This is a genomic window from Pseudomonas sp. XP2 (genome assembly GCF_053557975.1).
Map to the genome: position 1 here is coordinate 40,806 of NZ_JBNRIK010000017.1, position 90,987 is coordinate 131,792.

General features: G+C 61.9%; 78 protein-coding genes, 5 pseudogenes and 1 riboswitch. Of the genes and pseudogenes, 54 read left to right on the forward strand and 29 right to left on the reverse strand.

Annotated elements, in window-relative coordinates; genetic code table 11:
- Positions 1 to 310 precede the first annotated feature (310 nt).
- The 10 genes from ACK1VC_RS18400 to ACK1VC_RS18445 all read left to right on the forward strand — a co-directional run bounded on the left by ACK1VC_RS18400 (position 311) and on the right by ACK1VC_RS18445 (position 12,466).
- Positions 311 to 1,645 (forward strand): LLM class flavin-dependent oxidoreductase, encoded by a 1,335-nt coding sequence (locus ACK1VC_RS18400; RefSeq protein WP_060516412.1) that lies wholly within the window; start codon positions 311 to 313, stop codon positions 1,643 to 1,645.
- A gap of 27 nt (positions 1,646 to 1,672) precedes the next feature.
- Positions 1,673 to 2,773, forward strand: coding sequence for an LLM class flavin-dependent oxidoreductase (locus tag ACK1VC_RS18405; protein ID WP_191087687.1), 1,101 nt, complete (start codon positions 1,673 to 1,675; stop codon positions 2,771 to 2,773).
- Between the two features lie 221 nt (positions 2,774 to 2,994).
- Positions 2,995 to 5,469, forward strand: coding sequence for a TonB-dependent receptor plug domain-containing protein (locus ACK1VC_RS18410; RefSeq protein ID WP_191087686.1), 2,475 nt, complete (start codon positions 2,995 to 2,997; stop codon positions 5,467 to 5,469).
- Positions 5,470 to 5,663: 194 nt separating this feature from the next.
- Positions 5,664 to 5,886, forward strand: a riboswitch (cobalamin riboswitch).
- Between the two features lie 94 nt (positions 5,887 to 5,980).
- On the forward strand, positions 5,981 to 6,169 hold the full coding sequence (locus tag ACK1VC_RS18415; RefSeq protein WP_016486728.1) for a CbtB domain-containing protein: 189 nt from the start codon (positions 5,981 to 5,983) through the stop codon (positions 6,167 to 6,169).
- 9 nt (positions 6,170 to 6,178) lie between these two features.
- Positions 6,179 to 6,865: a CbtA family protein gene (locus ACK1VC_RS18420; protein ID WP_016486727.1), complete on the forward strand. Its 687-nt coding sequence runs from the start codon at positions 6,179 to 6,181 to the stop codon at positions 6,863 to 6,865.
- The gene (locus tag ACK1VC_RS18425) at positions 6,865 to 7,254 is read left to right on the forward strand and encodes a cobalamin biosynthesis protein (RefSeq protein WP_024717644.1); all 390 of its coding nucleotides are present in this window, start codon (positions 6,865 to 6,867) and stop codon (positions 7,252 to 7,254) included. The genes ACK1VC_RS18420 and ACK1VC_RS18425 overlap by 1 nt, the downstream gene beginning before the upstream one ends.
- 33 nt (positions 7,255 to 7,287) lie before the next feature.
- Positions 7,288 to 8,040, forward strand: a complete 753-nt coding sequence (gene cobM, locus ACK1VC_RS18430) for a precorrin-4 C(11)-methyltransferase (RefSeq protein WP_191087685.1) — start codon at positions 7,288 to 7,290, stop codon at positions 8,038 to 8,040.
- Between the two features lie 66 nt (positions 8,041 to 8,106).
- A complete protein-coding gene (locus tag ACK1VC_RS18435) occupies positions 8,107 to 8,349 on the forward strand; it encodes a DUF1272 domain-containing protein (RefSeq protein WP_016486724.1) in 243 nt (80 codons plus the stop codon).
- Positions 8,350 to 8,568: 219 nt separating this feature from the next.
- Positions 8,569 to 9,183, forward strand: a complete 615-nt coding sequence (locus ACK1VC_RS18440; protein ID WP_016486723.1) for a response regulator transcription factor — start codon at positions 8,569 to 8,571, stop codon at positions 9,181 to 9,183.
- Positions 9,184 to 9,196: 13 nt separating this feature from the next.
- On the forward strand, positions 9,197 to 12,466 hold the full coding sequence (locus ACK1VC_RS18445) for a transporter substrate-binding domain-containing protein (RefSeq protein ID WP_016486722.1): 3,270 nt from the start codon (positions 9,197 to 9,199) through the stop codon (positions 12,464 to 12,466).
- Here the strand turns inward: ACK1VC_RS18445 and ACK1VC_RS18450 are convergent.
- The 3 genes and pseudogenes from ACK1VC_RS18450 to ACK1VC_RS18460 all read right to left on the reverse strand — a co-directional run bounded on the left by ACK1VC_RS18450 (position 12,441) and on the right by ACK1VC_RS18460 (position 14,907).
- The gene (locus tag ACK1VC_RS18450) at positions 12,441 to 12,935 is read right to left on the reverse strand and encodes a methyl-accepting chemotaxis protein (protein ID WP_371262262.1); all 495 of its coding nucleotides are present in this window, start codon (positions 12,933 to 12,935) and stop codon (positions 12,441 to 12,443) included. The two genes, ACK1VC_RS18445 and ACK1VC_RS18450, sit on opposite strands and share 26 nt — an antisense overlap.
- Before the next feature lie 42 nt (positions 12,936 to 12,977).
- Positions 12,978 to 13,796 (reverse strand): annotated as a pseudogene (locus tag ACK1VC_RS18455) (PAS domain-containing protein); the annotation flags it as partial.
- A gap of 91 nt (positions 13,797 to 13,887) precedes the next feature.
- Positions 13,888 to 14,907 carry an HTH-type transcriptional regulator GntR gene (locus ACK1VC_RS18460; RefSeq protein ID WP_016486720.1) on the reverse strand — a complete coding sequence of 340 codons (1,020 nt, stop codon included), beginning with the start codon at positions 14,905 to 14,907 and terminating at the stop codon, positions 13,888 to 13,890.
- 207 nt (positions 14,908 to 15,114) lie between these two features.
- On the opposite strand from ACK1VC_RS18460, the gene ACK1VC_RS18465 reads away from it, so the two are divergent.
- The 3 genes from ACK1VC_RS18465 to ACK1VC_RS18475 all read left to right on the forward strand — a co-directional run bounded on the left by ACK1VC_RS18465 (position 15,115) and on the right by ACK1VC_RS18475 (position 17,503).
- Positions 15,115 to 15,654 carry a gluconokinase gene (locus ACK1VC_RS18465; RefSeq protein WP_016486719.1) on the forward strand — a complete coding sequence of 180 codons (540 nt, stop codon included), beginning with the start codon at positions 15,115 to 15,117 and terminating at the stop codon, positions 15,652 to 15,654.
- A 110-nt stretch (positions 15,655 to 15,764) separates the two neighbouring features.
- A complete protein-coding gene (locus ACK1VC_RS18470; RefSeq protein WP_016486718.1) occupies positions 15,765 to 17,117 on the forward strand; it encodes a GntP family permease in 1,353 nt (450 codons plus the stop codon).
- A gap of 83 nt (positions 17,118 to 17,200) precedes the next feature.
- Complete coding sequence (locus ACK1VC_RS18475) at positions 17,201 to 17,503, forward strand: hypothetical protein (protein WP_016486717.1); 303 nt, start codon at positions 17,201 to 17,203, stop codon at positions 17,501 to 17,503.
- Between the two features lie 95 nt (positions 17,504 to 17,598).
- Here the strand turns inward: ACK1VC_RS18475 and ACK1VC_RS18480 are convergent, their stop codons facing one another.
- The 4 genes from ACK1VC_RS18480 to ACK1VC_RS18495 form a co-directional block, all read right to left on the reverse strand.
- On the reverse strand, positions 17,599 to 19,026 hold the full coding sequence (locus ACK1VC_RS18480; protein WP_191087684.1) for a sigma-54-dependent transcriptional regulator: 1,428 nt from the start codon (positions 19,024 to 19,026) through the stop codon (positions 17,599 to 17,601).
- Positions 18,995 to 20,488: a sensor histidine kinase gene (locus ACK1VC_RS18485; RefSeq protein WP_016486716.1), complete on the reverse strand. Its 1,494-nt coding sequence runs from the start codon at positions 20,486 to 20,488 to the stop codon at positions 18,995 to 18,997. The genes ACK1VC_RS18480 and ACK1VC_RS18485 overlap by 32 nt, the downstream gene beginning before the upstream one ends.
- A 301-nt stretch (positions 20,489 to 20,789) precedes the next feature.
- Positions 20,790 to 22,247, reverse strand: coding sequence for a sensor histidine kinase (locus ACK1VC_RS18490; RefSeq protein WP_096426023.1), 1,458 nt, complete (start codon positions 22,245 to 22,247; stop codon positions 20,790 to 20,792).
- A gap of 90 nt (positions 22,248 to 22,337) precedes the next feature.
- Positions 22,338 to 22,916 carry a lytic transglycosylase domain-containing protein gene (locus ACK1VC_RS18495; RefSeq protein WP_191087683.1) on the reverse strand — a complete coding sequence of 193 codons (579 nt, stop codon included), beginning with the start codon at positions 22,914 to 22,916 and terminating at the stop codon, positions 22,338 to 22,340.
- 184 nt (positions 22,917 to 23,100) lie between these two features.
- Here ACK1VC_RS18495 and gspG point away from each other — a divergent pair, with 184 nt between their 5' ends.
- Together gspG and ACK1VC_RS18505 are read left to right on the forward strand one after the other, a co-directional pair.
- The gene (gspG, locus tag ACK1VC_RS18500) at positions 23,101 to 23,526 is read left to right on the forward strand and encodes a type II secretion system major pseudopilin GspG (RefSeq protein ID WP_024717645.1); all 426 of its coding nucleotides are present in this window, start codon (positions 23,101 to 23,103) and stop codon (positions 23,524 to 23,526) included.
- 11 nt (positions 23,527 to 23,537) lie between these two features.
- Positions 23,538 to 24,728: a type II secretion system F family protein gene (locus ACK1VC_RS18505; RefSeq protein ID WP_060516432.1), complete on the forward strand. Its 1,191-nt coding sequence runs from the start codon at positions 23,538 to 23,540 to the stop codon at positions 24,726 to 24,728.
- On the opposite strand, the gene ACK1VC_RS18510 is transcribed toward ACK1VC_RS18505, so the two are convergent.
- The gene (locus ACK1VC_RS18510) at positions 24,722 to 26,029 is read right to left on the reverse strand and encodes an LLM class flavin-dependent oxidoreductase (protein ID WP_016486711.1); all 1,308 of its coding nucleotides are present in this window, start codon (positions 26,027 to 26,029) and stop codon (positions 24,722 to 24,724) included. The genes ACK1VC_RS18505 and ACK1VC_RS18510 overlap by 7 nt on opposite strands.
- Before the next feature lie 139 nt (positions 26,030 to 26,168).
- Positions 26,169 to 27,104: an ABC transporter substrate-binding protein gene (locus tag ACK1VC_RS18515; RefSeq protein ID WP_191087682.1), complete on the reverse strand. Its 936-nt coding sequence runs from the start codon at positions 27,102 to 27,104 to the stop codon at positions 26,169 to 26,171.
- Positions 27,105 to 27,406: 302 nt separating this feature from the next.
- Between ACK1VC_RS18515 and ACK1VC_RS18520 the strand changes: the two genes are divergently transcribed.
- The 10 genes from ACK1VC_RS18520 to ACK1VC_RS18565 all read left to right on the forward strand — a co-directional run bounded on the left by ACK1VC_RS18520 (position 27,407) and on the right by ACK1VC_RS18565 (position 42,799).
- The gene (locus tag ACK1VC_RS18520; protein ID WP_191087681.1) at positions 27,407 to 28,015 is read left to right on the forward strand and encodes a cysteine dioxygenase family protein; all 609 of its coding nucleotides are present in this window, start codon (positions 27,407 to 27,409) and stop codon (positions 28,013 to 28,015) included.
- Positions 28,012 to 29,598, forward strand: coding sequence for a rhodanese-related sulfurtransferase (locus tag ACK1VC_RS18525; protein WP_191087680.1), 1,587 nt, complete (start codon positions 28,012 to 28,014; stop codon positions 29,596 to 29,598). The genes ACK1VC_RS18520 and ACK1VC_RS18525 overlap by 4 nt, the downstream gene beginning before the upstream one ends.
- Before the next feature lie 158 nt (positions 29,599 to 29,756).
- Positions 29,757 to 30,287 carry a sigma-70 family RNA polymerase sigma factor gene (locus ACK1VC_RS18530; RefSeq protein WP_023048544.1) on the forward strand — a complete coding sequence of 177 codons (531 nt, stop codon included), beginning with the start codon at positions 29,757 to 29,759 and terminating at the stop codon, positions 30,285 to 30,287.
- Positions 30,284 to 31,246, forward strand: coding sequence for a FecR domain-containing protein (locus ACK1VC_RS18535; RefSeq protein ID WP_016486706.1), 963 nt, complete (start codon positions 30,284 to 30,286; stop codon positions 31,244 to 31,246). The genes ACK1VC_RS18530 and ACK1VC_RS18535 overlap by 4 nt, the downstream gene beginning before the upstream one ends.
- Before the next feature lie 86 nt (positions 31,247 to 31,332).
- Positions 31,333 to 33,759, forward strand: a complete 2,427-nt coding sequence (locus tag ACK1VC_RS18540) for a TonB-dependent siderophore receptor (RefSeq protein ID WP_191087679.1) — start codon at positions 31,333 to 31,335, stop codon at positions 33,757 to 33,759.
- A gap of 167 nt (positions 33,760 to 33,926) precedes the next feature.
- On the forward strand, positions 33,927 to 35,168 hold the full coding sequence (gene mexE, locus ACK1VC_RS18545) for a multidrug efflux RND transporter periplasmic adaptor subunit MexE (protein ID WP_016486704.1): 1,242 nt from the start codon (positions 33,927 to 33,929) through the stop codon (positions 35,166 to 35,168).
- A 12-nt stretch (positions 35,169 to 35,180) separates the two neighbouring features.
- A complete protein-coding gene (locus ACK1VC_RS18550) occupies positions 35,181 to 38,360 on the forward strand; it encodes an efflux RND transporter permease subunit (RefSeq protein ID WP_449118009.1) in 3,180 nt (1,059 codons plus the stop codon).
- Positions 38,357 to 39,772, forward strand: coding sequence for an efflux transporter outer membrane subunit (locus ACK1VC_RS18555; protein WP_016486702.1), 1,416 nt, complete (start codon positions 38,357 to 38,359; stop codon positions 39,770 to 39,772). The genes ACK1VC_RS18550 and ACK1VC_RS18555 overlap by 4 nt, the downstream gene beginning before the upstream one ends.
- Positions 39,773 to 40,049: 277 nt before the next feature.
- Positions 40,050 to 41,105 (forward strand): tetratricopeptide repeat protein, encoded by a 1,056-nt coding sequence (locus ACK1VC_RS18560; RefSeq protein WP_449118010.1) that lies wholly within the window; start codon positions 40,050 to 40,052, stop codon positions 41,103 to 41,105.
- Positions 41,106 to 41,185: 80 nt separating this feature from the next.
- Positions 41,186 to 42,799, forward strand: a complete 1,614-nt coding sequence (locus ACK1VC_RS18565) for a response regulator (RefSeq protein ID WP_145914232.1) — start codon at positions 41,186 to 41,188, stop codon at positions 42,797 to 42,799.
- A 6-nt stretch (positions 42,800 to 42,805) separates the two neighbouring features.
- Here the strand turns inward: ACK1VC_RS18565 and ACK1VC_RS18570 are convergent, their stop codons facing one another.
- The gene (locus ACK1VC_RS18570) at positions 42,806 to 44,869 is read right to left on the reverse strand and encodes an ATP-binding protein (protein ID WP_449118011.1); all 2,064 of its coding nucleotides are present in this window, start codon (positions 44,867 to 44,869) and stop codon (positions 42,806 to 42,808) included.
- Positions 44,870 to 45,051: 182 nt separating this feature from the next.
- On the opposite strand from ACK1VC_RS18570, the gene ACK1VC_RS18575 reads away from it, so the two are divergent.
- A complete protein-coding gene (locus tag ACK1VC_RS18575; RefSeq protein ID WP_191087675.1) occupies positions 45,052 to 45,738 on the forward strand; it encodes a type 1 glutamine amidotransferase domain-containing protein in 687 nt (228 codons plus the stop codon).
- 132 nt (positions 45,739 to 45,870) lie between these two features.
- The gene (locus ACK1VC_RS18580; protein ID WP_016486697.1) at positions 45,871 to 46,677 is read left to right on the forward strand and encodes a CSS-motif domain-containing protein; all 807 of its coding nucleotides are present in this window, start codon (positions 45,871 to 45,873) and stop codon (positions 46,675 to 46,677) included.
- A gap of 22 nt (positions 46,678 to 46,699) precedes the next feature.
- On the opposite strand, the gene hppD is transcribed toward ACK1VC_RS18580, so the two are convergent.
- Positions 46,700 to 47,776: a 4-hydroxyphenylpyruvate dioxygenase gene (gene hppD / locus ACK1VC_RS18585; RefSeq protein ID WP_016486696.1), complete on the reverse strand. Its 1,077-nt coding sequence runs from the start codon at positions 47,774 to 47,776 to the stop codon at positions 46,700 to 46,702.
- A gap of 299 nt (positions 47,777 to 48,075) precedes the next feature.
- Here hppD and ACK1VC_RS18590 point away from each other — a divergent pair, with 299 nt between their 5' ends.
- Positions 48,076 to 49,662 (forward strand): EAL domain-containing protein, encoded by a 1,587-nt coding sequence (locus tag ACK1VC_RS18590; protein ID WP_449118012.1) that lies wholly within the window; start codon positions 48,076 to 48,078, stop codon positions 49,660 to 49,662.
- A gap of 33 nt (positions 49,663 to 49,695) precedes the next feature.
- Positions 49,696 to 50,583: an EamA family transporter RarD gene (gene rarD / locus ACK1VC_RS18595; protein WP_191087674.1), complete on the forward strand. Its 888-nt coding sequence runs from the start codon at positions 49,696 to 49,698 to the stop codon at positions 50,581 to 50,583.
- Here the strand turns inward: rarD and ACK1VC_RS18600 are convergent.
- The gene (locus tag ACK1VC_RS18600; protein ID WP_023048161.1) at positions 50,546 to 52,117 is read right to left on the reverse strand and encodes a TerC family protein; all 1,572 of its coding nucleotides are present in this window, start codon (positions 52,115 to 52,117) and stop codon (positions 50,546 to 50,548) included. The two genes, rarD and ACK1VC_RS18600, sit on opposite strands and share 38 nt — an antisense overlap.
- A 271-nt stretch (positions 52,118 to 52,388) precedes the next feature.
- On the opposite strand from ACK1VC_RS18600, the gene ACK1VC_RS18605 reads away from it, so the two are divergent.
- Complete coding sequence (locus tag ACK1VC_RS18605) at positions 52,389 to 52,970, forward strand: LysE family translocator (protein ID WP_016486692.1); 582 nt, start codon at positions 52,389 to 52,391, stop codon at positions 52,968 to 52,970.
- Here ACK1VC_RS18605 and ACK1VC_RS18610 read toward each other — a convergent pair.
- The 3 genes from ACK1VC_RS18610 to ACK1VC_RS18620 form a co-directional block, all read right to left on the reverse strand.
- Positions 52,963 to 53,751: an AraC family transcriptional regulator gene (locus ACK1VC_RS18610; RefSeq protein ID WP_191087673.1), complete on the reverse strand. Its 789-nt coding sequence runs from the start codon at positions 53,749 to 53,751 to the stop codon at positions 52,963 to 52,965. The two genes, ACK1VC_RS18605 and ACK1VC_RS18610, sit on opposite strands and share 8 nt — an antisense overlap.
- Before the next feature lie 42 nt (positions 53,752 to 53,793).
- Positions 53,794 to 54,912 (reverse strand): glycosyltransferase 61 family protein, encoded by a 1,119-nt coding sequence (locus ACK1VC_RS18615; protein ID WP_016486690.1) that lies wholly within the window; start codon positions 54,910 to 54,912, stop codon positions 53,794 to 53,796.
- A 73-nt stretch (positions 54,913 to 54,985) separates the two neighbouring features.
- Positions 54,986 to 56,140, reverse strand: coding sequence for a hypothetical protein (locus ACK1VC_RS18620; RefSeq protein WP_023048164.1), 1,155 nt, complete (start codon positions 56,138 to 56,140; stop codon positions 54,986 to 54,988).
- Between the two features lie 479 nt (positions 56,141 to 56,619).
- Here ACK1VC_RS18620 and ACK1VC_RS18625 point away from each other — a divergent pair, with 479 nt between their 5' ends.
- The 3 genes and pseudogenes from ACK1VC_RS18625 (at position 56,620) to ACK1VC_RS18635 (ending at position 60,061) form a co-directional block, all read left to right on the forward strand.
- Entirely contained in the window at positions 56,620 to 58,239 is a 1,620-nt protein-coding gene (locus ACK1VC_RS18625) for an NADP-dependent glyceraldehyde-3-phosphate dehydrogenase (RefSeq protein ID WP_023048165.1), read from the forward strand.
- 110 nt (positions 58,240 to 58,349) lie between these two features.
- A pseudogene (locus tag ACK1VC_RS18630) lies at positions 58,350 to 58,828 on the forward strand (VOC family protein).
- Positions 58,829 to 58,879: 51 nt separating this feature from the next.
- The gene (locus ACK1VC_RS18635; protein WP_191087672.1) at positions 58,880 to 60,061 is read left to right on the forward strand and encodes a hypothetical protein; all 1,182 of its coding nucleotides are present in this window, start codon (positions 58,880 to 58,882) and stop codon (positions 60,059 to 60,061) included.
- Positions 60,062 to 60,146: 85 nt separating this feature from the next.
- Here ACK1VC_RS18635 and ACK1VC_RS18640 read toward each other — a convergent pair whose 3' ends face one another.
- The gene (locus ACK1VC_RS18640) at positions 60,147 to 60,506 is read right to left on the reverse strand and encodes a hypothetical protein (RefSeq protein WP_016486685.1); all 360 of its coding nucleotides are present in this window, start codon (positions 60,504 to 60,506) and stop codon (positions 60,147 to 60,149) included.
- A gap of 231 nt (positions 60,507 to 60,737) precedes the next feature.
- Here ACK1VC_RS18640 and ACK1VC_RS18645 point away from each other — a divergent pair, with 231 nt between their 5' ends.
- The 3 genes from ACK1VC_RS18645 (at position 60,738) to ACK1VC_RS18655 (ending at position 61,750) form a co-directional block, all read left to right on the forward strand.
- Positions 60,738 to 61,052 carry a hypothetical protein gene (locus ACK1VC_RS18645; RefSeq protein ID WP_016486684.1) on the forward strand — a complete coding sequence of 105 codons (315 nt, stop codon included), beginning with the start codon at positions 60,738 to 60,740 and terminating at the stop codon, positions 61,050 to 61,052.
- Positions 61,053 to 61,166: 114 nt separating this feature from the next.
- The gene (locus ACK1VC_RS18650) at positions 61,167 to 61,367 is read left to right on the forward strand and encodes a hypothetical protein (protein ID WP_016486683.1); all 201 of its coding nucleotides are present in this window, start codon (positions 61,167 to 61,169) and stop codon (positions 61,365 to 61,367) included.
- Between the two features lie 158 nt (positions 61,368 to 61,525).
- On the forward strand, positions 61,526 to 61,750 hold the full coding sequence (locus ACK1VC_RS18655) for a hypothetical protein (protein ID WP_031312021.1): 225 nt from the start codon (positions 61,526 to 61,528) through the stop codon (positions 61,748 to 61,750).
- Here ACK1VC_RS18655 and ACK1VC_RS18660 read toward each other — a convergent pair.
- The 3 genes from ACK1VC_RS18660 to ACK1VC_RS18670 form a co-directional block, all read right to left on the reverse strand.
- Positions 61,743 to 62,051 carry a hypothetical protein gene (locus tag ACK1VC_RS18660; protein ID WP_016486681.1) on the reverse strand — a complete coding sequence of 103 codons (309 nt, stop codon included), beginning with the start codon at positions 62,049 to 62,051 and terminating at the stop codon, positions 61,743 to 61,745. The genes ACK1VC_RS18655 and ACK1VC_RS18660 overlap by 8 nt on opposite strands.
- A 194-nt stretch (positions 62,052 to 62,245) precedes the next feature.
- A complete protein-coding gene (locus ACK1VC_RS18665) occupies positions 62,246 to 62,614 on the reverse strand; it encodes a hypothetical protein (RefSeq protein WP_191087671.1) in 369 nt (122 codons plus the stop codon).
- Positions 62,615 to 63,133: 519 nt separating this feature from the next.
- Positions 63,134 to 63,424, reverse strand: a complete 291-nt coding sequence (locus ACK1VC_RS18670; protein ID WP_016486678.1) for a hypothetical protein — start codon at positions 63,422 to 63,424, stop codon at positions 63,134 to 63,136.
- Between the two features lie 122 nt (positions 63,425 to 63,546).
- Here ACK1VC_RS18670 and ACK1VC_RS18675 point away from each other — a divergent pair, with 122 nt between their 5' ends.
- The gene (locus tag ACK1VC_RS18675; RefSeq protein WP_191087670.1) at positions 63,547 to 64,113 is read left to right on the forward strand and encodes a DUF1003 domain-containing protein; all 567 of its coding nucleotides are present in this window, start codon (positions 63,547 to 63,549) and stop codon (positions 64,111 to 64,113) included.
- 40 nt (positions 64,114 to 64,153) lie between these two features.
- On the opposite strand, the gene ACK1VC_RS18680 is transcribed toward ACK1VC_RS18675, so the two are convergent.
- Together ACK1VC_RS18680 and ACK1VC_RS18685 are read right to left on the reverse strand one after the other, a co-directional pair.
- Positions 64,154 to 64,708 carry a methyl-accepting chemotaxis protein gene (locus tag ACK1VC_RS18680; protein ID WP_371262263.1) on the reverse strand — a complete coding sequence of 185 codons (555 nt, stop codon included), beginning with the start codon at positions 64,706 to 64,708 and terminating at the stop codon, positions 64,154 to 64,156.
- Positions 64,691 to 65,467, reverse strand: a pseudogene (locus ACK1VC_RS18685) (PAS domain-containing protein); the annotation flags it as partial. The gene ACK1VC_RS18680 and the pseudogene ACK1VC_RS18685, both read right to left, overlap by 18 nt.
- A 391-nt stretch (positions 65,468 to 65,858) precedes the next feature.
- On the opposite strand from ACK1VC_RS18685, the gene ACK1VC_RS18690 reads away from it, so the two are divergent.
- Complete coding sequence (locus ACK1VC_RS18690) at positions 65,859 to 66,011, forward strand: hypothetical protein (protein WP_191087668.1); 153 nt, start codon at positions 65,859 to 65,861, stop codon at positions 66,009 to 66,011.
- A 68-nt stretch (positions 66,012 to 66,079) separates the two neighbouring features.
- Here ACK1VC_RS18690 and ACK1VC_RS18695 read toward each other — a convergent pair whose 3' ends face one another.
- Both ACK1VC_RS18695 and trbK read right to left on the reverse strand, forming a co-directional pair.
- Positions 66,080 to 66,277 (reverse strand): hypothetical protein, encoded by a 198-nt coding sequence (locus ACK1VC_RS18695; RefSeq protein ID WP_016486674.1) that lies wholly within the window; start codon positions 66,275 to 66,277, stop codon positions 66,080 to 66,082.
- Positions 66,278 to 66,381: 104 nt separating this feature from the next.
- Positions 66,382 to 66,606, reverse strand: coding sequence for an entry exclusion lipoprotein TrbK (trbK, locus tag ACK1VC_RS18700; RefSeq protein WP_016486673.1), 225 nt, complete (start codon positions 66,604 to 66,606; stop codon positions 66,382 to 66,384).
- Positions 66,607 to 66,707: 101 nt separating this feature from the next.
- Here trbK and ACK1VC_RS18705 point away from each other — a divergent pair.
- From ACK1VC_RS18705 to ACK1VC_RS18715, 3 genes and pseudogenes are all read left to right on the forward strand, one after another.
- A pseudogene (locus ACK1VC_RS18705) lies at positions 66,708 to 67,057 on the forward strand (integrase).
- Positions 67,058 to 67,089: 32 nt separating this feature from the next.
- Positions 67,090 to 68,676, forward strand: coding sequence for an ABC-F family ATPase (locus ACK1VC_RS18710; RefSeq protein WP_016486587.1), 1,587 nt, complete (start codon positions 67,090 to 67,092; stop codon positions 68,674 to 68,676).
- A 273-nt stretch (positions 68,677 to 68,949) separates the two neighbouring features.
- The gene (locus tag ACK1VC_RS18715) at positions 68,950 to 70,143 is read left to right on the forward strand and encodes an MFS transporter (protein WP_191087667.1); all 1,194 of its coding nucleotides are present in this window, start codon (positions 68,950 to 68,952) and stop codon (positions 70,141 to 70,143) included.
- Here the strand turns inward: ACK1VC_RS18715 and ACK1VC_RS18720 are convergent.
- Positions 70,117 to 71,151 carry an alpha/beta hydrolase family protein gene (locus ACK1VC_RS18720; protein ID WP_016486585.1) on the reverse strand — a complete coding sequence of 345 codons (1,035 nt, stop codon included), beginning with the start codon at positions 71,149 to 71,151 and terminating at the stop codon, positions 70,117 to 70,119. The genes ACK1VC_RS18715 and ACK1VC_RS18720 overlap by 27 nt on opposite strands.
- A 200-nt stretch (positions 71,152 to 71,351) precedes the next feature.
- Between ACK1VC_RS18720 and yghU the strand changes: the two genes are divergently transcribed.
- The 6 genes from yghU to ACK1VC_RS18750 all read left to right on the forward strand — a co-directional run bounded on the left by yghU (position 71,352) and on the right by ACK1VC_RS18750 (position 78,373).
- Positions 71,352 to 72,191, forward strand: coding sequence for a glutathione-dependent disulfide-bond oxidoreductase (gene yghU / locus ACK1VC_RS18725; protein WP_023048169.1), 840 nt, complete (start codon positions 71,352 to 71,354; stop codon positions 72,189 to 72,191).
- A gap of 140 nt (positions 72,192 to 72,331) precedes the next feature.
- A complete protein-coding gene (locus tag ACK1VC_RS18730) occupies positions 72,332 to 74,035 on the forward strand; it encodes an amidase (protein WP_016486583.1) in 1,704 nt (567 codons plus the stop codon).
- A gap of 186 nt (positions 74,036 to 74,221) precedes the next feature.
- Positions 74,222 to 74,896: a helix-turn-helix transcriptional regulator gene (locus ACK1VC_RS18735; RefSeq protein WP_016486582.1), complete on the forward strand. Its 675-nt coding sequence runs from the start codon at positions 74,222 to 74,224 to the stop codon at positions 74,894 to 74,896.
- Positions 74,893 to 75,810, forward strand: a complete 918-nt coding sequence (locus ACK1VC_RS18740) for a pyridoxal-phosphate dependent enzyme (RefSeq protein WP_060516581.1) — start codon at positions 74,893 to 74,895, stop codon at positions 75,808 to 75,810. Before ACK1VC_RS18735 ends, ACK1VC_RS18740 begins: the two co-directional genes overlap by 4 nt.
- Positions 75,811 to 75,997: 187 nt before the next feature.
- Entirely contained in the window at positions 75,998 to 77,095 is a 1,098-nt protein-coding gene (locus ACK1VC_RS18745; protein ID WP_016486580.1) for a carboxynorspermidine decarboxylase, read from the forward strand.
- Between the two features lie 33 nt (positions 77,096 to 77,128).
- On the forward strand, positions 77,129 to 78,373 hold the full coding sequence (locus tag ACK1VC_RS18750) for a saccharopine dehydrogenase family protein (protein WP_003248123.1): 1,245 nt from the start codon (positions 77,129 to 77,131) through the stop codon (positions 78,371 to 78,373).
- A 108-nt stretch (positions 78,374 to 78,481) separates the two neighbouring features.
- Here the strand turns inward: ACK1VC_RS18750 and ACK1VC_RS18755 are convergent, their stop codons facing one another.
- The gene (locus ACK1VC_RS18755) at positions 78,482 to 79,528 is read right to left on the reverse strand and encodes a class I SAM-dependent methyltransferase (protein WP_095117164.1); all 1,047 of its coding nucleotides are present in this window, start codon (positions 79,526 to 79,528) and stop codon (positions 78,482 to 78,484) included.
- Positions 79,529 to 79,771: 243 nt separating this feature from the next.
- Between ACK1VC_RS18755 and ACK1VC_RS18760 the strand changes: the two genes are divergently transcribed.
- Genes ACK1VC_RS18760 through ACK1VC_RS18780 form a run of 5 tightly spaced genes read left to right on the forward strand, consistent with a single transcriptional unit; the run spans position 79,772 to position 84,648 of the window.
- Positions 79,772 to 81,106 carry a UDP-glucose dehydrogenase family protein gene (locus ACK1VC_RS18760; RefSeq protein ID WP_095117166.1) on the forward strand — a complete coding sequence of 445 codons (1,335 nt, stop codon included), beginning with the start codon at positions 79,772 to 79,774 and terminating at the stop codon, positions 81,104 to 81,106.
- Positions 81,094 to 82,068, forward strand: coding sequence for an NAD-dependent epimerase/dehydratase family protein (locus tag ACK1VC_RS18765; protein ID WP_023048172.1), 975 nt, complete (start codon positions 81,094 to 81,096; stop codon positions 82,066 to 82,068). The genes ACK1VC_RS18760 and ACK1VC_RS18765 overlap by 13 nt, the downstream gene beginning before the upstream one ends.
- Before the next feature lie 34 nt (positions 82,069 to 82,102).
- Entirely contained in the window at positions 82,103 to 82,846 is a 744-nt protein-coding gene (locus ACK1VC_RS18770) for a glycosyltransferase family 2 protein (protein ID WP_016486576.1), read from the forward strand.
- Positions 82,843 to 83,115: a lipid-A-disaccharide synthase N-terminal domain-containing protein gene (locus ACK1VC_RS18775; protein WP_016486575.1), complete on the forward strand. Its 273-nt coding sequence runs from the start codon at positions 82,843 to 82,845 to the stop codon at positions 83,113 to 83,115. Before ACK1VC_RS18770 ends, ACK1VC_RS18775 begins: the two co-directional genes overlap by 4 nt.
- A gap of 3 nt (positions 83,116 to 83,118) precedes the next feature.
- Positions 83,119 to 84,648: an ArnT family glycosyltransferase gene (locus ACK1VC_RS18780; RefSeq protein ID WP_191087665.1), complete on the forward strand. Its 1,530-nt coding sequence runs from the start codon at positions 83,119 to 83,121 to the stop codon at positions 84,646 to 84,648.
- A gap of 18 nt (positions 84,649 to 84,666) precedes the next feature.
- On the opposite strand, the gene mqo is transcribed toward ACK1VC_RS18780, so the two are convergent.
- The gene (mqo, locus tag ACK1VC_RS18785; protein WP_023048175.1) at positions 84,667 to 86,244 is read right to left on the reverse strand and encodes a malate dehydrogenase (quinone); all 1,578 of its coding nucleotides are present in this window, start codon (positions 86,242 to 86,244) and stop codon (positions 84,667 to 84,669) included.
- Between the two features lie 144 nt (positions 86,245 to 86,388).
- Here mqo and ACK1VC_RS18790 point away from each other — a divergent pair, with 144 nt between their 5' ends.
- Positions 86,389 to 87,609, forward strand: a complete 1,221-nt coding sequence (locus ACK1VC_RS18790) for a putative DNA modification/repair radical SAM protein (RefSeq protein WP_016486573.1) — start codon at positions 86,389 to 86,391, stop codon at positions 87,607 to 87,609.
- Positions 87,600 to 88,445, forward strand: coding sequence for a TIGR03915 family putative DNA repair protein (locus ACK1VC_RS18795; RefSeq protein ID WP_016486572.1), 846 nt, complete (start codon positions 87,600 to 87,602; stop codon positions 88,443 to 88,445). The genes ACK1VC_RS18790 and ACK1VC_RS18795 overlap by 10 nt, the downstream gene beginning before the upstream one ends.
- 206 nt (positions 88,446 to 88,651) lie before the next feature.
- On the opposite strand, the gene ACK1VC_RS18800 is transcribed toward ACK1VC_RS18795, so the two are convergent.
- The 3 genes and pseudogenes from ACK1VC_RS18800 to ACK1VC_RS18810 all read right to left on the reverse strand — a co-directional run.
- A complete protein-coding gene (locus ACK1VC_RS18800) occupies positions 88,652 to 88,906 on the reverse strand; it encodes a PAAR domain-containing protein (RefSeq protein WP_016499958.1) in 255 nt (84 codons plus the stop codon).
- Entirely contained in the window at positions 88,903 to 89,721 is an 819-nt protein-coding gene (locus ACK1VC_RS18805; protein ID WP_224372510.1) for a DUF6708 domain-containing protein, read from the reverse strand. Before ACK1VC_RS18805 ends, ACK1VC_RS18800 begins: the two co-directional genes overlap by 4 nt.
- Positions 89,714 to 90,987 (reverse strand): annotated as a pseudogene (locus tag ACK1VC_RS18810) (T6SS effector BTH_I2691 family protein); the annotation flags it as partial. The gene ACK1VC_RS18805 and the pseudogene ACK1VC_RS18810, both read right to left, overlap by 8 nt.

The following is a 90,987-nucleotide window of genomic DNA, read 5'->3' on the forward strand; positions in this document are numbered from 1 at the left end:
CAAAGCGCCCCCAGCAATCTCAGGTCAGCCACAAACTCAAAATGCATATTAAGCATCATTAAGAACTGCTGTTATTTTTATTTTTCATAATTAGCATAGAACAACAAAGCCTTTCACAACCCCGCCCCACACCCGCTAAGGTCACTCCAGACCGACCCCTTTCCTGGCGGAGGCCGTCCACCACGACCACCCCAGGAGCCTTGCACGCATGCCACCTCTCTCACCCGCACCCCTGCTTCATCTTCGCCCACGGGCCAGGTGACGCATGACTGTCCCCATTCCATTTGCAACACAACCCACAGGTACTCCGATGAGCAAACGACAAATCCGCCTGGGCGCCATGATCCATGGCGTCGGCCACGGCTGGGGCGAATGGCGCCACCCACAGGCGCTGGCCGATGCCAGCGTCAATTTCGGCTTCTACAAACAGCAGGCAAAGCTGGCCGAGGCAGCAAAGTTCGACTTCGCCTTCATCGCCGACAGCCTGCACATTCACGCCCGCTCCAGCCCGCACTACCTCAACCGTTTCGAGCCGCTGACCATCCTTTCGGCACTGGCGGCGGTGACCGAGCACATCGGCCTGGTGGCCACGGTCACGGTCAGCTACACCGAGCCGTTCCAGGTAGCTCGCCAATTCGCTTCGCTGGACCTGATCAGCGGCGGGCGCGCAGGCTGGAACGTGGTGACCTCCTGGCTTTCCGGCACCGCTGACAACTTCGGCAAGGCTGAACACCCGCCGCATGCCGTGCGTTACCGGATTGCACGTGAGCATGTGGATGTGGTCAAGGGGCTGTGGGACTCATGGGAAGACGACGCCTTTACCCGCAACAAGCACAGCGGCCAGTTCTTCGACCCGGCCAAGTTGCACACCCTTGGCCACCAAGGTGAGTTCTTCAAGGTCAAAGGCCCGTTGAACATCCAGCGCTCGCCCCAGGGCCAGCCGCTGATCTTCCAGGCAGGCGTGTCGGAAGACGGCCGCAACTTCGCGGCGCAGAACGCCGACGCCATCTTTGTCAGCCCGGAATCGTTCGACGACGCCCACGCCTATTACCAGGACCTCAAACAGCGAGCCGCACGCCATGGCCGCGCCCCGGACGCACTGTTCATCCTGCCCGGCATCCGCCCCATCGTCGGCCGCAATGTCGAGGAGGTCGAGCAGCGCTACCAGCAGGCCGTCGACCTGGTGAGCATCGAAGATGCCCTGGTTGCCCTGGGCCGCCCCTTCAACGACTACGACTTCAGCCAACATGATCTGGATGCGCCCTTCCCCGATCTCGGCACCCTGGGCAACGACAGCCACAAAGGCACCTCGGACCAGCTCAAGCAGCTGGCCCGGGATGAAAGCCTGAGCCTGCGCGAACTGGCACTGCGCTTTTCGCGCCCGCGCAGGGACTTCGTCGGCACCCCGGAGCAGGTTGCCGATGCCTTGCAGCACTGGTTTGAAAACGGGGCTGCCGACGGCTTCATCATCAACTCATTGCTACCTGACGGCCTGCAGTACTTCACCGAACACGTGGTGCCGCTGCTGCAAGCCCGTGGCCTGGTTCGCCGTGAGTACAGCGATACAACCCTGCGCAGCCATTTTGGCCTCGACGTGCCAGAAAACCGCAACACCCTGCGCCGCAACCAGGCAGCGCTTGCCTGAGCCCCCCCAGACAAGGAGTTTTGTTTCATGAGCCTCGAGTTCATCGGCCTCATCGGCCCGCAGGAAAGCAGCGAATCCCAAGCACCCCGTGGCCCGCTGGTTGATCTGGCGTTCATCAAGGCCTTCTCCCAGGCCCAGGAATATGGCGGCTTCGACAAGGCATTGCTGGCGGTCAACACCAGTGCGCCGGACTCTATGATCCTGGCCAGCTACGTGGCAGCACTGACCGAGCGCATCGGCCTGCTGGTCGCCCACCGCCCGGGCTTCCAGGCGCCAACCTTCGCTGCCCGCCAGTTCGCCACCCTCGACCAGCTGAGCCGTGGCCGAGCCTCGATCAATGTCATCACCGGGGGCGACAGCGGCGACCTGCAGCGCGATGGCGACTTCCTCGACAAGGATGCCCGTTATGCCCGCACGGATGAATACCTGCAGGTACTGCGCGACACCTGGACCCGCCAGGAGCCTTTCGACCACCAGGGCACTCACTACCGCGTTGAAGACAACCTGACCTTGGTCAAACCGGTGCAGCATTTGCCCATCTACTTCTCCGGTGCGTCAGACGCCGCGGTCGAAGTGGCCGCCAAGCACGCCGACGTCTACATGATGTGGGGCGAACCGCTGGAGCAGGTGCGCGAGCGCATCGCCAAGGTGCGCAAGGCCGCCGCCCGCTACGGGCGCGAGAAGCACATCCGCTTCAGCCTGTCGTTGCGACCGATTCTGGGCGGTACCGAGGCAGAAGCCTGGGCCCGCGCCGAACGTATTCTGGCCGATGCCCAAGCGCGCATCGGTATCCGCCAGGGCAATCGCCGCGAGAAAAACTTCGGCAAGAGCAACGCCGGCTCCGAACGCCTGGTGCAGCTGGCCAGCCAGCGCAAGGTGCATGACACCCGGCTGTGGACCGAGATTGCGGCGTTGGGCGGTGGTGCAGGTAACTCCACCTCGCTGGTAGGCACTGCAGACCAGGTGGCCGAGGCCGCACTGGCCTACTACGAGCTGGGGGTTACTACCTTCCTGTTCCGTGGGTTCGACCAACTGCGCGATGCGGTGGAATACGGGCAGGACCTCATTCCCCGTATTCGGGCGTTGGTAGAACAGCATGAGGCTGGACGCAGCACCCGCACAGCCTAGATCCCGACTCGCAGCACCGGCCTCTTCGCGGCGGTTCGACGCCTCGACGAGCCCGCTCCCACAGGAAAATCACTGACCTCAAGGCCTGTGCAATTCCTGTGGGAGCGGGCATGCCCGCGAAGAGGCCGGTGCAGGCAAACACTTTCCCAAACACCCTACGCCAGCCCTGTCAGAGCCTGGCGCCTATTCGCCTGCGTGCTCCACCGTATTCCGAGGACATGATGTCTAGAACACCGCTTTTCGCCCTGCCCCTGGCCTGCCTGCTCACCCCGTTCGCCGACGCTGCTGCAACCACCGAAGACCAACGCCTGGACACTGTCACGGTGATCTCCACTGGCATGCGTGGCAACCAGCGCACCGTCGCCGACAGCCCGGCCCCCATCGACGTGATCAGCAACGAACAGTTGCTGCGCACCGGCCGTGCCGAGCTGTCCGAGGCCATTTCCAAACTGCTGCCCTCGTTCAACTTCGGCACCAACATCGCCGGTTTCCAGTCTGGCGTGCGGCCGCTGAGCAACCGCGGCCTGGGCCCGGCCTACACCTTGGTACTGGTCAATGGCAAACGCCGCCACAACAGCGCCGTGCCGGCCAGCGGCTCGACGGACAACAGCGGTGCCAACGCCGTGGATATCGACATGATCCCGGTCAGCGCGGTGTCGCACATCGAAGTCCTCAAAGACAGCGCGGCGGCTCAGTACGGCTCGGATGCGGTAGCCGGGGTGATCAACATCATCCTCAAAAGCGCCAGCAGTGGCGGCCATTACGAAAGCAGCTATGGCCAGCTGTACAGCGGCCAGGGCGAAACCATCAAGCTGGCTGGCGACCAGGGTTTCGGCCTGGGTGACGGCGGTTTCCTGCACCTGTCGGGGGAGGCACGCAAGCGCGGCACCGCCAACTGGATCGACAAAGCCGACCCTGGTTACCGGGCCTACTTCGAGGACGACCGCCAGGCCGCCTGGGACCACCGCGCTGTGAAGAACGGCGACCCCGACCTGCGCGCCTTCAACCTCGGTTACAACGCCGAACTGCCCATCAGCGACGACCTGAAACTGTATTCGTTCGCCACCTATGCCGAGCGCAAGCTCGAAGCCTTCAACAACTATCGACTGCCCAACAGCAACGCCTCGATCCCCGAGTTGTTCCCCGACGGGTACTTCCCGCTCAACAACATCAAAGACACCGACTACCAGTGGCTGCTCGGCACCCGGGGTGCCGCCGGTGCCTGGGACTGGGACCTGTCCACCACGTACGGGCGCAACAAGAACCAGCAGTCCAGCGACCTCACCATCAACCCTACCTACGGCCCGGCCTCGCCAACCTCGTTCGATGACCTGGCGACTTTGCAGTTCGACCAGTGGGTAAACAACCTGGACATCACCCGCGCTTTTGATCGCGTGTTTGGCCTGGCCGTACCAACCCGCGTCTCGGCGGGCCTGGAACACCGTTGGGAGCGGTTCCAGACCTTCGCCGGCGACCCCGTCGCCTACGGCGTCGGGCCCTACACTTACCCGGCCACCCTGGCCGACGGGCGCCCCAACCCGCTCTACGCGCTGGCCAACGGCCAGACCGCCGTGGGCGCCCAGGCTGCGCTGACCATCCGCCCGGAAGACGAGGCCGATGTGAAGCGCAACAACTATGCCGCCTACATCGACCTCGGCCTGGACCTGACCCCGCGCTGGTACCTGGGCACCGCCGCGCGCTTCGAGCACTACGACGACAACTCGGGCAACACCGCCAGCTTCAAGCTCAATTCACGCTATGAACTGAGCGAAACCGTGGCAATCCGCGGCACTTTGGGCAGCGGTTTCCGTGCCCCGTCGCTGACCCAGAGCGGCTATACGGTCAGCGACAACCGCACCGCGCTGGACGCTGACGGCAATGTGGTGCCGGCCTTGCGCCGCACCGTGGCGCCTGGCAGTGCCGCGGCGCTGGCATTCGGCGGCGACAAGCTCGACCCGGAGAAATCGCGCAACGCCGGCCTGGGCCTGACCTGGCAACCGGCGCGCCGTACCAGTGTCACCCTGGACACCTACCTGATCGACATCGACGACCGCATCCTGTTGACCGAAAACCTCTACGACCGGCAGAACGGTGCCGGTGCCATTGGCGATATGCTCCAAGCACTGGGCCTGGCACGCACCACCTGGATCAACTACTACACCAATGCCTTCGACACCCGTACCCGCGGCCTCGACCTGGTAGGTGACCACACCAGCGAATTCGGTGCCTGGGGCGATGTGCGCTGGACCTTGGGCTTCAACTGGAACAAGACCACTGTGCGCGGCAGCCGGGGCACGCCCGCAGCGCTGGCGGCAGCCGGTATCGAGGTGGTCGGCCATGGCCGCGAAGGTGACCTGGTGGCGGCCTCGCCGAAAACCAAATGGGTACTGGGCAGTCAGTGGTTGCTGGGTAACTTCACCGGCACCTTGCAGACCACCCGCTACGGCAAGGTCGAAACCTGGCAGCAGAATCAGGCCCAGGACCGCACCTTCGGCGCCAAGTGGATTACCGACCTGGACCTGTCGTACCTGCTGTTCGACAGCTTGACCGTCAGCCTGGGCGGCACCAACATCTTCAATGTACGGCCCGACAAGAACGGCGTGTACAACGCCAACGGCAACCAGGCGGCCTACGGCAACCCGCCGTTTCATCCAGGTGGCGGGTACTGGTACACCAAGTTGGCGTATGACTTCTGAAAACATCCTTTGGGTTTAGCGCGGACCTCAGTGGGAGCGGGCAAGCCCGCGAATCAGGCAGATGCGGTGGATGGCACCGGCTTTGCCGGTGTTCGCGGGCGAGCCCGCGCCCACAATGATTGGGCAAACTTTCACCCTGAGCACGGCAGTCACTCGCACACATGGCAATTGACGCAAACCCCGCCCCATGCTCTCCTTATGCCTCACGTTCAGGTGCCCCCCAGGGGGTGAAACGGGAAACCGGTGCGTCGCAGGCCCTCCATCAGGGCCGGACAAGCCCGGTGCTGCCCCCGCAACGGTAAGCGAGTGAAGCGTCTGTGCCACTGTGCCTTGTAGTCCGGCATGGGAAGGTGACGCTTTTCAGGAGCCCTGCTCCTCCTCGCAAGCCCGGAGACCGGCCTGGCGTTCATGAACACCCCGCGGTGGGCGGGCGCTGTTGCATTCCCCTGGGCGGCCACGCATCAGGGATGCCGCGCTTGCCCGTTGCCCACAAAAAGCAGAGGAACGCGTCATGCCCGTCACCAGCGCCAAGCCACACAGCCTTGCCACCCCCGTCACCCTCAGCCAGCGCATCGTCATTGCCGTTGGCGCAAGCCTGCTGGGCCTGTGCCTGGTGTACTTCGCCGGTTTTTCGCACATCGAGGCCGTGCACAACGCCGCTCACGACACCCGCCACAGCGCCGCCTTCCCCTGCCACTGAGTACGCCTGATGATCACGCGCATTGCCCGTACCGCGGGCTTCAGCGGGCTGCTTGCGGCCCTGCTGCTGACCCTGCTGCAAAGCTTCTGGGTCGCCCCGCTGATTCTTGAGGCGGAAACCTACGAATCCTCGGCCCCGGCCGCACACCACGAACATGGCGGCGAAGTGGCCGCCCATGAGCACAGCGCCGACGCCTGGTCGCCGGAAGACGGCTGGCAGCGGGTGCTGTCCACCACCGGTGGCAACCTGGTGGTTGCGGTCGGCTTCGCCCTGATCCTCGCCGCCCTCTACAGCCTGCGCGAACCGCAGCGTGCCGGCACCGGTGTGCTGTGGGGCCTGGCCGGTTTCGCCGTGTTCTGTCTGGCGCCAACGTTGGGGCTGCCACCGGAACTGCCCGGCACCGCTGCCGCCGACCTGGGGCAACGCCAGGCCTGGTGGATTGGCACGGCCAGCGCCACCGCCCTTGGCCTGGCCTTGCTGGTGTTCGCCCGGCACTGGCTGTTGAAGGCGCTGGGCGCCGTGTTGTTGATAATCCCCCATGTGATCGGCGCGCCACAGCCCGACGTGCATGAAAGCCTGGCCCCCGCAGCACTGGAGACTCAGTTCAAGATGGCCTCCTGGCTGACCAACGCTGCATTCTGGGTGGCCTTGGGCCTGCTCAGTGCATGGCTGTTCCGCCGTTCCAGCCAGGCCTGATGCCGGCCTTCTACGCCGGCTTCGGCTGCCGCCGAGGTTGCCCGGTGGATACATTGCAGACCCTGCTGCACCAAGCCTTGGCTAGCCAGGGCCTGGTGCTTGCCGACCTGCGCGGCATTGCCAGCATCAGCCTCAAGGCCGACGAACCCGGCTTGCAGCAACTGGCCGAACGCCTTGGCTTGCCCTTGGTGCTGTACCATAGCGCACAACTGCAAGCCTTTGAGCCGCTGCTCAGCCACCGCTCTGCCACAGCCCATGCCCACAGCGGCTGCTGGGGCGTGGCCGAGAGCGCGGCACTGGCGTTGGCCAGCCAGCGGCCCGGCTGCACCGCCGGGTTACTGCTGACCCGCCAGGTACTGGGCCCGGCGACCCTGGCCCTGGCCTGCTGAACATTTCGCTCCTCTTTCCTGCAAGGACTTTCCATGACGGTGTACTTCATCGGTGCCGGCCCCGGCGACCCTGAACTGATCACGGTCAAAGGCCAACGGCTGATTCGCCAGTGCCCAGTGATCATCTATGCCGGCTCACTGGTACCTGCTGCCGTGCTCGAAGGCCACAAGGCCCAGATCGTGATCAACAGTGCCGAGCTGCACCTGGAACAGATCATCGCCGCCATGTGCAGCGCGCACGAACAAGGCCAGGACGTGGCCCGTGTACACAGCGGCGACCCCAGCCTGTACGGCGCCATCGGTGAACAGATCCGCCACCTGCAGGCGCTGGGCATCGATTACCAGATCATCCCCGGGGTCACCGCCACGGCGGCCAGCGCGGCGCTACTTGGCTGCGAACTGACCCTGCCACAGGTGGCGCAGACGGTGATACTCACTCGCTATGGCGACAGTTCACCCATGCCACCTGGGGAGCAACTGGGCGACCTGGCGCGCCACGGCAGCACCTTGGCGATTCACCTCGGGGTCAAACACCTCTCGCGGATCGTCGAAGAACTGCTGCCGCACTACGGTGCGCACTGCCCGGTGGCGGTGGTACATCGTGCCACCTGGCCGGACCAGGACTGGGTGCGCGGCACCCTTGGCGATATCGTCGAACGCGTCGCAGCCAAAGATTTTCGCCGCACGGCGCTGATCCTGGTAGGCCATGTGCTAGGGGATACCCCCTTCGCCGAATCGGCCTTGTACCGTGCCGGGCATGCCCACCTGTACCGCCCTGGGGACTGAGCATTGCCAGTATTGCCGCCCGCGTAGCAGACTCCGGGTTCCCGCCTGCGAACAGGAGTCACGCCCATGCTGGAATTACGCCCCAACTGCGAGTGCTGCGATACTGACCTGCCGGGCGACAGCCCCGATGCGCTGATCTGCTCCTTCGAATGCACCTTCTGCCGTGCCTGCGCCGACACACGCCTGCAAGGCCGCTGCCCGAACTGCGCCGGCCAGCTAGTGCCCCGGCCGACGCGTGTCGGTCAGGCGCTGGCCAATAACCCCGCCGCCACCCAGCGTGTGAACAAAGCGCACGCCACCTGCGCCTGACGCCCTTCCAAACAGACATCGCCGCTTTCTCGGGGTGATGTCTTTCACGCTTCTTGTAGGATTTTTCCACAACAAGCACGCGGATTATCAACACTTCTATACTCGGCATTACCAAACTTCGGGATTGGTCGTATCTTGCAGCGCTTCCGATTAACCCACTTGCAGACGTATTCCGGAGTGATCCAGGAAGCGGACCACATCCCGACAGGAGTTTTCCACATGACAACCGTGCTGATCGTCGACGACCACCCCATTGTCCGACTGTCCTTGCGCCTACTGCTCGAGCGTGAACGCTTTCATGTTGTCGGTGAGGTGGGTAACGGCAGCGAAGTGGCTCAGGTAGCCCGCGATCTGCGCCCGGATGTAGTCGTGCTCGATATTGGCCTGCCCGGTCTGGATGGCATGGAAGTGATCAAACGCCTGCAAAGCCTTGAGCCGGTGCCCAAGATCATGGTGCTGACGGGCCAAGCCACTGACCTGTACGTACGGCGTTGCCTGGATGCCGGCATCGGCGCCTTCGTCACCAAGGAAGAAGACCACGAAGCACTGCTGTTCGCCCTCAAGGCGCTGGTCAAAGGCTATTCGACCTTCCCGCAAATGTCGGTCAACAGCAACTCGCTGGAAAGCGAACCGGTGCGCCTTGCCAGCCTGTCGAACCGTGAAATGGAGGTGCTGCGGCGCCTGGCGCGCGGTGAAAACAACAAGAATATCGGTACCCGCATGAATCTGAGTGCCAAGACCATCAGCACCTACCGAGGCCGGATCATGGAAAAGCTCAAAACCGAATCTCTGGTCGAGATGGTCGACCTGGCCAAACGCAACAGCGTCTACTGAGCGTTCGGCCGCCATGAAGCGCCTGCTGGCGTGCATGCTCCTGGCCATCGGCCTGGCCGCCCCCACCGCGCTGCTGGCCCGCAGCGAAGCTCGGCAACTGCTGGCGCGCTCTGTCAGCGCAGCAGCCCCACTGCAACTGTCCAGCGAAGACCGGGCCTGGCTGCAGCGACGTCAATACCTGGTGCTAGGCAGTTCGCGGCCCGACTATCCACCGTTCGAATTGAACGCCAGCCAACAGGACTACGAAGGGATCAGTGCAGACTACGCAGGTATCATTGCCGAACTGCTGGGCATACACGTCGAGGTGCGCCGATTCGATAGCCGCCACGAAGCCATCGCCGCGTTGCGGGAGGGCAGTATTGACCTTCTGGGCAGCTCCAATGCCTTCGAGGCGGCAGATGCCGAGCTTGAACTGAGCACGCCGTATGCAGACGACCTGCCGGTCATCGTCACACGCGAGGGGAGCAGCCTGAAGAACCAACCCGACCTCGCCGGCTTGCGCCTGGCCATGGTCGATCACTACCTGCCGGCCAGCACCGTACGCGGTCTGTATCCAAAAGCGCAGTTAAGCTTGTACCGCTCGACCCTTGCCGGGTTGGCAGCCGTCGATCTGGGCGAGGCCGATGCGTACCTGGGCGATGCCATCAGCACCGACTTCACGATTGGCAAGAACTATCAAGGCACGCTGAGAATCGACCACTTCTGTCAGGTTCCGGCTGGCGCATTTGCATTTGCCTTGGCCAGCGACAACCCTCGCTTGCATCGGCTGGTCGACATGGCGCTGGCCCGCATAAGCGAAAGCGAGCGCCTTAACATCCTGCGCCGCTGGAGCAGTGGCAACACCAGCCTGCTGTTGCAGCGCCACCTCACTGACTTGAGCAGCGAAGAAAAAGCCTGGATCGCAGCCCACCCCTACATCGATGTATTGGTCAACACTTCGCTGGCGCCATTGACGTTCAACGACGCCGAACACCGCCCAACCGGCATCACCCTTGACCTGCTGAAACAGATTTCATTGCGTACCGGGCTACAGTTCCGCCCGGTCGAAAGCGATTCGGCGCAGGCGATGGTCGAGCGCCTGGTCCGCGGCGATGCACACATGATCGGCGCCCTGGGCTACGGCGCGGAGCGCTCGAAACAGCTGCGCTATACCCGCCCCTACCTGGTCAGCCCACGCGTACTGGTTACGCGCAGCGACAGCACTTACCCCGCACAAACCAAAACGCTGGATGGCCAGCGCATCGCCTTGGTACGCGGCTCGCCGCAGAGGGCACTGCTGCAACAGCGCTATCCGCAAGCCAGGCTGGTCGAAGTGGACAACCCGCTCGGCCTCATGGAGGCCCTGGCCGGGGGGGCTGCCGATGTGGCCCTTGCCAGCCACATCAATGCCGCCTACTACATCAGCCATGTTTTCAAGGGCCGCTTGCGCATCGCCAGCGTACTGGATGAAGACCCGGCCATTGCGGCCTTCGCCGTGGCTGCGGACCAGCCGCAGCTCCAGGCCATTCTCGACAAGGCGCTGCTGAGCATTCCACCCGAAGAGCTCGACCAGCTGGCCAATCGCTGGCGCACCAGCACCCTGGTCAGCGACAGCGCTTGGCGCGATTACCGCACACTGGCCTTGCAGGTACTGGTGTTGTCGGCCCTGCTGCTGGCAGGCGTGGTGTTCTGGAACAGCTACCTGCGCAAACTGATCAATCAGCGCACCGAGGCCCAACACGCGCTGCAAGCTCAGCTGGCCCTGAGCCGAGGCCTGCTCGAACAGCTGCGTCAGGCAAAGGACGACGCCGAACAAGCCAGTCAAACCAAAAGTACCTTCCTGGCCACCATGAGCCATGAAATCCGCACCCCGATGAATGCCGTGATCGGCCTGCTGGAGTTGGCCCTGGAAGACAGCCGCGAGGGCCGTTGCGACGCCCAGACCCTGCAGACTGCCCATGACTCGGCCATCGGCCTGCTTGAACTGATTGGCGATATTCTGGACATTTCCCGCATCGAGTCCGGGCACATCACCCTGCAACCGGTGCCCACAAACCTGGTCGAACTGGTACGCGCTACCGTGCGGGTTTTCGAGGGCAACGCCCGGGCCAAAGGCTTGCTTCTGCACGCTGAGCTGCCTGCCGGGCCGGTCTGGGTGCTGGCAGACCCGCTGCGACTCAAACAGATCCTGTCCAACCTGATCAGCAACGCCATCAAATTCACCGACCGCGGCGAGGTCCAGGCCAGCTTGCTGACGCCCCCAGCCGATGGGCAAAGCCGCCTGCCAGTTGAACTGTCTGTGCGCGACACCGGCATCGGCATCAGCCCACTTGATCAGGCCCGGCTGTTCCACGCCTTCGTTCAGGCTGACGGCCCGCGAACCCACCAAGGGGCGGGCCTGGGATTGGTCATCAGCCGCACCTTTGCCGAACTGATGGGTGGCAGCTTGAGCCTGCAAAGCGTCGAAGGCGTTGGCACCAAGGTACAGGTCAGCCTGCAATTGCCAACCTGCCCAGCACCAGAGCCCGCACAGCAACTGGACCCGGTAGCGGAACGCAGCACTGGCCCGTTGGAAATCCTGGTTGTCGACGACTACCCGGCCAACCTTCTATTGCTGGAGCGGCAACTGCACACCTTGGGCCATCACGTGACCTTGGCAGACAACGGCCAGATTGCCCTGGAGCGCTGGCAGGCAGCGCGTTTCGACCTGGTGATCACCGATTGCAGCATGCCGGTCATGGACGGCCACGAACTCACCCGTCGCATTCGCAGCCTTGAAGCCGAACGCGACCTGCCGGCGTGCCAGATCCTCGGCGTGACTGCCAATGCCCAGGCCGAAGAGCGTGACCGTTGCCTGGCCAGCGGCATGGACGAGTGCCTGTTCAAGCCGATCGGCCTGCACACACTCAAGGCCCATCTCCCCCAGGCCCGCGGCGCCCAAGAAACGCCACTGCACAGTAGCGGCTTCAACCTGGCTGAGTTGCGCCACCTCACCCAGGACGACAAGCAACTGACGCGTCATCTGCTGGAACAGCTGTCAATCAGCGTTGGCGAGGACCTGGCCGCCTTGCGGGCGCTGGCGCCCGGGGCCGCCGATGAGGACGTGCGTACCCTGGCTCACCGAATCAAGGGTGGCGCGAAGATGATCAGGGTGCGCGGCGTGGTGAAGGATTGCGAAGCCATCGAGAACGCTCATGCGCGGGGCCTGCCAACGGCTGTCGAACGTGAACGGCTGCAAATCAGCCTGCAGGCCCTGCTGAACGAACTGAAGGATGCGCTCAATGCAATTGCAACGTCGAGCTGATCTGGCTGATCGCATCCACCACGTGCCGTGAGCCCTGCTGGATTTCCATGATCACCGTACCGGCCTCATTGGCCAGCGCAACCCCATGACCGGTGCGGGTCAAACTCGATTGCATGCTGGCCACCGCCAGCAGTGACAGGTCGTGGTTCTGCCGTACAACGTCGACGATTTCCAGGGTTGCCTTGCTGGTCCGCGCCGCCAGGTTGCGCACCTCGTCGGCCACCACGGCAAAACCTCGCCCGTGCTCACCGGCGCGGGCCGCCTCGATGGCCGCGTTCAGGGCCAACAGGTTGGTCTGGTCGGCAATTCCACGTATGGTCAGCACGATCTGACCGATTACATCCGATTGCTTGCTGACCGCGTCGATGCTGCGGGCAGCGTCGTTCAGCTCATGGGAAATCTGCTCGATTACCTGCACCGTCTGCTGTACCACCTCGGTGCCCTTGCGTGCGCAGGCATCGGTCTGCATGGAACTGGCATGGGCGGCATCGGCGGCGGTTTGCTGCGTGCTGACCTGGCGGGTGATGTCACTGGCGAACTTCACCACTTTGTACAAGCGGCCCTTGCTGTCGAATATCGGGTTGTAAGAGGCCTCCAGATAGACCATCTGGCCCTGCTTGTTGATGCGCTCGAAGCGGTGCGAATGGTACTCGCCGCGGTTGAGCGATGCCCAGAACTCGCGGTACTCAGCCGACTCGCGCTCCTGCGGCAGGCAAAACAGCCCGTGATGGCGGCCGACTACCTCGTCCAGGCGATAGCCCATGGTATCGAGGAAGTTCTGGTTGGCCTTGATCACGCGGCCTTGCGGGGTGAACTCGATCACCGCCATGGAGCGGCTGATGGCCTTGAGCAGGCTCTCGCTCTCGTGCTCCAGCACCACCCGCTGGCTGATGTCCGCTGCCACCTTGATCACACTGGTGACTTGGCGGTGCTCATCCAGCACCGGCATGTAACTGGCCTCCAACCAGACCTCACGGCCGGCCTTGTCGAGGCGTTCGAATGTACCGCTGATGGCCTTGCCTTGGCCCAATTCGCGCCACAATTGTTGGTACTCGGCACTTTGCGCGTAGCCCGGCTCGCAAAACACCCGGTGATGCTTGCCACGCAGTTCGTCGGCGCTATAGCCCATGGCCTGGCAGAAACGCTCGTTGGCATCGAGGATGGTGCCATCCGGGGCGAACTCGATCATCGCCATCGAACGGCTGATCGCCGCCAATTTGGCTTGCGTGCCGCTCAAGGCCTGGTGAGTGCGCTGGATCTCAACCAAATCGGATTTGCGATGGAAATCGAACATGACGCCGGGCTCCTTTATGCGCGGTGTCCTGAGCATAGATCGCCGTTGGCGCCGTGCAAGCACAGTGCTATCACTTTAGGATTACTACATTAATAGGACAGAACGCCTGCACAGCTACGGGCTCCCGCTACGAACTCTCGCGCACCATCAGCTCAAAGCCCAGATCCTGCTGCGTATCCGCCACCCGCTTGCCATCGAGCAACGCCAGCAGCGCCTGCGCCGCGCCACGCCCAACGGCTGCCCGGGGCGTGCGAATCGAGGTCAGGCGCGGCACCATGTGGGCCGACGCCGGCAAGTCGTTGAACCCCACCATCGCCACCTGGCGGGGCACTTCCACCCCTTGGCGCAATGCCTGCAGCACCGCCCCCTGCGCCAGGTCGTCGTTGCAGAAGAAGATACCGTCGACATCTGGCGCCTGCTGCAGCAACTGGCTGAACAGCACACTGCCCAGGGCAATGGATGAAGGCTGCGGCGCCAGTACCTCCAGCTCGGCCGCCTGCAAACCGGCCTCAGCCAACGCCTGGCGGAAACCTTCGGCCCGCTGCATCACCCGTGGGTCGAGCTGCGCGGCAATGAACGCCAGGCGTTTGCGCCCGCGCTCGATCAAGTGCCGGGCCGCGGCGCGCCCGGCCTGCTGCTGCGAAAAACCGACCGACAATGCCCCTGGCTCGCCATTGAGTTCCATCATGTGCACACACGGCACACCGCTGGCGGTCAACATCTGCCGCGCCGCGTCGCTGCGCTCGAAACCGGTCAACAGCATGCCGCAGGGCTGGTAGGCCAGGTAATTACGGATCAGGTTTTCTTCTTCGGCAAGGTCGTAGTGATAGTTGCCGATCAGCACCTCGAGCCCACGCGGGCGCATGACCTCGTGAATGGCTTCCAGGGTGTCGATGAACAGCTGGTTGGACAGCGACGGGATCAACACCACCACCGACTGGCTGCGAGCCGAGGCCAAGGCGCGGGCTGCCGGGTTGGCCACATAGCCCAGGCTCGCCGCTGCAGCGACGACCTTCTCGACCAGCTCTGGCGCAACCGTGCTGACCCCGCGCAAGGCGCGCGAAGCGGTGATGGGGGAAACCCCGGAAAGCCTGGCAACTTCTGCCAGGGTTGGACGACCTGTAGTACGGGAGCCGGTGCGGGTCATGGATGTTGTAATTTTACTACTTGCAAGGAGAGGGAACGGCCACTAAGGTAGCGCTGTCTCAGGACGCAGGCAATGTAATCTTTGGCGGCAGCCACCGCGCGCGCGCTATCAAGCGTCCATACTGCGTAAGGACAAGACCAATAACACCGGGGAGGTGGCTGTTCGTCGGCGACGAGACAGCGCTATCTCACCCCGCAGGAGGTACTGATGAATTCTCCCCTGTCCGCCATCGTGGTAATGGGCGTGGCCGGTTGCGGCAAAAGCTGCATCGGCGCTGCCATTGCTGCCAGAAGCGGCGGCCGCCTGATTGAAGGCGACGCTTTTCACCCTGCCGAAAACATCCGCAAGATGAGCGCTGGCATCCCGCTGGACGACAGCGACCGTGCCGGCTGGCTGGTGCGCCTAGGCCAGGAGTTGCAGGCCACCACCCAGGCCGGGGAACGCCCGATACTGACCTGCTCGGCGCTCAAGCGCCGCTACCGCGATACCCTGCGCGATGCCATGCCAGGGCTGGTGTTCGTATTTCTCGAACTGTCGCCCGCCGAGGCCGAAAAACGCGTGCTGGCGCGCCCTGGGCACTTCATGCCGGCCAGCCTCATCGACAGCCAGTTTGCTGCCCTCGAATCGCCACATGGCGAGCCGCTCACACTGGCACTGGACGCCACCCAGCCCATCGATGCGCTCGCCGAAGCGGTAGACCGCTGGCTAAAGCGCGCCGGTGAGCAGGGCCTGGCGCAAACCGCCTGACCCCGCGGTTTTCCCGGCTCACCAAAGACAGCGCTACCTCGACCCGCAGGTGCGGGAATAGTTCCAAGACGCTACGCCAAAAACAACGATAAGATCGAGGCCTTCAAACCATGTTCGGACTGGCTACTGACACCTTTCTGCTGCTCGACGCGCTGGTTACCATCGTCGGGCTGATCCTGCTGATCACCCACTTCAAAGTGCACCCCTTCGTCGCCCTCACCCTCGCGGCCGGCTTCCTTGGCCTGACCTCCGGCATGCCGGTGGCCAAGGTCATGAAGTCGTTCCAGGATGGTTTTGGCGGTGTGCTTGGCTTCGTCGGCATCGTGCTCGCCTTGGGCACCATGCTGGGCAAGCTGATGGCCGACTCTGGGGGGGCCGACCAGATCGCGCAAACCCTGATCCGCGCCTTCGGCAAGAAGAACGTGCATTGGGCGATGATGTTCGCCGCCTTCCTGGTGGGCATACCGCTGTTCTTTGAAATCGGCTTTGTGCTGCTGATTCCGCTGGTGTTCATCGTTGCCCGGCGCTCCGGGGTGTCGCTGGTGAAAATCGGCATACCGCTGCTGGCGGGCCTTTCGGTGGTGCACGGCCTGGTGCCGCCACACCCGGGCCCATTGCTGGCGATTGGCATTTTCCACGCCGATATTGGCAAGACCATCTTCTACGGCCTGATCGTCGCACTGCCCACCGCGATCATCGCCGGTCCGCTGTTCGGCAACTTCATCTCCCGCTACATCCCGGGCAACCCGTCCCAGGAACTGATGGACCAAATTGCCAAGGAGTCCGACCAGGGCAACCTGCCAAGCTTCAGCATCACCCTGATCACGGTGCTGCTGCCGGTCGCGCTGATGCTGCTGAAGACCTTCGCCGACGTGGTGTTGCCGGCCGAGCATATCGTGCGCCAGTGGATGGACCTGATCGGCCACCCCATCACTGCCCTGCTCGCGGCCCTGCTGCTGGCCTTTTACACGTTTGGTTCTGCCCGCGGCTTCAACCGCCAGCAGATCATGAAAATGCTCGACCAGAGCCTGGCCCCCACGGCGGCCATCGTGCTGATCGTGGGTGCAGGCGGCGGCTTCAAGCAGATGCTGGTGGACACCGGTGTCGGCAACGTGATCGGGCAAATGGCCGTGCAGGCGGAGATTTCGCCCATCATGCTGGCCTGGCTGGTGGCAGCGGTAATCCGCATCGCTACTGGCTCCGCCACGGTCGCCACCATTACCGGTGCGGGCATTGTGGCACCGGTAATCGACCTGGTACCGGGAGTGAACCGTGAGTTGCTGGTGCTGGCCACCGGTGCGGGCTCGTTGATCCTGTCACATGTGAACGACGCCGGCTTCTGGCTGGTGAAGCAGTATTTCAACATGACTGTAGCGGAAACCTTCAAGACCTGGAGCATGATGGAAACCATCCTCTCGGTGGTTGGCATCATCTTCATCATGTTGTTGGCGCAGGTGGTGTAACCGTTTATCGGGGTAATGGCACCTTGCTGCTCAGGGTAGGGCCGAAGGAAATATCAGACCTACCCTAAGCCAAGGAGCCTGTCATGCCCCGCTCAAGCATTCTGCTGATTGCCCTGCTCGCCTCGCCACTGGCCTTCGCCGTCGGCACCGGCCCGACCTACCCTGACGATCCGCACAACCCGGCACCCCGGCCGGGCGTGGATAGCACCCTCAACCCGATCGAAAAGCCCATGCCGCGGGATACTGACACGCGCATTCAAGGTAACGACCCCGAAAGCCCGCCGGCCAAGCAAAATGACAACCGCGACCTGCCGGGGATGGATGGCAGCGGTTCGGAGGGTACCGGTCCTCAGGGAAATAGTGGCACCCGTACAGGTACCCCCTGAGTACGCTACTCAATGGGCCACCGCTCGACATTGCAGGTTATGTATTCCCTGTGGGAGCGGGTTCACCCGCCCGGTTGAGTAAGATTGACTGTTTGTTACCACTGGCGTTTATCAGGACGTGTCAGCCCCAGCTTCTCGATCCGGTAACGCAGCATGTCCCGCGACAACCCGAGCATCCGCGCTGACTTGGTCACGTTCCAGTCCGTACGGTCCAGCGTCTTGCACACGAGGTCGCGCTCCATGTCCGGCAGGCTGGTGCCTGACTCCGGCTCGTGCCGCGGCATTTCGAACATCGCAGGTGCCGGCTGCGGCACCAATGGCTCGTCAATCAAGGTCATGCACAGGTTCAACTGGTGCGCCTGTATCACCTCATTCGGCGCCAGCAACACGGTCTGCTCAAGCATATTGCGCAGCTCGCGGACGTTGCCGGGCCAGCTATAGCCCAGCATCAGGCTCTCGGCTTCGGCGGAAAAGCGCAGGTTCGGCTTGCCATAACGCCGGCCATGGTGGGCCAGGAAATGCCTTGCCAGCAACAGGATGTCCTGACCACGGGCATACAGGCGCGGTACCTTCAGGGCGATGATGCGCAGGCGGAAAAACAAGTCGCGGCGGAACTTGCCCTGCTGCACCATCTGCTCCAGGTTGCAGTTGGTGGCGCTGATGACCCGCAGGTCAACCTTGCGCTCCTTCACCGCACCAATCCGGCGGATACTGCGATCTTCCAGCAGCTTGAGCAACTTGGCCTGCAACACCAGGTCCATCTCGCCAATCTCGTCGAGGAACAACGTGCCACCGTCTGCAGCCTCCACCAGGCCCAGCCGCCGCTCCTTGGCATCAGTGAACGCGCCCTTCTCGTGACCGAACAGCTCGGCCTCCAGCAAGTTGGCAGGGATCGAGGCGCAGTTGAACTCGATGAACGGCCCCTTGCTGCGAGAGCCGTCAAAATGCAGGGCCCGCGCCACCAGCTCCTTGCCGGTGCCGGTCTCGCCTTCGACCAGCACCGGTGGCAGGTCGTCGCAGGCCATGCGCCGCTCGGCATCCAGAACCTGTTGCAACGTGTGCTTGAGGGTGAGCATTACCGGCGAATCGCCGATCAACGCCTGCAACCCGGATTTCTGCGCCTCGCGTTCCTGGTAAAACGACAGCGTGCGCTCCATGCGTTCGGCCGCCAATGCCTTGTCCAGGGTCAATTTAAGCTCGGCGAGCACCACGGGCTTGGTCAGGTAATGGAAGGCCCCCTCCTTCATCGCCTGCACGGCGTCTTCGACATTGCCGTAGCCGGTCATCATGATCACTTTCAGACCAGGTACCTGCGCCACCAAACTGCGCAGCAAGTCGTGGCCGCTCATGCCCGGCAGCGAGTTGTCAGTTAGCACCGCGTCGGGCTGAGCCCGCTTGATCTGCTCCAGCGCAAGCTCGGCGCTGTGGCACACGGTGACTTCAAAGCCCTTGAGGCTGAGGTAGGTGCGAATGTTGTCAGCGAGGATTTCATCATCCTCGACGACCAGGATGCTGTGCTCCATGTTCCCCTCCCGCTGCGATATTGAATGTAAGGCTGACGCGGGTTCCTTCCTCTTGGCGGCTGCTCAGGCTGACCGAGCCGCCAAACCGTTCCATGATGCGCTTGACCAGGGCCAGCCCTACACCGAGGCCACCCTGCTTGGTCGTGAAGAACGGCTTGAACACCATCCGCTCCTGCTGTTGGCTCATGCCCTTGCCAGTGTCGGTAAGCACGAACTCGGCACGCTGGCCATCCTGTACATTGACCTGGGCAGTCAGCATGCCGCCCGCCGGCATGGCCTCCAGGGCATTGGAGAACAGGCTGTTGAGAATCTGCGTGAGCTGCAGCGGCTGGCTGGCCACCCACTGCTGATCAGGCCCTTCGAAATGGAAGCGCACACCATTGCGCTCGATCTGCTGGACGAACGCCAGGTGGGTGTCCTCGATGGCGGCCACCAGGTCCACAGCCTCTGCCTCGTCACTGACCGGGCGCAACGACACCAGCAAGTCGCGCACCCAGCGCGACATGCGGTCGACCTGGCTGATGATGTCGGTGATGTTTTTCTGCGCCGCAGGGTTGGCGATTTCCTGCGCCAGTTCGGCGCTGGAGCGGATGTTGGCCAACGGGTTGCGCAGGCTGTGCGCCACAGCAGACGACATCTCGCCCAGCGCCACGTAGGTTTCGCTGGCCACCAGCCGGTCCTGTTGCAGATGCAGCATCTGCGCCGCCCGGCGTACGATCCAGAACAGCCCGAAGTAGATCAGCGCTCCACCCACCAGGGTCGAAGCCCAGATCAGTACATAGCCGCGCTGGATGCGCCGTATCAGGTCCTGTGGCTCCTTGTAGATCTCCACCATGGCCAGCACCTGTTCACCTTGGCTGTCGAACAGGGGGATGTAGTTCTCGATGAACAGGTAGCGCGGTTCACGCAGGAACTTCTGCTCCTCGCGGTCATCCTCAGCCTTGTGATAGCTGGCCGACACCGCCCTGCGCGAATGGAAAGCACGGTCCAGATCGCCATCAGCCTCTATCCGCTTGCCGATAAGCTCGACGTTGGTGGACCAGACGATGGTGCGGTCGCGGGCATAGACATTGGCCAGCAAAATATCAGGCAGGTGCTCGACATGGTCAAGAAATTCGACCCGGGTCGATTCGGCCAGCGCCGGGGCAAACTGCAGGTGCTGCTGGTCCAGGCGCGGGTCGAGCAGTTCGCCCATGGTGGTGCCCGGCGGCAACTGCGAATGGCGGACCTCGGCCTGGGCCATGGCCTGGATGAACTGCGCGGTCAGCATCGCATCACGCTGCACGCTATCGCGGACCACGAAGCGCGTGGACACATAACCCAGCCCGCCCGCCACCGCAGTGATGATCAACAGGCTGATGACTGAAAACCAGCGCAGCAGGTTGAACTCACGCAAGGGTACGGCCAGACCGCTGGCACTCGCACTGGCCTTGTCGCGAACATCGTTTTCCAGCATCTGCATGGCGTGGTTCCCGCACAGTGCGTCCGTTCAGAAATGCATCAAGGCCAACAGCAGCAGCCAGTTGATAGCACCCCACCTGGGCAGCCCTGGCTGCCATTTGTCGTGTGTAGCGCTCCGCACATCACCAAGCAAGAAGTTGGCCAGCCAAACCCAGAGGACCGTAAAGCTATAATTTTCAATGCTTTAAGGTGCATAGTTAAATGCGACTTCAAGAAAAGGCCCCACAGTTGGGTAATAAGTACCCAGGAACCACTGATCTCATATATATCAACGTGTTAGAAACTATTCTTAGCGCAAAACATTAATTTCTGACCAATCGGAAATTCAACGACACTCGGGTGCCATGGCCCTCACTGCTGCTGAGCCTGACGGTGCCGCCGAAGCGCTCCATGATACGTTTCACCAGCACCAGGCCCACCCCCAGCCCACCTTGCTTGGTGGTAAAAAATGGCCTGAAGGCCATGCGCTGCTGCACTTCGTTCATGCCCCTGCCATTGTCAGACAGGCGCAAGGTCAGGCCACGCCGGTCATGGCGTACCACCTCGATACGCAAACGTCCGCCCTGATCCATCGATTCGAGGGCATTGGCGATCAAACTGCTGAATATCTGCCGCAGTAAAGCCGGATGCCCCAATACCTGTACCGCCGGTAACGGCTGCAGGTCCAGGCTTACCCCGCCACGCGCCAGCGGCACGGCGTAGGTTTGAAGGCTGTCCTGCAAGGCCAGCGCCAAGTCCACCGCAACCGCCTCATCGTTCAGCGGACGCAGCGACTGCAGCATCTGGCGGATCCACTGCGACATCCGGTCAACCTGGCTGATGATGTCGTTGATATTGCGCTGCGCCGGGCCTTCGTCGAACGCTTGGGCCAACTCGGCACTGGAGCGGATACTGGCCAGCGGGTTGCGCAGGCTGTGGGCCACCGCCGAGGACACCTCCCCCAACGCGACATAGGTTTCGTTGTTGATCAGCCGCTTCTGCTGCACCGCCAGCAGCCGTGCAGCGCGGTGCATGATGCCGTACAGGCCGACGTAGACCAGCGCGGCGCCGACGGTGATCGCCAGCCAGATCAGTATCAGGCCATGCTCGATGCGCACAATCAGGTCATGGGGCTCTTTGTAGATTTCGACCATTGCCGTGACGTGCTCGCCATCGGCAGCGAACAGCGGAATGTAGTTTTCGATGAACAGCTGCTCGGGCGGGGTGACGAATTTCTGCTCGGCACGGGCCTGTTCGAAGTTGTGGTAGCTGGCCGAGACCCGCATCTTGTACTCGAACGCCCTCGCCAGGTCGTCGTCAGTATCAATCAGCTTGCCAATCAGCGCCGGGTTGGTGGACCAGATCACCGTAAGGTCCGGGGCATAGATGTTGGCCAGCAGCATGTCTGGCAGGTGGGCGATGTGGTCGAGGAACTCGCCGCGAGCCTTGCGCCGGGCATCCGGGTCGACGTCCGGCAGGTTGCCAGGGTCGGTGCGCGGGTCCAGCAACTCGCCCATGGTGCGCACGTTGGGGATCGACACATGGCGCACTTCGGCGTCGGCGATAGAGGTAATGAACTGTGCCGTGAGCAAGGCATCGCGCTCAACGCTTTCATCAATGATGAAACGGCTGGATATCAACCCAAGTCCGGCAGCCACCGAAACGATGATGGCCAGGCTGACCCAGGCATACCAGCGCAGCAGGTTGAATGGCTTGCGTGGGGCTGCCAGTTCGTTACCGGCAGGCACTTCTATGGCGTCGGAACGAGGGGCGATGTCCATGGTGGGCTCCACAGCTGGGCACCTTCAGAAGGTTATAGCCCAGACCTGGGGAAGCCGTAGTGCTAAATTGATAGCATCCGCCGAAGGGTATTACTCCAACCCCTGTAACTTGCGATATTCGCGCAGCACGGTGGGTACATAACGCCGGGTCTCGGCAAACGGCGGCACGGCGCCGCGCCGCATTACGGCATCCGGGCCGGCGTTGTAAGCCGCCACAGCCAGGGTGATGTCGTTGTCAAACAAGGTAAGCATCTGCTTGAGGTAGCGTGCCCCGCCCTGCACGTTGTCTTCGGGGTCCAGGCGGTCTTCCACACCCATTTCACGTGCTGTATCCGGCATCAACTGCATCAGCCCTACCGCGCCCGCAGACGACCGGGCCTTGGGGTTGTAGCCAGATTCGGTCTTGATCAGCGCATGCAACAGCGCTGGAGGGACGTTGTGGGCCCGCGCGGCGGCAGCGACCAGTTCAGCGTAGGGTCGGCCGGTGATCATCTGCGCATTGGCCGGGCCGGCCTGTGCCAACGGCTCGTTGATCACCTTTTCATAATGGCGCCCAGGCCGATGGACGTTGGTCAGTACGTAGCCGCCCTTGGCATCGATGGAGATGTACACATCAGCCTGGGCGACACCTGCCGCCAGCCATATCAAACCGAGGATGAGTCCACGCATGACGGTCGCCTCTTCGTCGTGGCCCCCGAAGTGGGGGAAATGCCCCGGAAACCCGAGGTCGATGACCACGACGCAAGCACTGTGCCGCTTCCGGCACCGCATGGCGCAAGGCCCCGAGGCAGACGTGCACGGCTGTTGCATGGTGCCTGTCAACCTGTGTCCCCATGCAGTGGAGGGCTTCACCATGCAGCGCAGAACCAAACCGCAACGTGGCTTCACCCTGCTCGAACTCCTGGTGGTGCTGGTGGTGCTCGGCCTGCTGGCCGGCATCGTCGCGCCCAAGTACTTCAGCCAGCTCGGTCGCTCCGAAGCCAAAGTGGCGCGGGCGCAGATTGAAGGGCTGAGCAAGGCGCTGGATTTGTATCGCCTGGAAGTCGGCCACTACCCCAACAGTGAGCAAGGCCTGCAGGCCCTGGTCATCGCCCCCAATGGTGAAGCGCGCTGGACCGGCCCGTACCTGCAGAAGGCCGTGCCGCAGGACCCCTGGGGCCGCCCATACATCTACCGGCAACCTGGCGAAAACGGCGGTGAATACGACCTGTTGTCGATGGGCAAGGACGGCCAGCCCGGGGGTGACGGGGAAAACGCCGAAATCACCAGCTGGCAGTAAGGAGAGTGGCCATGCGCTATAGCCTCAAGGCCCTGGGCAGACAGGGCGTGGTGCAGTTGCAGATCGACGCCGAGGACGCCGACCAGGCCCGCCGCCAGGCCGCGGATCAGGGCCTGCGTGTGCTCAGCCTGCGCAGCAACGGCGGTGCCCTGCGCGGCATGGCCAGGCGGCGCCAAGCGGCCTTTGACCTGGTGCTGTTCAGCCAGGAACTGTCAACCCTGCTAAATGCCGGGCTGCCGCTGATCGACGCACTGGAGAGCCTGGCGGAAAAGGCGCCTGCAGCCACCACCCGCAAGGTGCTGGCCGAGCTGGTACGCCAGTTGTACGAAGGCCGATCGCTGTCCCAGGCCCTGGGCCAGCAGCCGCGGATATTTCCGCCGCTGTATGTGGCGCTGGTGCAGTCCAGCGAACGCACCGGGGCGCTGGGCGATGCCCTCACGCGCTACATCAGCTACCGCCAGCGCCTGGACCTGGTTCGGCAAAAGCTGGTGGGGGCCTCGGTCTATCCGTTGCTGCTGTTGCTGGTGGGGGGCGGCGTGGTGCTGTTCCTGCTCGGCTATGTGGTGCCGCGTTTCAGCCAGGTGTTCGAGGGCATGGGCACCGAATTGCCCTGGCTGTCACGGGTATTGATGCAGATCGGGCTGTTCCTGCACGCCCAGCAACTGCCGCTGGCGCTGGGCACGCTCAGTGGGGTCACGGCACTGTGGCTGCTGCGCCGCCACCCACGGGTACGGCGCTGGGCCTCCTGCCAGTTGCGCCGCCTGCCGGCGCTGCATCAACGCTTGATGATGTACGAGCTGGCGCGCTTCTACCGCTCGTTGGGCATCTTGCTGCAAGGCGGCATTCCCATCCTGACCGCCATGGGCATGGCCCGCGGCCTGCTCGGTAGCGCAGCAGCCCAGGGCCTGGGCCAGGCCAGCCAGCGGGTGGGCGAAGGGCTGCCACTGTCCGATGCGCTGGAAGCCGGCCACCTGGTTACCCCGGTGTCGCTGCGCCTGCTGCGGGCCGGGGAGCAGTCCGGCAACCTGGGGGAAATGCTGGAACGCTGCGCCGACTTCCATGACCAGGAAATCGGCCGCTGGGTGGAATGGTTCGTGAAACTGTTCGAACCGCTGCTGATGACGTTCATCGGCCTGCTGATCGGCCTGATCGTGATCCTGATGTACATGCCGATCTTCGAACTGGCCTCGAGCATTCACTGAATGGCCAGGCCCAGGCTCTCGCGCAGTGTGCTGCCCTCGTAAGCCGTGCGGTACACCCCGCGCTCCTGCAGCAGCGGCACCACCTCCTGGGTAAACCGGCGAAACTGCCCGGGGTGGCCGATGTAGATGTTGAAGCCATCCAGCGCCCGCGCCTCGAACCACTCGGTCATTTTTGCCGCGACCGTTTCGGCCGAGCCAACGAAGGCACCTGGGCGCAGCTTACGCCCGAACTCCACCGCCTGGCGCAGGCTGAACCCCTGCTCCCGGGCCTGGTCGGCGATGCGCTTGGCATTGGTGAAAAAGCTGCTGCGCGCATGCTCCAGGCTTTCCTGCGGGAACGGTGCATCGAGGTCGTACTGGCTGAAGTCGTGCCAGCCGAAGTTGCGCCCGAACTCTTTGAGCGCCAGCTCGAAGCTATGGTCCTGCTGGTGGTAGTGGCGTTCGATCTCGCGGGCGTGTTCGTCGGTGTCACCCACATAGATCTCGGCACCGGGCAATACCAGCAGTTGCTCCGGGTCACGCCCCAGCCGCGCAGCGCGGCCTTTCACATCGCGGTAGAACGCCTGGCCCTGCTCGATACTGGCAGCATGGGTGAAGATGACATCTGCCGTGGCGGCCCCAAGCTCGCGCCCTTGCTGCGAATCGCCGGCCTGGAAAATGACCGGCTGGCCCTGGGGGGAACGCTGAATATTCAATGGCCCTACGACCGAGAAGTGTTCGCCCTTGTGGTGAAGGGCATGCATCCGGCCCGGATCGAGGAATTGACCGGTAGCGCGGTTGCGCGGGAACGCCCCGTCTTCATAGGACTGCCATAGGCCCTGAACCACCGCCACGTGCTCCTGGGCACGGGCATAACGGGTGTCATAGTCGTAGTGCTCGTCACGGCCATAGTTGCCGGCGGTACCGGCATCACCGCTGGTGACCACGTTCCAGCCAGCGCGGCCCTTGCTGATCAGGTCCAGCGAGGCCAGGCGGCGGGCGACGTTGAAGGGTTCGTTGTAGGACGTGGTCAGGGTGCCGACCAGGCCGATGTTACGGGTAGTCACTGCCAGCGCCGAGAGTAGGGTCAACGGCTCCAGGCGGTTGAGATAATGCGACGGTGAGCCGGGGGTGATGTACTGGCTGTCGACGATGAAGATGAGGTCGAACAGCGCCGCTTCAGCCTGGCGGGCGATGTCGATGTACCAGTCGATGTTGACGCTGGCATCGGCGGGCAGCTCCGGGTCCAGCCACAGGTTGTGCCGGCCTGGGCCGCCGCAGCCCATGGTCAGGGCACCAAGCTTGATTTTGCGGGTGGTCATGTACAGCTCCTCATAACAGTTGTTGCCTGTACCGGCCCAATCGCCGGCAAGCCAGCTCCCACAGGTTTTCCACTGAACCCACGGCTGTGGTGATCCTGTGGGAGCTGGCTTGCCGGCGATTGGGCCACGGCAGGAAAACTCAGTGGTCGAACGCAGCCGCGAACGAGGTATCGAACAGGCTCGACGCCGGGTAGTTCTTGATCAGCCCCAGCCCGGCAAAAAAGTCCACGGTCTTCTGCGCATCCACGATCACCTGCGGGTTCAGCGGTGCCACATCGGTACGTGCGCGGGCAAACCAGGCGCGCGCAATGTCGCGATCGGCACGGGTGCGTTTTGCCCAGGCATCGGCATAAGCCTCGGTATGGGCCGGGTCGCTCAGGGTCCAGTCACGGGCCTTTTTCAGACGCTGCAGAAAATCACTGATCTGCGCCCGCTTGGCCTCCACCGCCTTGGCATTGGCCACCACGAAACTCTGCGCCGGTATCAACCCTTCGGCCGTGGCCAGCACGCGCGCCCCTTGGCGCTCCTGCTGGGTGACATAGGGCTCCCAGGTCGCGATCACATCCACTGAACCGCCATCCAGGGCATGGGAGGCGTCCAGGGCGCTGAGGTAGCGCAGCTCCAGGGCATCACGCGGCACGGCGGCCTTGTCCAGCGCGCTGAACAGCAACTGCTGGCTCCAGGAGCCCTTCCAGATCGCCGCACGTTTGCCGCGCAGGTCTTCGAGGCTGTGAATGTTCGAGTCCTTGCGCGCCAGAATCGCCACGCCATCCAGGTTCTGCCGGCTCACCGCAATCACCTTGATCGGCGCGCCCAGGGCACCCAGGAACAACGGTGGCGCATCGCCCAGCAGGCCGATGTCCAGGCTGCCCGTGTTCAGCGCCTCGGCTACCGGCGAGCCGGCCGTAAACTGCTTCCACTCCAGGGTATACGGCAGGTCGTCGAGCACGCCGGCCGCTTCCATCACCGCCCGGGCATTGAAGCTCTGGTCACCGACCACCAGGGTTTGCGCGGCAGCGGTCAGGCTGAGGGAGCTGGCCAGCACACAGGCGGCCAATTGTTTTAGATATCGCACGTTCGTCTCCAGGTACCGTCGGGGTACATCAGGCCGATCCGCGCGTGCGGTCTCGTGGGGGCATGGGGCGTTCATATTCACTTTGAATATAAATAACGCAATGCTTATAAGTTATCGATTAAGCGCAGTGCCGTGAAATTCGTTTTGGGCATAACCTAATGCTTTGCCCATGCGCACATTTCAAAACAGATCAGCCACTCTGTAAATGCATTTTTTGCATATTAGCTTATTCATATTTTTACTTTTGAGAATATTCAGCGCATTTGCTAGGGTTAGCCCAAACCGTCAGCCGAGCCTGAATCATGAGCCAACCCCTGCGCCTTGAGCGCCTGCGCACTTTCATTGACGCGCTTGCGCAACTGGTGGACCAAGAACCCGAAGAAGCCACCCTCCTCGACCACGGCCAGGGCCTGCTGCGCAGCCTGGTCGCCCATGACGACTGGTTGCCCGAGGCACTGGCGCAGCCAGACCCGGCCCGTTACCAGCAATATTTGCTGCACTGCGATTCGCGCCAGCGCTTTTCCATCGTCAGCTTCGTCTGGGGGCCAGGCCAGCAGACACCCATTCACGACCATCGGGTGTGGGGCTTGATCGGCATGCTGCGCGGCGCCGAATACTCGCAAGGCTTTGCCCGCAGCGAACACGGCGCCCTACTACCAGCAGGCGCGCCCGTGCGCCTCGAGCCCGGTCACGTAGAGGCCGTTTCGCCGCGCATCGGCGATGTGCATCAGGTCAGCAATGCGTTCGACGACCGGGTGTCGATCAGCATCCACGTCTATGGCGCCAACATCGGTGCCGTCAGCCGCGCGGTGTACTCGCCCGACGGCAGCGAAAAACCGTTCATTTCCGGCTATTCCAACAGCCTTCTGCCCAACATCTGGGACCTGTCCAAAGAGAACCCTGCCCCATGAGTACCGTTGCCACCCGCTCCTACCAAGACATTCGCCAGGCCTTGCTGGCCCATGAAGAACTGGCGCTGATCGATGTGCGCGAGGAAGACCCGTTCGCCCAGGCACACCCCCTGTTCACTGCCAACATCCCCTTGTCCAAGCTGGAACTGGAGATTTTCGCCCGCGTGCCACGGCGCGACACCCGCATTACGGTGTATGACGACGGTGAAGGCCTGGCACATCAGGCCGCCGAACGCCTGCTGGCGTTAGGGTACAGCGATGTCGCATTGCTCGAAGGCGGCCTGGCCGGCTGGCGCGCCGCCGGTGGTGAGCTGTTCCGTGACGTGAACGTGCCGAGCAAGGCCTTTGGCGAGCTGGTTGAAAGCGTGCGCCATACCCCGTCGCTGGCGGCCGAACAGGTGCAGGCGCTGCTGGACGACAACGCCGATGTGGTGGTGCTCGACGCCCGCCGCTTCGACGAATACCAGACCATGAGCATCCCGGGGGGCATCAGCGTGCCGGGTGCCGAGCTGGTACTGCGGGTTGCCGAACTGGCGCCCAGTCCCGCTACCCAGGTCATCGTCAACTGCGCAGGGCGCACCCGCAGCATCATCGGCACCCAGTCGCTGGTCAACGCCGGCATCCCCAACCCCGTGGCTGCCCTGCGCAACGGCACCATCGGCTGGACCCTGGCCGGGCAAGCGCTGGCGCACGGCCAGGAGCGCCGCTTCGCCGAGGTGAGCGACAACACCCGCGCCAACGCCGCCCAACGCGCACGCAATGTGGCCGACCGTGCCGGTGTGCTGCGCCTGGAGCGCGAAGCCCTGGCCGCCTGGCAGGCCGATACCCAGCGCACCACCTACCTGTTCGATGTGCGCACCCCCGAGGAATATGCCCACAGCCACCTGCCGGCCAGCCGCAGTGTACCGGGCGGGCAACTGGTGCAGGAAACCGACCACGTCGCCAGCGTGCGCGGGGCGCGCATCGTGCTGGTGGATGATGACGGCGTGCGGGCCAACATGAGTGCTTCATGGCTGGCGCAAATGGGCTGGCAGGTCGCCGTGCTCGATGGCCTGTCGGCGCAAGATTTCAGCGAGACCGGCGATTGGCAGCCCCCCCAACCTCCACTGCCTGCAGTCTCCGAAATCGGGGTCGAGCAGCTGGACGACTGGCTGCAAACGCCAGGCACCGTGCTGCTGGACTTCACCACCAGTGCCAACTACGTGAAACGCCACATTCCGGGTGCCCACTGGGCAATTCGCGCGCAGTTGCCGCAGGTGCTGGAACAGCTGCCAGTAGCCCAGCGCTATGTACTGACCTGCGGCAGCAGCCTGCTGGCACGCTTTGCGGCGGTAGACTTGCGGGCGCTTACGCAGACACCGGTGTACGTACTGGAGGGCGGCACGGCGCGGTGGATTGCGGCAGGCAAGCCGCTGGAAAGTGGCGAAACGCACCTGGCGGTGGCGCGTACCGACCGTTATCGCCGGCCCTATGAAGGCACTGATAACCCGCGAGAGGCCATGCAGGGGTACCTGGACTGGGAGTTCGGGCTGATTGCCCAGCTAGAGCGGGATGGCACCCACGGGTTCAACGTATTGAGCTGAGATTGCCGGGGGCGCGTTGCGCCCCTTTTCGCAACACATCACCGCCCCTGCCTGTTCCGGGCAGCGTCTCTTCCCCCTCACCTTTGTAGCTGGGCCATTGCTGAATGTGCGTAATTGAAATAAATTGCGACTAATTCTCATTAGCGCGCAACAGCACCATGCCTGACTCCCTCCCCTCGACCGGACACAGCCTGGCCGGCCTGTACGCCAACCACCATGGCTGGCTGGTGAACTGGCTGCGTGGCCGCCTGCAGTGTTCGCAGCAAGCCGCCGACCTGGCCCAGGACACGTTCGTGCGTGTACTGCTGGCCGACCGCAGCCAGCCTTTGCTCAGTGAACTGCGCGAGCCACGCCACTTTCTGGTCACCATGGCCAGGCGCGTGATGATTGACAGCTTCCGCCGCCGGGCACTGGAGCAGGCCTACCTGCAACTGTTGGCCGAACAGCCCGAACAGTATGCGATTTCCCCCGAGGAACGCTGGATGCTGGTAGAAACCCTGCAAGCACTGGATGCGATGCTTGAAGGCCTGGGCAAGAAGGTCAAGCAGGCGTTTCTGTTATCGCAGTTGCGTGGCCTGGGCTACAAGGACATCGCCGCCCAGATGGGCGTATCAGTCAGTTCGGTCACCAAGTACATTGCCCGCGCCACCGAGCACTGCTTGCTGTTTGCCCTGGAACACGCCCAGTGAGCCCGCTGCCCCAAAGACAGGCACTGAGCGCCGCCGCGCAGTGGTTTGCCCGGCTGGGCGAGGCCCCTGCCGACCCGGACCTGCAGCAACGCTGGCAGGCCTGGCATGCGGCCGACCCGCAGCACCAGTGGGCCTGGCAACGGGTGGCCATGTTGCAGGCTCAACTGAACCAAGCACAAGGCGCACTGGGCCATGACGTGCTGGAGCGTGCTGGCCAGCAGGGCCCGGCGCTGCAGCGGCGCATGCTGCTCAAGGGGCTGTTGCTGGGCGCGGGGCTTGGCGCCCTGGGCTGGCGCGGTTATCGCGATGCGCCGGCGTGGCTGGCCGATGTGCGCACCGCCATCGGCGAACAGCGCAGGTTGACGCTGAGTGACGGCAGCCGCCTGATCCTCAACACCGGCAGTGCGGTGGACATTGCCTTCAGCAACGACACCCGCCAGCTACGGCTGCGTGCCGGGGAGATCTTTGTCGAAACTGCCGCCGATCACCGCCCGTTCATGGTCAGCACTGCCGAAGGCCACATCAGGGCGCTGGGCACCCGGTTCAGCGTCAGGCAACAGGACCACCAGACCCGCGTATGCGTTTACCAGCATGCCGTCGTCGTGAACCCGATCAACGCGGGTGGCGAGCAAACCCGCCTGGACAGTGGCCATGGCCTGTTGTTCGACAAAACCCGCATCCTGCAACGCATGCCACTGGCCAGTACCGACGCGGCCTGGACCGAAGGCCAACTGGTGGTGGACGATTGGCGCCTGGATCACCTGCTCGAAGAATTACAGCGGTACCGCAGCGGCTACCTGGGCTGCGACACGGCCGTCGGCCACTTGCGGGTTTCCGGCGCCTATTCGCTCACCGATCTTGACCTGACCCTGGCTACCGTTGCCCGCTCGCTGCCGGTAAAGCTGGTGCGCCATACCCGCTTCTGGACACGCGTGGAGCCATTGAGAGGCAATGCCTGAAAAAAATGCACAGGGCATTGTCGATTTGCCCTCGCCCATTCGCCTCCCTGGCAATACACCGAAAACCCTACGCCCAGGAAGCCCGTATGCGCCGCCTTATCTCACCACCCCGCCAAGCACTCACGTTTGCCTTGCTCGGCGCCTCGCTCGCCCTGCTTCCGCCGCTGCTACCCGGTGCAGCCGTGGCCCAGGCAGCCAACGCGCAGAAGACCTACGCCATCAGCAGCGGCCCGCTGAGCACGGTGCTCGGCCGCTTCGCCAACGCGGCCGGGATTGTGCTGTCGTTCGACAGCCAGCTCACTGCTGGCAAGCAAAGTGCCGGCCTGCAAGGCACCTACAGTGTCGAACAGGGCTTCGCCACTCTTCTGGCTGGCACCGGCCTGGGCGTTGCGCCTGCCGAGCAAGGTGCCTATGTGCTGTACCCAGCCGAAACCGGCAATGCCGTGCAGCTGGGCGCGACCAGTGTGGTGGGCGATGGCCTGGGCGAAACCACCGAGAACACCGGTGCCTACACCACCGGGCGTACCCGTACCGCAACCAAGCTGGGCCTGTCACTGCGCGAAACGCCGCAGTCGGTCAGCGTGGTCACGCGCCAGGTGATGAATGATCACCACCTGGCCTCGATCGACGATGTGGTGAAGTTCACACCGGGGCTTTCCAGCAACCATCGTGACAGCGAACGCTATACCTTCTACGCCCGCGGCTTCCAGATCCAGAACTTCCAGTACGACGGTATCCCTGCGCAAATCGCCAACGAGTCGCAGCAATTCACCAGTACCTTGGCCGACATGGCAATTTATGACCGAGTCGAAGTGGTACGAGGTGCCACCGGCCTGCTCAGTGGCGCAGGCACGCCGTCAGCCACGCTCAACCTGGTGCGCAAGCGGCCTACGGAGGATGCACAGGCGACGGTGGCTGGCGAAGTCGGTTCATGGGACCGCTACCGCACCGAGGCCGATGTCTCCGGGCCGCTCACCGAAGCCGGCAACATCCGTGGCCGCCTGGTCGGGGTGTACGAAACCGCCAACTCGTTCGTTGACTGGTACAAGACCGACAAGCGCGTGATGTACGGCGCCCTGGACATCGACCTGAGCGAAGACACCCTGCTGCGCCTGAGCCTCGACTACCAGAACAACAATGCCGACGGCGTCAGCTTCGGGCACATCCCTTTGTTCAACAGCGATGGCAGCGCAACAAACTTCTCGCGGTCGTTCAACCCGGCCGCACGCTGGAGCTACCTGAACAATACCCAGTACAACTTCACCGGCATGCTGGAGCACAAGCTGGCCAACGACTGGGTCGCCAAGGCCGCATACAGCCACCAGTACGCGTACCGCCGTGGCGTCACCGGCTCCGCCAGCGCCGGTACGCCCGACCCGCTTACCGGCAGCGGCGTATCGATGTATATCAACCGCCTGGACAGCTACCAGACCCAGGACAATTTCGACCTGTACGCCACCGGCCCCTTCCAGCTGGGTGGCCGCGAACATGAGCTGGTGTTGGGCAGCAACCTGGCCTACACCCACCTCAACTACCCCACCTACGAACGCGGCTTCCCTGCGGTCGACAACATCTATGAGTGGGATGGCAACCCCCATGGCAAACCGCACCTGGCCAAGACCGAAGAGAGCCTGTCACGCCTGAGCCAGTCCGGTGTCTACGCCGCCGTGCGCCTCAAGCCGTATGATCCGCTGTCGATCATCCTCGGCAGCCGGGTCAGCTGGTGGAACCAGAAGGACGACAGCAGCGATGATTTGACCGGCGAGGTCACTGGCCGCGACCGGACGAAGAAGTCCGGCGTGGTCACGCCCTACGCCGGTGTGGTGCTGGACCTGAACGACACGTATTCGGTGTACGCCAGCTGGACGCAGATTTTCCTGCCACAGACCTATTACAAGACCGCCAGCAATACCTCGCTGGACCCGCTCGAAGGCGACAACTACGAGCTTGGCATCAAGGGCGAGTTCTACGACGGCGCTTTGAACGCCAGCGCCGCACTGTTCGAAGTCAAACAGAAGAACACGCCGCAATTGGTGGATGACAGTGGCCCCCAGGAAATCTACCGGGCCATTGCCGGCACCACCACCCGCGGCATCGAGACGGAAATTTCCGGCGAGGTACTGCCAGGCTGGAATCTATTTGGCGGCTACACCTACCGCGAGTCCCACGACAAGGAGGGCAACCGCGTCGAGACCAACCAGCCGATGAACCTGTTCAAGCTGGCCACCACCTATCGCCTGCCCGGTGACTGGAACAAGCTGACAGTGGGCGGCAACATGACATGGCAAAGCGATATCTACGCGGTCAATTCAGACCTGGGCACCAAGGCGCACCAGCGTGACTATGGCGTGGTCGGGCTGCTGGCCAACTATGCCTTCGATGAACACCTGAGCTTGGGGCTGAACCTGAACAACCTGTTCGACAAGAAGTACTACGACGGCCTGGGCACGTTCAGCTCCGGCTCTTATGGTGAGCCACGCAACCTGGTGGCGAATGCCGGCTGGCGGTTCTGAGGGAATGCACGCGAACGGGGCTGCCGGGCAGCCCCATCATGCCCGCCATCGATGAATGATCCACACATATCATTCAGCGTGATATTAACCTTCGTCCCGTTCGATTCGTGCCTCACGCGCAAGACACTCACACTCCGCCCACTACTAATACATTGGCGGAGTTCTCCATGGAACAATCTCTCAAACCCTTGCGCTTTCCCCTCGCTGCCTTGGCAGTGGTGGTGATCAGCGCTTGCGGTCGAACCCCAGACGCCGTGCAGGCTCCCGCCGCGCCGAAGGTCACTGTGGCCAAGGTGATCGAGCAACCGATCAACGAATGGGACGAATTCACCGGCCGCCTCGAAGCCCCGGAAACGGTCGAAGTTCGCCCGCGGGTCGCTGGCCAGATCGATCAGGTCGCCTTCACCGAAGGCGCCCAGGTCAAAAAAGGCGACCTGCTGTTCCAGATCGACCCGCGCCCGTTCCAGGCTGAAGTCCGCCGCCTCGAAGCCCAACTGCAACAAGCCAAAGCCACCGCCATTCGCAGCGCCAACGAAGCCCGCCGTGGCGAGCGCCTGCGCGACAGCAACGCCATTTCTGCCGAGCTTGCAGAATCGCGTAGCAGCGCTGCCGCCGAAGCCCGCGCCGGCGTCGACGCGATCCAGGCGCAACTCGACCTGGCGCGCCTGAACCTCAGCTTTACCCGCGTCACCGCGCCTATCAGTGGCCGCGTCAGCCGCGCCCAGTTCACTGCCGGCAACATTGTCACTGCCGATGTCACCCCGCTGACCAGCGTGGTGTCCACCGACAAGGTCTACGCCTACTTCGACGCCGACGAGCGCGTGTACCTCAAGTACACCCAGCTGGCGCGCGAAGGCCAGCGTGGCCAGAGCACCCCCGTGTACCTGGGCCTGACCAACGAAACCGGCAACCCGCACCTGGGCCAGATGAACTTCGTCGACAACCAGGTGAACCCGCGCACCGGCACCATCCGCGGCCGTGCAGTCTTCGACAACCGCGACGGCCAGTTCACCCCGGGGCTGTACGCACGCCTGAAGCTGGTGGGCAGCGCGCAGTACGACGCCGTGCTGATCAATGACGAAGCTGTGGGCACCGACCTTGGCAAGAAGTTCGTGCTGGTCATGGACAAGGACAACAAGGCCGCCTACCGCGCCGTGGAACTGGGGCCAAAGCTGGAAGGCCTGCGCATCGTGCGCAGCGGCCTGGGCAAGGATGACCGCATCGTGGTCAAGGGCCTGCAGCGCGTGCGCCCAGGCTCGCCGGTCACCCCGGAAGAAACCCAGATGGCCAGCGAACAGACCCTCGCTGCCCTCGCCCAGCAGCGCCAGGCACTGGAGGCCAGCAACCCGGCGCCGAAGGTGGCGGGCAACAACGTGAAAGTCGCCAGCGCCCAGGCGCCACGCGGTTAAGGGAACCTACCGATGAACTTCTCGAAATTCTTCATTACCCGGCCGATTTTCGCCGCGGTGCTGTCGCTGGTGCTGCTGATTGCGGGTTCGATCTCGCTGTTCCAGCTGCCGATCAGTGAATACCCCGAGGTGGTGCCGCCCACCGTGGTGGTGCGTGCCAACTTCCCGGGCGCCAACCCCAAGGTCATTGGCGAAACCGTTGCCGCGCCGCTGGAGCAGGCCATTACCGGTGTGGAGAACATGCTGTACATGTCTTCCCAGTCCACCGCAGACGGCAAGCTGACGCTGACCATCACCTTCGCCCTGGGCACCGACCTGGACAACGCCCAGGTGCAGGTGCAGAACCGCGTCACCCGTACCCAGCCCAAGCTGCCTGAAGAAGTGACGCGTATCGGTATCACCGTTGACAAGGCCTCGTCCGACCTGACCATGGTCGTGCACCTGACCTCACCGGACAACCGCTACGACATGCTCTACCTGTCCAACTACGCCATCCTCAACATCAAGGACGAGCTGGCACGCCTGGGCGGCGTTGGCGATGTGCAGCTGTTCGGCATGGGCGACTACTCGCTGCGCGTGTGGCTGGACCCGAACAAGACCGCTTCGCGCAACCTCACCGCCAGCGATGTGGTCGCGGCCATCCGCGAGCAGAACCGCCAGGTGGCCGCCGGCCAGCTGGGCGCCCCGCCCGCCCCCGGTTCCACCAGCTTCCAGCTGTCGATCAACACCCAGGGCCGTCTGGTCAACGAGGAAGAGTTCGAAAACATCATCATCCGTGCCGGTGCCGATGGCGAGATCACGCGCCTGAAAGATATCGCCCGGGTCGAACTCGGCTCCAGCCAGTACGCCTTGCGCTCGCTGCTGAACAACCAGCCAGCGGTGGCGATCCCGATTTTCCAGCGCCCAGGCTCCAACGCCATCGAGATCTCCGATGAAGTGCGGGCGAAAATGGCCGAACTGAAGAAGGACTTCCCTGAAGGGATGGACTACAGCATCGTCTATGACCCGACCATCTTCGTGCGCGGCTCCATCGAAGCAGTCGTGCACACCCTGTTTGAAGCCCTGGTGCTGGTCGTGCTGGTCGTCATCCTGTTCCTGCAGACCTGGCGTGCCTCGATCATTCCGCTGCTGGCTGTGCCGGTATCGTTGATCGGCACCTTTGCGGTGATGCACCTGTTTGGCTTCTCGCTCAACGCCTTGTCGCTATTTGGGTTGGTGTTGGCCATCGGCATCGTGGTGGACGACGCCATCGTCGTGGTGGAAAACGTCGAGCGCAACATCGGGCTGGGCCTTAAACCGCTGGAAGCCACGCAAAAAGCCATGAGCGAAGTGACCGGGCCGATCATTGCCACCGCCCTTGTGCTGTGCGCCGTGTTCGTCCCTGCGGCCTTCATTTCGGGCCTTACCGGGCAGTTCTACAAGCAGTTCGCCCTGACCATCGCCATTTCCACCGTGATCTCGGCGTTCAACTCGCTGACCCTGTCGCCGGCCCTGGCTGCCGTGCTGCTCAAGGACCACCATGCGCCCAAGGACCGTTTCTCACGGTTCCTCGACAAGCTGCTGGGCAGCTGGCTGTTCTCCCCGTTCAACCGTTTCTTCGACCGCGCCAGCCACCGCTACGTGGGTGGCGTGCGCCGTGTCATCCGCTCCAGCGGCATCGCCCTGTTCGTCTATGCCGGCCTGATGGGCCTGACCTACCTCGGCTTCTCGTCCACGCCGACCGGTTTCGTGCCGGCCCAGGACAAGCAGTACCTGGTGGCCTTTGCCCAGTTGCCTGACGCCGCCAGCCTCGACCGTACCGAGGCGGTGATCAAGCGCATGAGCGAAATTGCCCTGAAGCAACCTGGCGTGGCCGACTCGGTGGCCTTCCCTGGCCTGTCGATCAACGGTTTCACCAACAGCCCGAACAGCGGCATTGTGTTCACCCCGCTCAAGCCGTTTGATGAGCGCAAGGACCCGAGCCAGTCGGCCGCTGCCATCGCGGCTGCACTCAATGCCCAGTTCGCCGATATCCAGGACGCCTACATCGCGATCTTCCCGCCGCCGCCAGTACAGGGCCTGGGCACAATCGGCGGCTTCCGCCTGCAAATCGAAGACCGTGGCAACCTGGGTTACGAAGCGCTGTACAAAGAAACCCAGAACATCATCGCCAAAAGCCACAACGTGCCGGAGCTGGCGGGCCTGTTCACCAGCTACCAGGTCAACGTGCCGCAGGTTGATGCCGCCATCGACCGGGAAAAGGCCAAGACCCACGGCGTGGCGATCACCGACATCTTCGACACCTTGCAGGTTTACCTGGGCTCGCTGTACACCAATGACTTCAACCGCTTTGGCCGCACGTACCAGGTCAACGTCCAGGCTGAGCAGCAGTTCCGCCTCGATGCCGAGCAGATCGGCCAGTTGAAAGTGCGCAACAACCTCGGCGAGATGATTCCGCTGGCGACCTTCCTCAAGGTCAGCGACACCTCCGGGCCAGACCGCGTCATGCATTACAACGGGTTCATCACCGCAGAAATCAACGGTGCAGCAGCCCCGGGGTATAGCTCTGGCCAGGCCGAAGCTGCCATCGAGAAGTTGCTGAAAGAGGAACTGCCCAACGGCATGACCTTCGAGTGGACCGACCTGACCTACCAGCAAATCCTCTCGGGTAACACCGCGCTGCTGGTGTTCCCTCTGTGCGTGCTGCTGGCGTTCCTGGTGCTGGCCGCCCAGTACGAAAGCTGGAGTTTGCCGCTGGCGGTGATCCTGATCGTACCGATGACCCTGCTGTCGGCCATTACCGGTGTGATCGTGTCAGGTGGCGACAACAACATCTTCACCCAGATCGGACTGATCGTGCTGGTGGGCCTGGCGTGCAAGAACGCGATCCTGATCGTCGAGTTCGCCAAGGATGAGCAGGCCAAAGGCCTTGATCCGCTGGCTGCGGTACTGGAAGCCTGCCGCCTGCGCCTGCGGCCGATCCTGATGACGTCGATTGCCTTCATCATGGGTGTGGTTCCGCTGGTGTTCAGCTCCGGTGCCGGCTCGGAAATGCGCCATGCCATGGGTGTGGCAGTGTTCTCGGGGATGATTGGCGTGACCGTGTTCGGCCTGTTCCTGACCCCGGTGTTCTTCTTCCTGATCCGCCGTTTCGTCGAGCGCCGCCAGGCCCGCAAGGCCGAACACGCTCAAGTGCTGGAGAACCATGCATGAACCTGCTCAAACCCCTGACCCCAAGCCTGCTGGCACTGGCCCTGGCGGCCTGTGCGGTAGGCCCGGACTACCAGGCCCCGGCCACCGAACCTGCACAACTGAACAGTGATGTGCAGGCCAAAGCTTATGACCGTAGCCGCTTCGAAAGCCTGTGGTGGAAGCAGTTCGACGACCCGGTGCTCAACCAGCTGGTGCAGGCTTCGCTGGACGGCAACCGTGACTTGCGCGTGGCCTTCGCCCGTCTGAAATCCGCCCGTTCGATCCGCGAAGACGCCGAGAACGACCAGTTCCCGGTCGTGACCAGCCGCGCCAGCAGCGACATCGGCAAGGGCCAGATCCCCGGCCAGACCACGCAGCGGGTGAACAGCGAGCGCTACGACCTGGGCCTGGACATGGCCTGGGAGCTTGACCTGTTCGGCCGCATCCAGCGTCAGATCGAAGCCAGCGAGGCCCAGGAAGCGGTAGCTGCCGCCGACCTGCAACAGTTGCAGGTCAGCCTGATCGCCGAATTGGTCGATGCCTATGGGCAGCTGCGCGGTGCGCAACTGCGCGAGAAAATCGCCCTGGCAAACCTCAAGACCCAGCAGGAGTCGCGGACCATTACCGAAACCCTGCGCGATGCCGGTGTGGGCAACGACCTCGATGTCGTGCGTGCCGATGCACGCCTGGCCGGGGTCGAAGCCACCGTGCCGCAACTGCAGGCCGAACAGGCCCGGGCGCGGCACCGCATCGCCACCCTGCTCGGCCAGCGCCCTGACGCGCTCAGCGTAGACCTGTCGCCCAAGGCCCTGCCGGCCATCGCCAAGGCATTGCCGGTGGGCGACCCGGGGGAGCTGCTACGCCGTCGTCCGGACATCCGTAGCGCCGAACGCCAGCTGGCTGCCGCCACCGCCAATGTCGGCGTGGCCACGGCAGACCTGTTCCCTCGCGTCAGCCTCAGTGGCTTCCTTGGCTTTACCGCCGCTCGCGGCTCGCAGATCGGCTCCTCGGCAGCCAATGCCTGGGCGTTGGGCCCCAGCATTACCTGGGCGGCCTTCGACCTGGGCAGCGTGCGGGCCCGCCTGCGCGGCGCCAAAGCCGATGCCGAAGGGGCTCTGGCCAACTACGAACAGCAGGTATTGCTGGCCCTGGAAGAGTCGGCCAACGCCTTCAGCGATTACGACAAGACCCAGCAGCGCCTGCTGTCGCTGATGCGCCAGAGCGACGCCAGCCGCAAGGCAGCGGAGCTGGCCTCGATTCGCTATCGCGAAGGCACGGTGGACTACCTGGTACTGCTCGACGCCGAGCGCGAGCGGCTGAGCGCTGAGGATGCGCAGGCCCAGGGTGAGGTCGATCTGTACCGCGGCATCGTCTCCATCTACAAAGCCCTGGGCGGCGGCTGGCAACCGCAGACGGTGGCCAGCGCACGCTGATACACCCGTTCAAACGACTCCTTTGGTTGGCTCCTCCCCCAACCGTTTGCCCCGCAGGCCTTGGTCGGCGGGGCTTTTTTATGTCGTTGAATTTTCAGCGCCTGCGAGATCGAGCGCCGCCCGCGCGGCGCATCGCGAGCTGCGCTCGCTCCTACGTTTGTTTCGGGCCAATCGAAACCTGCGAGATACGCGCGCGACCGCCTTGATGCCTGCACTCGGTTGCATTTACCCCCCGGCTGGCCCAAGCTCTGCCCTTCCCGCCGCCACGGACCGTCCGATGCACAGACGCAACCGCTACCTGATCGCCCTGCTGCTGTTGATCCTGGTATCGGCGCTGTTCGGTTACCTGCGGCACGACGATCAGCCAGCACCGCCGAGCTTGCCTGCGCACAGCTATGCCAAGGCCCTGCGCCAGGCCCATGACGGCCTACCCGGTGCAGCACGGGTGCTTTACCAGCAATTGCAACGCAACGACCTGCCCCCTATCCGCCGCGCTGCCCTCTATGCCGAGTTACCCAACTACCCCTCTCCCCAGGCATTGAAACTTGCCCGTCAGGACCTGGAGCATGCCGACCCGCTGGTGCGCCGTGCGGCTATTGCAGGTATCCGCCGCCTGCTGCCGGCAGCGCAGCGCAGCCTGGTGCTCGGCCCACTGCTGGACGACGACGAACAAAGCGGGCGCTTTGCTGCCGTGGATGCCCTGCTGGGCCTGAGCCCCGATGCCATCGGCCTGTATTTCGGCCCGTTGCAGGCAGCCCTTGAACACTACCAGCAGGCGCTCGAGCAACAACCCGAGGATGCCGACGCCCAGGTACACCTGGCCCGCCTGTACCTGCACGAAAACGACTACACCCAGGCGGCCGCGGCCCTGCAGCGGGCGCTGGACGTTGCACCCGGCAACCTCGACGCCTTGGCCACCCAGGTGCGTTTGCTGGAGCGTCAGGGCCAGCACGATGCCTCGCGCCAGGTACTGGGCAAAGCCTTGGCACTCAGCCCCGACTCAGCCTTCCTGCAGTACGAGCTTGGGCTCTGGCTGATCCGCCACGAGCAACGTGAATACGCCTTGCTTGCCTTGTCCCGCGCCGTCGAACTGGACCCGGACAACGCCGATTACCGCTATACGCTGGCAGTCACTCTGCACGAACTGGAACAACTCGACGCAGCCCAAAAGCAGCTGGAAACCGTGCTCAACCGGGAGCCGGCCAACCGCCGCGCTCGAGTGCTGCTGATCCAGTACTGGAAAGAGACCGGGCAATTGCAGAACGTTCAAGTGCTATTGGCCGAGCTGGAACGGCAGAACCCGGACGACCCCGCACTGCAGCAAGGCCTATAGGCAATATCTGACTATTGTTGAACCCAGGCCGTTTACCAAGGGTCCAGTGGGTATCAGGCCACCCCTGCAGGAGAGTCGTTTTGTCCCATTCATTGGCGCTGGATGAACGTGCCTTGATCCTGGCACCCCCGCCATTAGCGGCGGATACCTCGCGCCTGCTCGCCTCAGCCGGCATCAATAGCCTGTGCACCGTTGACCTGTCCAACCTGCAGACTTGCCTGGCAGAAGGCGCAGGCCTGGCAATCATTGCCGAGCAAGTGTTCGACAACGGCCCCAGTGCGTTGCTGCAAGCATTCATCGACCAGCAACAGAGCTGGTCGGACCTGCCCATCGTGCTGCTCATGCAGGGTGCCTGGTCGGCCGCTTGTGCAGGCAACCACCCAGTGGGCAATCTTTTGCTGCTGGTCGCCCCGTTCGACAACGACCAACTGCTGCACATGACCCGATCCGCCTTGCGCAACCGACGACGGCAATACGCTGCACGCGACCAGTTGCACGACCTGCAGCAGCGCCTGAACACACTGGGAGTGCCGCCAGAGAAGGAACAGAAACCCAGCGAGTTCGCCTGCTACGAGACCCGCAAGATGGAAGCCATTGGCCAACTGGCCGGGGGTGTTGCTCACGACTTCAATAACCTGCTTACCAGCATTGGCGGCAGCTTCGAACTGATTGAACGGCGCCTGCATCAAGGCCGCACCGATGGCCTTGACAGCGTACTGCGGATGGGACGTGAGGCAGTAACACGCGCCGCTCGCGTGACCCACCGCTTGCTGGCCTTCTCCTCCCGTCAATCGCTGAACAGCCAGCGTGTCGACCTGCACGGCCTGCTCGAGGTCAAACGCCTGAAAACCTGCCTCAACCCTGCCATAACGTTACACGTGCATACCGCCAAAGACCTGTGGCCCGTAGAAGCTGATGCCAAACAGTTGCAGGAAGCCCTCGACAACCTGCTGTTCAATGCTTCAGAAGCCATGCCCAGTGGCGGCCAGCTGCGAGTCGAGGCAAGCAACCAGCATATCCCCAGCAAGCAGTTCACCAGTGGGGCTCTGTGTCCTGGTGACTACCTGCGCCTGAGCATCATCGATGACGGCCAGGGCATGGCGCAAAGCACCCTTGAGCGCGCTTTCGAGCCGTTTTTCAGTACCAAGGCGATCGGCCAGGGTATCGGCCTCGGCCTGTCGATGGTCTACGGCTTCAGCAGGCAGTCTCACGGGCATCTCGCACTGCACAGCCAGATTGGCCTGGGCACTCGCGTAGACCTGTACCTGCCGCGCCATATCGGCCAGGCAACGGCACCAAGCAAGCCGATACCTGTGCAGGAGAGCCGGGGCCGTCACGTGCTGGTGGTCGAAGACGACCCCCATGTGCGCCAATTGTTGTGCCAGGCACTGCGTGAGAGCGGCTTCCCCTGCCGCAGCGCGGCCAACGCCACCCAAGGGCTCAAGGTGTTGCGCTCCTCTCAGCCCGTGGATTTGCTGGTCAGCGACATCGGCCTGCCCGGTATGAATGGCCGTCAACTGGCCGAAATTGCCCGCAGCCTGCATCCACATTTGCCCGTGCTGTTCATCACCGGCTACGCGGAAACGGCCATGGCCCGCGAGGGTTTTTTGGGCACGGGCATGCACTTGATCTGCAAACCATTCGAACTGAAAGACTTGCAGACGCAGGTCACGCAGATTCTGGGCCGCCCCTGAACCCCGTCATTGTTCGAGCATGCTTAGCGCCTGATCGGCAAGGTCCGCCAGCAAAAACGGCTTGTTCATCAATGCCGTTCCCGGCTGATCAAGCAGCTGCGCTTCAACAGGATGGTCAGCGTAGCCGGTGATGAACAGGATCTTCTGCGAAGGAAGCTGCATGCGCATGGCCTTGGCCACTTGCCGGCCACTGAAGCCGCCGGGTAAACCGATGTCGGTAATCACCAGGTCGAAGGGGCCATCAAGGCGAAAGCGCTCCAGCGCAGCATTGGCGTCACTCGCATCAGTGACCACAAAACCGCGTTCAGTCAGGTACTCGCGCATCACGGCACGCAAGTTCAGCTCGTCATCGACCAGTAACAGGCGCTCACCCTGGGCCATGCGCTGGGAACGTTGCACTGGCTTCGGCGCTTCGGGTGCCGGGTCGTGGCACCTTGGGAAAAGCATGGAAACCCTGGCCCCCTGATTCGGGCTCGACTCGATCCAGGCGTATCCCCCCGATTGACCGACAAAACCATACACCATCGATAGCCCAAGCCCGGAACCACGGCCGATGGGCTTGGTGGTGAAGAACGGCTCAAAAGCCCTGGCAATGTCGCGCGTCGAAAAGCCGTGGCCGTCGTCCTCCACATGCAAGGCAACGTAGTCGCCTGGCGGCAGCCCATTTTCATCAGGGAAGCTGGCCGTCAACCGCTCGTTGACGCTGCGTACAGTGACATTGCCACGTTCCAGGCAGGCCTCCCGGGCATTGGCGCAGAGGTTGACCAAGGCATTTTCAAGTTGGGTAACGTCAAGGCATACGGCCCACGGCGCGACATCCAGTTGCCAGTGCAAGCGCATCTCTGCGCCCAGCGTCTTCAATAGCAACGGCTCGCTTAGCCGCAACTGCCGGTTGAAGTCCAGGGGCTTGGGTGCAAGCGGTTGATGCCGAGAGAATGCCAGCAGGCGATGGGTCAGTTCCATGGCGCGTAAGACCGATTCGCGAGCGACCTCCAAATAGGCGTCAACACGCTCCAGGCGGCCATCCTGAAGGCGCCGCTGCAGCAGTTCCAGGCTGCCACCGATGCCAGACAGCAGGTTGTTCATCTCATGGCCCATGCCGCCGGCCAACTGGCCAACCACCTCCATGCGTTCGCTATTGCGCATCATCGCTTCAGACTTACGCGCGGCCTCTTCGCGGTCTTCGGTGATATCCCGACCGACTGCCGTCAACAGGCTGCCATTGAACCGGGCACTCCAGCGGAACCAGTGATAATGGCCATCGCAGTGACGCAAGCGCGTCTCCAGTTGCTCGGTATTGCGGTATTGCAGGAACCCGGAGACTGCCACTTGTACCTCGGCGCGATCCGCCGGATGCACCAGCTCCAGCACCGGCACATCGTGAACCTGCTCCTCGGACCAGCCCAGAATGCGGTACCAGGCGGGGTTGACGGCATGCAGCTTGAGCTCAGGGGTAACCGTCATCATTGCATCCGGGGACAGTTGCCAGATCTGCTCGCGCTCGGCCACATGGCGCGCTATCTGTCGTTCATAGCCCTGCACCTGCTCACGCCAATGATGGTACGCCTCCACGCTGGCCGTGGTCTCGATCACCTTGTGCAGAAACCCCGCCACGTTTCCAAATTCATCGCGCAGGGGTGCATAACCGAACGCGCACCACAGCGGCTCGCTGCCTTCGACGCAGACGAGCAGGGGCTGGTCCTCGACAAAGTTCGAACGCCCTTCAAGCGCCTTGAATACCCAGGGCCCCATCGCCTCCCAGAGGTCACTCCAGAGCGCATCGAACGCATTGCCCAGCGCATCCGGCCTGGCGGCCCGCAGCGCCCGGTAGCCATCATTGTGCACCACGCAGAGGTCTGCCCCCCAGACCACTGCGCAAGGAAACGGTGACGAGTGCATCATGTCGACGGCAATGCGCAACGAGGCCGACCAACGTGGCAACGGCCCAAGTGATGTGTGCCCCCAGTCGAACTGCGCAATTCGTTGGCTCATCAGATCGAGCGGTGCCGATACGGGCGTTTTCAAGGTGAGCTCCCGCGCAGGCTTGCGCGGCGTACCGTGTGCGGGCAATAGCGTTACTCCACCAATGCGTAGATTACCTCGGTTCCGAGGCTGCCCCGGAGGGGTTCGTTCACGTTAGCACAGCACAAGCTGCGCACGATGGCGGACTTGCGCCTGGCAGCTATGCTGATTAGGTTTTCCCCTGGGCCAGGGAGCAACGGCCCATTCAGGTTGCCGACAGGAGCATGGTCATGAGCAAGAAAATGCTGGTAGTGCTGACCAATACAGCCAAGTATCCGACCTTGAATCGGGCGACCGGGCTGTGGCTGGGTGAAGCGGTGCACTTTGTCGAAAAAGTCGAAAAGGCCGGCTACACGGTCGATTATGTAAGCCCTGAGGGTGGCTACGTCCCTGTCGACCCACACAGCCTGCAGATGGCCCCCGACCTGGACTGGCAATGGTATGACGACAAGCGTTTCATGACGCGGCTGGGCACAAGCTTGAGCCCTGGCCAGGTAAAAGCCGACGAATACAGCGTCATCTACTACACCGGCGGCCACGGTGTGATGTACGACTTCGCCGATAACCAGCCGCTGCAAGAGGTGGCACGCAGGATCTACGAGAAAGGGGGTATCGTTGCCGCGGTCTGCCACGGCGTAGTCGGCCTGCTCAATATCAAGCTCAGCGACAACAGCCTGCTGCTTAAAGACCGCAAGGTGACCGGGTTTTCTAATATTGAGGAAAAACTGGTCGAACTGGACAACATAGTGCCGTTCCTGACAGAAAACGAGCTAGGTGGCCGTGGTGGGGTATACAGCAAACATGAGGCCCCGTGGAAACCCTACGTGATCGCGGATGGTCAGCTGATCACCGGGCAGAACCCTGCCTCCACTGCACTGCTCGCGGACAAAGTACTGGCAAAACTCGACGGTAGATAAAGCCTTACATCAGCCTTTTGGTTTTCCTGCCCCGCAAACTGCACGCGGACTACAGCCGGCCGATCAAATGAACGCTTAGGCTCATGGCTCAGCTGTACACCTCGAACAGCTAGGCCGGAGAGCGATTGCGCTATGTTGAAAATCATGCACGCCGGGCGTCGCCTGCGGGAGCTGCTGCTACTTGCTACGGTGGCCCTGGTGCCTGTGGTTTCAGGTTTGCTGGTGATGATTGTCCAGTTGGAAATGAAGCTTGCGGAAAACGCGACCATCTCAGTCAAGGAGGCGGTATTCAGCGTTGACCAGGCACTGAACCGCATGCATGAAGCTGCCCAGCGTACCCTGCCGCTTGCAGGCCAAGCTTGCGACAGCGTCAAAAAAATGCTGCAGGAACAGGTCATGAGCCGCTCCATGCTCAGGTCGCTTACCCTGGTCGAAAGTAACAAGGCCTATTGCAGCAGTACTTCAGATTCCCTGGAAGACCTATCGTCCTTTGCCTTGTCCGGCAAACAGGTCGAACTGTCCTACGGGCAACCCGACAAACGCCGCAAGCTGGTTGTCAACTATCACTTGCAGGGCATGAACGGTAGCGTGATCGTGACCGCCTATGCCACCCAGCTACGCAGCGAACTGGATGGTTTTCAGGATGGGCTGACACTGCTGCTGGAGTTCGACGACCGCTACATCTGGAGCCAAGGCGACAGCCGTGACGCACAGCGCCCCTCGCAGTCCGAGTTCTTTGCAAGCGCGGTGTCTTCCAGGTATGGATACAGGGTAAAAGGCGGTTACGCCGAGGGCTTCACCGCACAGGAAATCCACCAGTCGATGATGCAGATCGTTCCATCATTGACACTGGTAGGGATCGCGACCGCCTCGATTGTCTACCTGGGTTTGTTCAGGGCACGGGCCCACAGGCGTGGGGCGGCCACCGAGCATGCATGATGGCGGCGCCCCTCCAGCAGGTTCAGTCGGTGCTCAGCACGCCACGGCGTACCTGGTCGCGCTCGATGGATTCGAACAATGCCTTGAAGTTGCCTTCGCCAAAGCCATCATCCCCTTTGCGCTGGATGAACTCGAAGAACACCGGGCCGAGCAGGGTTTCCGAGAAAATCTGCAACAATAGGCGCTTGTCTTCAGGTTGAGACGCACCATCGAGGAGGATACCGCGAGCTTGCAACTGGTCGACCGGCTCACCATGGCCAGGCAACCGCTCTTCGAGCATTTCGTAGTAAGTTTGCGGCGGCGCCGTCATGAAGCGCATGCCGAAGCCTTTCAGGGCGTCCCAGGTCTTGAGCAGGTCGTCGGTAAGGAAGGCCACGTGCTGGATACCTTCGCCGTTGAACTGCATCAGGAACTCTTCGATCTGCCCGGCGCCCTTGGACGATTCTTCGTTGAGCGGGATACGGATCATGCCATCGGGAGCCGTCATGGCCTTGGACGTCAGGCCGGTATATTCACCCTTGATATCGAAGTAGCGGATCTCGCGGAAATTGAACAGCTTCTCGTAGAAGCCAGCCCAGTAGGCCATGCGCCCGCGGTACACGTTGTGGGTGAGGTGGTCGATGATCTTCAGGCCGGCACCCACCGGGTTGCGGTCCACACCTTCGATGAAGTTGAAGTCGATGTCGTAGATCGAGCTGCCTTCGTCGAAGCGGTCGATCAGGTACAGCGGCGCACCACCGATGCCTTTGATCGCCGGCAAGCGCAGTTCCATCGGGCCGGTTTCGATTTCCACCGGCTGGGCGCCCAGTTCCAGAGCTCGGGCATAGGCCTCATGGGCATTGCGCACGCGGAACGCCATGCCGCACACCGACGGGCCGTGTTCGGCGGCAAAGTACGAGGCGATGCTCTTGGGTTCGTTGTTCAGGATCAGGTTGATGCCACCTTGGCGGTACAGGTGCACATCCTTGGAACGGTGGCTAGCCACCTTGGTGAAGCCCAGTATCTGGAACACCGGTTCGAGTACGCCAGGGGTAGGCGAAGCCAGTTCGATGAATTCGAAACCCATCAGGCCCATTGGATTTTCAAAGATATCAGCCATGTTCGTGTCCTCATCTGCAGCGAAAAATTATAGATTGCGCGGGATGTAGAACAGAAATGGCGGGGAGCAAGGGATACCACGCACGCTGCGGGCGAGGTAGTCACCTATGATCAGCTTGAACCCATGGTATGTCATATGGACCCATTCTCGGCGGGCTTGATCCTTCGGAATTGAAGGACCTTATTGTTGTATTCGTAAATGGATTCTACATTGCGTAAAATCGTTTGTCGCGTTTTAGTTGCCCCCCCGTTCCGACAAGCGGCTATTCTCTCGTTACCCTCAACACAGATTATTCCAGCATGCCCCTTACCGCTAAACGCCGCGCCCGCCTGGGCTGGCGCAACCTGCTGCCCTGGGTCGTCGGCGTGCTGCCGGTATTGTGCGGCCTTGCCGTGATGAACTGGCAGGTCGAGCGCGAGATGCAGACCAACAGCCAGACCACCACACGCCAAGCGGTGGAGCATCTCGAACGCATCCTCGACAACCTGTCCGGCGCTGCCAATGCGCTCCTGCCCCTGACTACCCTCCCTTGCGACCAGGCCAAGCTTATGCTGCGTGCCCAGGTAACTCGCAATGCCTTCGTACGCTCGACCAACCTGTTCAGGCACAACAACCTTTATTGCACCTCGCTGTTCGGCGAATTCGACGAGCCGGTCAACGCTAGCGACTACACAGACGGCAAACTGTGGCTGATGGACGGCAACTCGGTCACCCCGGGGCATCCGCTATTGGTGTACCGCGCCAGCGACGGCGACCACGGCGCAATCACCACGGTCGATGGCGACCACCTGCTGACAGCACTGCGCCTGATCGGCCCCGATGAAGACCTGCAAATACGGGTGGGCGATGCCTGGATGGGCAAGGATGGCGTGGTACACAAAGGCGTGCCCCCTGCGGCCGCCAGCGCCAATGTGCTGTTGGGCTCGACGCGTTACCCGTTCAGCGTGCAAGGCGGCTACAGCGCCGACAAGCAAGGACAGCTGCTGCGCAGCCACTACCCTGCCCTGCTCAGCCTGCTGCTGGTGCTGGGTGCCGTGGCCGCACTGGCTTGCCGCTGGCAGATTCGCCGCGCCACCTCACCCCGCGCCGAACTGGATCGGGCCCTGCAGGCAGACGAATTCCTGCCGTACTTCCAGCCGGTGGTGCGCAAGGGCGATTACCGCTGGGCCGGTGCCGAAGTGCTGATGCGCTGGAACCACCCACGAGAAGGCCTGGTCCGCCCTGACCTGTTCATTCCCTATGCCGAGCACAGCGGGCAGATAGTCGCGATGACCCGATCGCTGATGATGCACACTGCCCAGAGCCTCGCGCCCTATGCCGGGCTGCTGGGGGACGGTTTCCACATCGGGGTCAACATTACCGCCGACCACTGCCGTGACTTGCGCCTGCTGGACGACTGCCGCACCTTCCTGCAGCACTTTCCGCCCGGCCGGGTGGTGCTGACCCTGGAGCTGACCGAGCGCAAGCTGATCGAACCCACCCCCGTGACCCTGGAACTGTTCGAGAAGCTGCATGCCATGGGGGTGATGATTGCACTTGATGATTTTGGCACCGGGCAGTCAAGCCTCAATTACCTGCGCCAGTTCAAGGTCGACTACCTGAAAATCGACCAAAGCTTCGTCGCCATGATCGGCGGCGACGCGCTGTCGCTGCACATTCTCGAAACCATCATCGAGCTGTCAGCCAAACTTGGCCTTGGCATCGTTGCCGAAGGTGTCGAAACCGACACCCAGCGCGACTACCTGGCCCGCCATGACGTGGACTTCCAGCAAGGCTACCTGTTCGCCAGGCCCATGCCGGCGGCGCAGTTCCTTGAGGCACTGACCGCACATCCGGGCGCGTCACGGTTGCCGCAAGACGCGCCCCCTGAGATCATGCGCGGCTGATCCAGCCGCTCAACTCCCCTATTCGAGGCACTCGTGTCAAAAGGCATTGTTTCATCGGTCATGGCGTCCTGTTTGTTCGCTGTGATGTACTTCTATACCTCGCTGCTCACGCCACTCGATGGCGAAGAGATCTTTGGCTGGCGCACCCTGCTGACACTGCCCTGCCTCACCTTGTTCATGCTTGTGTCGAAAGACTGGAAACGGGTAGGCGAGCTGCTGGCCCGGGTAAAACGTACGCCAGTGCTGTTGCTGGGCATGGTCGGTACGTCGTGGTTAATGGGCGTGCAGTTGTGGCTCTTCCTCTGGGCCCCCCTGCACGGGCGCAGCCTGGAAGTGTCGATGGGCTACTTTCTGCTGCCGCTGGCCATGGTCCTGACCGGGCGGCTGGTGTATGGCGAGCGCCTGTCGCGGCTGCAAAAGGTCGCCGTGGCCTGCGCCGCGCTGGGCGTAGGCAACGAGCTCTACCAAAATGGCAGTTTTGCCTGGGAGACCCTGCTGGTGACGATCGGCTACCCGATCTATTTCGTACTGCGCCGGCGTTGCCGCACTGACCACCTGGGTGGCCTGTGGTGCGACATGTGCCTGCTGCTGCCATGGGCGCTCTACTTCGTGATCCAGGGCCCGCTGTCGTCTGGCGACCTGCAGGCCCACCCAGGCCTTTATGCCTTGATCCCCGTCCTTGGGGCGATCAGCGCCTCAGCCCTGATCGCCTACGTGCTGGCCAGCCGCTTGCTGCCATTCAGCCTGTTCGGCCTGCTCAGCTACGTCGAGCCGGTGTTACTGGTGGGGGTCGCGCTGCTGCTGGGTGAAACCATCGGCCCGGATCAGTGGCTGACTTACCTGCCGATCTGGGCCGCGGTGCTGGTACTGGTGCTCGAAGGCTTCAAGCACCTGCTGCGCCAGCGTCGCCGCTCGGTATAAGCCGAACCTGGCGCACCCGCCGCTCTTCAACCGCTTCCACGGTGAGCGTCCAGCCATTCCACGCCAGGCGGTCACCCACCATCGGCAGGCGATCGAGCAGGCTCATGACAAGGCCCGCGAGGGTCTGGTAATCGTCGGTGGCACGTGCGCTGAAGCCGGTACGTGCCTGTACCTGGCTCAGGTTCAGTGCACCGCTCACCACAAAGCCTTCACCCTCCTGGACAATGCCAGGGCCTTCAACTTCGCTGGCATCTGGCAGCTCACCGGCAATCGATTCAAGAATGTCGGTCATGGTCAACAGGCCGGTGAAGTCACCGAACTCGTTGATCACGAAGGCGATGTGGGTCGACTGACCACGCATCTGCTCCAGGGCGTTGAGGATGCTGAAGCTCTCCAGCAGGTTCAACGGCGCCCGTGCCATGCCTTCCAGGTCCGGCTGGCTGCCCGACAACAACTCCTTGAGCAGCTCCTTTTTGTGCACGAAGCCCAGCGGTTCGTCGACACGGCCATCACGAATCAACGGCAGGCGCGAGTATGGCGAATTGGCCAATGCCTGCGTGATGGCTTCGGCCGGCTGCGCCAGGTCGATCACATCGACTTCGGCACGTGCGGTCATCACCGTTCGGATAGGCCGCTCGGCCAGGTTAAGTACGCCACTGATCATTATCCGTTCACGGCGGTCGAACAGCACCTGTTCCTCGCCACCCTCAACCATGTCGGCGATTTCCTCGCCCACCTCGTCAGCCTCGACCCGGCGGCCGCCCAGCATGCGCAGCACGGCATGTGCGGTGCGTTCACGCAGCGGCCTGTGCTGCTGCAAGCTGCGCTTGCGACGGGCACGCGCCAACTGGTTGAACAGCTCGATCAGGATCGAGAAGCCGATCGCTGCGTACAGGTAGCCTTTCGGGATATGGAAGCCCAGGCCCTCGGCGGTAAGGCTGAAACCAATCATCATCAGGAAGCCCAGGCACAGCATGATCACCGTGGGGTGGGCGTTGACGAAGCGGGTCAGCGGCTTGCTGGCAACGATCATGATACCGATCGAGAAAATCACCGCGATCATCATCACCGACAGCTCTTCGACCATGCCCACCGCCGTGATCACCGCATCCAGCGAAAACACAGCATCCAGTACAACGATCTGAGCGACGATAGGCCAGAATGCGGCATGGCGCAGCGTGCCACTTGCCTGGGTGACATGGCCCTCCAGGCGCTCGTGCAGCTCCATGGTGGCCTTGAACAGCAGGAACACACCGCCGAACAGCATGATCAGGTCACGGCCCGAGAAGCTCTTGTCGAACACCTCGAACAGCGGCGCAGTCAGGGTGACCATCCACGAAATGCTGGCCAGCAGGCCAAGGCGCATGATCAACGCCAGGCTCAGGCCGATCACCCGCGCGCGGTCTCGCTGATGGGGCGGCAGCTTGTCGGCCAGAATGGCGATAAACACCAGGTTGTCGATACCCAGCACCAGCTCGAGGACGATAAGCGTCAACAGGCCTAGCCAGGCCGTGGGGTCGGCTAGCCATTCCATTAGCGGGTACTCACGAGCGAAGCGTCACGAGGACGGAGGGGGGACGGCCTGAAAGGCCAGAAACTGGGGGGCTCCGCGAAGGTGCTCATATAGACCTTGATAGCAAATTGGGACAAGAATCGTACAAGCACAGCAGGTTTATCTGATAGCGCAAAACTATTTCAAAACCTTAAAGGAATTTGAGTCTGTATTTTTGTAGGTACTTTTCTTCAATACCGTCGACCGCCAACAGCTGAAAATCATGGCTCCTTCCCACCACCGGATCTTTCTCATGAGCCTGTCCATGTCCATGGCCGCCTTCGCACTGGCGGCGTCAATTTCCCCCGGCCCGGTCAACATCATTGCCCTGAGCAGCGGCGCCAACCATGGCCTACGCGCCAGCCTGGCACATGTGGCTGGCGCCACGCTGGGTTTCTGCCTGTTGCTGGTGCTGGTCGGGCTGGGCTTGCACCAGCTGCTGGTGCGTTGGCCGCTGATGGGCCAGCTGCTGCACTGGGGCGGGGTAACGTTTCTGCTGTACATGGCGTGGAAACTTGCGCGCGATGATGGCCAACTGACCGGCATGCACTCGACACCCGCCCCCTCGGCCTGGCAAGGCGCGGCGATGCAATGGCTGAACCCCAAGGCCTGGCTGGCAGCAGTGGCCGGGGTCGGCGCTTATACCGGTGGTGAGCAGCACTTGCTGTGGTTGTTCACCTGGATCTACGGGCCGATCTGTTTCATTTCGGTGGCCAGCTGGGCATGGGCTGGCAGCGTGGTTCGCCAGTACCTGGGCAACCCACGGCACCTGCGCCTGCTCAATCGAGGGTTGGCGGTGTTGCTGGTGGGCAGTGCTGTCTACCTGGTTATCTGACGCCAGCCGCATTCCGATAATGACCCGGCGTCGCCGCCAGATGCTTTTTGAAAGCCCGCTGCAAGTGCGCTTGGTCTGCAAACCCGGCCTCCTGCGCAACCTCGGCAATCGCCCGCCCCTGACGCAACTGCGCCCTGGCCAGCTGAACACGCTGGTCGAGCAGGTAGCCATGCGGTGTCAGCCCATAATGTTGGCGGAAGGCTCGAATCAGATAGGCGCGCGACAGGCCGCACGCTGTGCAGATATCTTCAAGGCTCAGTGGATCGGTGCGATGAGCACGTATGAACGCTGCTGCCGCGCTCAGCCGCGGGTTGCCTTCGGCCCTCGCCTGGGCGTTGGCGCCGAGAAAGTCCGGCAATGCGCCAAACAGTTCTGCCAAGCGGCCTTCCCGATCAGGCACGCCCGCATCGAACAGGTCAGCGAACCCCCGCAACAACCGCTGGTACAACGCAGGCGAGCTGCTCCAGGTCTGCGTAGGCAATTTAAAGCCTTGCGCCTGTAGCCAGGACATATCGACGAACAGCATCAGGTAAGACCAGGGCTCAGCGTCGATGGGGTTGCAGGCATGCACAACACCCGGGTTCATCAGCACGGTGGTACCGGCCCCTACCTGGATGCGCAGGTCGCCGTTGAGGTAGGTACTTCGCCCACCCGTGATCACGCCGATTGAAAAGCTCTCATGGGAGTGCGCGGCGTAGCACACCTGGCGCCCGTCCCCTACCCGCCGGGCTTCGACAAAGGGCAATGCATGATCACGCCAGAACCGCGAAACCTCGATCATCCCCTTGCCCACTTGATGCTGACATTCACCGATACTACACGTTTACCGTGGAAGCAGGTCCAGCGTGCGCTCCACCTCTTCGATATCGATCCGGAAACCATCGCCATCCGGAATCCCGACCACAAAAGCGAAATGCTGATGGTCGCGATCGGTCAGGTATTTGTAGTAGCTCACAAACCGGTCAGGCGGCTGCAAGGTGAGCAGGCTACCACCGGGCTGCAGCACATTTACCCCATGCACCAATTGGCTGCCCTCCACGCCAATGACCACTTTTGCCCCGGCGCAGGCTGCAACAATACTCGGCACATCGGACTTGAGCGGGTTCACAACACGGAAACCGCGGGTGACACGCAGGTGCTCGGCGAGCTCCAGCTCATTGCGCAACAAGCGCAGGTCGCCGTCGCCGCCACGCAGCAGGAACACGCCAGGATGTGGGGCATGCGGCACGTGCGACAGCAATTTATCCCCCATGGCCCGGTAGCGGGCATGCCGGCTGCGGTTGTTGCCCTGATCATCGAACAGCACCAGCTCACGGAAAAACGCACTGCGCAGGCGCAGTGGCTTCATGCCCAGCCAGTCTTCATAGGCCGGGGCCTGGGTAAACAGCGGGTATCTGGCCGAGGGTGCGGTGGTCACCGGTATGCCCTCATTGCAGGCCAGCGCATAGGTTGGGCAATCTTCCATCAGCCAGGTGCCGAACCACGAATTGCCGTTTTGCGTGCAGTAGATGGCCGCGCGGTCTATTTCGTTGTCAACGATGATGGTCGGGAAGGTACTTGGCTTGAGCGACAGCCAGTGGCTGGCCTTGCCTTTGTACAACGCACCATCGACCAGCCACACATCCTTGATCAGGTAGCCGCGGGTTGGCCCTTGCAATGTGCTGATGCCACCCTCCATGGTGCGAGCGGGGTGCACGTAGGGGTAAAAACGCTTGCCCTCCCAGCCCGTTACCCGTTCCAGCTGGCCAGGCAGGAAAATGGCCGCCGGGGACACAGTGGTTTCGCCTGGAGCAATGTCCCAACTCCTGGTGGCGATGCTCTTGAGGTCGATGGCGGTATTCTTGCCCAGCCGCTTGCGCGCCATGTAACGATAGGCGGCCAAGGTCCAGGTGTGCTGCTTGGCCGCGGACGATGCACTGAACTGCGAGATGTCGCTCCCCATGAAGCGTCCTCCCCTGATGACGAAGTTTAAACCCTGGCGTAGAGCGCCAGATCAATGCATCCCTGGCAGTCACTCAGTTGCACGTGACTCTTTCCATGGTGGGCGGTGACTGCACGCTGGCATAACGGCTGCGCAGGGTTTCCACGAAGGGCTCACCCGCACCATTGCCACCGTAGAGATAAATCTTGTGCAGCCCCCCAAACACCATCTCGTGGTATCGGCTGGCAACCTCCTCATCGCTCGGGCCATCCGGCAACCCCAAGTGCAGCGTGAGTTTGTCGCCCTCCACTGCGAACATCGGCGTATCCCACAAGAACTTGGCTGTGCCGGTCTTTGGCAAGCGGACAAACAGATAGGCATGGTTGCCCAACGAGTCGATGTCTCCCCCGCGACGGCGCTTCCATTTCAGCAGGCCGTCGTCCGGGCGCGCGAGGCACAGCCCGATGTCGTAGTAATCGAAGCCCTGCTGCAGTGCCCACTCAAGCGCCATGAAGGTGGTGATCGAATTCACCTCACGCAACCTCTTGGCATCACTGAACACTGCCTCGCAGTAGCCGAAACGCAACGTGCTCCAGTACCGCTTGCCCCCGCGTACCACTTCACAACCCAAGTGGCAGCCGATCACTTCATCACCCAAGGTAATCAGGTCGAGCCGGCCGACGCTTTTGGCAATGCGGAACACTTCTTCCGTGGGGAACTGCGCAGCATGGATACCTTGCCTGGCGGTGGCATAGGGGCGCAGCAGCTCGCGGTCTGCCATGGCGATCTCGTCGTCCGACAGGGCTTGTCGCATCTGGTAGAGCGGGCGGTTCTTGCGGATGCTGCGCCGCAGTTCGCTGTCGTAGCGCGCCGTGATGTCCTCCAGCGAGCGGCCCAACGGTACTACAGCGCTCAGGTAATGCGGCACTGACAGCGCCCCAGACGAGGGTATTTCGCTGATGACCACTACATGGTTTGCAGCCGCCGTGGCACTTGCACTTTCTACGATCGAAGCACTGCCCTGGCCCTTGCCGCCGATCAGCAGCTTGGCCATTTCCCGCTGTTGCTTGCGGCCGATGTAAAGAATTTCGTAGGGGCTCTCCTGCTGTAGCCGAAACCTCGCTACTTCCCAGCGCCAGAAACAGGCGCGCGCCGCCATCTCTCGCACTTTGCTTGCCAACAGCCTCATTTCGTAGCGCTGGGAGGGTGACAGGAGCTTTCGCGCCACAGCCGTCAAGGTCTCTTTCATTTTTTCTTCGACGTCCTTTGAAGGGCTTTATGGTCTATCTGAAAAAGAGAAAAAATCAGCAAAAACACTTAACGCTTTGATTTTTATAGTTTGCCCTGAAACTTGCTTATCACATTCAGTAACAATTTAAGATGCCTGCAAACGCTTTGGCAAGCGGCTTCTAGCTGACTTTAGATCAAGTTTGATGGCGTCAAATTTCCTGCGTGAAAACCCACGCCAATTGCAAGTTTGCTATAAGCGTGCCGACGCACACGGCCTTTCATTACCACTTGGCTATTGATAATTAGCATTTGATATCTTCTTTGCATAAAAGAAACGTCGACATGCCTGAACGCTTTTGCGGTGCCTGCCGGGCCATTTGGCAAGCATCCACGGCCCGATTGAGCCAGACTGGTGTTTTGCCGGCAGCCGGTGCATGCTCCATGCTGAAGCGATTCACCCTGCTTTGAACCAGCCCCGCAATGTGAGGTGCAGTACCTATGGACCGTCTGCTCGATTCACTCTTCCCCAGCGCCGAGAACATTCCGGAAACCTGGCGCCTGGGAGCCCCAATGGAACAACGCGACTACCTGGTGAACGGCGAACTCAGGCAGTGGGACGGCCCCTTGGCCACGGTGCGCAGCCCGGTATGGCTGAAGGAGGGCGCAGAGGAACGCCAGGTGGTACTGGGTAGCGCCCCGCTGCTCGACGCGGACACCGCCCTTACGGCCCTCGACGCCGCCGTGCAGGCCTACGACAAGGGCCGCGGTGCCTGGCCGAACATGCGGGTGGCCGAACGCATCCAGCATGTCGAAAACTTCCTGGCCCGTATGCGCGAGCAGCGCCAGGCCGTGGTCAAGCTGCTGATGTGGGAGATTGGCAAGAACCTCAAGGATTCAGAAAAAGAATTCGACCGCACCTGCGACTACATCGTCGACACCATCAATGCCCTCAAGGACCTCGACCGCCGCTCCAGCCGCTTCGAGCTGGAACAAGGCACCCTCGGCCAGATCCGCCGCGCGCCGCTGGGTGTGGCGTTGTGCATGGGGCCCTACAATTACCCGCTGAACGAAACCTTCACCACCCTGATCCCGGCGCTGATCATGGGCAACACCGTGGTGTTCAAGCCGGCCAAGTTCGGTGTGCTACTGATCCGCCCGTTGCTCGAAGCCTTCCGCGACAGTTTCCCGCCGGGGGTGATCAACGTGATCTATGGCCGCGGCCGGGAAACGGTGAGCGCGCTGATGGCCAGCGGCAAGGTCGATGTATTCGCCTTCATTGGCACACACAAGGCAGCCAGCGACCTGAAAAAGCTGCACCCACGCCCGCATCGCCTGCGCGCCGCGCTGGGCCTGGATGCCAAGAACCCAGGCATCGTGTTGCCGCAGGTCGACCTCGACAACGCTGTCGAAGAGGCGGTTACCGGCGCGCTGTCGTTCAACGGCCAGCGCTGCACAGCGTTGAAGATCCTGTTCGTCCACGAGCACGTGGTCGACGCCTTCCTCGACAAGTTCCAGCGCAAGCTGGCCGCGCTCAAGCCCGGCATGCCCTGGGAACCGGGCGTCGCGCTGACGCCATTGCCGGAGCCCGGCAAGGTCGACTACCTTGACGGCCTGGTCGCCGATGCCACGGCCAAGGGCGCACGCGTGCTCAACGAAGGTGGCGGGCAAAGCCGCGGCTCGTTCTTCTATCCGGCCTTGCTGTACCCGGTTAACAACGACATGCGCGTGTACCACGAAGAGCAATTCGGCCCCCTGGTACCCGTGGTGCCCTACCGCGACCTGCAAACCGTCATCGACTACGTGCTGGACTCCGATTACGGCCAGCAGTTGAGCCTGTTCGGCAACGATCCGGCGACCATCGGTAGCCTGGTCGACATCTTCGCCAACCAGGTCGGGCGCATCAACATCAACGCGCAGTGCCAGCGCGGCCCCGACACCTACCCGTTCAACGGCCGCAAGAACAGCGCCGAAGGCACTCTGTCTGTGCATGACGCCTTGCGCGTGTTCTCCATCCGCACCCTGGTCGCCACCCGCTTCCAGGAAGCCAACAAAGAACTGATCAGCGAAATCATCCGTAACCGCCAGTCGAGCTTCCTGACCACCGACTACATCTTCTGACGGCCGCGCTTATAGAAAATCGATCTAGCGGCATTGTCGATTGTCCATCGGCGCAAACGACTCTAAGCAACAGGGCGCCATCCGGCGCCCACTGCAACGGAGAGTCGAACATGGCAGTCAAACCCATCCCCGAAGGCCAGCACAGCATCACCCCCTATCTGGCCATCAACGACGCCGCCAAGGCCATCGAGTTCTACAAGAAGGCCTTCGGTGCGGTCGAAATGTTCCGCCTTGATGCTCCTGGTGGCCGTGTGGGCCATGCCGAACTCAAGATCGGTGATTCGTCGCTGATGCTGGGCGACCCCTGCGACATGGAAGGCGGCCTTACCGCCAGCCAGAAGCTCAGGGCGCAGGCGTGGGCCTGCACCTGTATGTCGAGGACTGCGACAAGGTCTACGCCCAAGCCCTGGCGGCTGGCGGCACGCAGTTGCACCCCTTGACCGACCAGTTCTATGGCGACCGCAGTGGCACCCTGAAAGACCCGTTCGGCAATATCTGGTTCGTCTCGACCCACAAGGAGGACCTGAGCCCTGACGAAATTCGCGCCCGCGCAGCGAAGATGTTCGGCGGTAACCCAGCGGCAAGTTGAAAGCGGCGCCACTTTGCTTGAAGCTTGAGGCTCGTAGCCTGGAGCTGCTTCATGCGAATCATCGACAAAACCGCTGCGCAGGTGCGCAGCCTGACCCCCGCTGAAGAGCATCTGCTGGTCGGTTTTGCCACCGGCAGCCTCGTCGGCCCGCGCCTGCTGCAGGCCAACCAGCTACTGATGAAGGTTCGCAACGCCAACCAATGGCTGGGCTGCGACTGCCGCAACGACGCCCTGCCGGTGCTCAATGTCACCCTTAACGGCAATACCGGCACATTGTTCCTCAAGAACAACCCGGGCACTGCCGAGCATGCCCCTGGTTGCCCGTTTACCAAAGACGAGCGGGAAGCCGCCGAACGCGAAGACGATCCCGCACCACCTGCCGCCTGGCTGCCGCCCGACACGCCGCTGCGCCTGATGGGTGACTTTCGCGCCGGTACCGCCAGTGCCGCAAGCGATGGCAACGACCGGCGCGAGCAACAGCGCCTGCTGTCGCTGCTGCTCACCTGGATCGAGACCAGCGGCCTCAACCTTTACGCCACTCACCTGAAGAAGGACCTGACCACGCAGTTTGCCGAATTGCGCAGCGTGGCCAGTCGCTACCCGCTGCTGGAGCGGATACCTGCCAGCAACTACCTGGAAACCCGGCTGGACATGAAGCACATGATGATGCTCAAGTCCCGGCTGCGTGAATCCACACTGTTCGGCAACCATCGCCGCCACGGGCTGATGCTGGACTGCGTCGACCAGATCAAAGGGCGCAAGCTGTTCAACAATCGCAGTGAAGACGGCTTCGACTTCCAGGGGCACCACCTGTACTGGGGCGGTAGCCGTACCAGCGGGCCGTTGCTGGCACTGATGATCTACTCGCCGACCAGCGCCGGTAGCCATTTCTATGAGCTGATCCATGTGGCCAGCGTGCCGGTGCTATCGCGCGCGCATCTGTTCCCGGTGTACCGCGATGAAGAGCGCGAGCCACTCAAGGCCCTGGTGTCGCTGATCGACTGGATGGCCAGCAAGAGCGTCAAGGTGCAAATGCGCCGGCCGGTGATCGGCGGCCAGGTGATGGATGAGCTGGTGATGACCTCGGACCAGGACCGGGTATTGTCAGTGTCGCTCCTCGAACAGCCGATTGGGCCCGAGCCGGACACCGAAAACTTCAAGCGCTACGCCGACTTCAAGAGCCTGGAAACCTTCCGCAAGTTTGTTGCCGGTTTCTTCATGCGCGAACGCTGAATTGCGACCGGTACATGCCCCGGGCAGGCACAGTCATGTGTCGCGACAGGGATGCAAGGCGGCCCCAGGATCCCGGGCTATTGACTCAGTCCAGGCAGTCCTTGGCAGCCTGGCGCAATTTGTCGCCAGACAGGAAGCTGCCCTTGTAGAAGGTCGCGCGGCTGCCTTCACGAGAGTCAACCACGTCCAGTACATCGTCACTTGCCACCGCACTGGATGCCGTCAGCCGATACCCGTGGGCAATCGACTTCTGCGTGGCCTGGGGTGCCAGAACCTGCCACTTGGGCAGGACACAGGCGGCGTACACCTGCGGCGTTTTTTTGGTCAGCTTGCTGGCAGTGGGTTTGCCGGGCGTCGCGCAGCCAGCAAGGCTGGCAACCAACGCAGAAGCGATGAAGATACGAAAAGTAGGCATTTGCAATTGGCCGTCAGGGATACGCTGCATTCTAACGAGGGTTGTCCAAAGTTTCTAACCAACCATGGTCTTGCTGGTGAATTTTCGCGCCATTGACACAGCAACGACGCGCCAGTGACAACACCATCACATCGCGGGTTGTTTACTGGCGCCCGGTCACTGCAATTAATTGTCTGAATCCAGGGAACGAAGTCATTCTGCCCTGCTTCTCATCAACATCAGGCAACGGCAATACCGGCCGGCTTTGTTCAGGAGAACCCCATGCTCTGGTGGCTGGAAATACTCGCCCAATATGCAACCTCCACCGGCTTGGCCGTGCTCTGTATTTTCGTGTTCTGGGCCTATGGCTTGGCATTCGGCAGCGTCTACATGAGGCTCCTCTCTGGCCTGCTGGCCGCCATGCTGCTAACGATCGCCGCATGCCCGCACGGTGTGGACTTTGCCTTGGGCAAGCACCTGGCGCTTGGTGGTCCAGGTGCTCTGCTGCTGTTTATTGCAGATGCAGCAGGCGTGATCACAGCGGTGGTGGTGGCCTCGTTTTTCTTCAGCCCCGGGCGGTTGCAGGACGAAGCCTGAGCGGGCTCACTGGTGGGGACCTGATATTTCTGCCAGTAGCATGGGTAGCCGAACGTTGAGAAAGTGAACTGCCAATGGGGCACCTCACCGCGACTCGGCCAGGAAATACACACCATGCAAAAGAACGCCAACATCACGCGCTTCTTCTACCAGAACGGCAAACTCGTCACCCTTAAAACCGGTGAACAGAGCCGTAGCATCTTTCGGTCCTCGGATGTGCCACTTGCCGAGCAACACTTAGACGGCACCCGCACCAGTGGATTGCTGGTGACCGACGACAAGGGTTCGGTGCTACAGGTGCAGGAAAGCAGCTGAGCCCCCCTCAAGCCGCACCGGCCCCACCATAAGGGTCGCACAAGCGCTCCAGCGTTCGGGCAAGGCTGCGCTTTCCACAAATCTGTTGCGTTTCACCCTGCCCTGAGGCGATGCTCATGGAACGGTTGAAGCAACAGACACGGAAGGCCTTTAGCACCATGGAAACGCTTCTCAGCATCAAGTCCGATCTGGTCAGAACAGCCGACCATCTGGAAAAGCTCAGTCAGGCCATGAGTGGCCACGCCAGGTTCATGGAGGCGCGTGCCAGTTCGCAGAGCGAGATTGATGTCACGGCGCACATCAGGTCCATCAATGTGGTAGCAGACGAGTTGCGCGCTGTCGCTGCAAAAATCGACGACATTGGAGGTGCTAGCTTCAGCTGAACCTGAGCTTCACCACTTTGCTCAGCGCCCAGCCACTGAAGACGTAGAACGCATCCAGGTAGAAACGCCCCGCGTAGTTGGGCAATGGCGCGTGATTCAACAGCACATCCGGGTCGGGCGTGGGTGGGAACAAGGCATAAAAGCCGTTGGGCAGCACCGCCAAGGCCAACAATAGCAGGTAAGTCGATGTTTGCAGCAGGGTGCTACGATTGCTGAACCTGGCGGCACCCTTCAGCCCGTAGTACGCAACCAGGCCGGCAACGGGCAACACCCAGAAATGCGTCGGGATCCCAATGAACATTTCGGCGACTGCGCTTCTTGCTTCCACCCAGTGTTCTCCATCCAAATGCGTGAATTATCGCGGGCACGGCAGGCAAATGCAAAACCAGCACTGCCCAGTTCAGGACTGCCACGTTCGAATTAGAACGGCTGCAGGGCCCACCAGCAAAAAGCCCGCTCTCGACGGCGGGCATTTTGTCTCTGGCGGTTAGATGATCATGCTTTTGAACACATCAACGCGGCATCCAGCAACCTCCCATGGTCGTACCAGGCATCACGTTGATAGGCTGTGAACTGATGCTGGCCTGCTGTGCTGCGCAACTCCACAAGGCCATCTGCCTTGCTGGGGTCGGTGCTTTCGATGAACAGTCTCACCGAGTTATCGCCATCAACCTCGTAGGTTTTCACATTCCCGGGCAGTTCACCCTTCACGCACCCCAGATACGCGGGTGGGCTCTTAGCGGTGCTGCCAGAGGTAGAGTCATGACTATCACGCACGTCGGGGTTTTGTGCGCACCCGGCCGTGAACAATGTGGCTAACGTGGAAACGAGTAATGCACCTGCTATCGATATTGAGCTCTTCACGCGACACGCCCCTGCTGCCCCCTCGAGAACTTAGGAAAGTGTTGCCAAGTAGCACGCCATTTTTTAGTTGTCGTGAGCCATATTACTGCTCAATGACAGCCATGCCATAGGTTCATTTGCTATATGGGTTCAGGCTGCATTGGCGGCGCAATAAATGTCCTCTTCTACAGCTTGTCCTGCGTCCGCCAGGTCTGCAAGTTTGGGCGCCGCGCTCCCCGCCCGCAGTTTTATCTGAGGTTCAGGACGGCTGGCGTCGCATAGGCATAAGCAACTACAAATGCCCCCAACCCCGAGTATTACCGTACCCACTCTCGGGGTCAGGCAATGGCCTTGAGAAAGACCAAGGTTGCCACCAGGTCCAGGACCAGTACAGTTGCCACAACGAAAACCATGTAATAGCGGTCATCCTGAGTCATGTCGGCGCTCTCCGCGTGATCAATGTCTCAGGAGCAAAGCAATTACCGTTCCAGCACCGATGCCCAGCCAACGGCTGCCACTGCGCTCAAACGTGGCGATCTTCTACGATGCCTTTACCTGGCATACGCCGTTGGCTTTGTTCTTGCCGGTATACGATACGTCGGGCGAACCGTCGGGGTTGATCGACAATGAAACAGTCACCCCGCTGCCTTTGGCTTCGAAGTAGTTATCGTTGAACTTCTTCAGCTTCCCTTCCTTGCCATTGATATAGATCGGCCCACCTTTGTCCGCATGGACCTCAATGTTTCCGGGGCACGTTGCGTTCAGCAGCGGAATCCCGGCCTGGGCCGCGCCCGATGCCAGCATCAAGGCAGCCAGCAATAAACGTGTCATCTCACGCTCCTTAAGTGAATTGATCGTGATAAAAGCAAGAGACAACCATCATAGCAACCCTCTGCAGTATGCGCTCGCGGCCTAGTCTAGACTGAAATGGCCATCCACCACGGAGCCAGCAGATGCAACCGTCAATCTCTGCGCAGCCTGACCCTCATGAAGGTCTTGAAGAAGTTGACCATCTCAGGTTTCACCGCGCCCATGAACATATGCACCACCCATTTGGTAACGATGCTTTTGCCCGCAGGGCCGAAGCTTTCGCGCGCTTCTTTGGCACGCCGTTGTTTCTAGGGTCTCAGTCACTGGTGGTTCTGATATGGATGGGGATCAGCCTATCGGGGCTGTCAGCGTTCGATCCCTATCCCTTCATTCTATTGAATCTGGCGTTTAGTCTGCAGGCGGCCTACGCGGCCCCTCTGATTCTTCTGGCTCAAACCCGCCAAGCCGACCGTGACAAAGCAACAGCCGAAGCAGATGCGCGACATCGAGAGGCGATTGCCATGGCCAATCAACGACGTCAACGGGACGCGGAGATGCAAAGCAAGCAGCTTCTGCAGTTGCTGGAGCAAAACACACACCTCACAGAAGTCACAAAGCAAATGAGTGAACGGATTGAGCTCCTTACATCGCAGATGCACGCGCATTTGCTTGCGTCCTCAGTGCATGCGCCTTTGGGTAATAACGAATAATCCTTTACCCCTGCAGTTGCCTGCGCAGCGCTGTTTCGTCCTACCTCACCTCATTCGCAAAGCGGCCAACTGCCCCGACCACTTGTTTAGCGCCGCTTTGAATTTCCAGGATGACGGTGCCGGCTTCATTAGCCAATGCCAAGCCTTCCTCAGCTTTTGCCCGGCTGCTGAATATTTCGCTAACGGCTTGATCCGCAAGCGCCTGGTTTTGTTGGACCACGCTAACGATTTCCTCGGTGGCCGAACTGGTGTGACCAGCGAGTTTGCGCACCTCATCGGCAACCACAGCGAAGCCTCGACCTTGCTCACCCGCACGCGCGGCTTCGATAGCTGCATTCAGAGCTAGCAGATTCGTCTGCGAAGCAATTCCGCCAATGGTTTTAACGATAGAACTAATCAACGCAGACTGTTTGCCAAGCGCTTCGATGCTCTCGGTTGCCGCGTTCATTTGTTCAGCGATACTGCGCATGGTCTCCACCGTTCGCGTCACGACCACAGCGCCACGCTCCGCGCTCGAATCCGTTTGCCGGGATATGGCGTATGCGACACCCGCTGCATCCTTTACCTCTTGCTCGCGTGCGACCTGGTCCGTCACGACACTCGCAAACTTTACAACTTTAGACAGCTTGCCCTCAGTGTCATGTACAGGGTTATAAGTGGCCTCGAGCCAGATAACACTTCCACGGCCATCGACGCGTTTAAATCGGTCTGCAACGTACTCGCCACGGTTGAGCGTCTTCCAGAAACTTTCATACTGGGGCGATGCCGCTTCTTCGGCAGGGCAGAACAAACGATGATGTTTTCCTGCAATTTCGCCTAATGAGTAGCTCATGGCATCGAGAAACTGCTTGTTGGCTGTGATGACGGTGCCATCCAGGTTAAATTCAATAACGGCAGTGGACCGAACCAGCGCCTGGATCAGCGCTTCATTTTCCTTCGCCTGCTCCACGGTACGGGTGATTTCACTGCCGTAACCCTGGACATGGCCAAGGCTTGCATCGTGGTCTCGAATAGGGAGCCAATAGATTTTCAACCAAGCAAGCGTGCCGTCCGCGCGAAGGTAGCGATATTCGTCATTGACGGGTTCAAAACGCGCTACAGCTTGATTGAACGCGTGAAAGCAAGGCAGGTCTTTAACGTACGGCGGCACGATCTCCGCGAGCGGGCGCCCCAGCAGGCGCTCCTCAGAATACCCCAAGGTTTCCGAGAACTGTCGGTTAAATGCGCAGATACGAAACTGTGCATCCAGCCTTATGGTGAGCATGCCTCTGTCCATCTGCTCGACCTGCTGACGTAACTGATGCAGCTCCGCGCTCTGCTCTTGCAGCATTTTTTTGAGATTGCGGTTGAACATGACAGGCTCCAAGTGTGCTGGGTAAGCAATTATCGAGATGGGCCCATTCTTCTAGAGCATCCAGTCAATTTTTAATTGCAGCATGATGGGTATACGGGCGGGGTGATGAAAAATTCCAGGCCGGCAGATAAATTGCTACAGGCTTGGACGCGCGGCTGAACGCACAACATTGCAGGTGTTTAGGGACACTGCTGAAAATCACAGATTCCTCTGCGATTCTGGATCACGCGGGTAGCGAAGGCTGAGATCTCTGGCTCAAGAACTGAAGCCAGGCATCATGCGATTTCATCTGGCAGACCACGGCATCATCCCAGATAGCGCCGTGGATCTCACCCGCAGCAACCAGGTACATGAGCCTTGATGTACAGGCTTCCAGATCAAGGAGCTGCCGATGAGCCGTGAAGCGAAAATCAACGTTGCTTGGCATCTGGAGGTAAGGCCTGAAGGACTGGCTCGTGGACACGGGCCGATGTTCCTGTGTAATCAATATGACATCAAACCCCAGCGGTCGCATGCCTTATCGCAGATTCGCCCCCGTGATTGAACGACTCAAAGGACCGATGTTGGAAAACGCAGTAGCCGCCTCACCCTCTGGCGCTGCCCGCCAGCGCCTCAACGCTTGCCGCCGAGGACGGGCGGCAAGGCGGTGAAGAACCAGTAGATCCCAGTTCCTAGCACCATGGTCCACCGGCTTGCCGGGTTGAGAAACATTCCGACCACCCCAAGCGCGATCAGCGTCACGCCAGCCCACCGCCTGCGCCTCGGGTTGAACCATCGCTGGAACGCCCGAAGCCTCTCACCCAAATGCATCACCACTCTCCTTTTGGTAGGCGACGAAGCATATCAGCTGCCCGCCAGCACTTCCTCAAACCAAAACGCCGCCTGATGAGGCGGCGTTGACTGAAGCACGGACGTTACCAGGTCTTCGGCTCTGACTTCTTGTAAGCGCCACTGGTCATGCACTTTTCGACCAGGTCTTCGCGCGCCTTGTTGTCTGGAAGCGTTTTCAGATAGTCGGGCTGACAGTGTTCGCCAGTCGGCTCGTAGGCTGCTGTGTCGACAGCATCTTCTTTGCAGCCCGCCAGAACCACTGCAGAGAATGCGGCGGCAGAGAAGAAAACCAATGCTTTGCGTGACATGAGATCAGTCCTTTGAAGTGGTCGGGCGTTATAGCAAACCTCGACCAGCATCGCAAAGAACGCCCCTCACCCAGGTCCAGCGAATGGGCACACTCCGGTGCATGGCGTCCAAATCCCTGCACCCGGTCAGCCCCTTTGTGTTCCAGCCGAGCAAAGTTGGGCTGTGGATCAACGAACCAAGTGTTACAATCTGCCACTTCAAATCGGCGCTCAACGCGCTGAACATCCGTGAGCGCCGCCAGTACGACACCCGCCACACCTATGCGACCCTGTGCCTGATGCCTGGTATGAACCCCGCGTTCATTGCGAACCAGCTCGCCACAGCGTCGAGATGTTGCTCTCTACTTACGCGAAATGGATCAGCTCCTCCTCGGACTGGAGGGAGCTGGAGAAGCTGCCGCCCCGAGTCGAATTGGCCCAAAATTGGCCCAAACCTGACGCGAGGGCCTAAATACACCTCTGGAACCCCCGCAGGACAAGCACTTGATTTCTACCGCTAACATCACCATGCAGTTCGGCTCCAAGCCGCTGTTTGAAAACGTTTCCGTAAAATTCAACAACGGCAACCGCTACGGTCTGATCGGCGCCAACGGTTGCGGCAAGTCGACCTTCATGAAGATCCTCGGCGGTGACCTGGAGCCTTCCGGTGGCCAGGTGATGCTGGAACCGAACACCCGCCTGGGCAAGCTGCGCCAGGACCAGTTCGCCTATGAAGAATTCACCGTGATCGACACCGTGATCATGGGCCACAGCCAGCTGTGGAAGGTCAAGGCCGAGCGCGACCGTATCTACTCGCTGCCGGAAATGACCGAAGAAGACGGCATGGCCGTCGCCGAGCTGGAAACCGAATTCGCCGAAATGGACGGCTACACTGCCGAATCGCGCGCCGGTGAACTGCTGCTGGGCCTGGGTATCCCCCTGGAACAGCACTTCGGCCCGATGAGCGAAGTGGCGCCAGGCTGGAAGCTGCGTGTCCTGCTGGCCCAGGCATTGTTCTCGGACCCGGACGTGCTGTTGCTCGACGAACCAACCAACCACCTGGATATCAACACCATCCGCTGGCTGGAAACGATCCTCACGGCGCGTAACAGCACCATGATCATCATTTCCCACGACCGCCACTTCCTCAACAGCGTCTGCACCCACATGGCCGACCTGGATTACGGCGAGCTGCGCCTGTTCCCAGGCAACTATGACGAGTACATGACGGCGGCCACCCAGTCGCGTGAGCAGTTGCTGTCGGACAACGCCAAGAAAAAGGCGCAGATCGCCGAACTGCAGACGTTCGTCAGCCGCTTCTCGGCCAACGCCTCCAAGGCCAAGCAGGCGACTTCGCGTGCCAAGCAGATCGACAAGATCCAGCTGGCCGAAGTCAAACCTTCCAGCCGTGTCAGCCCGTTCATTCGCTTTGAGCAGACCAAAAAACTGCACCGCCAGGCGGTGGTGGTCGAGAAGATGGCGAAAGCCTTCGACGACAAGGTGCTGTTCAAGAACTTCGACATTACCGTCGAGGCGGGTGAGCGCGTTGCGATCATCGGCCCCAACGGTATTGGCAAGACTACCCTGCTGCGCACTCTGGTCGGCGAAATGACCCCGGATGCAGGTTCGGTGAAATGGACCGACAGCGCAGAAGTGGGCTACTACGCCCAGGACCACGCTCACGACTTTGAAGACGATCTGAGCCTGTTCGACTGGATGGGCCAGTGGACCTCCGGCGAACAGGTGATTCGCGGCACCCTGGGGCGCATGCTGTTCTCCAACGACGAGATCCTCAAGTCGGTGAAGGTGATTTCCGGTGGTGAGCAAGGCCGCATGCTGTTCGGCAAGCTGATCCTGCAAAAGCCGAACGTGCTGGTGATGGATGAGCCAACCAACCACCTGGACATGGAGTCGATCGAGGCGCTGAACCTGGCGCTGGAAAACTACCCGGGCACCTTGCTGTTCGTCAGCCACGACCGCGAGTTCGTCTCGTCGTTGGCCACGCGCATCATCGAGCTGTCGCCCGATGGTGTGGTGGACTTCAGCGGTACCTACGACGATTACCTGCGCAGCCAAGGCGTACTGGTCTGATCGAAGTGTAAGGCCTGGCCACGTTGCATGGCTGGGCCGGCGTTTTCGCGGGCACGCCCGCTCCCAAGAGCCCAGTCAAGCAGGGGACGTGTGGGAGCGGGCTTGTCCCGCGAACACCGGCGAAGCCGTTGCCAGGCACCGCGTACTCCCATTCAGGGGACAAGTCCGCTGCCACAGCCACACCCTGGCGAATAATTCGTTAGCCTGCTTTCTTTTCCTTCGCACAACGGCCATGATGGGACCACGCCCAACCGCCCGCCCGCGAAAGAGCCCATGACCGCGCAACAACCTGCCCCCGCCAGCCATACGCTGCACATCACCCTGCAGATCCTGTCGATCGTTTTCTACACCTTCATTGCCTTCCTCTGCATCGGCCTGCCCATTGCGGTGTTACCCGGCTACGTGCACGACCAGCTGGGCTTCGGTGCGGTGATCGCCGGGGTGACCATCGGCTTGCAATATCTGGCCACCCTGCTGAGCCGCCCGTTTGCCGGGCGCGTTGCAGACACCCTCGGGGGCAAGCGAGCCATCCGCTTCGGCCTGCTGGGGATTGCCGGCTGCGGGGTATTGACGCTGTTATCGGCCTGGACCCTGACGCTGCCACTGCTGAGCCTCGCGTTGTTGCTTGGCGGCCGTTTGCTGCTCGGCATCGCCCAGGGGCTGATCGGCGTGGCTACCTTGAGTTGGGGCATCAGCCAGGTCGGCCCCGAACACACCGCCAGGGTGATCTCATGGAACGGTATCGCCTCCTACGGCGCCATCGCTATTGGCGCGCCACTGGGCGTATTGGCCGTGGATGGGCTGGACTTCAGCGTGCTGGGGCCTGCTTTGCTGATGCTGGCAACCCTTGCCCTGCTGGTGTTGCGAAAGCGCCCCGATGTGGTGGTGGCGCGCGGCGAGCGCCTGCCATTCTGGTCGGCGTTTGCCCGGGTCGCACCGTGCGGTCTTGGCCTGACCCTGGCTTCGATCGGCTATGGCACCCTGACCACCTTCGTCACCTTGTACTACCTGGAGCGAGGTTGGCTGGGCGCAGCCTGGTGCCTCAGTGCGTTTGGGGTGTGCTTCATCATTTCGCGGCTTTTATTCGTCAATGCCGTCAACCGGTTTGGTGGCTACAACGTGGCGGTCGCCTGCATGGCCACCGAAGTGCTGGGCCTGAGCCTGCTGTGGCTGGCGCCTGCGCCGGCCTGGGCACTGGTCGGCGCGGGGCTTACCGGTTTCGGGCTGTCGCTGGTGTACCCGGCGCTGGGCGTCGAGGCAATCAGGCAGGTCCCCAGCAACAGCCGCGGCGCGGGGCTGGGGGCCTATGCGGTGTTCTTCGATATGGCCTTGGCTATCGCCGGCCCGCTGATGGGCGCAGTAGCCGTACACCTGGGCTATGCCTCGATCTTCTGCGTGGCTGCCCTGCTCGCCCTGGCCGGGGTGGGCCTAACGCTGTTGCTATCGCGGCGCGCTCGCCGCGGCTGATCGTTCGGCCAGTTGCGGCGCGCCCAGCGCCTGGCTGAAGAACGCCGCCGTTTCACGCGCCAGCGAATGATGGATATGGCGGCGATCCACACCCTCGGCATCCTTGCACAGCGCCGGCATCCGCGCGTACTGCTCGGCGTCGCAGTGGGCCATGAACACAAAGTGGCCGGCGCCGGCCAACAGGCGATAATCGGGAGTGACCGGCAGCTTGCGGGCCAGAGCTTCGGCGTTGCGGTCCACCGCCACCAGCTGGTCGCTATCACCGCTGTAGATCAGCGCTGGCACCTGAACCCCCGCCAAGGCATGGCGCCCGAACAGCAGGCTCAACGGCGCCATCAGCATCACCGCCCCTACCCGCTGGTCGGCCTGCGGCGCCAGTTCGCTGCGGTCGGCAATCAAGATGCCGTGGGTCTTGCAGGCGTCGGCGTCGGTCGGACGCTCCAGGCAGTACTGGCGCAGGCGGTCCAGGTCCGGGCGCGCACCGGAAAGGATCAACGCGGTTTCGCCACCGGCTGAATAACCGATCACGCCCACCTTGCCTTCATCCAGGTAAGCCCCGACCAAAGCATCATCGCGGGCTGCGGTGATGGCGGCGCTGACTTGCAGCGGCCGGCCATACAGATTGCTCAGAGTACCCAGACGACTGTGGTCGTGGGCATTGTCCCCAGGGTGCACGACTGCCACCACCACAAAGCCTCGCCGCGCCAACGAAGTTGCCAGGTAATGCAGCGCCAATGGGCTGCCGGTATTGCCGTGGGACAATACCAGTAACGGGAACCGGCCCGTGGCGACGGGTGCCTCTTCAGCCACCTCGACTGGATAGCCGTCTATACGGCTGCTACGGGGTTTACCGATAGCGGGGTAGAACGCCAATGCTTGCATCGGCCGGCTATCGACCGGGTCGACCAAGGTCATGTGGTGCAGGCCGACAACCCGGGGCCCAGCCTCGGCATGGGCCAGCAGGCCGCCGATCAGGACCAGCGCCAACACGCAGCGGGGAATAGTCATCGGCCGGCGGTTCCTTGCAGGGCGAAGCGATAGCCCAGCATAAAGCCGGCCTGGCGTGCGCCGGATGAAAACTGGATGAAACCCTCGTCATGCACGTTGCGCGCGCACCCTATGCATTTGCGCATGGCGTCGAACCCGTGGCATAGATACAGGTCCACGTCTTTACGTGACCGTTTCGCGCCAATGAAGGAGATTCATGCATGAGCAAGCCCGCCTACGTGCCACCCAAGGTCTGGCGCAATGAAGCAGCGTCCGGCGGCCAGTTCGCCAGCATCAACCGCCCTGTTGCCGGCCCGACACACGACAGGGACCTGCCGCTAGGCAACCACCCTCTGCAGCTTTACTCCCTGGCCACCCCCAATGGCGTCAAGGTCACCATTGCCCTTGAAGAGCTGCTTGCCTTGGGCCATACCGCAGCCGAGTACGATGCCTGGTTGATCCGCATTGGTGAGGGCGACCAGTTTTCCAGCGGCTTCGTCCAGGTCAACCCCAATTCCAAAATCCCTGCCCTGCTCGACCGCAGCGTCGAACCGCCTGTGCGGGTATTCGAATCGGGTTCGATCCTGCTGTACCTGGCAGACAAGTTCGGCGCACTGCTGCCAAAATCGCCCGCTACACGCGCCGAGAGCCTGAACTGGCTGTTCTGGCAGATGGGCGCGGCGCCTTACCTGGGCGGTGGCTTCGGTCACTTCTACGTGTATGCCCCGGAAAAAATCGAATACGCGATCAACCGCTTTACCATGGAGGCCAAGCGTCAACTGGACGTGCTCGACCGCCGCCTGGCCGAGAGCCGCTACCTGGGCGGTGATGAGTACAGCATTGCCGATATTGCCGTGTGGCCGTGGTATGGCCAGCTGGTGCGCGGCAACCTGTATGACGCGGCAGAATTCCTGGCGGTGGATGAGTATCCCAACGTGCAGCGCTGGGCCGAGGAAATTGCCCTGCGCCCGGCGGTGCAGCGCGGAACGCGGGTAAACCGCACGTGGGGTGATGAGGCCAGCCAGGTGCCCGAGCGGCATGCGGCGCAGGACCTGGATTGAGGGTTAGCCGGGGTCGCTGTGCGACCCCGACAATGCCCGCTTGCATAAAACCATTTGCCCCCGCGCAAACCTGCGTCCGCCAAGCCCTTCTTGTACACTCCTCGCATTAGCCCCCACCTGCACATTTTTTTGGTGAACGCATGATCGAGGTAACCGAGGTTTCCATTGCCGAGCTGCGCGACGCGCTCGAGTCGGGCCGCACGACGGCGGTCGAGCTGGTCAAGGCCTACCTGGCGCGCATCGACGCCTACGATGGCGCCGACACCGCCACCGCCCTGAACGCTGTCGTGGTACGCAACCCCGAGGCGCTGAAAGAAGCCGAGGCCTCCGACGCCCGCCGCGCTCAAGGCCAGGTCCTGAGCCCGCTGGATGGCATTCCCTACACCGCCAAGGACAGCTACCTGGTCAAAGGCCTGACCGCCGCTTCCGGCAGCCCTGCCTTCAAGGATCTGGTCGCCCAGCGCGACGCTTTCACCATCGAGCGCCTGCGCGCCGCGGGTGCTGTGTGCCTGGGCAAAACCAACATGCCGCCCATGGCCAACGGTGGCATGCAGCGCGGCGTGTATGGCCGCGCCGAAAGCCCGTACAACGCCAACTTCCTGACTGCGCCCTTCGCCTCGGGCTCATCCAACGGTGCCGGCACCGCCACCGCCGCCAGCTTCAGTGCCTTCGGCCTGGCTGAGGAAACCTGGTCCAGTGGCCGTGGCCCGGCGTCCAACAATGGCTTGTGCGCCTACACCCCCTCGCGCGGCGTGATTTCGGTGCGTGGCAACTGGCCGCTGACCCCGACCATGGACGTGGTGGTTCCTTACGCCCGCACCATGGCCGACCTGCTGGAAATCCTCGACGTGGTGGTCGCCGATGACGCTGACAAGCGCGGCGACCTGTGGCGTCTGCAACCTTGGGTGCCAATACCGGCGGCATCCACCGTGCGCCCAGCTTCTTATCTGGACCTGGCAGTGGATGCCAGCGCACTCAAGGGCAAACGCTTTGGCGTACCGCGCATGTATATAAATGCCGATGCCGAAGCAGGCACCTGCGAAAAACCAGGCATCGGTGGCCCGACTGGCCAACGCATCAACACCCGTGCCACTGTGATTGATTTGTGGCAACAGGCACGCCAGGCTCTGGAGGCGGCCGGCGCCGAAGTGCTGGAAGTGGACTTTCCGCTGGTGTCGAACTGCGAGGGCGACCGCCCGGGCGCACCGACCGTTTACAACCGTGGCATCGTCAGCAAGGAGTTCCTGCATGACGAGCTGTGGGAGCTGTCGGGGTGGGCCTTTGACGACTTCCTGCGCGCCAACGGCGACCCGAAGCTCAACCGCCTGGCCGATGTCGATGGCCCACAGATTTTCCCCCACGACCCGGGCACCCTGCCCAACCGCGAAGACGACCTGGCCGCCGGCATGGACGAGTACGTCAACATGGCCAAGCGCGGGCTGAAGACCTGGGACCAGATCGAGACCTTGCCCGACGGCCTGCGTGGCCTGGAGCACACGCGCAAACTGGACCTGGAAGACTGGATGGACAATCTGGGCCTGGACGCTGTGCTGTTCCCGACAGTGGCCGATGTGGGCCCGGCCGATGCCGACGTCAACCCGGCATCAGCGGACATCGCCTGGAGCAACGGTATCTGGGTGGCCAACGGTAACCTGGCGATCCGTCACCTGGGTGTGCCGACCGTCACCGTGCCAATGGGGGTGATGGCCGACATCGGCATGCCGGTGGGGCTGACCTTTGCCGGGCGGGCTTACAGTGACAATGCGTTGTTGAGCTTTGGTGCAGCCTTCGAGGCGACTGGCTCGCGCCGTATGATTCCGCCGCGCACCCCGGCGCTGGGCTGACTTTTACAAGGGCCGCTTTGCGGCTCATCGCCGGCAAGCCAGCGCCCACAGGAAACTGCAAACCTCAAGGGTCGTGCAGTAACTGTGGGCGCTGCCTTGCCCGCGATGGGCCGGTACAACCACCACAGATCGCACAATTCAACTTTATGTGTAAAAATACACAAAACGTTGATATTGCGATGTGCCATGCCTATCCCCCCCAGCGAAGAACGCCACCTCACCCTCACGGTGCTCAAGGCCGCCATCCAGGCCTTGGGCAGCGTCGCCGCACGCAACATGGAAATCCTGCTGCACGACCTGGACCACCCGGAGCATTCCGTGGTGGCGATCGTCAACGGTCACCTCTCCGGCCGCAGCGTCGGCAGCCCGATCCTCGCCGCCCCAGAGCAGGATCAAGGCTTCAAGGCACTGATGCAGGCCTCGGCCGACCAGCACGGCAGCGAGCCGGTGGTACTACCCGACTACCCCACCACGCTCAAGGGCCGCACCCTGCGCAGCGCCACTGCGATCTTTCGCGACAGCACCGGCCACCCCTTCGCCAGCCTATGCGTCAACACCGACGTCACCGGCCTGGACGCCGCCATGAGCTTTCTCCAGCAGTTCCAACCGCTGGGGGCCACGCCTGCCGTCAGCGAACCCGCCGACATGGAGCTGCTGATGAGCGAGATCATCCAGGCTTCCCTGCAACGCAGCGGCCAAGGCCGGATGAACAAACAGGCCAAGGTCGAGGCGGTGCGGGTCATGCAGGAGCGTGGCCTGTTCATCGTCAAAGGCGGCGTGGAAAAGGCGGCCAGTGCGCTCGGCGTGACCCGCTACACCATTTACAACTACCTTGAACAATTACGCGGAACCAGCCAATGACCTTGCATATCCACACCCCCCTGATCGAATCCCGCTCCCTGTCGTTGGCCGCGGGCCGAAACATCTGGCTCAAGCTCGATGCCCTGCAACCTTGCGGCTCGTTCAAGCTGCGCGGGGTGGGCCATGCCTGCGAAGTGCATCAGGCCCGTGGCGCCCGGCAGTTCATCTCGTCTTCGGGCGGCAACGCCGGCCTGGCGGTGGCCTATGCAGGGCGCAAACTGGGTGTGCCGGTGACCGTGGTGGTCCCCGAGACCACCACCGAGCGGGCCAAGGAGTTGCTGCGCCTGGAAGACGCCAACGTGGTGGTGCATGGCAGCTCCTGGCAAGAGGCCAACGCCCTGGCGCAGACCTTGGTGGGGCCGGATGATGCGTTCATCCACCCGTTTGACGATCCGCTGCTGTGGGCCGGGCATGCCAGCCTGATCGATGAAGTCGCCGAAGCAGGCGTCAAACCGGACGCCGTGGTGCTGTCGGTAGGGGGTGGCGGCTTGCTCAGCGGCGTGGTCGAGGGGCTGCAGCGCAATGGCTGGGGTGATGTACCGGTGCTGGCGGTGGAAACCCACGGCGCCGCGTCGCTGCACGCGGCCCTGCAGGCGGGGCATTCGGTCGAGCTGGAGCGCATCGCCTCGGTGGCAACATCGCTGGGGGCAAAGCGGGTAGCCGATCAGGCGCTGGCCTGCGCACAGCAACACCCGGTGCACAGCCACCTGGTCAGCGATCGCGCAGCGCTGGAAGCCTGTGAGCGGTTCCTGCTGGACCATCGCGTACTGGTCGAGCCAGCGTGTGGAGCGGCGCTGGCATTGGCGTATGCGCCAGGCGTCCTGGCGCACTACCAGAATGTGCTGGTGGTGGTTTGTGGTGGCGCTACGGCAACGCTTGAGCAGATTCACGCGTGGTTGCAGCAAGCCGATTGAGGCTGCCGCCCGTCGGTGGTGATTACGACAGTCACATGCGCCTGTTCTACTGAGCCCGCCGCAACCGGAAAAATGCCCTCGCAACGGCGTCAACCCTGACGAAATGCGTATCGCACCCTTTCGGTCTGCGGCAAGTGAAGGCACAATGCGTGTCCTTTTTTTGGCCGGCCTGGCCGGGGGCCTTTAAATGATCAAGACGCCGTATTACCTCATCGATAAAACCAAGCTGCTCAGCAACATGGAGAAGATCGCCTACGTGCGCGAACACTCCGGTGCCAAGGCGCTGCTCGCCCTCAAGTGCTTCGCCACCTGGTCGGTGTTCGACCTGATGCAGCAGTACATGGACGGCACCACCTCGTCCTCCCTCTTCGAGCTCAAGCTCGGCCGCCAGAAGTTCGCCGGCGAGACCCACGCCTACAGCGTGGCCTGGGCCGACGACGAGGTCGAGGAAATGCTCGAGAACTGCGACAAGATCATCTTCAACTCCATCGGCCAGCTGCAGCGCTTTGCCGAACAGTCCGAAGGCAAAGTGCGCGGCCTGCGCGTCAACCCGCAGGTCAGCAGCTCTGACTACCTGCTGGCCGACCCGGCACGTCCGTTCAGCCGCCTGGGCGAATGGGACCCTGCCAAGATCGAGCAGGTGATCGAACAGATCTCCGGTTTCATGTTCCACAACAACTGCGAGAACGGCGACTTCGGCCTGTTCGACAAGATGCTCACGCACATCGAAGAGCGCTTCGGTCACCTGCTGCACAAGGTCGAGTGGGTCAGCCTCGGTGGCGGCATCCATTTCACCGGTGAAGACTATGCGGTAGACGCCTTCTGCGCGCGCCTCAAAGCCTTCTCGCAAAAGTACGGCGTGCAGGTGTACCTGGAGCCGGGCGAAGCAGCCATCACCAACAGCGCCTCGCTGGAAGTGACCGTGCTCGACACCCTGTACAACGGCAAGCACCTGGCCGTGGTCGACAGCTCGATCGAAGCACACCTGCTTGACCTGCTGATCTACCGCCTCAACGCCAAGATGGCCCCCAACGACGGCGAGCACACCTACATGGTCTGCGGCAAGTCGTGCCTGGCCGGTGACATTTTCGGCGAGTACCAATTCGATCGCCCGTTGGCCATTGGCGATCGCCTGTCGTTCATCGACACGGCGGGTTACACCATGGTCAAGAAAAACTGGTTCAACGGCCTGAAGATGCCATCCATCGTGGTCAAGCAACTCGACGGCAGCGTCGAAGTCGTCCGCGAGTTCGGTTTCGAAGACTACGTTTCCAGCCTGTCGTAAGGCCGGCTTTCCAAGTAAGGAGCAAAAGGTAAATTGAAGAAGAACGTTCTTATCATTGGTGCAGGAGGTGTCGCCAAGGTGGTGGCCCACAAGTGCGCGCAGCATAACGACGAACTGGGTCGTATCGCTATCGCGTCACGGAACATCTCCAAATGCCAGGCCATCATCGACAGCGTCAAGGCCAAGGGTAGCCTCAAGGTACCCGCCGACATCCAGGCCTTCTCGCTCAATGCCCTCGATGTCGAGGCAACCAAGGCGCTGATCCGCGAGACCGAATCGCAGATCGTGATCAACGTAGGTTCCGCCTTCCTCAACATGTCGGTGCTGCGTGCCTGCATCGATACGGGTGTCGCCTATCTGGACACCGCCATCCACGAAGAGCCGGGCAAGATTTGCGAGACCCCGCCGTGGTATGGCAACTACGAGTGGAAACACCTCGAAGAGTGCCAGGCAAAGAACATTACCGCCATTCTCGGCGTCGGTTTCGACCCGGGTGTGGTGAACAGCTACGCCAAACTGGCGCAGCAGCAGTATTTCGACAGCATTGATTCGATCGACATCCTCGACGTCAATGCCGGTTCGCATGGCAAATACTTTGCCACCAACTTCGACCCGGAAATCAACTTCCGTGAGTTCACCGGGCAAGTGTGGAGCTGGCAGAACAGCCAGTGGACCAGCAACACCATGTTCGAGGTCAAGCGTACCGACGACCTGCCAGTGGTAGGCTCGCAGAACCTTTACCTGACCGGCCACGACGAAGTTCACTCGATTTCGAAGAACCTCAACGTGCCGAACGTGCGTTTCTGGATGAGCTTCGGCGAGCACTACATCAATGTGTTCACCGTGTTGAAGAACCTGGGCCTGCTCAGCGAGCAACCGGTAAAAACTGCCGAAGGCCTGGAAGTGGTACCGCTGAAAGTGGTCAAGGCCGTTCTACCAGACCCGGCCTCCCTGGCCCCTGGCTACACCGGCAAGACCTGCATCGGTGACCTGGTCAAAGGCACCAAGGATGGCCAGCCGCGCGAAGTGTTCATCTACAACGTGGCAGACCACGAAGAAGCCTACGCCGAGACCGACAGCCAGGGCATTTCCTACACCGCCGGTGTACCGCCAGTGGCTGCCGCCCTGCTGGTTGCCCGTGGCGAATGGGATGCCAAGCGCATGGTCAACGTCGAGGAGCTGCCAGCCGAGCCGTTCCTCAAGGCGCTTGACGTGATGGGCCTGCCAACCCGCGTCAAAGATGAAAAAGGCGATCGTCCTTGGGACGCTGAAGCCTAAGCAACAAACAGAAGGGGCGCCACATGGCGCCCCTTCTGCGTTTCCAGGCCCTGTAATGATCCTGTGGGAGCGGGCAAGCCCGCGAAGAGGCCCGTGCAGGACCACACCCTACTTCCGAGCTTCCAGAATCAGGTTGAACGGTGTCTGCGTCGCACGCCGGAAGCGGCTGAACCCCGCCTCCTCGAACACCGCCCGCAAGCGCGCCTCACCGGCTTGCGCACCCAACCCCAAGCCCACCTCCTGCGACAGCGAATTCGGCGTGCAGATGAAGGTAGAGGCTGCGTAGAACAAGCGCCCTACCGGCGTCAGGTTGCCGTCCAGCGAATCCTCGGCAAAAGGTTCTACCAGCATGACCGTGCCGTCAGCCTTCAACGCCCGATAGGCATGCTTGGCCGCCCCCACCGGGTCGCCCATGTCGTGCAGGCAATCGAAGAAGCACACCAGGTCATGGTCATGTCCCGGGTAATCCTTCGCACTGGCCTGCTGAAAACTCACCCGCTCGGCTAGCCCCGCCTCACGCGCACGATCGTTGGCGGTGGTGATGGAAGGCCCGTGGTAGTCGTAGCCGACGAAGGTAGACGCTGGAAACGCCTGGGCCATGACCAGCGTCGAGGCGCCATGCCCGCAGCCTACATCCGCGACCTTGGCCCCCGCCTGTAGCTTGGCCACCACACCCTCGAGCGCTGGCAACCACTCAGCGACCAGAAACGTACGGTAGCCGGGTCGGAAAAACCGCTCGGTACCGCTGAACATGCACGGGTGGTGGTCCCCCCAGGCCAGCCCGCCATCGCCTCGCATGGCCGCGACCAGCTTGTCCTTGTCATGGAACAGCGCAGCGATCACGGCGGCCCCACCGGCCATATAAGCCGGGGAGTCCTCCAGCGCCAGGGCCATGGCCTGCTCTTCGGGCAGCACAAAAGAGCCCTTGACGTGTGCCATGTAACCCGAAGCGGCCTGGGCGTTCAGCCATTCGCGCACCAGCCGCGGATGGCAGCCGGTTTTTTCCGCCAGCGCTTCGGGGGTAATTGGCTGGCTATCGGCCATCGCTCGATACAACCCCAGTTCGTCGCCCAGGATGACATTGGCCAGGGTCGCCGCTGCGCCCATGTCGCCCACCACCTTGCCCATGAAATCGTGAAGCCTTGCCTCGTCCATGACCTGCCCTCCTCTGCAAGAAGGCCATCGCCAGCGAGGGAACTCCGATCCGGGGAGGCGGTGGTCGGTTCAAGGGTTTGTGCCCGCCCTACAGCGCGTTATCGCGAGCACTGGGTAAGTCTAGATCTTCTGCCCGCACGCAACGGGATCCCGACCACATAGCGGCTCAATTCATCCATCAGGTAACAAATCCTAAACAACACTGTGACATTTTTTTCAGCTTTCCTATCAAGGAGCTGAACGATGAAAGTCACGGTTTTCGGTACCGGCTATGTCGGCCTCACCCAGGCAGTGTGCCTGGCGCAGGTGGGGCACTCGGTGTTGTGCATGGATGTCGACGCTGAGCGGGTCGCCACCCTCAATGAAGGCCATTGCCCGATCTTCGAGCCCGGCCTTGCGCCGATGCTGGAAAAAAACCTGGCTTGTGGCCGCCTGCGCTTCACCACTGACGCCAGGGCAGCAGCCAACTACGCCAGGCTGCAGTTCATTGCAGTCGGCACACCGCCGCAAGCCGATGGCAGCGCTGACCTGAAGCAGGTGTTCGCCGTGGTCGACAGCATTCTCGAACACGCTGACGGCGCGGTGATCGTCAACAAGTCCACCGCGCCGGTCGGCACGGTGCACCGCATCAAGTCGCGCATAGCCCAGTCCGTCGCCGCCCCCGCTCGCTTCCAGGTAATCAGCAACCCGGAGTTTCTCAAGGAAGGCTCGGCCGTGGACGACTGCATGCGGCCGGACCGCATCATCATCGGCGGCGCCGAACCGGCCGAGGTGGAGTTATTGCGCGAGCTGTACCTGCCGTTCAGCCGCAACCGCGAAAAACTCATGATCATGGATGCACGCAGCGCCGAGCTGACCAAGTATGCGGCCAACTGCATGCTGGCGACCAAGATCTCCTTCATCAACGAAATCGCCAACCTGGCCGAGCACCTGGGGGCCGACATCGAAATGGTGCGCCGCGGCATCGGCTCCGACCCGCGCATCGGTTACGACTTCATCTACGCCGGCTGCGGCTTTGGCGGCTCGTGCTTCCCCAAGGACCTGCAAGCCCTGCGCCGCAGCGCCGAGGCTGAAGGCTTCGAGGCGCAGTTGCTGCGTGCGGTGGAGTCGGTCAACGAACATCAGAAGGGTCGGCTGTTCAGCAAGATCCAGCGGCATTATCCCGATGGCCTGCGGGGCAAGGTATTCGCCCTGTGGGGCTTGTCGTTCAAGCCCAACACCAATGACATCCGCGAAGCGTCCAGCCGAACCTTGCTGGAAGCGCTGTGGGCTGCTGGCGCGCGAGTACAGGCCCACGACCCGCAGGCGATGGACGAAATCCTTCGGCATTACGGCCTGCGCGCCGATTTGCAACTGGTGCCGTGCAAGGACGATGCACTGGAAGGCGCCGATGCGCTGGTCATCGTCACCGAGTGGCAGGACTATCGTGTGCTGAATCTGGACAAGGTGCAGGAGCTGTTGGCCGATCGAGTGGTGTTCGACGGCCGCAACCTGTTTGAACCCGAGCACATGACCGCCGCCGGCCTGACCTACTACGGTATCGGCCGCGGCCAGGTGCAGCCAGCATGCCCGTACTGATTACCGGTGTGGCCGGCTTTATCGGGTTCCACGTCGCGTGCCGCCTGTGCGAGGCTGGCATCGAGGTGATCGGCATCGACAACCTCAATGCCTACTACAGTGTCGAGCTGAAACGGGCGCGCCTGCAACAGCTGTCCAGCTTCGCCAATTTCCGCTTCCAGCCCCTCGACATCGCCAACAGCGTCGACCTGCAACAGCTGTTCAGCGGGCAGGCGTTCAGTGAAGTGATCCACTTGGCGGCCCAGGCCGGGGTGCGCTATTCGCTGGACAACCCCGGCGCCTATGGCCAGGCCAACCTGGTCGGTTTCCTCAATATGCTCGAAGCCTGCCGCCAGCAACCGCCGCGCCACTTGATCTACGCCTCCAGCAGCTCGGTGTACGGCGCCAACGCCAAGCTGCCGTTCAGCGTCGACGATCCGGTCGAGCAGCCGGTGTCGCTCTATGCCGCCAGCAAGCGCGCCAATGAACTGATGGCGCACAGCTATGCGCACCTGTATCGCCTACCGACCACGGGTTTGCGCTTTTTCACCGTCTACGGTCCTTGGGGCCGCCCCGACATGGCGCTGTTCAAGTTCACCCGCGCCATGCTCGAAGGCCGCCCGATCGAGATCTACAACAACGGCCTGATGGGGCGCGACTTCACCTACATCGACGACATTGTCGAAAGCATCCTGCGCCTGCGCCTGAAGCCACCACAGCCTGCCCACGGGCGACCGCCCTGCCAGCTGTTCAACATCGGTCGCGGCCAGCCGGTGCGGCTGCTGCATTTCGTCGAGTGTCTGGAGGACGCCTTGGGCATCAAGGCCCAGCGCGACTACCTGCCACTGCAAGCGGGAGACGTGCTGGAGACCTGGGCCGATGTGGGCTCGCTGGCGCGCTGGGTCGACTTCACCCCGGGCACATCGCTGGAACACGGCATTAACGCTTTCGTTGGCTGGTACCGGGATTTTTACCGGGTTTGAGCCGCGCACTCACAACAAGACCACAGGTAGCCTCATGACAGATCCACTTGACCTCTCGGTACTGATCCCCGCCAGGAACGAGGTCGACAACCTGCCATCATTGTTGATGGAAATCCGCGCCGCACTGGCCGCCGAAGACTATGAAGTACTGGTGGTCGATGACGGCAGCAGCGATCGCACCCTGAGCGTACTTCAGCAACTGAAAAGCCAGGGTTACACGCAGCTGCGCATACTGCGCCACGAACGCTCGCTGGGCCAGAGCACCTCGCTTTGGCACGCCGCGCAGGCTGCCCGCGGCCACTGGCTGGCCACCCTCGACGGCGACGGCCAGAACGACCCGGCAGACATCCCTGGCATGCTCGACCTGGTGCGCGCCAACCAGGCATTGGCCGGTGGCGTGAAACTGGTCGCCGGGCACCGCGTCAACCGCCGAGACAGCGCGAGCAAGCGCTGGGCTTCGCGTGTTGCCAACGGCTTGCGCAGCCGCCTGCTCAAAGACGCCACGCCAGACACCGGCTGCGGGCTGAAGCTGATCGAGCGCGCAGCCTTCCTGCGCCTGCCTTACTTCGACCACATGCACCGCTTCATCCCGGCCCTGATCCTGCGCCACAACGGCCGCATGCTGGTGCACCCGGTCAACCACCGACCACGCCATGCCGGGGTGTCCAAGTACGGCAACCTGGACCGCGCCCTTGTCGGCATCCTCGACTTGTTCGGGGTGTGGTGGCTGATTCGCCGCACCCGCCTGGGCAGCCGCCCGCAGGAGTTTGAAGGATGACCCGCGAAACCCTGTGGCTGATCATCGGCTTCGCCGGTCAGGCGGTGTTCACCGGGCGCTTCGTGCTGCAGTGGCTGTACAGCGAGTTCAAGCGCCGCAGCGTGATCCCGGTAGGTTTCTGGTATCTGAGCATGCTCGGCAGTGCGCTGCTGCTGACCTACGCCATCTACCGCCAGGACCCGGTGTTCATCATCGGCCAGAGCTTCGGCTTTCTGGTCTACCTGCGCAACCTGCAACTGATCGCCCGCCACCAGGAACAGAAGGAATAGCCCTTGCCGAGGTTCAAGACGCTTGGGGCCGAACGCCTGGCCCTGATTGCCCTCGCCGTAGTGTTGGTGGGTGCAGGTATCGGCTGGCGACAGCCGATGAATGTGGATGAAGAGCGCTTTCTCGGCGTAGCCCTGGAAATGCTGCAAAGCGGCAACTGGTTCATCCCCCACCGGGCAGCGGAAATCTACGGCGACAAGCCGCCGCTCTTCATGTGGACCGTGGCCCTGTTCAGCCAACTGACCGGCTCGCCCAAGGTTGCCCTCTACCTGCCCGGGTTGATGTCGGCGGCAACCATCACCTGGGTGCTGCACGACCTGGGGCGGCGCCTGTGGAACCGGCGCATTGGCGTGATCGCCGCCTTGCTGTTCCTGGCCACCTACCAGAGCTACAGCATCCTGCGCACCGGACAGATCGACAGCTTCCTGTGCCTGTGGGTGGCGTTGGGTTTCTATGGCATGGTGCGCCACCTGCTATTGGGGCCGGCGTGGGGTTGGTTCTACCTGGCCTGTGCGGCCATGGGGCTGGGCATCATCAGCAAAGGCGTGGGCTTTGTCCCGGCGCTGATGCTGCTGCCCTATGCCTGGGCGGTGCGCCAAGGCTGGCACGGCGTTGTGGCCATGCCTGGCCAGGGTTGGCGCTGGGGCCTTGGGCTGCTTTGCCTGCTGGCCGGTTGCGCGGTGTGGCTTGTGCCCCTGCTGATGTCGATCGCCCAGGGCGGTGGCGCAGCGGAGCTGGCCTACCTCAAGGAAATCTTGCTGCGCCAGACCGCCAGCCGCTATACCAATGCCTGGGACCATCGCGAGCCATTCTGGTACTTCTTCGTCAAGGTCATTCCCAAGTACTGGCTGCCGCTGGTGCTGGCCCTGCCTTGGCTGGTACCGGCCTGGCGACGCCAGCTGCAAAAGCGCGACGGGCGCTTCTGGCTGCTACTCGGCTGGGTGGCGTTGGTGCTGCTGTTTTTCAGCCTCAGCAGTGGCAAGCGCAAGTTGTACATCTTCCCAGCGCTGCCGGGCCTGGTGCTGGCCATCGCCCCGCTGATACCGTGGCTGCTCAAACGCTGGTTGCTGGGCCGGCCGGCCTGGCGCAAAGCCTTTGTCGCCGTGGCCCTGCTATGGTTCGCGCTGTGGTTCGCCCGCGGCTTCGTCGAGCCGCTGAAGGAGGGCCGCAACCCGCATGAGACGCTGATGAGCGAAGCGGCACGCGCCACCGGCGGTGCCGAGCTGGTGCTGGTCAACTGGCGAGAAGGGCATTGGCTGTTTGCCCGACAGCCCATCGTGCATTTCGGCTTTACCGGACAATCCAGGGCGGATGCGGCGGTCTATTGGCTGCGCCACAACCCCACCGCCTTCGCCCTGATCCCGGCCTCTGAACTGGGCCGCTGCTTCAGTGCCGACAAGGCCCGCAAGCTTGGCGAGACTTCGCGGGCTGAGTGGTATGTAGTGCGTGCCGATGCCGACAACGGCATGTGCCAAACCACTCCCCCGAGTCACGTCTACCGCTTTGCCTGGGCAGACGCGCCCGTGGCTCGTTAAAACCTGCGCCCCGCCGTGCTACGGCGCAGCGGTGCCGGCTGGCGGATCGAGTTGCAGCACCTCGTTGGTGTACGCCCACTCCTTCAATACCTGGTCGGGGTGGTCGTTCAGGCGCGTTCCGTAGGACGGGATGATCTGTTTGATCTTACCCTGCCATTGCGGCGTTGCTACCTTGTCCTTGAACACCTTGTTGAGCACATCGAGCATGATCGGTGGCGCGGTCGAGGCCCCCGGCGAGGCACCTAGCAACCCGGCGATGCTACCGTCCCTGGACATCACCACCTCAGTACCGAGCTTGAGCACGCCACCCAATGCCTCGTCCTTCTTGATGATCTGTACCCGCTGGCCCGCCTGCCACAGCCGCCAGTCTTCCTTCTTCGCCTCGGGGAAGTAGGTGCGCAGCGCTTCGAAGCGGTCATTGTCGGATTGCAGCACCTGGCCGACCAGGTACTGCACCAGGTCAAACTCGCGTACCCCTACCCGTACCATCGGCCAGGCGTTGTGCACGCTGGTACTGGCAAGCAGGTCGAGCAGCGAGCCTTGCTTGAGGAACTTGGTCGAGAAGGTGGCGAACGGCCCGAACAGGATCATGCGCTTGCCATCGAGCACCCGGGTGTCCAGGTGCGGCACCGACATGGGTGGCGCACCGGTGGCGGCAATGCCGTAGGCCTTGGCCATGTGCCGCTGGGCGATGGCCGGGTTATCAGTGACCAGGAACGAACCGCCGACCGGGAAACCCGCATAGTCCTTGGCTTCGTCGATACCCGACTTCTGCAGCAGGGGTAACGCCGCACCGCCGGCACCAATGAACAGGAATTTGGCGTCGGTGGCCGCCTTGCTGCCATCGTTGAGGTTCTTGTACTCGACATGCCAGGAACCGTCGCCGTTACGGGTGATTTCCTGTACCTCGGTGGACAGCTTGAGATCGAAGTTCGGCCGGGTCTGCAGATAGCCCACATATTGCCGGGTAATCTCGCCAAAGTTGACGTCGGTGCCAATCGGGGTCCAGGTTACCGCCAGTTTCTGGTTTGGGTCGCGCCCTTCCATCATCAACGGTACCCATTTGCGGATCTGCTCATGGTCCTCGGAGTACTGCATGGGCTTGAACAACGGGCTGGCCTGCAGCGCTTCATAGCGCTTCTTCAGGAAGCGGATGTTGTCGTCCCCCCAGACGAAACTCATGTGTGGCGTGGTATTGATAAACGAATGCGGGTTCTTCAAAACCCCCTGTTTGACCTGCCAGGCCAGGAACTGGCGGGTGATCTGGAACGACTCGTTGATCTCCACCGCCTTGCTGATGTCGATCTTGCCGTCTTTTTCCGGGGTGTAGTTGAGTTCGGCCAGGGCCGAGTGGCCGGTGCCTGCGTTGTTCCAGCCGTTGGAGCTTTCTTCGGCCACCTTGTCCAGGCGCTCGACCATTTCCATTGACCAGCCCGGCTCCAGTTCGTTGAGCCAGACCGCCAGCGTGGCGCTCATGATGCCACCGCCCACCAGCATGACATCGACCTTCCTGGTTTCCGCAGCCTGGGCGTTGAGCATGCCAAAGGCCAAGGCCAGCCCGGCCAGTGCCAGCTCCGGCTTCAGGGTAATTTTCATAACCTTTTCCGCGCCTCGTTGCTCTCCGTAAGTCAGCCTCAAGCTTAGCTGACGGATTTACTCGGGCATGGCTGGCGTACAACCACTTGCAATCCGGCACATCTCAAAATACTGTATGAATATTCAGTACAAAGAGACAGACCCATGCAACTCATCGCCAAGCTCGGCATCCTGGCCGACGCCGCCAAGTACGACGCATCCTGCGCCAGCAGCGGTGCGCCCAAGCGCAATTCGCGCGGCGGCGACGGCCTGGGCGCCACCAACGGCATGGGTATCTGTCACAGCTACACCCCCGACGGCCGTTGCGTATCGCTGCTCAAGGTATTGTTGACCAACTTCTGCCTGTACGACTGCCAGTACTGCGTGAATCGCCGTTCCAGCAACGTCCCCCGCGCGCGCTTCAGCCCTGAGGAAGTGGTACGCCTGACTCTGGATTTCTACCGACGCAATTGCATCAGCGGCCTGTTCCTCAGCTCCGGCATCATCCGTTCGGCGGACTACACCATGGAACAGCTGATCCGCGTAGCTCGGCTGTTGCGCGAAGAGCACAACTTCCGCGGCTACATTCACCTCAAGACCATCCCCGATGCCGACCCGCTGCTGATCGAAGAGGCTGGCCGCCTAGCCGACCGCCTCAGCGTCAACATCGAACTGCCCACCGAAGCCAGCCTCAAGCGCCTGGCGCCGGAAAAACACGCGCATACCATCCGTCAGGCCATGGGCGTCATTCACCAGGGCCAGCAAGCCGTGGCCAACGAACCCAAAGCCCCGCGCTTCACCCCTGCCGGGCAAAGCACCCAGGTCATCGTCGGCGCCGACAGCACCGACGACAGCACCCTGCTGCGCAATGCCGAGTCGCTGTACCAAGGTTACGGCCTGAAGCGCGTGTATTACTCAGCCTTCAGCCCGATCCCCGACAGCCCGGGCAGCGTGCCCCTGGCTGCCCCACCGCTGCTGCGCGAGCACCGCCTTTACCAGGCCGACTTCCTGCTGCGTGGCTACGGCTACAAGGCGGGTGAGCTGCTTGGGCAAAGCGGCAACCTGGCGCTGGATATCGACCCCAAGCTGGCCTGGGCGCTGGCCAACCGTGACGTTTTTCCGCTGGATGTAAACCGCGCCGAGCCTGCGCTGCTGGCGCGCATTCCCGGTATTGGTCTGCGTAGCGTGCAACGCCTGGTCGCGCTGCGCCGGGAACGGCGAATCCGCTATGACGACCTGATCCAGTTGCGCTGCGTGCTGGACAAGGCGCGGCCGTTCATCGTCACCAGCGATTACCGCCCAGCCCAGGGGGAGCTGCGCAGCGGCTTGCTGCGGGCACGTTTGCGGGAGCCGCAGGCACCCGTGCAGATGGGGTTGTGGGGATGATTGCGCTCAACTGCGATGACCGGTTCGTCACGTGGCGGGATCAGGCCCGTGTGTTGCTCGGGCATGGCATCGACCCTTCGCAAGTCACCTGGTCACAAGGCCCGATGGCAGACCTGCTGGCAGTGCCTGCGTCGCCCCCCGAAGGCCCTGGCCCTTTTCGCGCCAAGGTGCCTGCCGCGCTGCTGAACCAGTTGGAGCAGGCTGCGCGTTACTGCGGCGAGCAACGGTGGAACCTGTTGTACGAAGTGCTCTGGCGGGTGGCCCATGGTGACCGCACGGCCATGCTGGCGGGCGACCGATTGGGCAGTGAACTGCAACGGCGCATCAAGCAAGTCAGCCGAGAGGCGCATCACCTGCATGCGTTTGTGCGCTTCGTGCCGTTGCCAGAAGCGTTGGCAGAACGGCTGCAACTTGATCTGGTCGCCTACCACGAACCGGCGCATGACATTCTAGAGAGTGCCAGCCCCCATTTTGCCGATCGCCTGGGGCGTTTGCGCTGGTTGATCGCCACACCACAGGATGGCATTCGGTTCGACGGACAGGTGTTCGATTACCAACGTCGGTGCCCCGAGCGCTGGCAGCAATGGGCGCGCAACGCTGAAGACCCAGGTGCCGAACTATGGCGCACCTATTACCGCCATACCTTCAACCCCGCCCGCCTCAACCCCGATGCCCTGCGCCTGCACATGCCCGGGCGGTTCTGGCGGCATTTGCCGGAAGGCATGCTGATACCGCAACTCGAAGGCCTGGCCCGCCAAGGCAAACAGCGGGACGGCCAAGCCCTTGAAATTGCCGCCAAACCCGGCAAACAGATCAACGCGCCAGCAGATAGCTGAAAAACTAACTGTCTCACGTTGTCTTGCATGGCGTCCTAAGGCTTGCACGATCACTGTGGGAGCGGGCGAAGCCCGGGCCATCCACCGCGTTGCCTGCTGGTACGGCGCAAGTCCAGGTCACACACCATCTTTGTGGGAGCGGCTTTAGCCGCGAACACCGGCGTAGCCGGTGCCATCCACTTCAATACCTGCTTCACAAGCCCCTCTTACAGCAGCCACCCGGCATCCCCTTCCTCAAGCACACCACCGTGATCCGTCCGGTCGCCTTTGCGGGCCACCGCCGCACCTTCGATCAGGAAATGCCCGGCCCCACTCTCTATCACCGCGCCACAGGTGGTCCGGTCACCTACCCTGGCAACCGGCCTGCCGTTAAACGTATACGTAGCGCTCCCGCTTTCGACCTGGTTTACCCCATGCAGCGGACAGTTGTGTTGGTGGCCTACAAGTACAACCGGATTCATAGGGCTTCTCCTTCAGACGGTGCAGTACGGGATTCGCGGTCAATGTCCGCTGGCCATTCAACCTTTGGCGCCAGGCAGTGCATGTGGCTCAGACCATCGTCGTCGTTCCAGTCGCGGGGTGGGTGCACGAACTTTGGCAAGGCTTCGGGGCCTTGTTGCATGAACAGCCGGGCGATGGCCCAGTAGGCTTCACCCTTGTATAGGTTGGAGGCGAACTCCACGCGATCGATGACTTCGTTGGTTTCCGGGTTGCGGACCGACAGCTTGACATTTTCGATAAGGCCGCCGTGGCCGGGAGCGTAGACGCGGTAAACTTCCGCGGTTACGTCGTCCCAGTTGTAGGCGACAGGTTTTACACCCCAGTGCTTACGGCTGAACAAGTAAACGTAGTGGTATCGGAATTGATAGAAATAGACCTTCCGCCGCAGACGATTAAAGCGAATGGGCTCGTCTCTTGGCAGCATCAAATCTAACTTCACAACCGAAAACACACCTCCAAACCAAACAAGAGGTCCAATAATCAGTATAACGTACATCATCCATTCACGCGTCCAGCCATAACTCAAGACAGTCCAGTACAACCACAGCGTCAAACCAAAAAAGAACAGTAATGCGGGAATACCGAGCAAGGCCAGAACGCCACGCAATATTAGAGTGGACCTCGATAACTCCAGATAGACATCGTCAATATGGTTCGGCGACGGGCTGATATCCTCCAGATTGAAACGGGGGACTGTTTCTTCATCCACATGCGGCAGATCATGGCTCCAGCCCAATTCTCGCTTCCATAAAACTCTTGACTCACGCTCAATCATTCTGCCTCCGGTTACATACCTCGGCATACGCACTGTCTATAGTACGATCTGGCCAAAACATTACTAGTAATGTCGCTGCTACTACGGAGTGACTTCCTATCGTCGGCAGAAGCTCAACAACTCCAGAAATCTCTAGACTCGTTAACTCTTGATCACCTGCTACCGCGATATGCAATTTTTTTTCAAAAGCGATATCACTCTTGTAGTCAGGAAGGCGCGGTGAAGAAAATTCAGAATAGTTAACCGATTGGGAAACAGCACTAGAAGAAGCATGGCACTCTTCACCAACAAGGATTTCCCCGCCGGAAAACTCTGGAAAATCTCCATCTCCATGGCGATGCACTATCAAACTCCAGCTATACGCAGAGTCATTTTCCCTATACCTAGGCAAGACGATCTGAAATTTCAGTTTATGCTCTACTTCTAACCCAACCAACCCACCTATCCGAGGCACTGTCGGGTTGGTTATGAGGCTTGACTCAAAGTGCAGCTTAGCTTGCATACCCAGCGTTGCAGCATTGAGCTCGGCAAAAGCTATATCCGCATATTCTGGAGTGTCCCAATGAATAATAGGCGTTTCATCTGCTTTTCCAAAGCAGCATCGCCTTGCCCAACGCTCCAGTAGGTCTGATTCATTTCTTTCAGCTTGTTTGCTCGCCGTATATGCTAACAGCACCAGTATCACAGCAATACCTAATGGGCCAAGCAGAGAAGCATTGAATACCGCTCCTGCAAAGAAAATGGCTCCGGTCCCAAAAGTCGCTGCAGAGAAATAGAAATACGCCATCGCTACACTGTCACCCGCTGCAGTAGCGCGTTTAGCAGATGAAATAGCCTGAGCGGCTTCGATAAACCCAGCAACAGAGCTTACTACCGCCCCCAGCCTTATCAAGGCCCCTCCAGTGGCTACAGCGGCTTTGGTCCACGCCCCCCCCATTCGGCCAGCAGTTGACCTCAATACAAGTCCAACCACCTCAAGTTGCCCTCCCAACAGTCCCAATTGCGAACCTTGCAATGCCAATTTTGCTTCGTAAGCCTTCGGCCCAATCTCCGCTTCCGCTTTTTCCTGATTCCTGCTCAGAGCGTCATGCTGCAAATACAAGCCACCTATAGCCAGCAGCAACTCCCAACTGCCTGCCGCTCCACGCAAGCCGCTAAAACCAGTTCGCACCAACTGCGCCGCCTGCTGGGAAGTAATACGCATGCCCTGCAACACCTTTCGCGCATTCGACTCGAGCGTCCCCGCCGCGACCGAGACCTCCACCA

Coding starts and splice junctions, on each gene's coding strand:
- mqo (WP_023048175.1), bottom strand. CDS start 86,244: ATGAAAATTACCCTGAAGCCGGAGCTGGCACTGGCCGGGCTGGCCTTG.
- ACK1VC_RS18715 (WP_191087667.1), top strand. CDS start 68,950: ATGACCGCGCAACAACCTGCCCCCGCCAGCCATACGCTGCACATCACC.
- ACK1VC_RS18590 (WP_449118012.1), top strand. CDS start 48,076: ATGCCCCTTACCGCTAAACGCCGCGCCCGCCTGGGCTGGCGCAACCTG.
- ACK1VC_RS18800 (WP_016499958.1), bottom strand. CDS start 88,906: ATGAATCCGGTTGTACTTGTAGGCCACCAACACAACTGTCCGCTGCAT.
- ACK1VC_RS18605 (WP_016486692.1), top strand. CDS start 52,389: ATGAGCCTGTCCATGTCCATGGCCGCCTTCGCACTGGCGGCGTCAATT.
- ACK1VC_RS18740 (WP_060516581.1), top strand. CDS start 74,893: ATGACCTTGCATATCCACACCCCCCTGATCGAATCCCGCTCCCTGTCG.
- ACK1VC_RS18690 (WP_191087668.1), top strand. CDS start 65,859: ATGAGCCGTGAAGCGAAAATCAACGTTGCTTGGCATCTGGAGGTAAGG.
- gspG (WP_024717645.1), top strand. CDS start 23,101: ATGCAGCGCAGAACCAAACCGCAACGTGGCTTCACCCTGCTCGAACTC.
- ACK1VC_RS18525 (WP_191087680.1), top strand. CDS start 28,012: ATGAGTACCGTTGCCACCCGCTCCTACCAAGACATTCGCCAGGCCTTG.
- cobM (WP_191087685.1), top strand. CDS start 7,288: ATGACGGTGTACTTCATCGGTGCCGGCCCCGGCGACCCTGAACTGATC.
- ACK1VC_RS18520 (WP_191087681.1), top strand. CDS start 27,407: ATGAGCCAACCCCTGCGCCTTGAGCGCCTGCGCACTTTCATTGACGCG.
- ACK1VC_RS18755 (WP_095117164.1), bottom strand. CDS start 79,528: ATGGACGAGGCAAGGCTTCACGATTTCATGGGCAAGGTGGTGGGCGAC.
- ACK1VC_RS18440 (WP_016486723.1), top strand. CDS start 8,569: ATGACAACCGTGCTGATCGTCGACGACCACCCCATTGTCCGACTGTCC.
- ACK1VC_RS18420 (WP_016486727.1), top strand. CDS start 6,179: ATGATCACGCGCATTGCCCGTACCGCGGGCTTCAGCGGGCTGCTTGCG.
- ACK1VC_RS18720 (WP_016486585.1), bottom strand. CDS start 71,151: ATGACTATTCCCCGCTGCGTGTTGGCGCTGGTCCTGATCGGCGGCCTG.
- ACK1VC_RS18695 (WP_016486674.1), bottom strand. CDS start 66,277: ATGCATTTGGGTGAGAGGCTTCGGGCGTTCCAGCGATGGTTCAACCCG.
- ACK1VC_RS18790 (WP_016486573.1), top strand. CDS start 86,389: ATGCAACTCATCGCCAAGCTCGGCATCCTGGCCGACGCCGCCAAGTAC.
- ACK1VC_RS18550 (WP_449118009.1), top strand. CDS start 35,181: ATGAACTTCTCGAAATTCTTCATTACCCGGCCGATTTTCGCCGCGGTG.
- ACK1VC_RS18445 (WP_016486722.1), top strand. CDS start 9,197: ATGAAGCGCCTGCTGGCGTGCATGCTCCTGGCCATCGGCCTGGCCGCC.
- ACK1VC_RS18435 (WP_016486724.1), top strand. CDS start 8,107: ATGCTGGAATTACGCCCCAACTGCGAGTGCTGCGATACTGACCTGCCG.
- ACK1VC_RS18760 (WP_095117166.1), top strand. CDS start 79,772: ATGAAAGTCACGGTTTTCGGTACCGGCTATGTCGGCCTCACCCAGGCA.
- ACK1VC_RS18530 (WP_023048544.1), top strand. CDS start 29,757: ATGCCTGACTCCCTCCCCTCGACCGGACACAGCCTGGCCGGCCTGTAC.
- ACK1VC_RS18405 (WP_191087687.1), top strand. CDS start 1,673: ATGAGCCTCGAGTTCATCGGCCTCATCGGCCCGCAGGAAAGCAGCGAA.
- ACK1VC_RS18575 (WP_191087675.1), top strand. CDS start 45,052: ATGAGCAAGAAAATGCTGGTAGTGCTGACCAATACAGCCAAGTATCCG.
- ACK1VC_RS18505 (WP_060516432.1), top strand. CDS start 23,538: ATGCGCTATAGCCTCAAGGCCCTGGGCAGACAGGGCGTGGTGCAGTTG.
- ACK1VC_RS18540 (WP_191087679.1), top strand. CDS start 31,333: ATGCGCCGCCTTATCTCACCACCCCGCCAAGCACTCACGTTTGCCTTG.
- ACK1VC_RS18735 (WP_016486582.1), top strand. CDS start 74,222: ATGCCTATCCCCCCCAGCGAAGAACGCCACCTCACCCTCACGGTGCTC.
- ACK1VC_RS18410 (WP_191087686.1), top strand. CDS start 2,995: ATGTCTAGAACACCGCTTTTCGCCCTGCCCCTGGCCTGCCTGCTCACC.
- ACK1VC_RS18460 (WP_016486720.1), bottom strand. CDS start 14,907: ATGACCCGCACCGGCTCCCGTACTACAGGTCGTCCAACCCTGGCAGAA.
- ACK1VC_RS18745 (WP_016486580.1), top strand. CDS start 75,998: ATGATCAAGACGCCGTATTACCTCATCGATAAAACCAAGCTGCTCAGC.
- ACK1VC_RS18400 (WP_060516412.1), top strand. CDS start 311: ATGAGCAAACGACAAATCCGCCTGGGCGCCATGATCCATGGCGTCGGC.
- ACK1VC_RS18560 (WP_449118010.1), top strand. CDS start 40,050: ATGCACAGACGCAACCGCTACCTGATCGCCCTGCTGCTGTTGATCCTG.
- ACK1VC_RS18625 (WP_023048165.1), top strand. CDS start 56,620: ATGGACCGTCTGCTCGATTCACTCTTCCCCAGCGCCGAGAACATTCCG.
- ACK1VC_RS18730 (WP_016486583.1), top strand. CDS start 72,332: ATGATCGAGGTAACCGAGGTTTCCATTGCCGAGCTGCGCGACGCGCTC.
- ACK1VC_RS18655 (WP_031312021.1), top strand. CDS start 61,526: ATGGAAACGCTTCTCAGCATCAAGTCCGATCTGGTCAGAACAGCCGAC.
- ACK1VC_RS18635 (WP_191087672.1), top strand. CDS start 58,880: ATGCGAATCATCGACAAAACCGCTGCGCAGGTGCGCAGCCTGACCCCC.
- ACK1VC_RS18615 (WP_016486690.1), bottom strand. CDS start 54,912: ATGGGGAGCGACATCTCGCAGTTCAGTGCATCGTCCGCGGCCAAGCAG.
- ACK1VC_RS18660 (WP_016486681.1), bottom strand. CDS start 62,051: ATGTTCATTGGGATCCCGACGCATTTCTGGGTGTTGCCCGTTGCCGGC.
- ACK1VC_RS18465 (WP_016486719.1), top strand. CDS start 15,115: ATGAATTCTCCCCTGTCCGCCATCGTGGTAATGGGCGTGGCCGGTTGC.
- ACK1VC_RS18675 (WP_191087670.1), top strand. CDS start 63,547: ATGCAACCGTCAATCTCTGCGCAGCCTGACCCTCATGAAGGTCTTGAA.
- ACK1VC_RS18645 (WP_016486684.1), top strand. CDS start 60,738: ATGCTCTGGTGGCTGGAAATACTCGCCCAATATGCAACCTCCACCGGC.
- ACK1VC_RS18470 (WP_016486718.1), top strand. CDS start 15,765: ATGTTCGGACTGGCTACTGACACCTTTCTGCTGCTCGACGCGCTGGTT.
- ACK1VC_RS18640 (WP_016486685.1), bottom strand. CDS start 60,506: ATGCAGCGTATCCCTGACGGCCAATTGCAAATGCCTACTTTTCGTATC.
- ACK1VC_RS18775 (WP_016486575.1), top strand. CDS start 82,843: ATGACCCGCGAAACCCTGTGGCTGATCATCGGCTTCGCCGGTCAGGCG.
- ACK1VC_RS18495 (WP_191087683.1), bottom strand. CDS start 22,916: ATGCGTGGACTCATCCTCGGTTTGATATGGCTGGCGGCAGGTGTCGCC.
- ACK1VC_RS18650 (WP_016486683.1), top strand. CDS start 61,167: ATGCAAAAGAACGCCAACATCACGCGCTTCTTCTACCAGAACGGCAAA.
- ACK1VC_RS18475 (WP_016486717.1), top strand. CDS start 17,201: ATGCCCCGCTCAAGCATTCTGCTGATTGCCCTGCTCGCCTCGCCACTG.
- ACK1VC_RS18485 (WP_016486716.1), bottom strand. CDS start 20,488: ATGCAGATGCTGGAAAACGATGTTCGCGACAAGGCCAGTGCGAGTGCC.
- ACK1VC_RS18580 (WP_016486697.1), top strand. CDS start 45,871: ATGTTGAAAATCATGCACGCCGGGCGTCGCCTGCGGGAGCTGCTGCTA.
- ACK1VC_RS18415 (WP_016486728.1), top strand. CDS start 5,981: ATGCCCGTCACCAGCGCCAAGCCACACAGCCTTGCCACCCCCGTCACC.
- mexE (WP_016486704.1), top strand. CDS start 33,927: ATGGAACAATCTCTCAAACCCTTGCGCTTTCCCCTCGCTGCCTTGGCA.
- ACK1VC_RS18765 (WP_023048172.1), top strand. CDS start 81,094: ATGCCCGTACTGATTACCGGTGTGGCCGGCTTTATCGGGTTCCACGTC.
- ACK1VC_RS18450 (WP_371262262.1), bottom strand. CDS start 12,935: ATGCAGACCGATGCCTGCGCACGCAAGGGCACCGAGGTGGTACAGCAG.
- ACK1VC_RS18805 (WP_224372510.1), bottom strand. CDS start 89,721: ATGATTGAGCGTGAGTCAAGAGTTTTATGGAAGCGAGAATTGGGCTGG.
- trbK (WP_016486673.1), bottom strand. CDS start 66,606: ATGTCACGCAAAGCATTGGTTTTCTTCTCTGCCGCCGCATTCTCTGCA.
- ACK1VC_RS18770 (WP_016486576.1), top strand. CDS start 82,103: ATGACAGATCCACTTGACCTCTCGGTACTGATCCCCGCCAGGAACGAG.
- ACK1VC_RS18620 (WP_023048164.1), bottom strand. CDS start 56,140: ATGAAAGAGACCTTGACGGCTGTGGCGCGAAAGCTCCTGTCACCCTCC.
- hppD (WP_016486696.1), bottom strand. CDS start 47,776: ATGGCTGATATCTTTGAAAATCCAATGGGCCTGATGGGTTTCGAATTC.
- ACK1VC_RS18480 (WP_191087684.1), bottom strand. CDS start 19,026: ATGGAGCACAGCATCCTGGTCGTCGAGGATGATGAAATCCTCGCTGAC.
- ACK1VC_RS18610 (WP_191087673.1), bottom strand. CDS start 53,751: ATGATCGAGGTTTCGCGGTTCTGGCGTGATCATGCATTGCCCTTTGTC.
- ACK1VC_RS18670 (WP_016486678.1), bottom strand. CDS start 63,424: ATGACACGTTTATTGCTGGCTGCCTTGATGCTGGCATCGGGCGCGGCC.
- ACK1VC_RS18555 (WP_016486702.1), top strand. CDS start 38,357: ATGAACCTGCTCAAACCCCTGACCCCAAGCCTGCTGGCACTGGCCCTG.
- yghU (WP_023048169.1), top strand. CDS start 71,352: ATGAGCAAGCCCGCCTACGTGCCACCCAAGGTCTGGCGCAATGAAGCA.
- ACK1VC_RS18600 (WP_023048161.1), bottom strand. CDS start 52,117: ATGGAATGGCTAGCCGACCCCACGGCCTGGCTAGGCCTGTTGACGCTT.
- ACK1VC_RS18425 (WP_024717644.1), top strand. CDS start 6,865: ATGCCGGCCTTCTACGCCGGCTTCGGCTGCCGCCGAGGTTGCCCGGTG.
- ACK1VC_RS18510 (WP_016486711.1), bottom strand. CDS start 26,029: ATGACCACCCGCAAAATCAAGCTTGGTGCCCTGACCATGGGCTGCGGC.
- ACK1VC_RS18490 (WP_096426023.1), bottom strand. CDS start 22,247: ATGGACATCGCCCCTCGTTCCGACGCCATAGAAGTGCCTGCCGGTAAC.